Source organism: Pedococcus soli (assembly GCF_054782575.1).
The window spans coordinates 285,636-398,144 of sequence record NZ_BAAGSF010000006.1; the positions used below are offsets into that span (position 1 = coordinate 285,636).

Here is a 112,509-nt window from a genome sequence, read left to right on the forward strand (position 1 = left end):
CAGGGGTTCGGAGCGGGCCCGCGCCTTCGGGATGCTCGGGGCCACGATCGGCATCTCCACCGCCGTCGGACCGATCGCCGGTGGGGTCATCCTCAGCCTCCTCGGGGCCGACGCGGGGTGGCGGTGGATCTTCTTCGTCAACCTGCCCGTCGCGGTGGCCGCCGTCGTCCTGGCGCTGCGCTGGATCCCGGCCGCCGAGGCGCACGAGGGGGCCCGCCGGCGCCAGGACCTCGACCCCGTGGGCGTCGTGCTGCTCGGCGCCGGAGTCCTCGCCCTGCTCCTGCCTCTCGTCGAGAGCGGTCGCGGCTCGTCGTCGTCCTCGGTGCCCGGGTGGATCGCTGCCGTCGGCGCGGCGCTGCTGGCGCTGTTCGTCCTGTGGGAGCGCCGCTACACCTCGCGCGGCCACACACCCCTGGTCGACCTGCGCCTCTTCCGGCTCCCCGGGTACGCCTCCGGTGCGATCGTGGCCACCGTCTACTTCTCCGGCTTCACCGGCATCTTCTTCGTCCTGACCATCTACCTCCAGCAGGGCCTGGGCTACTCCGCGCTGCTCGCCGGTCTGGCCGTCACCCCGTTCGCCGCAGGGTCAGCCGTGATGTCCGCGGTGGGCGGACGCCTCGTGCCGCGGTTCGGTCGTTCGCTGGTCACCTGGGGCCTGGTCCTCGTCGTGGTCGGCCTGGTTGCGACCGATGTCGTCCTGTCGACGGTGGAGGGCTCGCGCACCGGGTGGTATGCCGCGCTGCCGCTGCTGCTCGCCGGTCTGGGCAGCGGGATGGTGATCTCCCCGAACATCACGCTCACGCTCGCCGACGTGCCGGTCGAGCGGGCCGGAACCGCCGGTGGGGTGCTGCAGACCGGTCAGCGGATCGGGACCGCCGCCGGGATCGCGCTGATCGGGACGGTCTTCTTCGCCGCGGCGAAGGACGGTGGCGCCTCGGGCGCTGCCGTCTCCCTCCGGGTGGCCACGGGCCTCGTCGTGCTCTCCCTGGTCGCGAGCCTGGCCGACGTGTGGCTGCGGCGCCGAGCGAACGGCGAGGCGGCCGCGTAGCCGGACGCGCGCCATACCGGGCCGCACGCTGCGCCGGGGTGCCGGGACCCCGGTCGGTTCACTCGATGCGCAGCGCGGCCAGGACGCGGTTGAACGAGCTGGTCACGCCGAACTCCGACGCCACGCGACTCATGAGCACCGGGTCCGCCACCTCGGTCGGCAGCGTCATGTCGACCTCGTCGACCGGGGCGTCCGGGGCCACCTGGACGACCTTGGGGGCGACGTCGAGGTAGGCGGCGCCGGCCTCCAGCCGGGCTCGCTGGGCTCCCTTGATCTCGGGGTCGCCGCTGTCGACCGCCTCACGCAGGGCGACGAGCGTGCCGTACTTCTCGATCAGCTTGGCGGCGGTCTTCTCGCCGATCCCGGCGACCCCGGGCAGCCCGTCGCTGGCGTCGCCGCGCAGGACGGCCATGTCGGCGTACGCGGGTCCGTTGGCCACGGCGTACTTCGTCTGCAGGAACGCCTCGTCCACCAGGTCGGGGTCGCGGACGCCGCCGCGCGCGGTGTAGATGACGCGGACGTTCGCGGCGTCGTCGACGAGCTGGAACAGGTCGCGGTCACCGGTGACGACGTCGATGGCCATCGTCCCCTTGTGGCGCGCGGTGAGCGTCCCGATGACGTCGTCGGCCTCGAACCCGTCGGCCCCCAACCGCGGGAATCCCAGTGCCTCCAGGGCGTCACGGATCACGGGGACCTGCGGCGTCAGGAGCTCGGGGGACTCCTCCTCGGCGAGCGACCCGTCAACCAGGCGGTGCGCCTTGTAGGTGGGGATGGCGTCGACCCGGAACGCGGGACGCCAGTCGTTGTCCCAGCAGGCGACGAAGTGGGTCGGCTGGTGGGTGCCGATGAGCGAGGCGATCATGTCGAGGAACCCGCGGATCGCGTTGGTCGGCGGCTCGGAGTCGTCCTTGCGCTGGTCCGGCACCCCGAAGAACGCTCGGAAGTACAGGGAGGCGGAGTCGAGCAGCATGAGGCGTGCGGCCGGCGCGGAGGTCATGGGGCCCATGCTGCCACCACGGAGGGGTCCGCCTCAGTAGGCTGCTGCCGTGGAAGACCTCGATCGGCGCATCGTCGCCCTGCTGCGCTCGGACGGCCGGATGAGCTACACCGACCTCGGCAAGGCGATGGGCCTGTCGACCTCAGCCGTGCACCAGCGTGTCCGCCGCCTGGAGGAGCGCGGCGTGATCAAGGGGTACACCGCGATCGTCGACCACACCGCGCTCGACCTGCCGCTCACGGCGTTCATCTCGATCAGCCCGCTCGACCCGGCAGCGCCCGACGACATCCCCGACCGCCTGCGCGACATCGGCGAGCTCGAGGCCTGCCACTCGGTCGCGGGGGAGGAGAACTACATCCTCAAGGCGCGGGTGAAGACCCCCGGCGACCTCGAGGTGCTGCTGGCCCGTGTCCGCGCCGCCGCCAACGTCGCCACCCGGACCACGGTCGTCCTCTCCACCCCCTGGGAGTAGCACTCCCGATCGCGAGGCCGCTCAGCCGCGGTCGCAGGCCTCACTCCACCGCGCCTCGTGCGCGGCGATGAAGTCGGTGGTGGCACGCCAGTGCTCGCCGTGGCCCGCCTCGTACATCGAGGCCCAGGGCTCCTCACCCTCACCGTGGGCCCGCAGCAGCCAGTCGTGCATCGCCTCTGCCCGGTGCACCATCGTGGACGGCAGGGCGGTGCGGAGCACGCGGTCGGCGCCGTAACCGTCGAGGAACGCCGCCAGCCGGTCTGCGGCCACGTCGACATCGGCGTCCGGGAACAGGTGGGCGAACGAGATGGCGGCGTAGGCCACGTCCCACAGCCGGGTCGAGGGCCCGGCTCCGTCCCAGTCGATGAAGACCAGGCGGTCTCCGTCGATGACCAGGTTCCACGCGGCAAGGTCGTTGTGGCACAGCAGGTCCGGCTCGGCCGCCGGCAGCAGCACCGGCCAGTCGGTCGGGACGGCCAGCCCCTCGCTGGCGTCGTGGATGGAGCGCACGACACGACCTACCGCCCGGACCACGTCCTGCTGGAGCGGGCCGAGATCCATGGCGAGCTGCCCCGGGACGTACTCCAGCACGAGGCGTCCGGCGCCGTCCCTGCCCAGCGGCTCCGGCACGTCCACCCCGCCGGCCCGCAGCGTCCGGAGGTACTCGACGGTGCGCCCGCTGGTCGCCAGCCACGGCTTGCGGACCGTGCCCGCGACGCGGACGACCCGACCCGACGCGTTGCCCCCGGCCAGCAGCTCCTCGTCCTCCGTCGACACGCCACCCAGCCTAGGTCGGGCGCTGCGCGTACAAGCGCAGCATCCTCGCCCTCAGCCGACGGCGCGGTCGGCGTCCTCGACGATCAGGCCCATGTTCATCATCGCGGCAGCCCGCACACCGGCACCGGCCGCGTGGATGACCTGGGCCATCGGGTCGGTGACGTTGCCGGCGACGTGGACGCCGGGCACGGAGGTCTGCCCGCCCATGGGGTCGCTCGGCACGTGCCGGCCGACCACGGTCTCGCCCATGAGGAAGTCGGCCGCCTCGACCCCGAGCGACTCCAGGACCGCGGAACGTGCCGTGAAGCGCGGCGCGAGGACCACGGCCTCGCACGGCAGGACCGTGACCGCACCCTGGCTGCCGGAGACCTCGACACCGGTGAGCCGCCCGTCGTCCGAGACGAGTCGGCGAGCGGCGCCCTCGACCACCCGGACGCCCACCGCGGCCAGCCTGGCGGCGTCGACTCCGTCAGGAGCCGGCTGGCCGTCGAGCACCAGCGTGACGTCGTCCGACCACTGGCTGAAGTGCAGGGCGTGGTGGGCGGACATGGGGTTCGTGGCCAGGACGACCAGCGCCTTCCCCCGGACCTCCCAGCCGTGGCAGTAGGGGCAGTGGATCGCGGCGGTGCCCCAGTGCTCCCTCAGGCCCTCGATCGGGGGGAGCTCGTCGACCAGGCCGGTGGTGACGAGGAGACGTCGTGCGGCGAGCACGTCCCCACCGGTCAGGGTGACCTCGAACCCGCCCTCGACCGCCCTGGCGCCGACCGCACCCTCGAGCCGGAACCGGCCCCCGAACCCGACCAGCTCGTCACGGCCGATCGCGAGGAGCTCATGCGGCGCCATACCGTCGCGGGACAGGAACGAGTGCACCCCGTGGGCGGGTGCGTTACGTGGCTCGCCCGTGTCGAGGACGAGGACGTCCCGGCGGGCCCGGGCCAGCGTGGTGGCGGCGGCGAGGCCGGCGGGGCCGCCGCCGACGATGATGACGTCGTGGTTCATTTCCATGGCGCCACTGTGCTGGCCCACGAGACGAAACGACAAGGTATGTTGCCGACATGGCAAACGACTCCCTCGCCGACCTCGGTCCCCGCCTCCGGCGGCTGCGGACCGCGCGCGACCTCACCCTGGCCCAGGTGGGCGAGGAGACCGGCCTGTCGGTCAGCACCCTGTCACGCCTCGAGTCCGGCGGGCGGCGCGCGACCCTCGAGCTGCTGCTGCCGTTGGCGCGGGTCTACGGCGTCACCCTCGACGAGCTCGTCGACGCGCCCGCCACGGGCGACCCGCGCATCCACGCCAAGCCCATCGAGGCCTATGGCGGCACGATCGTCCCGCTGACGAACCGCCCCGGGGGAGTCCGCGCGTTCAAGCACGTGATCCGTCCTCGCTCCCGGTCCGTGCCGGAGCCCGGCACCCACGAGGGCTACGAGTGGCTCTACGTCCTCGACGGGCACCTGCGCCTGGTCCTCGGCGAGCACGACGTCGTCCTCGGTCCGGGCGAGGTCGCCGAGTTCGACACGCGGGTGCCGCACTGGTTCGGCTGCGCCGACGACCAGCCCGTCGAGATGCTCAGCATCTTCGGCCCGCAGGGCGAGCGCATGCACGTCCGCGCCAAGCCCCGCACGAGATCGGCCGGGACGAGCTAGGGGGAGCCCTCGAGCTCGGCGAGGGTCAGCACCACGAGGCTCGCGGTCCACACGAGAGGGGCCGGTCCTGCCGGCGCGCCACTGCGCGTGACCTTCTCGGGGATCGACCCGTAGGCCGTGCGGTGCGCCGACAGCCAGTCGAGCCGGGCGTCCGCTGCGCGATCCCGACCCGAGGCGGCGTCGGTGAGCGCCAGCAGCGCCGTCTGCGGGGTCCAGGACGCCCCGCCCTTCTTCACCCACAGGACACCCGGCGCGACACCGCCGGCCGGTTGGGCGGCCTCCCGCTGGTACCTCACCCCCGCGGCGCGAACGGCCTTGACCACCGGTGCGGGGAGGTCGCCCTCCGCCGTGAACGGCGGCAGCAGCATGGCGACCGAGGCGTCGAGGCCACCCGCGTCCCCGAACCGCTGGTACCCCGGTCCCATCTCCCGGACCACCGTGCCGGCCAAGCGGGCCGCTGTCGTGCGCGTGCGCGCCGAAGCGGCGACGTCGCCGGTGGCCGCGTAGTCACGCCCCGCGGCAGCCAGCCCTGCGAGCATCGGCGCCACCGTGCCCAGCGAGGTCCGGGTGACCCGCACCTCCCAGTAGTCCGGGGACGGCGGGGGCAGCCGGTCGCCGCCGTCGACGAGCCGGGTCAGGGTCCGCACGCAGCGGTCGCGCAGCTCGTCGCTGGAAGGCGGGACCCCGCCTCCTGCGTCCCGGCGCACCTGCGCGATCGCCCACAGGACCCAGCCACAGCCGTCGGACTGCCGGGGCCGATCGGTCAGCGCACTGCCGTCGAGGGCGTACCGCGCCTGGAATCCGACGGCCGGGTCGAACTCGAGCCGCGCCAGGCGGTCGAGGACGGCTGCCGCGTCGCTCGCGTGGCCGCTGCGGCTCAGGGCGACCGCGGCGAAGGAACCGTCACGTGGCCAGAAGTAGCCCCAGGGACCACCGGGGCCGGCCGACACCGTGCCGTTGGCCTCGAGGTGGCTCCTGATGTCCACGAGCGCCCAGTGCGCCATGTCCTCCCAGGGCGTCCCGGCGCCGGGAACGGTCCCGGCGTCCAGCCAGCGGGCGTCGGCGTTCTCCTGGCCGTTCTCGGCATAGGCAGGGGCGGCCCGGTAGCCCGGCGCGCTGATGAGCCGTTCCTCCGGAGGCATGGCCTTCGGGCCTGCTGCGGCGCCACCCACCAGGGCCGCTGCGGCGAGGACAGCAGGCAGGACCAGCCGTCGCCTCACCCTGTGCCCCTCCCGCCGGCGGCCGCCCGGTGGCGGGCCGATCCCGTCACGCTAGTTCGCACTGGCCGGGAATCGGCCGAAGTCTGCGAAGTTTCCGCGGATCGACCGCTCCCTGGACGAGGACTGTCGAGAAGGACCGTCGAGAAGGACTGTCGAGAAGGACCGGACAGCTGCACCGGGGACTCGCACGGCCGGCGAGAGCGGCGGACGCGATCAGCGCGCGATCGGGGCCACGGTGGCACCGGTGGCAGCCACCAGGTCGACCGGGGCCAGGGACAGGTCGAGCCCACGGTGCCCACCGGAGACGTAGACCACGTCGAACCCCGTTGCGCTCTCGTCGAGCACGGTCGGCAGCGCCTTCTTCTGACCGATGGGGGAGATGCCGCCGACGACGTACCCCGTGCTGCGCTCGGCGGCGGTCGGGTCGGCCATGGCGGCCTTCTTCCAGCCCAGGGCGGCCGCGACGGCCTTGAGGTCGAGGCTGCGGTCGACGGGGACGATGCCCACGGCGAGCCCGCGCTCGCCCTCGACGAGCAGGGTCTTGAACACCTGCCCCGGCGGCACCGACAGCGCGGCCGCGGCCTCCAGTCCGTAGGAGGCCGCGGCCGGGTCGTGCTCGTAGGGGTGGACCCCGAAGGCGACCCCCAGCCGCGTCAGCGCGGTGGTCGCCGGGGTGCCCGCACCGGACTCACGACGCTTGCCCACGAGGCGAGGTATGGCGCGTGGTCGGGGGCGGGTGGGGGCCGGGGTCAGCGCTTCTCGACGCTCTTGACGAAGGCCCAGACGGCGGGGAAGAGCCCGGCCGCCGCGAGGACCTTGATCCCGTCACCGATGAGGAAGGGCACGACACCCTTGTCGAGGGCGGTGGCGAAGTCCATGCCGGTGGCGTGCATGAGCCACGGGACACCGGCGGCGTAGACGAGCACGTTGCCGGCGACCATCGTCACGGCGGTCTTCGCCACCGTGCGGTCGCCACCACGCTGCGCGAGGGCGCCGACGAGGGTGGCGGCCAGCAGGTAGCCGACGACGTATCCGAAGGTGGCACCGCCGAACCCGTCCTTGTGACCGGCGAACCAGTTGACGCCGAGGCCACCCGCGACGAGGTACACGCCGAGGCTGAGCAGCGCGCGCACTCCACCGAGGGAGGCACCGGTCAGCAGCACCGCGAAGGTACCGAGCGTGAGGGGCACGGGCGTGCCGGGCAACGGCACGCTCCACTGGGCCAGCAGGCCGATGAACCCGGCGCCGGCGGCGACGAGCGCCAGGTCGCGGGCGAGGACGCCGACGGTCGCCGGGACGCCTGCGAGGGCGGGAACGTAGTCGGCGAGGACGCGCTTGCGGGGGAGGGCGATAGCAGTCACGGGAGCAACCTAGCGAAGCCGCGCCCCGCGGCATACCGACGTCTCACGTCGACCAGGTCACAACGGCGAGTCGCCCTCCGGCAGAAGGGGGGTCGGGCACCCGGGCGCCGGACAGCACGTCGCCCCCGTGCCGGACCGGCACGGGGGCGATGCTGGGACATCACTCGGTGGGACCCCCCGGTCAGACCAGGGCGATGTCGCGCTCGGAGGCCTCGCGGCTCGCGGCAGCCTGCTCGACCGCCACGGCGTGGGCGGCCTCGTGGTCGCCCTGCTCGCGCCACCACTGCTGGCCGGCCTCGGGCAGGGTGTGGATCGGGTCGTAGTAGACGTAGTCACGCGACAGGGCGTCGGTGTCGGCACCCTCGATCGAGGTGCGGTAGTTCTTGCGCCAGAACGACATCCCGCGCTCGGTGTCGTAGCTGTCGACCTGGTGGACCCAGCGCTTGCCGACGTAGGGCACGTCGCAGACGATGCGCGGCGTCGCGAACCCCGGCAGGTAGCCCATCATCGAGTGCTGCAGGTGCTGGGCCTCGGCGAGCGAGACGCGCCAGTGCTCGCTGAACGGGATCATGTCGCACATGTAGAAGTAGTACGGCGTGATCATCGCGTCGTCCTGGAGGGCGAAGCACAGGTCGAGCAGCTGCTCGGTGGTGTCGTTGACACCACGCATCAGCACGCCCTGGTTGCGGACGTCGCGCACGCCGGCCTGGAGCATCGCCTTGGCGGCGTCGGCCACCAGCGGGGTCACGGACTGGGCGCTGTTGACGTGGGTGTGGATCGCGAGGGAGACGCCGCGCGACCGCGCCTTGGCGGACACGCGGGCCACGCCCTCGACCACGTCGTCCTGCAGCCAGTGCTGGGGCAGCCCCATGAGCGCCTTGGTGGCCAGGCGGATGTCGCGGATGTTCTCGACGTCGAGCAGCTTGTCGAGGAACCCCTCGAGGTTCTTCCACGGCATGTTGGCCACGTCGCCACCGGAGACGACGACGTCGCGCACCTGCGGGGTGCGCTGCAGGTAGTCCAGCATCGCGGCGTACCGGTCGACCGGCTTGCCGGTGAGCTTGAGCTTGTCGATGACCGCGGTCGAGTTGCCGACCAGGTCCATGCGGGTGCAGTGGCCGCAGTACTGCGGGCAGGTCGGCAGCATCTCGGCCAGGACCTTGGTGGGGTAGCGGTGGGTCAGCCCCTCGACGGCCCACATGTCGTGCTCGTGGAGGCTGTCGCGGGTCGCGTGGGGGTGGCTCGGCCAGTCGGTGCGACGGTCGGAGAACACAGGGAGCATGTATCGGCGCACCGGGTCGGCGTAGAACGCGCGGGTGAACTCGACCCCGGCGCCCGGCATGGAGCCGTCGGCCCAGGTCTGCTCGCTGACCATGGTGTTCATCATCTGCGGCGGCACGAGCATCGACATCGTGGCCCGCTCGGCCTGGTCGCGCTCGAGGTCGGCGTAGAACGCCTCGGTGAGCAGGTCGCCCATCAGCTCGCGGAGCTGGCGGAGGTTCTTGATGCAGTGGGCGCGCTGCCACTGGGCGCTGGCCCAGTCCTGGGCGGTCACGTCCTTCCAGCCCGGGAACCGGGTCCAGTCGGGCTCGACCAGCTCGCGGTGCCGGTAGACGTAGGGCTGCTCGATCAAGGTGCTCATACGTGGCAGGATACGGGACAGGTTCCTCTGTTCGTGAACCTTCACCGCAAGATCTTCGCCCCGTGTCGCAATTTCAGGGAGATTCTGTGTCAGTCGCCGCCGGAAACCGCACCACGCCGTCCTCACCGGTCGGGCTGCACCGCGTCCTCGACCCGGTCGGCGCGTCCCTGCCGCAGGCGGCGCAGCGGCTGGACGCCGCGCCCGGCCTGTGGCCGGACGAGGTGCGGATCAGCATCGAGACGCTCAACCTCGACGCGGCCTCCTACCGCCAGCTCTCCGAGAAGCACGGTGGCGACGGCGCGGCGGTGCGGGCCGAGGTGCTCGACATCGTCGCCACCCGCGGCAAGATGCAGAACCCCGTCACGGGATCGGGCGGCATGCTCATCGGCACCGTCGAGGAGGTCGGCCCCGAGTCCACGCTCGGCCTGTCCGTGGGCGACCGGGTCGCCACCCTGGTCTCGCTGTCGCTGACGCCACTCGTCATCACGGACGGCCTGGCCGGCTGGGACGGCCGTTCGGAACGCGTCCCGGCGCAGGGCCACGCCATCCTCTTCGGCCGCTCCATCGCCGCCCAGCTGCCCGACGACCTCAGCCCCGACCTCGCCCTCATGGTCATGGACGTCTGTGGCGCACCGGCGCTCGTCTCCAGGGTGGTGGGGGAGTATGCCGCGCGCGGCGTCCGCCCCGTCGTGGCGGTCCTCGGGGGCGCGGGCAAGTCCGGCTCGCTGTCGCTGGCCGCGGCCACCGAGGCAGGCGCCTCACGCACCCTCGGCGTCGTCCCGCACGAGCGCGAGGCTGCGCTCCTGCGCGCCAGCGGCCTGGCCGACGAGGTCGTCGTGGCCGACGCCCGCAGCCCGCTGGGCCTGTCGGAGGCCGTCGCCGCCGCAGGCGGACCGGCCGACGTCACGGTCGTCTGCGTGGACGTCCCCGGCTGCGAGCAGCCCGCCATCCTCTCGACCGCCCAGGGCGGGACCATCATCTTCTTCTCCATGGCGACCAACTTCGCCGCCGCGGCGCTCGGCGCCGAGGGCGTCGCGGCCGACGTGCGCATGCTGGTCGGCAACGGGTACGTCCCCGGCCACGCGGCATACGCCCTCGAGCTGGTGCGCGGCAACGCGGCGGTGCGGTCCTTGTTCGAGGGCCGGCTCGAGGAGTAGGGACCTCCGAACGGTAGGGACCAAGGGCCCGGTCCGGACCCTCGAGGCCGTGGTCGGATCGGGCCATGACGACCGTCGCCCCCGCCCCGGCCACTTCCTCCGACGCCTCCAGCACGGCCAGCAGCACCACCTACCTCCCCGAGGAGCTGGCCCTCGACCTGCGCTGGTGGGCGGCGGCGAACTACCTGACCGTCGGGCAGATCTACCTGCGCGACAACGCCCTGCTCCGCGAGCCCCTCCGCCTCGAGCACACCAAACCGCGGTTGCTCGGGCACTGGGGGACCAGCCCCGGCCTGTCGATGGTCTACGCGCTGGTCAACCGCCTCATCCGCCGGACCGGGTCGGACTGGCTGTACGTCACCGGCCCCGGGCACGGTGGACCGGCGCTCGTCGCCGCCGCGTGGCTCGAGGGCACCTACAGCGAGGTCTACCCGCGGATCGCCGCCGACGGTGACGGGGTGCGCGACCTGTTCCGCCAGTTCTCCTCGCCCGGTGGAATCCCCAGCCACGTCAGCGTGCAGACGCCGGGCAGCATCCACGAGGGCGGCGAGCTCGGGTACGCCCTCGTCCACGCAGCCGGCGCGGCGTTCGACCACCCCGACCTCACCGTCGCGTGCGTCGTCGGCGACGGAGAGGCCGAGACGGGGCCGCTGAGCGCGTCCTGGCGCCTGCCGACGTTCCTCAACCCCCGCCGCGACGGCGCGGTGCTGCCGATCCTGCACCTCAACGGCTACAAGATCGCCGGGCCGACGGTGCTCGGCCGCGCCAGCGACGAGGACGTCGAGGCCTACCTGCGCAGCCAGGGCTGGGACCCGGTCACCGTCTCCGGCGACGACCCGACGGTGGTGTTCCCGGCCCTGTTCGAGGCGCTGAGCAGTGCGCACGAGCGCATCGGCGCCCTGCAGGCCGCGGCCCGGACCGGCGACGGCCCGAGCGAACCGGTGCGCCACCGCTGGCCCGCGATCATCCTGCGCACGCCGAAGGGCTGGACCGGCCCCGACGTCGTCGACGGCGTCCAGGTCCAGGGGACCAACCGCTCGCACCAGGTGCCGCTGTCCGGGCTCGCCGAGAACCCCGAGCACCTGCGCCTCCTCGAGGACTGGTTGCGCACCTACCGTCCCGACGAGCTCTTCGACGACGCCGGACGGCTCGTCCCCGAGCTGCGCGCCCTCGCACCGGACGCCGACAAGCGCATGTCGGCCACGCCCTACGCCAACGGTGGACGCCTGCGCACCGACCTCCCGCCGGTGGACCTCGCCACCCACGAGGTGCCCCTGCCCGCGCGCGGCACGACGTGGGTCGAGAACACGCTCTCCTCCGGGGGCCTCATGCGGGACCTGTATGCCGCGACGGCGCGGCCCGACGGCGGCGGCACCTTCCGGGTGTTCTCCCCGGACGAGACCGCGAGCAACCGGCTGCAGTCGGTGTTCGAGGTGACCGACCGGAACTTCATGGGACCGCTGCTCGCCACCGACGACCACCTCGGACCGGACGGCCGGGTCATGGAGGTGCTCAGCGAGCACCTGTGCCAGGGCTGGCTCGAGGGGTACGTCCTCAGCGGACGGCACGGGGTGTTCGCGACGTACGAGGCGTTCGCCATGGTGTCGGCGTCGATGGCGGTCCAGCACGTCAAGTGGCTCCAGCACGCCAAGGACCTGCCGTGGCGCGCAGACGTGTCGTCGCTCAACGTGCTGCTGACCTCGACCTGCTGGCGCAACGACCACAACGGGTTCTCCCACCAGGGCCCCGGGCTGATCGACTGCCTCATCCCGCTCGCGCCGGACGTCGTGCGCGTGTGGTTCCCGCCGGACGCCAACACCGCCCTGTCCATCACCGACCACTGCCTGCGCAGCACCAACCACGTCAACCTCATCGTGGTCGACAAGCAGAAGCACCTGCAGTACCTCACGCTCGAGGAGGCGCACCGACACTGCGCCGCCGGTGCCGGCGTCTGGGACTGGGCGAGCACGGGCCGCGACGACGAGGAGCCCGACATCGTGCTGGCCTGTGCCGGTGACGTGCCGACCCAGGAGGCGCTCGCGGCCGCCGAGCTCCTGCACGAGCACGTGCCGGACCTGCGCGTGCGGTTCGTCAACGTCGTCGACCTCATGGCGATGCTGCCGGAGAACGACCACCCCCACGGGTTCTCCGACAGCCAGTTCGACGACCTCTTCACGCGGGACAAGCACGTGGTGTTCGCGTTCCACGGCTACCCGCGGGCGGTCCACCAGCTCGTCCACGGCCGCAGCAACCCCGGTCGCTTCCACGTCCGCGGGTTCAACGAGCAGGGCACGACGACGACGCCGTTCGACATGGTGGTGCTCAACGGGATGAGCCGGTTCCACCTGGCCAAGGAGGCGCTGCGCCGCGCCGACCGACGCCCCGACGGCTGGGACCGGTTCACCCGGTTGTGCGACGACCGGCTCGCCGAGCACACGACCTACATCCGCGAGCACCTCGCCGACCTGCCGGACATCGCCGACTGGACCTGGCGGGGGAGGGACGAGGCGTAGGCGGACGGGGACCGGACAGCACACCGTCAGCCGTCCCCGGCCGGTAGTTTCGAGCCCGTGGCCACCAGCATCTACATCGCCGGCACCGAAGCCCAGTCCGGCAAGTCGGCGGTGGCGGTCGGGCTGCTCGACCAGGTGAGTCGACGGGCAGGGCGGGTGGGGGTCTTCCGGCCCATCGTCCGTGCCGGTGTCCCCGACGAGCTGGTCCGCACCCTGCTGTCCCAGCTCCCGGGAGACCTGACGGTCGAGCAGGCGTGCGGCGTCACCTACGACGACCTGCACGCCTCACCCGAGCGCGCGATGGGGACCATCGTGGACCGGTTCCACGAGGTGGCCCGCGGGCACGACGTCGTCCTCGTCGTCGGGTCGGACTTCACCGACGTGGCGGCGCCCACCGAGTTCTCGGTCAACGCCGCGGTCGCGGCCAACCTGGGCTCCCGGCTGCTGCTGGTGGTCCCCGCCCAGGGGCACGACCCGGCCGAGGTGGCGACCACGGCCGAGATGGCCGTGGTCGCCGCGCGGGAGGCGCACGCGCACGTCACTGGCGTCGTCGCCAACCAGGTCGACCCGGCCCTGCTGGAGGAGACGGCGTCGGCGGTCTCGACCCGCGTGGGGGTCCCCGTGCAGGCCCTGCCCGAGACCCCGCTGCTGCGGGCCCCCACGGTCAGGGACCTCATGGACGCCTGCTCCGGCCGGCTGGTCCACGGCGACACGGCGTGGCTGGACCGCGAGTGCACCGGGCTGGTGGTGGCGGCGATGACCATGCCGCACGTCCTCGACCGCCTGATCGAGGGCGGGGTCGTCATCGTGCCCGGCGACCGTGAGGACGTCGTGCTCGGGGTGCTGCTGGCGCACCGGTCGAAGACCTTCCCGACGCTGTCCGGGATCGTCCTCAACGGGGGCTTCCCGCTCACCCCGCAGGTCGAGCGGCTCATCGAGGGGTTGGACGTCGTGCTGCCCGTCATCGCGACGGACAGCGGGACCATGACGACCGCGACCCGCCTGGGCGCCGCCCGTGGGCGCCTCGCCCCCGACTCCACCCGCAAGCTCGAGGCCGCTGTCGCCATGGTCGAGCGCGGCCTCGACGCCGAGACACTGCTCGGACCCGTCGCCGCGGCCGGGGAGGGCACGGTGACCCCGTTGATGTTCGAGCACCGACTGGTCGACGACGCCCGCGCGGCGGGGTCGCACATCGTCCTGCCCGAGGGTGCGGAGGACCGCATCCTGCTGGCCGCCGACACCGTCCTCGGCCGAGGCATCGCGCGGCTCACGCTGCTCGGGGACCCCGAGGTCATCCACGCCAACGCCCAGCGGCTCGGCGTCGACGTCTCCTCGGCGGCCGTCGTCGACCCGGGGACGAGCGAGCTGCGCGAGGGGTTCGCGGCCGACTACGCCCGGCTGCGCGCCCACAAGGGCGTCACGCTCGACCAGGCCCGCGACCGCGTCGTCGACCCCTCGTACTTCGGAACGATGATGGTCCACCAGGGACTGGCCGACGGCATGGTCTCCGGGTGCATCACGACCACGGCCCACACGATCCGTCCCGCGCTGGAGATCGTCCGCACGGCGCCCGACGTCTCGGTCGTCTCCAGCGTCTTCCTCATGTGCCTGGCCGACCGGGTCCTCGTCTACGGCGACTGCGCGGTCAACCCCGACCCGACCGCCGAGCAGCTCGCCGACATCGCGATCTCCTCGGCGCGGACCGCCCGGCAGTTCGGCATCGAGCCGAGGGTCGCGATGCTGTCCTACTCGACGGGGGAGTCCGGTTCGGGCGTGGACGTCGACAAGGTGCGCGCCGCGACCGCGCTGGTCCACGAGCGCGCTCCCGGGCTGCTCGTCGAGGGCCCCATCCAGTACGACGCCGCCGTCGACCTGGCCGTCGCCGCGACCAAGCTCAAGGACAGCCCTGTCGCCGGCCGGGCCACGGTGCTGGTGTTCCCCGACCTCAACACCGGGAACAACACGTACAAGGCGGTGCAGCGCAGTGCGTCGGCCGTTGCCATCGGCCCGGTCATGCAGGGGCTCAACCAGCCGGTCAACGACCTGTCCCGCGGGGCCCTCGTGCGGGACATCGTCAACACCATCGCCATCACCGCGATCCAGGCGGGAGCCCGGTGACCGCCGCCCGCCCGGTCCTCGTGGTCAACGCCGGGTCGTCGTCCCTGAAGTACCAGGTGCTCGACGCCGCGACCGGCGTGACGGAGGCGACGGGGATCATCGAACGCATCGGGGGCGCCGCCCACCTGCGCCACACCACCCCGGCGGGCACCCACGAGGAGGACCTCGCCTGCCCCGACCACCGCGCCGCGATCGACGCCGCCCGCGACGCCCTGCGCCGCCACGGCCCCGACACCAGCTCTCTCGGCCTGTACGCCGTGGGCCACCGCGTCGTCCACGGCGGCCCCCACTTCACCGAACCCGTCCTCGTCGACGACGACGTCCTGGCCGCCATCGAGGACCTCGTCCCGCTGGCCCCGCTGCACAACCGGGCGAACCTCGAGGGCATCCGCAGCGCCCGCCGCTCCTTCCCGGGAACGCCACAGGTGGCCGTCTTCGACACGGCCTTCCACCAGACGCTGCCGCCGGAGGCGTTCACGTACGCGGTGCCCGCCGAGTGGCGCGAGGAGCACCAGGTACGGCGGTACGGCTTCCACGGCACCTCGCACCGGTTCGTCTCGCGTCGCACCGCCGAGCTCCTCGGCCGCGCGCCCGGCCACTGCAACGTCATCGTGCTCCACCTCGGCAACGGCGCCAGCGCCTGCGCGGTCCGTGGCGGCCACAGCATCGACACCTCGATGGGCCTGTCCCCGCTCGAGGGACTGGTCATGGGCACCCGCTCGGGGGACGTCGACCCGGCGCTCGGCGCCTACCTCCAGCGGGTCGCGGGACTGGACCCCGCCGCATACGACGAGGCCCTCAACAAGGGCAGCGGGCTCCTGGGGCTGGCCGGCATCGCCGACCTGCGCGAGCTCGACGCACGTCGTGAGGCGGGCGACGACGGCGCAGCCCTGGCGTTCGCCGTGATGGTCTACCGGCTTCGCAAGTACGTCGGGGCGTACGCCGTGGCGCTCGGACGGGTCGACGCCATCGCCTTCACCGGTGGCATCGGGGAGAACAGTGCCAGCGTCCGCGCGGCGGTCCTGGGTGGCCTCGACGTGCTGGGCGTGGAGCTCGACCCCACGGCCAACGCCGACGGCGACCCCGAACGAAGGGTGACCACCGACGAGAGCCGGGTCGCAGCCTGGGTCGTGCCGACCAACGAGGAGCTCGAGATCGCCCGGGCCTGCCTGGCCGTCCTGGGGGACGGGCAGGACGGGTGAGGCCGCCGCATAGGGTGCTCGCGTGAGCACTCTCTACCGCGGCGGCTTCGTCTACTCACCCATCGACCCCTTCGCGAACGCGATGGTCGTCGACGACGCGACGGGCACGATCGCGTGGATCGGCGGGGACGATGCCGCCTCGGTCCACGGCGACGCGGTGGACCGCGTGGTCGACCTCGACGGCGCCCTCGTGACCCCGGCGTTCGTCGACTCGCACGCGCACCTCTCCCAGACCGGCGCCGGCCTGCGCGGCGTCGACCTCGGCACCACCCGCAGCGTCGCCGAGGCGCTGTCCCGCATCGAGGACGCCGCCCGCCGCCAGCAGGGGCGCCCCGTGTACGCCCCCAACTGGGACCAGGGCCGTTGGGCGGAGCGCCGTCCGGTCACCGGCGCCGAGCTCGACCGTGCCACCTACGGCGGCGTGGTGTACTCACCGCGCATCGACGGCCACTCCGCCGTGGTCTCCTCGGCGCTCGCGGCCGCCTCGGGTGCCCGTGACCTCCCCGGGTGGGAGGGAGAGGGCCTGGTGACCCGCGAGGCGCACCACGCGGCCCGCGTCGCCTTCGCCGACGCGGTCACCCCGGCCCAGCGCCGCGCCGACATCGACCTCGCCCTGCGCAGCGCCGCGGCCGCCGGGATCGGCCTGGTCCAGGAGAACGGCGGGCCTGTCCTGTCCAGCGCCGACGACTTCGCCGACGTGCTGGCGGCGGGGGAGCGCGGCGACGGGCCCCAGACCCTCGGCTACTGGGCCGAGCTCGTCGCCGACGAGCAGCAGGCCTGCGACCTCGCCACCCTGCACGGCGCCCACGGCCTGGCCGGCGACCTGAACGTGGACGGTTCCATCGGGTCGCGCACCGCCCACCTGCGGTCCGACTACACGGATGCCCTGGGACACACGGGCAACGCCTACCTGTCCGTCGCCCAGGTCCGCGACCACGTGGCCGCCTGCTCCCTGGCCGGGCTGCAGGCCGGGTTCCACGTCATCGGCGACGCGGGAGTGGACACCGTCGTGGAGGGGTTCGAGGCGGCCGCGGCGCTGGTCGGTGCCCCCGTGGTGGCCCGGTCCCGGCACCGGCTCGAGCACCTCGAGATGGTCGACCCCGGCCAGATCGCCCGGCTCGTGGCGCTCGGGGTGGGCGCCAGCGTCCAGCCCGCCTTCGACGCCTTCTGGGGCGGTTCGGACGGCATGTATGCCGTGCGGCTCGGGACCGAGCGCGTCATCGGCGAGGCGCCGATGAACCCGTTCGCCTCGATGCTCGCCGCCGGTATGACGGTGGCGTTCGGCTCCGACTCGCCCGTGACGCCGTTCGCGCCGTGGGAGGCGGTCCGCGCCTGCATCGCCCACCACGACGAGCGGCAGCGCATCTCTGCCCGGTCGGCCTTCCTCGCCCACACCCGCGGGGGGTGGCGCGCTGCCGGCTTCGACGACCGTGGCTACCTCGACCTCGGCCTGCCGGCGACGTTCGCCGTCTGGAAGGTGGGCGACCTCGTCGTGCAGGCACCGGACGACCGGATCCAGACATGGAGCACCGACCCACGCTCCGGCACCCCCGGCCTGCCCGACCTGTCGCCCGGCGAACCCGCTCCGCAGTGCCTGCGCACCGTCGTCCGTGGCCGCACGGCCTTCGACGCGGGAGCTCTTACCTAGAGGATTTGCGGCCCAGCCCGCGAATGGCCGAAGATCCTCGCGCTCGCTGCTAGATTTGCCGCGTGTCTTCGCGAGCCAAACCCCTGCTGGACCTCGATCCCGCCACCGTCCGCCAGGCCCGCGCCCTCGCGCGCAAGGCCGGCCGTCCCGTCGTCAAGCTGGCCCAGAGCCACACGACCGTCTCCGTCGAACGGGCCACGCTGCGCCTCGCCGGCCTGTCCGGCGCCGACCACGAGCGGGTGCCGTGGGTCAACCACCTCGTCGACGCGGTCCGCGCCGAGGTCGGCCTCGAGCACGGGGTCACCACCCCGGTGTACGACGCCCTGCGCAGGGGAGAGGCACCAGACCTGCTGACCCTGGCCCAGAAGGCCGCCAGCGGCTCGGTGCAGTTCCGGCTCCCCGCGGGCCGTGAGACCACCCGTGCCCAGGCCCTGGCGCGACGCGAGGTGAGCCGCGGCATACGCACCATCGACAAGCAGCGCGCCAACCGCGACCGGCTCATCACGCGCCACGGCGACCCCGAGCAGCGCCCGTGGATCTACCTCATCGTCGCCACCGGCGACATCTACGAGGACATCCCCCAGGCCCAGAACGCCGCCCGCGAGGGTGCCGACATCATCGCCGTGATCCGCTCCACCGGGCAGTCGCTGCTCGACTACGTGCCCGAGGGCGCCACCCGCGAGGGGTATGCCGGCACGTACGCCACGCAGGAGAACTTCCGGCTCATGCGTGCGGCCCTGGACGAGACGTCCAAGGAGCTCGGCCGCTACATCCGCCTCACCAACTACGCGTCGGGGCTGTGCATGCCCGAGATCGCCACGCTGGCCGGGCTCGAGCGCCTCGACATGATGCTCAACGACTCGATGTACGGGATCCTCTTCCGCGACATCAACCCGATCCGCACCTTCGTCGACCAGCGGTTCAGCCGCCAGATCCACGCCCGTGCCGGGATCATCATCAACACCGGCGAGGACAACTACCTCACCACCGCGGACGCCGTCGAGGCCGCGCACACGGTCACCGTGAGCCAGCTGCTCAACGAGTACTTCGCCAAGGAGGCCGGGCTCGAGGACTGGCAGCTCGGCCTGGGCCACGCGTTCGAGATCAACCCCGAGCTCCCCGACAGCTTCCGGATGGAGCTCGCGCACGCCCTGCTCGCCCGCCAGCTGTTCCCCGACGCGCCGCTGAAGTGGATGCCGCCGACCAAGCACATGACCGGCGACGTGTTCCGCGGCTACCTCCTCGACGGGTTCTTCAACCTCGTCGGTGCCATGACCGGCCAGGGCATCCTGCTCGTCGGCATGATGACCGAGGCGGTCGTCACGCCGTTCCTGTCCGACCGCGACCTGGCGCTGCAGAACGTCCGCTACGTGCTCAACGCCGCTGGTGGCCTCACCGAGGACTTCCACCCGCCGCGTGACGGGTTCATCCAGACCCGGGCCCGCCAGGTGCTCGGTGACGCGATCGACCTGCTCACCGACATCACCCAGGAGCCGGGGAAGGCCCCGCTGCTCGAGGCCATCGCCGACGGTACGTTCGGCCTGATGAAGCGCCCGGCCGACCGGGGCAAGGGCCTCGACGGCGTCGTCGTGCGCGCCGACGACTACGACAACCCCGCCACGACGATGCTCGAGGAGGGCTCGAACCGATGAGCGCGTCCACGACCGACAGCGCGATGCCCCTGGAGCCGATGCCCAAGGCAGGCAAGCAGGGAGCCCCGGCAAAGCGTCAACCCGACATCATCCGTCCGTACGGCGACACCACCGGCGACGGCATGGTCCAGGTCTCCTTCACCCTCCCCGTGCCGCACGACAAGCGTGCCGAGGGTGCGGCCCTGCAGCTCGCCGCCAAGATGGGCCTGGAGCCGGCGCTCCTCGTCCACGCCAAGCCGATGGGCCCCGACTTCACCTTCTTCGTCGTCTACGGCAGCGCCAAGCACCTCGTCGACCTGCGCGAGGTCACGGTCGTGGAGCGCGAGTTCCCGTTGCTCAGCCCGACCGAGGTCAACAAGGCCATCAAGTCCCGCCTGCGCCGCAAGCTCGTCGTCGTCGGCGCCTGCATCGGCACCGACGCGCACACGGTGGGCATCGACGCGATCCTCAACATCAAGGGCTTCGCGGGGGAGAAGGGCCTGGAGTACTACCGCGAGGTCAAGGTGGTGAACCTCGGCGCCCAGGTCCTCGTCCCCGAGCTCGTCGAGCGGGCGCGGGCCGAGAAGGCCGACGCCGTCATGGTGAGCCAGGTCGTCACCCAGCGTGACGCCCACATCCACAACACGACGACGATGAGCGCCGCCTTCCGCGAGGCGTACCCCGCAGGCCAGGTCCCGTTGCTCGTCGTCGGCGGGCCGCGGTTCGAGGAGGGGTCCGCCCCCAAGCTCGGCGTCGACCGCATCTTCGGCCGGGGAACCACCCCGGGCGAGGTGGCCAGCTACCTCGTCCACGCGCTGGCAGCCCCGACCACCAAGGAGAAGGCATGACCACGCCAGCAGCCGGCCCCACCGTCGGCCGGACCGTCACCCACCGTCGCTACGTGCCCTACAGCCACGCCCACTACGCGGGCAACCTCGTCGACGGCGCCTACTCGCTGGCGGCGTTCGGCGACGTGGCCACGGAGATGTGCATCGTCACCGACGGCGACGAGGGCCTGTTCGCGTCGTACTCCGACGTGCAGTTCAGGGCCCCTGTCCGTGCCGGTGACGTCATCGAGATCGAGGCACGGCTGGTGCGCGTCGGCACCCGGAGCCGCGAGATGGAGTTCGAGGTGCGTGTGGTCGGCCGGGGCGCCCCGGAGCGCGGCGAGTCCAGCGCGGACCTGCTCGACCCGCCGCTGGTGGCCACGACCGCCCGGGGGGTCGTGGTCGTCCCCCCGTCGGCCTCCGACAGCTGAGACCGGCTTCGGCGTGTCGCGACGGACACGCCGACCGTTCGTCGAATGGGTTGTCCCGTAACGGTTCTCGTCCCCTTGGCTGACCTGCGCAATGGCGAGTTTCCGCCACGGACGGTGTCTTGACACCCCTTCCCACGCCGGTAGGTTTGCCCACGGTCGTCCACCCGACGAACCGTCCGCGAGGGGGAATCCGCGCAGGGACGGACTCACTGACCGGTGGCTAGCGCGCGCAGCCACCGCCCGCCAGCAGTGAGTTCCGGACTCGAGCAGGTGCCCTGACCGAGGCGGTGGGGGACGGCGGCACGGCCCGTGCGCCTAGTAGACAACAGCAGGCTGTCGACACCCAGCCGACCCCCTGCTGGTCCCAACGGCAGCACGGGCCGTGCCGTGTCCTACCGTGGTGCCGTGCCGACGTCCTCCCGCCCGCGGGTCACCACCCTCGTCGTCCTCGTGCTCGCCGCAGCCTCCGGTGTGGCCACCGCGTTCGCCTTCCCCACGCACGACGTGTGGTGGCTCGCCCCGCTGGGCGTGGGCCTGCTCTCGTGGACCGTGACGGGGGCCCGGTGGCGGCTGGCGGCCCTGGCCGGCCTCGCGCACGGCCTGGGCTTCTTCCTGCCGACCCTGTCGTGGTCCGGGATCTACGTGGGCAAGCTCCCGTGGTTCGCGCTGTCCACCCTCGAGGCCCTGTACATCGCGGCCATGTGCGCCGTCGTCGCCGTCGTCCAGCGTCCGCTGCTCGGGACGCGACTGCGGCCCCTGGCGCACGCCGTCGTGCCGCTCGCCTGGGTCCTGCAGGAGTGGGCACGCAGCACCACGCCGTTCGGCGGCTTCCCGTGGGCCCGGCTCGCGTTCAGCCAGGCCGACAGCCCGCTCGCGCCCTTCGCCCGCTTCGCAGGGGCGCCCGGCCTCACCTTCGCCGTCGCCGCGGTGGGGGTCCTGCTCCACGTGGGGGTCGAGGCAGCCGTCCGCCGCGCCCGCCACGCCCGCCGACCGGGCGTGCCGGTGACGGCCGCGCAGCCGGTTCTCGGCGCTGTGCTGGCCGTCCTGGCGCTGGCCCCTCTGGGCCTGGCCCTGGCCACGACGCCGCCCACCGACGGCCGGAAGGTCTCGGTCCTGCTCGTCCAGGGGAACGTGCCCAAGGCGGGACTGGACTTCAACTCCGAACGGCGCAAGGTCCTCGACAACCACGTGCAGGGCACCCTTGCCGCGGCGGCCCGCAACCCGGTGCCGCCGAGCCTGGTCGTCTGGCCCGAGAACGCCTCCGACATCGACCCCTTCCGCAACCTCGACGCCGCCGCCGACATCCGGCTGGCGGTCGAGACGGTCAAGGCGCCGCTGCTGCTGGGCGCCGTCCTGGTCGGACCGGGGGAGTACGTCTCCAACGCCAGCCTGTTCTACCTGCCGGGCAGCAACGACCCTCAGCGCTACGTCAAGCAGCACCCCGTGCCGTTCGCGGAGTACATCCCCTACCGGAGCTTCTTCCGGAACTTCAGCGACAAGGTCGACCTCGTGACCCGCGACTTCGCCAAGGGGGACCGCGCCGGCGCGTTCGAGGTACCGGTCAAGGGCCAGGAACCGTACTGGATCATCCCGACCATCTGCTTCGAGGTGGCCTACGACGACCTCATGCGCGACTCGACGCTGCAGGCCGGCAAGACCGCCAACATCCTCGCCGTCCAGACCAACAACGCCACGTTCGGCTACACCGCCGAGTCCGAGCAGCAGTTCGCCATCAGCCGGATCCGCGCCATCGAGCACGGCCGTTCGGTCGTCCACGTCTCGACGGTGGGGGTCAGCGGCTTCATCAACCCCGACGGAACGTACGTCGACAAGACCTCGTTGTTCACCCCGGCAGCCGAGTTCGGCTCCCCGGTGGTCCGCTCGGAGGTCACCGTCGCCGACCGGCTCGGTCCGCTGCCGGAGTATGCCGCGGCCCTGGCCACGGTGGCCCTGCTCGCCATCGGACAGTGGCTGCGTCGCCGGGACGCTAGGGTCGAGGCCGCCGCCACCGACCCCGCGGGGCCGGCAGAGTCACGAAGGGACAGCGTCGTTGTCTGACCAGATCGACCGGGTGCTCGTCTGCATCCCGACCTACAACGAGCGGGAGAACCTCCCGCTCGTCGTCCGCCGCATCCGCGACGCCGTTCCGAGCGCGGACGTCCTCGTCCTGGACGACAACTCCCCGGACGGCACCGGCGACGTCGCCGACGAGCTGGCGGCCGCCGACGCCCAGGTCCAGGTGCTGCACCGGCCGGGTAAGCAGGGTCTGGGCATGGCCTACCTCGCAGGCTTCCACTGGGGGCTGGACCGTGGGTACGACGCCATCGTGGAGATGGATGCGGACGGTTCGCACCAGCCCGAGCAGCTGCACCGACTTCTCGACGCACTGACCCGCGCGGACCTCGTCATCGGCTCGCGCTGGGTGCGCGGCGGCTCCGTCGTCAACTGGCCGCTGCACCGCAAGGCGCTCAGCGTCGGCGGGAACCTCTACACCCGGGCCCTGCTGGGCATGCCCGTGCACGATGCGACCGCCGGGTACCGCGCGTACCGCGCCGACGCCCTGCGCGCGATGGGCCTGAGCCAGGTGGCCTCGCAGGGCTACTGCTTCCAGGTGGACCTGACCCGCCGCGCGGTGCGGCTCGGGCTGCGCGTCACCGAGGTGCCCATCACCTTCGTCGAGCGCGAGATCGGTGACTCGAAGATGAGTGGCGACATCATGCGCGAGTCGCTCCAGCGGATCACCTCGTGGGGCGTCCACCACCGGGCCGACCAGCTCCGCGGCCTCTCCCGCCGCCGGGAGGCGACGTGGCACGAGCTGTAGGCGGCACCCCATACGCCCGCGCGGGGCGGCCTCGCCGTCCGCGCTGGCTCGTCGTCGTGTTCGTCGTCCTGCTCGTCGTCCCGGTCCTGGAGATCGCGGCGATCATCGCCGTCGGCAGGGCGATCGGCGGGTGGCAGACCCTCGTGCTGCTGCTCGTGGAGTCCGCGCTGGGCGCCTGGCTCGTCCGGCGTGAGGGGGCCCGTGCCTGGGCCGCGCTCAACACCGCCCTGCGCACCGGGCAGATGCCCAGCCGCCAGCTCGCCGACGCGGCCCTCGTGCTGGTCGGCGGGACCCTGCTGCTGGCCCCGGGGTTCCTCACCGACATCGTCGGCTTCTTCTTCATCCTCCCCGTGACGCGACCCATCGCCCGGACGCTGCTCGAGGCCGCGGTGGCCCGGCGCCTGCTGGGCGGCTTCCAGGGCCGGTGGGGGAGCGGCCCCGGGGGCCCGAGCGGTCGGGGTGGCCCTGGTGGTCCGGGGGACGACCCCGGGGTGGTCGAGGGCGAGGTCCTCTGACCGGCACCGCCTCTGGCACGACGAACGGCCGCACCCCTTCGGGTGCGGCCGTTCGTCGTGGAGCCCGTCGGCTCGGTGAGGCGCTCAGGCAGTGCGCTTGCGGCGCGGCTTCTCGCCGCGGGACTCGCGCAGGAGGACCAGGCGCTCCTCGAGGAGCTCCTCGAGCTCGGGGATGGAGCGACGCTCCAGCAGCATGTCCCAGTGGGTGCGGACGTGCTTGACCTGCTTGGCCTCGGGCTCGGGGCCGTCGACGAGACGGGCCTCCTCGCCGCACCGGCACTCCCAGGTCGGCGGGATCTCTGCCTCGATCGAGAACGGCAACTCGGTCCGGTGCCCCTGCGGGCACACGTATGCGGTGATCTGACGCTCGCTCGGGACGACGTGGTCGTCGGTCTCGAGGCTGTGTGAAACCATTCGGCTACCGCGAAGGGTGCGCTCTGCCATGGTGGGTTCTCCCAACGTGCGTGGTTCCCAGCCCGCTCTGTCGGGGGCTCGGGATTCGTCAGGGATAACGACGCCGACCCCTGCAATGTTCCGACGCATGAGCGTGTCGCACGGTTGGCAGGCTGTGACACAGGTCACATTTCGGGCTGTCAGCGCAGGTCAGACGACCTCGGGCAGCTCGTTCCCGGCGTCGAGGATTCCCCGTCGCATGTCGACCCGCGCGAGCAGGATCCCGCCGATGACGAAGAAGACCACCAGGGCCACGATGGCCGGGCGGTACGAGCCGGTCCACTGGTAGACCAGCCCGAAGGTCAGCGTGCCGAACCAGCTCGTGCCACGCTCCATCGCCTGGTAGAGGCTGAAGAACTCCGCCTCCCGGTTCTTCGGGACGAGCTGGCTGTAGAGCGACCGGCTCAGCGCCTGGGTCCCGCCGAGCACCAGACCGATGGCGACCCCCAGGGCGAACAGCGGGGGGAGGGTCCGGTCGGGCAGGAAGTAGGCGACCACGACGACGCCGCTCCACAGGACGAGGCCGGCCAGCACGCAGCGCCACGCGCCATACCTCTTGGCGAGCCAGCCGAACAGGAGGGCGCCGCCGATGCCGACGAACTGCACCATGAGGAAGAGGGTGAGCATCGTCGTCTCGGCGAAGCCGAGCTCGCGCTGGCCGTAGAGGCTGGACTGGCCGATGACGGTCTGGATGCCGTCGTTGAAGAACAGGTAGGCGACGAGGAACAGCAGGGTCTGGGGGAACAGCCGCAGCTCGCGGAACGTGGACCCGAGCTGGCGGATGCTGCCCCCGACGATCCCGGCCGTCCGGGCGACCTCTGGCCGCTCCACCCCGCGCAGGCGCCACATGCCGATCACGGGGATGAGGGTGAAGGCCGCCCACCACAGGCCGGCCATGAGCATGCTCAGCCGGACGGCACCCCCCTTGTCCAGCCCGAGCTTGCCGGGGTCGGACAGCATGAGGAAGTTCACCGCCAGCAGCAGGCCACCACCGAGGTAGCCGAGCGCCCACCCGCGCGAGGAGACCTTGTCGCGGTCGTCGGGGCTCGCGATGCGGCACAGGATCGAGTCGTAGACCACCAGCGACGCACCCAGGCTCAGGGTGGCGACGATCAGCAGCACCACGCCGAGCTGCCAGTTGGTGCCCTTGACCAGCGCCATCAGGCACGCCGCCACCGCACCGACCCCGGCGAAGGCACCGAGCAGCCGTGCCGGGCGGGGGGACCGGTCCGCGATCGCCCCGACGAAGATCAGCGCGACGGCCGAGATGATCGTGGCGAGCGTGACGGTGAACGGTGCGAGCGAGCCGGGGGAGATGCCCACCCCGAGGACCTCGAGGTTGGTGCGACAGGTCTGCCCGTCCGCGAGGTCCGGACAGGCGGCGCTCTCGGCCACTGCGGTGAGGTACGGGGTGAACAGGACCGTCGCGGTCGTGGTGACGTAGGCGGAGTTGGCCCAGTCGTACCAGTACCAGGACCTGCGGTAGTGCTCGTTCCCGACCCAGGCCGCCTGCTGGTCGACCGCCGCTGTTGTCATGCGTGAAGGGTGGCACAGCGACCGTTGTCACAGATGCGTATTGCTACCCAGGACGAGCGGCGAGTCGGCGGCTCGCGAGGTCGTGGGGGAGTGCGACTAGCCCGCGTACTCCCAGTGCCACGGCTCGGGCAGCGAGCCGTCCGGCTCGGCCCACGAGGGATGGAACCATCCGTACAGGGGGGCGTTCTGCTTCATCCACAGGTGGGCCGAGGACCCGAAGCTCTGGATCCCTCCGCAGAGGTCGACAGCGCGTCCGAAGCCGTGCTCGCTGCGCCCCGGGGTGGCGGCCCACTTGCCGCGGTCCGCCTTGACCGAGACCTGCTCGGCGAACGACCGGTAGGAGTCGGTGATGCAGATCGGGGACCCGGTGTCCTTCTCGTAGGCCAGGCTCATCGCGTTGAAGGCCGCCGCCGCGCCGGGGCGCAGGCTCTGGGTGGGGTCGGCGTACAGCGGGCACAGGCCTGCGGCCGGGATGGCACCGTTCGGGTACTCGAGCTCGTTGGTGCTGCAGGCCTTGACCGAGCCGTCGGCCTTGACGCCGGGGACGATCATCGCCTTGCGCAGACGGGCCGTGGCCGCCTTGCCCGCCTCGGTCTCGCTGCCGAGGAGCAGCCCCGCGATCGGCCCGACCTTGGTCACCTGGGCGGCGTGCAGGGCGCGGGTGGCGTCGAGCTGTGACTTCTGCTGGGCGATGGCGGCGTCGAGCTTGGTCTTGGCCTCGGCCGCGGCAGCGGCGAGCTCCTTGGCGCGGGTGCTGGCCTCGACAGCCCTGACCGCGGCCTCCTGCTGGAGGGCGGTGTGGTCCTCGACCTTGTTGAAGGCCCAGGTCCGCTGGTCGCTGAGGTAGGAGAGCTGGGCTGCGGTGTCGCTGGCCTCGCTCGCGTCCTTGCCCAGGGCCTCGAACAACAGGCTCACGTCGCCGAGGGTGCCGCCACCACCGGCATAGGCCTGGTAGGCCCACTGACCGAGGGCCCGGCGGTCCTCACCCAGCTGGGTGCTCAGGCTCTGGTAGAGGGCGACGCTCCGGGCTGCCTCGTCGACGGCAGTGCGTTCGGCGGTCCGCGCCTCGGAGTACTGCTGCAGCAGGGTGTTGGCCTGCTTGGCGTAACGGTCCAGCTTGGTCGCCGACGCGGCGATGGCGGCGTTGGAACGGGTGAGGTCTGCGGTGAGGGCGTCGGCCTGGGCGATCTGGGCGGCGACCTGCGCAGGGCTGAGCGTGGCCTTGTCCTTGACGGCCTTGTCCTTGACGGCCTTGTCCTTGGCCGCCTTCTGCTTCGCCGCCTTGTCCTTGGCGTCCTTGGCGTCCTTGGCGCTCTGGTCCAGCAGCGAGCTGGCCGCACTGGCGCTGACGACGGCTCCCGAGGTGGGCGTCGGGGTCGACGCCTGAGCCGAGGTCCCGCCGACCAGCACCATGACCGCGACTGCGGTCCCGGTGAGTCCGGCGCGCGTGCCGAGCCCAACCACGATCTGTCCCAACTCTCGTCCTCGCGCAGCCCGGGGGGTGGGCGGCGCCATGCTCCTCGAGGAGGCTAACCGCGCGGGCGCGCAGCCCGCCTCGGTCGTTCCGGCACAAACTTCGGCCGTTCTACCGAGCCGGTCGCTCCATCAGGCTGACGACGTGTCCGCTTGCGCCCCGTTGGTGCACCTCGCGGTACCCGCGGGCACGGTGGAAGGCCAGGGACGGCTCGTTCGGTGGATCGATGTTGACCTCCAGCACCAACCGACCCCGGGGGACCGCGGACGCCTCGACGGCGTCGTAGACGGCCGAGGCGAGCCCGCGGCGCCGGAACGTCCCGTCGATGACGATGCGGTCGAGGTAGTCGAACGCGTCGCCGTACTCCTGGGAGAACCAGCGGTAGTTCTCCGAGTCGTAGTCGCTGCCGGGGGAGAAGACGAGGACGAAGCCGGCGACCTGTCCGTCGCACACGATGACGTCGGCCCGGGACGCCCAACCACGCAGCTGGTGCAGGCGGGCCGCGTCCATCGGCGAGAGCAGCTCCACGTGGCGGCGGTTCAGGTCCAGGACCGCGTCGACGTCGTCGTCCATCATCGGTCGGAGCAGGTTCGAACGGTCCATGGAGGCGAGTCTGTCACCCATGACATTTGTCACTTCCGCCCTGGTCGGGGGCTGCATAACCTCCGCCGGTCACGTGGTGCCCGATCCGTCCGTTGCCACCTGCTTCCACCCCTACAGGAGTGCCCGTATGCGTCGTCCCGCCCCCTCGTCCCACCGTGCGTCCGAGACACCGGCCCGCACGACCCCACGGACGGCGGTGACGGCGGGTGCAGCCCTGCTCGCCGCGGCCGCCCTCACCGCCGGCGGCGCCTCTGCCGCGAGCGCGCACGACTCGCACGACCACCACGGGGGAGGCCAGCGCCTCGCCCCCCGCACGCACTTCACGATGAAGGACGACGGGTCCAGCGGCGCGACCCAGGGCGGTGAGGGGATCCCCAACATCGACATCGTCAAGAAGACGATCTACACCTACTACGGCGACCCCACCGGGACCGGGGCGGCGAACCCGACCTCGTCGCCATACGTGTCCGAGATGGCCTCGATCCTGGCCAGGCAGCGTCGCGAGCTGCCCCGCCTGCTGGCGGACGCCCGGCGCCACCACACGAAGCCGGCCATCGTCTTCGACGCCGACGACACCACCCTGTGGACCTACCAGATGGAGGTCGGCGACATGAAGTTCGTGTTCACGCCGGCTGCCCAGCAGCCGTGGGTCGACGGCGAGCGGTTCCCGGCGGTCCCGGGCATGGTCGACTTCGTCAACGACGCGCAGGAGATGGGTTTCACCGTGTTCGGCCTCACCGGACGCAGCGACAGCCAGAAGGCCCACACGGTGAGCAACCTGGCCAAGGTCGGCTACACGGCATTCCCGTCGGACCGCTTCTTCACCAAGTACGACTCGGGCAGCACCCCTCCGGCCTACCTGCCGCCGTCGTGGTGCGCGGCCTACCCCAAGTGCACGACCGTGGAGTACAAGGCCGGCACCCGGCGCCACATCGAGCAGGACCTCGGGTACGACGTCGTGCTCAACGTCGGTGACCAGTTCTCCGACCTGCAGGGTGGCTTCGCCGACCGGGCCCTCAAGCTGCCCAACCCGACCTACTACCTGCCGTCGCCCAACCTGCCGGGGGTGTCGCAGCCACGACTGGCCCCGCGCACCCGCTTCACCATGGCTCCCGACGGCACCAGCGGTGCCACCCAGGGCGGTGAGGGGATCCCCAACATCGACGTCGTCAAGAAGACCATCGCCGTCTACTACGGCGACACCGGATCGGGCACGTCCGACAAGGTGTCCTCGCCGTACATCTCGGAGATGACGCGCCTGGTGGGCCGGCGCAGCCACAGCCTGCTGCAGCAGTGCGCCACCGGCGCGCGTCGCGGCACCAGGCCGGCCATCGTGCTCGACGCAGACGACACGACCCTGTGGACCTACGACATGGAGGTCTCGGCGATGCACTTCGTCTTCGACCCGGTCGTGCAGGACAGGGACTGGGTCCAGCCGCAGCGGTTCCCGGCCACCCCGGCGATGGTGTCGTTCGCCAACGCCGCCTCCGACGCGGGCTGCACCATCGTGGGCCTCACAGGGCGCAACAGCACCCAGCGCGACGCCACGCTCGGCAACCTCGCCAAGGTCGGCTACACCGGCTTCACCCCGGCGAACTACTACACGAAGTGGACCAGCAGCGAGCAGCCGCCTGCGTACGTGACCGCGGCGGACTGCGTGGCGTACCCGAAGTGCACGACGATCGAGTACAAGTCGACGACGCGGCGCCACGTCGTCGCGCAGGGGTATGACGTCATCGCCAACTTCGGCGACCAGTTCAGCGACCTCATCGGCGGCAGCGCCGACCGGGCGGTGAAGCTGCCGAACCCGACGTACTACCTCCCGTAGTCCCGTCGCTCTCCCACGGTGGAGTGGTCGCGAGGCGCAGCCCGCCGGGCTGCGCCTCGCGGTCGTCCACAGGGCACTGGCCGCCGGCCCTGCGTCCACAAGCAGCCGGAGGTTCCCTCGCCGCCCGTCCCGCCGCCTGGGCAGGCTCGTCCCATGGATGACATGGGGGAGTGGGTCAACGAGGTCCGTCTGGTCGGACGGGTCAGCCGGGCCGGCGAGGAGAGGGTGCTGCCCAGCGGCGACACCGTGGTGCAGCTGCGCCTGGTCGTTCCCCGCACGGGCAGCGACCACGGGTCGGCCCGGGTGGACACGGTCGACGTGGCCTGCTGGACGGCACGCACCCGGCGCAGCGCACTGCGCCTGACGACGGACGCGGTCGTCGAGGTGGAGGGCGCGCTGCGGCGGCGCTTCTTCCGGGCGGGCGGCGCCACCGCGAGCCGGTACGAGGTGGAGGCGAGCCGGGTCGCCGTCGTCCGCAGGGCGCCGCTCGCCGCCGCGCGGTGAGCCGGTTGGCAGCGTCCCGGTGACGTGACACGATCCGCTCGTGACCCACAGCGCGACGGAGGACCAGCGGCTGGGTGACCTCGCCCGGCTGCGCAGGGTCCGCGACCGCATCGACCGTGACTACGCCCAGCCGCTGGACGTGGAGGCGCTCGCCCGCGGGGCGCACATGTCTGCCGGTCACCTCAGCCGCGAGTTCCGACGCGCGTACGGGGAGTCGCCGTACGGCTACCTCATGACCCGGCGGATCGAGCGCGCCATGGCGCTCCTGCGCCGGGGCGACCTCAGCGTGACCGATGTCTGCTTCATGGTCGGTTGCTCGTCGTTGGGGACGTTCAGCACCCGCTTCACCGAGCTCGTGGGAGTGCCGCCGAGCACGTACCGCCGTGAGGCGGCGGAGGCGACCGCGGGGATGCCGTCCTGCGTGGCCAAGCAGGTCACCCGACCGATCAGGAATCGAGAAGCGTCACCGGACGCCGCGCAGCTAGCGTGAGCCCCATGGACATCACGATCCACTCGAGCTTCCTCCCGCACAACGACCCGGACGCGGCCCTGGCGTTCTACCGCGACCTGCTGGGTTTCGAGGTGCGCGGCGACGTCGGTTACAAGGGCCTGCGGTGGATCACCGTCGGACCACCGGACCAGCCTGCGACCTCCATCGTCCTGCACCCGCCGGCGGTCGACCCGGGCATCACCGAGGACGAGCGGCGCACCATCGTCGAGATGATGGCCAAGGGCACGTACGGCGGCATCCTGCTGGCCACGTCCGACCTCGACGCCACGTTCGAGAAGGTCCAGGCGGCGGACGTCGACATCGTCCAGGAGCCCACCGAGCAGCCCTACGGCGTTCGCGACTGCGCGCTGCGCGACCCGTCCGGCAACCTCATCCGGATCCAGGAACGTCGCTGAGGTCGTTCAGCCGCTCGTGAGCACGACCAGCTCCCGGGTGGAGCGGGTCATCGCCACGTAGCGGTCGACGGCGCCCTCGATCCCGTCGCCGAAGTCCTGGGGGTCCACGAGGACGACCAGGTCGAACTCGAGCCCCTTCGACAGCTCGGGGCTCAGGGAGCGGACCCGGTTCGTTCCCTCGAAGGTCGGGTCGCCGATCACGCACCCGGTGCCATCGGGGTGCGACGCCAGCCATGCATCGACGACCGGTTGCAGCTCGGCCACCGACCCGTGCCTGACGGGCAGACCGCTGCGGCGGATCGAGGTCGGGACGTTCGCGTCCGGGAGTGCCGCCCGGATCAGCGGCTCCGCCTCGGCCATCACCTCCTCCGGCGTGCGGTAGTTGACGGTCAGCGAGCTCAGGGTGGTGCGGTCCAGCCCGATGCGCTCGAGCCGGTCCTGCCACGACTCCGGGAACCCGTGCCGGGCCTGGGCCCGGTCACCGACGATGGTGAAGCTGCGCGAGGGGCAACGCTGCAGCAGCATCTGCCACTCGGCATCGGTCAGCTCCTGCGCCTCGTCCACGACGACGTGGGCGAAGGGCCCTGCGAGCCGGTCGGGGTCGGCAGCGGGCACGGCGTCCTCGTCGACGAAGTTCTCCCGGAGGTCGGGGTGCCGCAACATCGTCACGAGTCCTTCGTGGTCGTCATCCGCGGCGATGAGGTCGTCGATGACCCTGGCCATCTGCTCGCGCTCGACGGCGGCCGCCGCTTCTCGTGACCGCTGGTGCCGCGACGCCTTCGGGTCACCGAGACGTTGCCGCGCGGCATCGAGGAACGGCAGGTCGCTGGTCGTCCAGGCGTGGGGTTCGACGCGCTGGAGCAACCGCACCTGCTCGCGCGTGAGCCAGGGTGCGCACAGCCGCAGGTATGCCGGGACCGACCACAGGTCTGCGACGAGGTCGGTGGGTTCGACCAGTGGCCAGGCGCTGTTGAGCGCCTCCAGCAGCCCACGGTTGCGCCGCAACGAGGTCCGCAGCAGGGCGGGGGAGACGTCATCCTCGTCCACCTCCATGGCGAGCCTGTCGGCCACGATGGTCAGGAGCTCCTCGAGGACCTGGTCGCGCGCCTCGTTGTGCGGGGTCCCGGGGTCGGGGGAGTCGAAGGCCGTCGACCAGTCGGCAGGGCCCAGCCAGACGTCGGCCCACGGCGTCGTGATGGTCGACCCCTCGGACGGCGGCTCCTCGTAGAACCTCACGGCCTGCTCGACCGCCCGCACCAGCTCGACGGTCGCCTTGAGACCAGCCACGTGCGGATCGGCCTCTGGCGTCGCCGTCGCGCCCTCGGGGACGAGATCGCGCAGGGTGCAGGTCTGGACGCCCTCCTCGCCGAGGCTGGGGAGCACGTCGGAGACGTAGGCGAGATAGGGCTGGTGGGGGCCGACGAACAGGACGCCACCCTGCCGGTGGCCCAGGCGCGGGTCCGAGTAGAGCAGGTAGGCCGTGCGGTGGAGCGCCACCACCGTCTTGCCCGTGCCGGGTCCACCGTCGACGACCAGAGCGCCTCGGGACCCCGCTCGGATGATGGCGTCCTGGTCGGCCTGGATGGTCCCGAGGACGTCACGCATCCGCGCCGACCGCGTCGTGCCGAGGCTGGCGATGAAGGCGGACTGGTCGTCGAGGGCAGCGCCGTGCCGAAGCCCTTCGGCGGTGAACACCTCGTCCCAGTAGTCGGTGATCCGACCGCGGTACCAGCGGTACCTGCGTCGACTGGTCAGACCCATGGGCGTCGCGTGGGTCGCCCCGAAGAACGGCTCGGCGGCGGGGGAGCGCCAGTCCACCAGCAGCCGTCGGCCGTCGTGGGCGGTCAGGCCGAGCCGACCGACGTAGACCGGCTCGGCCCCCTCGGCGCCGATCATGCGCCCCAGGCACAGGTCCACACCGAACCGGCGCAGGGCGCGCAGCCTGGCCGTGAGCCGGTGCACGTCGAGGTCGCGGTCGAGCGCTTGTCGCCCAGCGCCGCCCGGGGCCCTGCGGGTCGCTTCCAGCCGTTCGGACAGCTCGGCGATGGTGCTCTCGAGGGTCTCGGCGATGGCCGCGAAGTGTGCCTCGTCTCTGGCGACCAGGGCCGGTGCCGCCTTGGCACCCAGTCGTTCAGGGAGGTCGAACACGCTGACGTCCTGGTCGTTCCTGTCACGCGTTCCCTGCGGTGACACCCCACGCATGCACGTTCTCCTTCAGCCTTCGGACGAGCTGCCGGCGCAGCTCCGACCCGAGAGTCTGAGGCACCACCGGGGCCTTGCCGCAAGACCCCCGGTGCGCTATACGTTGGAAAGGGAGAAGACCTGACGAAGTGGACGTGGTTGGTCTCGTCAATAACGCCGATAATCGACATTATGTCAATCTACTGATTTCGGCAGAGGGACAAGGGCCTCCCCGACCGGTCGCTCCACACCCGGACACCCACTGCCTCACGCGCACACCTGCGTGGTCCCGACAGGACGGCGCTCAGCCGGCGAAGGTGACCTCAGCAGCCTGGAGCACCGCGGCCGTCCGCCCGGGCGCCGACTGGTGCTGCCAGTACAGGTTCGTGTGCGCGATGACCTGCTCCGGCGCCGGCGCACCCCAGGCCGTGAGGTCCTCGGTCGTGTGGGCATCGCCGACCAGCGTCACGTCGTACCCGCGGGCGAACGCTCCATGGATGGTCGACCGGATGCAGGCATCGGTCTGCGCGCCGGTGACGACGAGCCGGCCCACGGCGGCGTCGGCCAGGACCGTCTCGAGCTCGGTGTCCTCGAAGGAGTCGCCGAACCGCTTGTGCACCAACGGTTCCGAGTCCCGCCGTGCCAGCTCGGGCACGTACTCCCAGTCGCCACTCCCCTGCTGGAGATCGTCGCTGGAGTGCTGCACCCACACCACGGGCGTCCCGGACTCCCGGGCCTGCTCGACGAGGCTGGCGATGGTGGCCACCACCTCGTCGCGGCGGTGGGCGCCGGCGACGACGCCGTTCTGGACGTCGATGACGACGAGGGCGGTGGCGGGGCGGTCTGACAGCGTGGCCATGGCGGTCTCCTGGTCCGGTTCGAAGCGGCGACCGTGTGCCAGGTCGTCGGTTCCGACCCTAGGGCGGACCACCGACAACCTCCGTCCGACAGCCCCCTCCGACAACCCCGGCCAGCCAGCAACCCCGGCCAGCCGATGACCCCGGGTCCACCACCTTCCAGGTCAAACAAGCAACGACCGTGGAGAGTCGGGCTAGACGGCCACCCCGCGCTGCAGGGCCAGGCGCTCCTCGGGGGTCGTGCCACCCCACACGCCATACGGCTCGCGGACGGACATCGCATGCTCGAAGCACTGCGTGATCACGGGGCACGTGGCGCACAGCGCCTTCGCGCGCTGCTCGCGGTTGAGGCGGCGGTTGCCGCGCTCGGCGTCGTGGGGGAAGAACTCGTCGGGGTCCGTCGTGCGGCAGGCGCCGTCCGTCTGCCACTCGTAGGAGCTCAACAGCGGTCGGGGAAGCCTCTTGATGCTGCTCATGTCGTCATCTCTCCTGGTGGCACGAACCGAAGTGATTCACAACCTATGCAGAACTTGTTCAGAGCGCAACATTCCTGAATAAGTTCTATAGTTGTTCATGCCCGGGCAGGGATCGACGTCGGCGCACATCCACCCGATGTCGAGCCAACGGGCACCAACGTGATAGGAACCGTGAGGTCATGGACAGCGAATCCGGTACGCGGCGCGCCTTTGGCGACCCTGCGGAGCGGGTCGACGACTCCCTTGGCGACGGCGAGGACAGCGGTCGCACGACCGTCGAGTGGGCGGTCGGCTCGGTTTCCGAGCGACTGGGGGTCGCCCCCGCGACACTGCGGACCTGGGACCGCCGGTACGGCATCGGCCCCTCCCAGCGGACCGAGGGCGGTCACCGCAGGTACACCGAGGAGGACATCCGGCGCGTACGGGTGATGGCCCGGTTCACCGCGCGCGGGGTGCCGGCGCAGAGCGCGGCCCGAGTGGCCCTGTCGATGGACTCCGAGCGCCTCATGATCGAGACGGGAGCCGAGAGCGACGCAGGTCCCGACCGCGGTGAGGCCAGCGACACCGTCTCGGCCGTGTGCTCCGCGGCCCTCTCCCTCGACCCCGCTGCGCTGTCCCGGATCTACCAGCGCACGCTGCGCGAGCGTGACCTCGTCAGCGCCTGGAACGACGTCTTCGCACCGGCGCTGCGCACCATCGGCGAGCAGTGGGGTGCCGGCGCCCTCGGGGTCGAGTCCGAGCACCTGGCGAGCGAGGTGCTGGTGACCGAGCTGCGCGCCGTGATCCGGGGCAACCGTCCCCGGACCCTCGAGGCCGACGTGGTCCTCGCCAGTGCGGACGAGGAGCAGCACTACCTCCCGCTGCTGGCTCTCGAGGCCGAGCTCGCCCGGCACGGGCTGGGAGCCATCTGCCTCGGCGCCCGGGTGCCGACGACGGCCATCTCCGACCTGCTCATGTCGCGCCACCCCAGCAGGTTGTTCCTGTGGGCCTCGATCAAGCGCCCGGCGGACGAGCCCCTGTGGTCGGTGCTCGCCGGAGTGCACTGGCCGATGACCGTGGTGCTCGGTGGCCCCGGCTGGCCCGCGGAGCTCCCGAGCGCCGGCAGGTCGGTCAGGCTGACCCATGCGCACGACCTCGGCAGCGCGGCGCATGCCATCCTCACGCCGGTCGAACCGACCACCTGACCGCTAGCCCAGCTGGTAGTCGAACCACACCCGGTGGGTGCCGTCGTCCTCGACGGCCAGACCGCCGGACCCGCGGATGCCCTGCAGCTCCCCCGTGCCGCTGCCCGGGACGATGGCGAAGTGCTCGTGGGCGCGTCCGCCGCCCTCCGTGGTCGCGGAGTGCACGAAGTTGAACGTCCCGGCCGCAGCGTCGAGCGCCCCGTCGAAGGACTCCATCGCGACATACGTGCCGGCACCGGTGGCCTGGTCGTAGGCGGCGGTGAAGATCGTCGCGCTGCGGCCCGACACCCCCCCGGTGTAGCTCTTGGCCATGACGGCGACCCCGACGGGTGCGCCCGTGGTCACCGGCTCCGGACCGGGTGACAGCTCGGCGGGGGTGAACGACTCGACGGTGAACGTGCCTTCGGTCCTCATGCCTGCAACCTACTGCCGGGCGGTGACGACGACCCCGCGGTTACGGTTGACCCATGGCGAGCACCCCGACGACCCTGACCCTCAACGACGGCACCAGCCTCCCGGCCATCGGGTTCGGCACCTACCCGCTCAAGGGCGAGGACGGCATCGAGGCGATGGTGGCCGCTCTCGAGAACGGTTACCGCCACCTCGACACCGCGGTGAACTACGGCAACGAGGCCGAGGTCGGGGAAGCACTGCGCCGCAGCGGGATCGCGCGCGAGGAGGTCGTCGTCGCGACGAAGATCCCCGGGCGCTTCCATGCCGAGGACCTCGCGCTCCAGTCGCTGCGGGACTCCGCCGAACGCCTGGGGCTCGAGCAGATCGACCTGGGCCTGATCCACTGGCCCAACCCGAGCCGGGACCTGTACCCGCAGGCCTGGCGGGCGCTGGTCCGGGCCCGGGACGAAGGGCTCGTGCGGACCGTCGGCGTCAGCAACTTCACGCCGGAGCACCTGCGGCGCGTCATCGAGGACACCGGGGTGACGCCGGCGGTCAACCAGATCGAGCTGCACCCGTACTTCCCGCAGGAGCACATGCGCTCGGTCCACGCCGAGCTCGGGATCCTCACCCAGGCCTGGAGCCCGATGGGCAAGCGCAATGCCCCGTTCGCCGAACCTGCCGTGGCCGACGCAGCGACGGCGCACGGCGTGACGCCCGGTCAGGTGATCCTGCGCTGGCACCTGCAGCTCGGCTCGATGCCACTGCCGAAGTCGGCGACGCCCGAGCGTCAGCGGGACAACCTGGACGTGTTCGGGTTCGAGCTCACCGACGATCAGGTCGCGGCGATCACTGCCCTGGGTCGTCCCGACGGACGGCTCTTCGGCGGCGACCCCGACACCCACGAGGAGATGTAGGGCCGACCGCTCACTCGAAGGGCGAGGGGTCTCCGGCGCCGATGCGGACGACCTCCGGTGCGCCGTCGGAGAAGTCCACGACGGTCGTGGGTTCGGTGCCACACTCCCCCGAGTCGATGACCGCGTCGACCTGGTGGTCGAGCTCCTCCTTGACGAGCCAGCCCTCGGTCATGGGATCGGTCTCGCCGGGCAGGATCAGCGTGCTCGACAGGATCGGCTCCCCCAGCTCGGCGAGCAGCGCCTGCACCACCCGGTTGTCTGGGATGCGCACCCCGACGGTCTTCTTCTTCGGGTGCAGCAGCCGGCGCGGCACCTCCTTGGTCGCCGGGAGGATGAACGTGTAGCTGCCGGGCGTCGCCGCCTTGATCGCGCGGAACACCGAGTTGTCGATGTGCACGAGCTGGCCCAGCTGGGCGAAGTCGGCGCAGACGAGCGTGTAGTGGTGCTTGTCGCCCAGGTGGCGGATCGCCGCGATGCGGTCCTTGCCGTCCTGGTTGCCCAGGGCGCACCCCAGCGCGTACCCGGAGTCGGTCGGGTACGCGACCAGACCTCCGTCGCGGATCAGCTGCACCGCCTGCCCGATGGCCCGCGGTTGGGGGTCCACCGGGTGCACGTCCAGATACCTCGCCATGCGCTGACTGTATGCCGCGCGGCCGGGACCGTGCGGCATACCTCCCCTGCGCGGCCCGCTAGGTTGGTCCGGTGCGCGCACTCGTGAAGACCACCGCTGGTCCGGGCCTGGAGCTCATGGACGTCCCCGAGCCCGACACCGGCCCCACCGACGTGAAGATCCGGGTGCTGAGGGCGGGTCTGTGCGGCACCGACCTGCACCTCGAGCAGTGGGACGACTGGGCCGCCTCGACCGTGGTGCCACCCATGACCATCGGCCACGAGTTCTACGGCGAGGTGGTCGAGGTCGGCGAGGACGTCACCAACGTCAGCGTCGGTCAGCGCGCCTCCGGCGAGGGCCACATCGTGTGCGGCACGTGCCGCAACTGCCGCGCCGGTCGGCGCCACATGTGCATCCACACCAAGGGGATCGGCGTGAACCGCGACGGCGCCTTCGCCGACTTCGTGGTCCTCCCCGCGACGAACGTGTGGGTGCAGCCCGACGACCTCGACCCCGACCTCGCAGCGGTCTTCGACCCCCTCGGCAACGCGACGCACACGGCGTTGTCGTTCCCGATGGCCGGCGAGGACGTCGTCATCACCGGCGCTGGCCCCATCGGCGTCATGGCCGCCGCGCTCGCCCGCCACATCGGTGCGCGGTACGTCGTCGTCACCGACGTCAGCGACTACCGCCTCGGGCTCGCGAAGGCGGCCGGGGCCGACCTCGTCGTCAACGCCGCCACGTCGAACCTGCGCGAGGCGATGGGTGAGCTGGGCATGAAGGAGGGCTTCGACGTGGGCCTGGAGATGTCCGGCGTGCCGAGCGCGGTCGAGGACATGCTCGCCAACATGAACCACGGCGGCCGGGTCGCGATGCTGGGCCTGCCCAAGGACCCGTTCGCGATCGACTGGGGCCGGGTCATCACGCACATGATCACCATCAAGGGCATCTACGGGCGCGAGATGTACGACACCTGGTACGCGATGAGCTCCATGCTCGGCACCTCTCCCCTGCTGCAGGAGCGCATCGCCTCCGTCATCACCCACCGTTTCCCCGCGGAGCAGTGGCAGGACGCGTTCGCCGCGGCCCGGTCGGGTCAGTGCGGCAAAGTCATCATGGATTGGAGCTGACCGATGTACGGCACCGTCAAGGACGAGCTGGCCACCACGCTGCGCGAGATCGAGGACGCCGGGCTCTACAAGCGTGAGCGTGAGCTGACGTCACCGCAGTCGGCGCACATCCGCACCGCCGCGACCGCGGCGCTCAACTTCTGCGCCAACAACTACCTGGGCCTCGCCGACCACCCCGACGTCGAGGCCGCAGCCGCAAAGGCGTTGCAGGAGTGGGGGTTCGGCATGGCGAGCGTGCGGTTCATCTGCGGCACCCAGGAGCTGCACAAGCAGCTCGAGCGGGCCCTGTCCGACTTCCTCGAGACCGACGACACGATCCTGTACTCGTCCTGCTTCGACGCCAACGGCGGTGTCTTCGAGGTGCTCTTCGGCGCCGAGGACGCGATCATCTCCGACGAGCTGAACCACGCGTCGATCATCGACGGCATCCGCTTGTCCAAGGCGAAGCGGTTCCGCTACAAGAACGCCGACATGACCGACCTGCGCACGCAGCTCGAGGCAGCGGCCGCGGCCGGTGCCCGCCGGACCGTCGTCGTCACCGACGGGGTGTTCTCGATGGACGGGTTCCTCGCCCCCCTGGACCAGATCTGCGACCTCGCCGACGAGTTCGGCGCGATGGTGCTGGTCGACGACAGCCACGCCGTCGGGTTCGTCGGCGACGGGGGCCGCGGCACGCCGGAACGGTTCGGCGTGATGGACCGGGTCGACATCATCACCGGGACGCTGGGCAAGGCGCTCGGTGGAGCGTCCGGTGGCTACGTCGCCGCCCACCAGGAGATCGTCGACCTGCTGCGCCAGCGGTCGCGCCCCTACCTGTTCTCCAACGCGGTCGCCCCGAGCGTCGCCGCCGGCTCGCTCAAGGCGCTCCAGATCGCAGCGGGGTCTGCGGATGCGCGGGCGCAGCTGACGCGCAACACCGAGCTGTTCCGAACGCTGATGACCGAGGCCGGGTTCGACCTCCTCCCGGGCGAGCACCCCATCACCCCGGTGATGTTCCCGGGTGAGGACGGCGCCAGGAAGGCCGCGCAGATCGCCGACGCGATGCTCGACGAGGGCGTGTACGTCATCGCCTTCTCCTACCCGGTGGTGCCGCAGGGCAAGGCACGCATCCGGGTCCAGCTGTCCGCGGGCCACACCGAGCAGGACGTCCGGTCCTGCGTCGACGCCTTCGTGGCCGCCCGCGAGAAGACGGCCTGAGGAGCAGGTCGTGGCACGGCTGCACTACGCGGCGATCGCCTCGCTCGACGGTTACGTCGTCGACTCGGCGGGAAGCTTCGCCTGGGCCGCGCCCGGCGAGCAGGTGCACGCGTTCGTCAACGACCGGGAGCGCGGCATCGGCACCTACCTCTACGGGCGTCGGATGTGGGAGGTCATGCGCTACTGGGCCACCGAGGACTCGGAGGACGACCGCTCCCCCGTCTCTGCGGCCTACCGCCGCATCTGGCAGTCCGCCGACAAGGTCGTCTTCTCCGGCTCGCTGTCGTCCGTGGACACCCCGCGCACGACGCTGGTCCCGGGCTTCGACGCGGACCTCGTCGGCCGTCTCAAGGCCGAGGCCACGGCCGACCTCAGCATCGGTGGCCCGACCGTCGCCGCGGCGGCGCTCTCCGCAGGCCTGGTCGACGAGGTGTCGCTGTATCTTCACCCGCTCGCGGTGGGCGGCGGGACACCGGCCCTCCCGCCGGGCGCTCGCACCGACCTGCACCTCGTCGAGCAGCACACGTTCGACGACGGGGTCGTCTTCCTGCGCTACACCGTGGCCTGACGCGGCCGGCGCGTCAGTCCTGCGCGAGCCCGCTGTCGATCGGGGTGCCCAGCACCACGGTCCGGCTGACGGTGCACAGCCGGTCGTGGGACATCGCGATGGCCTTCGGGAGCATCTCCCGGGCCTTGTCGCCGGCCTCCCCCTCGGGGAACGTCACCGCGAACCTCACCTGCAGTCCGTCCATGTGGTTGCCGTCGTCGTCGCGCACCTTGTCCCCCGACGCCTCGACCACGAAGCTCTCGGGCTCGGCACGCTTGACGGTGATGAAGTCGACGTCGACGGCGCTGCAGCCGGCGATGGCGGTGAGGAGGAGCTCGACCGGCGTGAAGTCGGCGCTCTCCCCTCCCCCGATCCGCATCGTGCCACCACGGACGTTCGTCACCTCGAAGACGCCCTTCTCGACCCGCTCCATGCTGATCGAGCGGTGTCCCAGCCCGGTGCCGCCGGTCTCCTGTGCCATCACGTGCCCCATTTCTGCGCGAGTGCGCGCACCACGGTCATGTTGCGGGCCGTTCCTGCGACGCCGAGGACCTTCTCGATCTTCGGGCCCGTCAGCTTCGCGGTGTGGAACGGCAACGCGAACTCCATGAGGACATCCTTGCCGATGACGTGGGCCCGCTCGCCGGGGGCATCCCACTCCTCGAGCTCTGCGGCTCGCGCGGCCGTGGGTGCCTCGGCGCAGAAGCTCACGTAGCGGGACTGCTCACCCTCGAGGCTCACCGGTACGGCGTCCACGGCCTCCACGAGCCCGGTCAGGTCGGCGGGGCGGCGAGCGATCGCCACGATGTCGTATCCGGCGTGCTCCCCGAGCGCCTCCCCCACCGCCTGCTCCACCTTGGCGATGCTGCGCAAGGATGTGTCCACGAGGAAGTTGCCCGTCTGGATGTGGGACTCGACGCCGGTGAAATCGTTGTCCTCCAACACTTTTCGAGCGTCAGCCATCGCGAGCTTGCGACCACCGACGTTCACCGCCCGCAGGAAGACCACGAACTTGGCCATGCGTCAGGCTCCTTCCACCAGGTGGCGCAGGACCGCGCCGATCCGCGCCATACCGGTCAGTGCGGTCTCACGGGCGGCGGGTGAGCCGGTGTCGTCCCACTCCGCCAGGACGGCGTAGGCGAAGCACCCTCCGGGACCGGTCACCACGCCGGCATCGCCCCGGACGCCGGCAATGGTCCCGGTCTTGTTCCACAGGCGCACGCCGCGCTCTGGCTCGTCATGGCACAGCGGGTCGAGGCCGAACGCCCCTGCGACCATGGACAGGTCGGCGTTGAGCGACAACCACGCGACGACCTGTTCGGACACGGCCCGGGAGACCACCTCGCCGCGGTGCAGGCGGGCCACGAGCGTCGCCAGCCCGGCGGCAGTGGCGGTCGACAGCGTCGGAGGGTCGTGCGGGCCGCGTTCGTCGAGCACGGGTCCGTGCAGGGCCACCGCCTCCACACCACAGTCCACCGCCGTCGCCGCGACGGCCCGGGCCCCTCCGACGCGGTGGAGCAGGACGTTGGTCGCGAGGTTGTCGCTGAAGGCGCCGACAAGCGCAGCACAGTCACGGACCTCGAGTGAGGCAGTGGCCAGGTGGCGCCAGAGCCCTGAATCGGCCACGAGGTCCTCGGTCCGGGGAACGAGCTGCTGGCTGCCGTCGAGCGAGCCGTTCTCCAGCAGCCTGGCCACCTCGACCAGGAGCAGGATCTTGCCGAGGCTGGCCGTCCGTTGCACCCGGTCCGCGTCGGCGCTGGCGAGCACCGCACCCGTGCCGGCGTCGGTGAGGTGCCACGCCCAGCGAGGTGGACACTGGCCGGCGCCCAGCACGTCCTCGGCCACGACGCCGACGAGGTCACCCAGCAGGGCGTCCACCCGGACAGGGGGCGCCGGGTCGTTCACCGCAGCGCCCTCACAGGTCGAGCGCTCCCTCACCGAGGGGGTGGACGAGTCCGCCCACGCGCACCGTGCCGTCCTGCACGGACAGCAGCAGGGTGGACGGTCTGCCGACCTGGGCCCCCTGGCTGACGACCCATTCCCCCGAGCGGCCCTTGTCGGCCAGCCACGCGCCGAGGTTGGAGCACGCGGACCCGGTGGCAGGGTCCTCGATCGCCGCCGCGCCCTGGGTGAACAGGGCCCGCGCCTCGACCTGCCCCTCGCCGGTCTCGCACCACAGGTAGACGAGGGTCTCCCCGCCTCGCGTGCCCATGCCCGCGAACTGACGCATGAGCGCGGCGTCGCCGACCGCTCGGCGCACCGCGTCGACGGAGGCGGCCTGTGCGATCACCTGCGCACTCCCGGTGCTGACCTGCTGCACGGGGCCGACGAGGTCGTCCGGCTCGAGCCCGACGCAGGACGCGATCTCGTCGAGCTGGTAGTCCGCGTGGACGACGCCGGGGTTCGCCGTCAGGGTCCACGTGTCACCGTCCGCGCTGACGGGGATGACTCCGGCAGGCATCGAGAGCGACAACGAGTCGCCACCCTGTCCGAGCGCGCGCACGACGTGTGCCGTCCCCAGGGTGGGGTGCCCCGCGAACGCCATCTCGTAGTTCGGCGTGAAGATGCGGACCCCGGCGTCGGCCCCGTCCACCGCAGGGACGAGGAAGGTCGTCTCCGAGAGGTTGAACTGGCGTGCCAGTCCTTGCATCTGGTCGTCGGTCAGGTCCTGGGCTCCCTCGACGACGCACAGCGGGTTGCCCGAGAACGGGTCCGCCGTCCGGGCGAAGACGTTGAGCAGCCGGTAGGTCAGGCGCATGCGACCACTCTGTCATGCTGACCACGTGTCGAGCAGCGTTCCGAACCCGCCCAGCCCACCCACCGGACGACTCGTCCTGCTGCGCCACGGCGAGACCGCCTGGTCGCTGTCGGGGCAGCACACCGGGCGCACCAACATCCCCCTGACGCCGCACGGCGAGGAGCTCGCCCGGGCCGCGGGGCAGCTCCTCGAGGGCCGCGAGTTCGCCCTGGTGCTGTCCTCACCCCTGCAGCGCGCCCGTCGCACCGCGGAGCTCGCCGGCCTCGAGCCCGAGATCACCGACGACCTGCTGGAGTGGGACTACGGCGCGTACGAAGGCCTGACCACCCCGGAGATCCGCGCGCAGCTGGGGTACGACTGGACGGTCTTCGAGCACGGTGTCCCGGCAGGTGACACCCCCGGCGAGACGGTCGAGGAGGTCGCCGCCCGGGCCTCGAGGGTCGTCCGGCGCGCGGTCGCCGCCATGGCGCACGGCGACGTGGCCCTGGTCGGCCACGGACACTGCCTGCGGGTGCTGGCGTCGGTGTTCCTGCGAAGGGAGCCCAGGCTGGGCGCCCAGCTGCTGCTGGACGCGGGCTCGGTGAGCGTCCTGCAGTACGAGCGCGAGAAGCCCGCCATCCGCGTCTGGAACCACGGACCCGCGGTTGCAGCGCGTCCCTCCGACCCGGCCTGAGCTCAGCTCCGGGGCACCCGCGTGCGCGGGGGCCGCACGACGGTGAGGTCGGCGCGGCGCGGCGTGGACCACGTCCTCGGTGCTCCCGGGACCGAGGCGGCAGGGACAGGGTCGAGGTCGGCGGGCCAGGACGTGGCCCCCTCGTCGTCGAACAGCGCCACGGCGCTGGCGGGGCCCGGGGTGAACCGCGGCCCGTACCTCACGCCGCCGTGCCCGGCACGGTCCAGGGCCTGCGCCCAGAGCTGCGGCACGGCATACGGGACCATCGTCTCCAGCTCGCGGATGACGCCGAAGTCGCCTGCGGCACCTGACTGCACGTCGGCGACCTCGCGGTCGTCGGGGAGGCGCAGGCGTGACACCACGACGTCCTCGAGCAGGCTCTCCGGCACGGTGACGGCACCGCCGAGCACCGGACCGACCCGCTCGCGGACCGCGCTGCCGGGATCGAGGGCGGTGTAGCAGGTGCCGCGCGGCGACGGGAGGTCGAACCGTCCGCCGCCCTCGTTGCCGAACCACCAGGCGCCGAAGTCGACCGAGTGCGCCCGGAACAGGTCGGTCGCGCTGTCGACGTGGTGGGTGGGGAAACCGTCGAGGGAGGTCCTGGGCGGGCCCTGGGCAACCCGCTCGCGGTCGCTCATGCGGCCCAGGCGGCCGCATCGGCCGTGGCGCGGTCCGCCACGTGCCGCACCGCCGACGCGGAGGACCGGTGGACGACGAGGTAGTCGATCGCGCTCTGGCCGTCGAAGACCGGGGTCGGCGTGGTCAGCCAGGCCCCGACCGACCAGCCGTCCACTCCCCTGCGCGTGAACGCGCCGACCGCCTCGACGACGCCGGGCCGCACCGCGCCGTTGCGCCCGAACTGCAACGAGGGGTAGACGAGGTGGCCGTCGGCGGTGCGGCACGCCAGCACCGTGCCCCGACGCACCCGGTCGAACAGGGCCTGCCGCGAGATGCCGAGCCAGGCGATCAGGCCGGCCGTGTCGTAGAACGGCCCGAGCGGCTGGTCGAGCGGGTGCACGGTCGGCAGGGCTGCGAGCATCCGCTCGGCGAGCTCGTCGACGTCACCGAGGTCGAGCGTGCGGCCCTGGGCACGCAGGTCCTCCGACCGCGCCTCGATCCGCTGCCGCAGCGCCTCGGTGAGGGCGTCGACCGCGGTCGTGGTGCGGGTGCGTGGCGTCATGTGGGGGCCTCCGTCAAGTCCGGCGAACGTCAAGGGCGTCAAGGTCAATGATGCCACTCTAGGTCGCTGCACCGACAGTCGCCGCCGGCCGGCTGCGCCGTCAGGCGCGGCGACGAGCCCGCAGCACCACGTCCTGCGTATGGTGCGTGCCCCCTCCGCTGAGCGGCACCTCCCGCGGCCTGGACTCGTCGACCTCGACCTCCCAGTCGGCGCCCAGCACCCGCGCCACGTCGCCGGGGAACACGTAGTCGTCGGGGTCCCAGCCGTGCGACCGCGCCTCGTGCATGTCGGCCGGCGAGTGGTGGACCACGAGGAGGGTGCCACCCGGCGCCACGGCATCGGCCAGGGCGCGCTCGGCGTCACCCCCGGGCGTCCGCTTGAGCACCGGGTACTGCGCCGAGACGAGGTCGAACGACCCTGCGGGCAGCGCGGCCTCGACGAAGCCGTCGTGCACCCACTGCACCTCGACCCCCGCCTCGACCGCGTGCTGCCCAGCTCGCTCGAGGGCCACCGACGACACGTCGAGCCCGGTGACCTGCCAACCCGCCCGGGCCAGCCACACGGCGTCCGCCCCCTCGCCGCACCCGACGTCCAGCGCGCGGCCAGGCTCGAGGTGGGCCACCTGCGACACGAGCGACCCGTTCGGCTGCCCGCTCCAGATCTGCTCGGACGCGGCGTAGCGCTCGTCCCAGTCGTCGTCGCCCGGCCCCAGCCCGCGGGGCATGCCGTCCGGGTGGGAGTGCTCCGGTCCGTGAGCCTGGTGGCCCCCCTGAGCATGGTCGCCGTGGCCGTGGCCATGGTCGTGGCGGTGGTCGTGCTCGGCGTCGTGGGCGGTCAGCGGGTCGCGCGCAGCGGGCGTCGTCATGTCCGCAGCGTGCCGCAGTCGCCCACCGGCGGGCAAGCGATGTTGCCGTTCCCGCAAAGCCGGCCCCACGGCATACCGGCAGGGCGGCCGGTCACGCAGCGAGGAGTCGACGTCAGGGCAGCGGCCAGGTGTGCACCGGCTCGTTGCTGTGCATGTTGGCGACGTAGTGCTCGAGCATCTTCGCGAGGGCGCTCTGCCGGTCCAGGCCCGACGCCTCGAACCTGGCCACGGCGTCGGTCTGCCAGGTGGCGCCGTTGGTGCTGGTCGTCGCCCGGCCCTCGATCACCGACAGGAACCGGTCACGCACCGCCGCCGACACCCCCCAGTCCGCCAGGCCCTCGTGGGCCATCGGCAGCAGGTGGCGCAGCACGAGCTCCTCGGCCCGCACCTCCCCGAACCCCGGCCAGTACAGGCGGGACTCGATGCCGTCGCGGGCCGCGTTGTGGAAGTTCTGCTCCGCCGCGGCGAAGCTCATCTTGCTCCAGATCGGCCGGTCGTCGGAGGCGAGCTTGCGGATGACGCCGTAGTAGAAGGCGGCGTTGGCCATGACGTCGACCAGGGTCGGGCCGGCGGGCAGGACGCGGTTCTCCACGCGCAGGTGCGGGGTGCCCTCGACGATGTCGTAGATGGGCCGGTTCCAGCGGTAGACCGTGCCGTTGTGCAGCCGCAGCTCCGACAGCGCCGGGGCCTCGCCCGCGGCGAGCTTGGCCACGGGGTCCTCGTCGCTGACCTCGGCGAGCAGCGCCGGGAAGTAGCGCACGTTCTCCTCGAACAGGTCGAAGATCGAGGTGATCCACCGCTCACCGAAGAAGACACGCGGGCGGACGCCCTGGTTCTTCAGCTCGATGCTGCGCGTGTCGGTGGCCTGGCTGAACAGCTCGATGCGCGTCTCGGCGTGCAGCCGCTGGCCGAAGAAGAACGGCGAGTTCGCCGCCAGTGCGATCTGCGGGGCCACGAGCGCCTGCGCGGCGTTCCAGTGCGCGGCGAAGTCCTGGGGGGCGACCTGGAGATGGAGCTGCACGCTCGTGCAGGCCGACTCCGGGGCGATCGAGTTGCAGTAGGTGGCCACCCGCTCCCCCGTCGGGCCCTCGATGTCGAGGTAGATGTCCTCGCCACGGGCGTAGAAGATCGAGTCGTTGAGGGCGGTGTAGCGGTTGTTGGCGCTGATCCACTCCCCCTCGAAGTGCTGCGGCATGATCGTCGGCAGGATGCCCACGGCGACGATGTGGGCACCGCGCTTGTCGGCCGCCGCGCTGGCGGCGTTCAGGGAGGTCCGCATCTCCTCCTCGAGCTCGATCGCCGAGTCACCCGGCAGCGGGCGGGGCGGGACGTTGAGCTCGATGTTGTACTGCGCCAGCTCGGTCTGGTAACCCGGGTCGGCGATCGCCTCGAGCACCTCCGCGTTGGCGAACTTGGGTTGGTAGGCGTCGTCGACGAGGTTGAGCTCGATCTCCATGCCGGTCATCGGCCGGTCGAACTCGAAGACGCTCTGGGCCAGCATGCGTTCGAAGACGTCGAGGTTCTGGCGCACCTTCTCGCGGTACTGCTGACGCTGCTCGCGCGTGTAGCTCTGCGCGGTGACTTCCTCCCCCACGGGGGACCTCCTTGACGGTGCGTCCGGTATGCCGGTGGGCCACCTCGTGTGCGGACCGGCGCCGTGCGGACATGACGCCGTGATGACCTAACCATGCGCAGGGCGCGCCTGCCAACGGCTGTCACCGCCCGCTCGTAGCCTGCAGGGGTGCGCTTGCTCCACACCTCCGACTGGCACCTGGGACGCTCGTTCCACCAGGTGGGGCTGCTCGACGCCCAGGCGCAGTACCTCGACCACCTCGTGGAGACGGTGCGCAGCGAGTCGGTGGACGCGGTGCTCGTCTCCGGAGACGTCTACGACCGTGCGATGCCCTCCCCCGACACCGTGCAGCTGCTCAGCGAGACGGTGACCCGCCTCGTCGGCGAGGGGACTGTCGTCGTGCTGTCCAGCGGCAACCACGACTCGGCGATCCGGCTCGGGTTCGCCAGCGACCTGCTGGCCAGGACCGGCCTGCACATCCGTTCGTCACTGGACTCCATCGGCACGCCGGTGATGGTCGGCGACGTGGCCGTCCACCCGCTCCCCTACCTCGAGCCCGCCGTCGCGGCCGGCCCCCTCGGCACCACCGAGCGCACGCACGCGGGGGTCCTGGGGGCGGCGATGGCCAGGGTCAACGCCGACCGGGTCTCGCGCGGTGGGCGTTCGGTGGTCATGGGCCACGCCTTCGTCACCGGAGGGGCGACGAGCGACTCCGAGCGCGACATCTCGGTCGGCGGGGTCGGCGCGGTCCACCCACGCACCTTCGCCGGACACGACTACGTCGCCCTCGGGCACCTGCACGGTCGGCAGCAGGTCAGCGAATCCGTGCGCTACAGCGGGTCGCCGGTGGCCCTGTCCTTCAGCGAGCACCGCCAGACCAAGGGGTCGTGGCTCGTCGACCTCGATGACGCCGGCGTGCACGTGGAGCCGATCGACGCACCCGTGGCCCGCCCGCTCGCCGTCCTGCGTGGCGACCTCGAGGACCTGCTCGCCGACCCGCGCCACGGCGCGGCCGAGCGGGCGTGGTGCCAGGTCACCCTGACCGACGCGGTGCGCCCGCCTGCCGCGATGGAACAGCTTCGGCGCCGGTTCCCCCACACGCTGGTGCTGCAGTTCGACCCGCAGGGAGCGCCGGTGCCGGTGCGTTCCTACGCCCAGCGCGCGACGCAGCAGCAGCCGCTCGACGTCTGCTGCAGCTTCCTCGACCACGTCCGTGGCGGGCAGGCCCCCACCGTCGCCGAGCGCGAGGTGCTCGCCGCCGCCGTCGAGGCCGTTCGCACGGGACGCGCCGGGCGCGACGACGAGGGCCAGCTGTCCCCGGCCCGTCGACGGGTGGGCGCGGCATGAGGCTGCACCACCTGTCGGTCACGGCATTCGGCCCGTTCGCCGGCAGCGTGGAGGTCGACCTCGACGAGGTCGCGGCCGGTGGCCTCTTCCTCATCCGCGGGGCCACCGGGGCGGGCAAGACCAGCCTGCTCGACGCCATCGCGTTCGCCCTGTATGCCGACGTGCCCGGCTCGCGATCGAAGAAGGGCCTGCACAGCGACCACGCCGACCGCGGGGCCGTCCCGCAGGTGACGCTCGAGTTCACCGCGGTCGGACGACGGTTCCGGCTGGAGCGCTCGCCCGAGTTCTCCCGGCCGAAGTCCCGCGGCACCGGCGAGACGAGAGTCCAGGCCAAGGCCGTCCTGTGGGAGCAACGCGACGGCGGCTGGGAAGCCCTGAGCACCCGGCACGACGAGATCGCCGACGTCGTCAAGGACGTCCTGGGCATGGGGCTCGAGCAGTTCAACAAGGTGGTCCTGCTCCCCCAGGGCGACTTCGCCGCCTTCCTGCGGGCCACTCCGGAGGAGCGACGCGGTCTGCTCGAGAAGCTCTTCGACGTGTCCACGTACGCCGGCATCGAGGAGTGGTTCGCGACGCAGCGCAAGGATTCGGCTGCTGCCGTCGAGGCCCACCACAGCGCCCTGCGCTCCGACCTGGCCGTGCTCGCGGACGTGCTCGCGGATGCTCCGCCCGGGCTCGTGGCCGAGGCCCTGGGTCACGTCGAGGCCGCCAACCCTGACATGGACTCCGAGGTGCCCACGGACTGGTCCGCGCTGGCGCTCGACGAGCTGCCCGCGGCCCTCGACGTCGTGATCACCGCGCTCGGGACGGCCTCCGTCCAGGCCCTGGCAGCCGTCGACACCGCCCGGTCCGCCGACACCCTGGCCGCCAACGCCTTGCACGGCGCACGCGAGGTCAGTGCCCGCCGGGACCGTGGACGCCAGGCCGCCCAGGCCGTGGAGCGGCTCACCGCCCAGCAGCCGGCCGTCGACTCCGCGGCGCTGCGGGTCGATGCGGCGCTCCGGGCGCGCTCGGTGTCCGGCGACCTCGCGGCCCTCACCCGCGCCCAGGACACCGTCGCTCGAGCCGAGGAGCGGCTGGCCGTCACCACCCCCGCAGCCACCGCCCTCGGGGTGACCGGCGACACCCTCGCGGAGGCCGCGGACCGAGTCACCGCCGCCACCTCGACCCTCGACGACGCCGAGCGCCACGGCCGCTCCTGGCGGGAGCGGACACAGCAGCACACGACCCTCCTCGCGCAGACCCGTCAGGCCGAGGTCGCCCGCGACCAGCTGGAGGCTCGGGTGGTCGCACGGCGGGACGCCGCCCTGGCGGCCCAGCGCCAGCTCGCCGAGTCCACCCAGGCGGCGGGAGCGGTCGATGCGGCGGCTGCGCTCGTCAAGGACCTCGGCGTCCTGCACCGCACCCGGGTGGCCCTGGACGCCGGTCGGGGCGACCTGGTCACGGCACGAGCCACCTGCGACGGACACCGAACCACCGCGCAGGACCTGCGCGACACCTATCAGGACCTGCGCCAGGCCCGCCTCGACGGGATGGCGGCCGAGCTCGCCGCCCGGCTCGACGAGGGACAGCCGTGCCCGGTGTGTGGGTCCGCGGAGCACCCGACGCCTGCCACCGGCGAGGGTGCGGTGTCGGCGGACGACGTCGAGGCAGCCGAGCAGGCCTGGCAGCTGGCGGCAGCACGGCTCTCCGAGGCGCAGGCCGTGGTGGCGTCGATCGAGTCGGCACTCACCGAGCGCCAGAGCCAGCTCGGCGACGAGGACCGCGACGCCGCCGCCCTGGCGGAGGCGGTCGAGCAGGCCAAGGCCGAGCACGCCGCCGTGGTCCGGCGGGCCGCCGCGCTCGACCGGGCCAAGGCCCTCGTGGAGTCGACCGAAGACGAGATCGCGACGTTGGCCGAGCAGGCCGCAGACCTGCGCGACGGGCTGACCGCCGCGCACACGACCTTGTCCGCGCTCGAGAGCGACCTGGCCGCCGACGCCCTGGCGGTTCGTCACGCGCTCACCCGGCACGCTGCCGCCTGCCCGTGCACCGCAGGTCCCGGACCGGCTCAGCCTGACCCTGCAGCGCCGGACCCTGCGGTGCCGGACACCGCGGTGCCGGACACCGTGCTCGAAGGCGTCGAGGACCTCCTGGCCACCCTCGCCCCACTGCGGCGGCGTCACGATGCCGCGGCACGGGCGCTCGCCGACCACGCCGACGCCACCCTGGTCCTGGCGAGCTCCCGGGCAGCGGCGGCCACCGTCGTGGAGGCCACGACGGTGGCCCTGGCCGAGTCCGGGTTCACCGCTGCCGACGAGGCGCGGGCCGCGGCCCTGCCCGCGGACGACATCGCCACCCTCCAGTCGCGGATCGCGGCCCACAGCCAGTCCCTGGTCCAGGCGACCACGGTGCTGGACGACCCCGACGTCGCGGCAGCCCTCGCCGGCGAGGCCCCCGACCTCGAGTCCCTGGGGACCGCGGCGGAGCTGGCACGCCAGGCCTACACGGCGGCCCTGGGCACCGACACGCTGGTGCGGCGCACACTGGCAGGCGTCGAGCGCGTCCGCTCGAACGTCGCCGAACGCGGCCTGGCGCTGACCGAGGCTGCGGCCCGGCACGAGGTGCTGCGCGAGGTCGCCGACGCCGTCGCCGGCACCTCGACGTCCAACTCGCTGCGGATGCGGCTGTCGGCCTTCGTGCTCGCTGCGCGACTGGAGAAGGTCGCCGCGCTGGCCAACGAGCGGCTCGCGACCATGGGCGAGGGTCGCTACCAGCTGCGCCACACCGACGGTCTCGCCGCCCGCGGTGCCCGTAGCGGCCTCGGCCTCGAGGTGCTCGACCTCTGGACCGGTCAGGCTCGCGACACCAGCTCGTTGTCCGGGGGCGAGTCGTTCATGGCGTCGCTGGCGCTGGCCCTCGGGCTCGCCGATGCGGTGCGGGAGGAGTCCGGGGGCTTCGACCTGCAGACGCTGTTCGTCGACGAGGGATTCGGCACGCTCGACGACGCGAGCCTCGAGCAGGTGATGGCCGTGCTCGACGACCTGCGGGAGGGCGGACGCGCCGTGGGCGTCGTCAGCCACGTCGCCGAGCTGCGCACCCGCATCTCGAGCCAGGTCGTCGTCATCAAGACCGAGCGCGGCTCGACCGTGCGCACCGGCGTCGCCAACGACGCGGCCCCCGCCGCCTGAGCCGTCTGCAGGGCCGTCCCGTCCCGTGGTGTCGGCCTGCGCCGGCTCGTCCTGCAGCCGGGTCGTCCTCCAGCCGCGTCGTCCTGCGGTGCGCGCGGTTGTCCTCGCGCACCGCAGGGCGCCGGTCAGCTCTCGAACGCCTCGGGCGGCGGGCAGCTGCAGACGAGGTTGCGGTCGCCGTAGGCGCCGTCGATGCGGGCCACCGGCGGCCAGTACTTGTCGGGCGCGTGGACTCCCACCGGGAAGGCTGCGTCGGACCGCTCGTACGGGTACTCCCACTTGCCGGCGAGGGCCTTGGCGGTGTGCGGGGCGTTGCGCAGCATGCTGTCGACGACAGCCACCTCTCCGGCCTCCACCGCGGCGATCTCGTGACGGATCGCGATCATCGCGTCGCAGAACCGGTCGATCTCGCCACGGTCCTCGCTCTCGGTCGGCTCGACCATCAGCGTCCCGGCGACCGGGAACGACATGGTGGGCGCGTGGAACCCGTAGTCGATGAGCCGCTTGGCCACGTCGTCGACGGTGACGCCGCTGCGCTTGGTGAGGTCCCGCAGGTCGAGGATGCACTCGTGGGCCACGATGCCGTCGTGACCGGAGTAGAGCACCGGGTAGTGCTCGCGCAGCCGGGTCGCGATGTAGTTCGCGTTGAGGATCGCCACCTGGGTCGCGCGGGTCAGGCCGGCACCACCCATGAGGCGGACGTACGCCCACGAGATCGGCAGGATGCTCGCCGAACCGAACGGTGCCGCCGAGATCGGGCCGACCCCCGTCGCGGGACCGGCCTCGGCCGAGAGCGGGTGGTTGGGCAGGTGCGGCGCGAGGTGCGCGCGCACCGCCACCGGACCGACGCCCGGGCCGCCACCACCGTGGGGGATGCAGAACGTCTTGTGCAGGTTGAGGTGCGAGACGTCCGCCCCGAACTTGCCCGGTCGGGCGAGGCCGACGAGGGCGTTGAGGTTCGCCCCGTCGACGTACACCTGACCACCGGCGTCATGGACCAGGCCGCACAGCTCGGTGATGGTGTCCTCGAAGACGCCATGCGTCGACGGGTAGGTCACCATGATGGCCGCGAGGTCGTCCCGGTGCTGGTCGACCTTGGCGCGCAGGTCGTCCATGTCGACGTCGCCGCCGGGGGCGGTCTTCACGACGACGACCTTCATGCCGGCCATGACGGCGCTGGCGGCGTTGGTGCCGTGGGCGCTGGCCGGGATGAGGCAGATCCGGCGCTGCGACTGGCCGTTGGCCTCGTGGTACGCGTGGATCGCGAGGAGCCCGGCGAACTCACCCTGCGAGCCGGCGTTCGGCTGGAGCGACACCGCGTCATACCCGGTGATCTCGCACAACCACGCCGAGAGGTCACTGATGAGCGAGCGGATGCCCTCGGTCTGGTGGGCCGGGGCGAACGGGTGCAGGTGCGCGAACTCCGGCCAGGTCACCGCCACCATCTCGGTCGTCGCGTTGAGCTTCATGGTGCAGGAGCCCAGCGGGATCATGCCGCGGTCGAGGGCGAAGTCGCGGTCGGACAGGCGCCGCAGGTAGCGCAGCATGGAGGTCTCGCTGCGGTGGCTGTGGAACACCGGGTGCGTGAGGTACTCACTGGTGCGCACGAGCTCGGTCGGCCACCGGACGCCGTCGAGCGGGACCGACGTGGTGCCGGTGGCGCCGAACGCCGACCACACCGCGTCGAGGTTGCGCAGGTCCGTCGTCTCGTCGACGCTGACCGACACGCGGTCCGCGTCGACGCGCCACACGTTGACGCCGCGGTGGGCCGCCTCACTGACGACCTCGTCGGCGCGCCCCGGGACCGAGACGGTCACGGTGTCGAAGTAGTGGGTCGTGAGGACCTCCACCCCGCTCGCCTGCAGGCCCTCGACGAGTGCGCGGGCGTGGCCGTGCACGCGCTTGGCGATCGCCGCGAGGCCGTCGGGTCCGTGGTAGACGGCATACATCGAGGCCATCACGGCCAGCAGCACCTGGGCGGTGCAGATGTTGGAGGTCGCCTTCTCGCGACGGATGTGCTGCTCACGGGTCTGGAGCGCGAGCCGGTATGCCGGGGCCCCCTCCGTGTCGACACTCACGCCGACGAGGCGGCCGGGCAGCGACCGCTCGAGGCCGGCGCGAACGCTCATGTAGCCGGCGTGGGGGCCGCCGAAGCCCATCGGCACCCCGAAGCGCTGGGTCGTGCCCACCGCCACGTCGGCGCCCCACTCCCCCGGCGCCGTGGCCAGGGTGAGCGCGAGCAGGTCCGCGGCGGCCGTCACGAGCGCGCCGGCCTCATGGGCAGCTGCCGTGAGGGCGCTCCAGTCGCGGACCTCACCGTCGGCGCCGGGGTACTGCACCATCACGCCGAACACGGGGGCCCCGCCGGCGGCGGCCGTCAGGGCCTCCACCGAGGCGACCTCGTCCAGGTCGGCCTCCACGACACCGATGCCGAGGGGCAGCGCCCGGGTCCGCATGACGGCCAGGGTCTGCGGGAAGAGGTGACGGTCGACGACGAGGACGGCGTCGGCGCCGGCCTTGCTCGAGCGCCGCATCAGCGTCATCGCCTCGGCAGCGGCCGTGCTCTCGTCGAGCAGGGACGCGCCGGACGTGGAGAGGCCGGTGAGGTCGCTGACCACGGTCTGGAAGTTGATGAGGGCCTCGAGGCGGCCCTGCGAGATCTCCGGCTGGTACGGCGTGTAGGCCGTGTACCAGGCCGGGTTCTCGAGCACGTTGCGCTGGATCACGGCCGGGGTGATGGTGCCGTAGTAACCCAGTCCGATCATCGACGTCATCACGTGGTTGCGCCGGGCGAGGCCGCGCAGCTCCTCGACGACGGCGGACTCCGAGGGGCTGGGCTCGACCCGCAAGGGGGTGTCGCTGCGGATCGCGCCGGGCAGGGCCGCGTCCACCAGGGACTCGAGGCTGTCGCGGCCGACGGCGGCGAGCATCGCGGAGACGTCGTCCCCCGACGGGCCGATGTGGCGGCCGACGAACTCGGGCAGGCGGGTGGTCAGCTGCTCGGCGGTGGCGTCGGCACCCGCTCCGGTCGAGGCGTCGGCGGGCGTGCTGGTCTGCTGGGCGGACATGAGGCTCCTGAACGTCGGACTGCTCGGATCGCCTCCCCATCTGTCACGGGTTCGCCGCTCCAGAGGTGCCTGTCCCATGCAGTCCTGGCGCCTGAGAGGTTCCGGGGAGTTTGCCCCTTCGGCGCCCCGCCGTGGGCCGGGCGTCGAAACGCACGCGGCTCACGCGGGGACTCTCCCGCACGGGATGTTCAGCACCGCCCAATCTACAGCACGGGCCGCCGTCCCCGAGGGAGCGGCGGCCCGTGCAGGACAGCAGTGTGGTTCAGGCGTGGTCAGGCCAGGCGGGCCTGACGACGGACGCGGAGCTCGTCACCGGGGTGGTCCGCCGGGGCCTCCTCGTCGGTGCGCTCGCTCGGCAGCTCGGCGAGCTCGCCCTCGACCTCGCGCCAGACGCGGCCGACGGCGATGCCGAAGACTCCCTGACCACCCTGGACGAGGTCGATGACCTCGTCGGCGGAGGTGCACTCGTAGACCGACGCACCGTCACTCATGAGGGTGATCTGGGCCAGGTCCTCGACCCCACGCTCGCGCAGGTGGGTGATGGCGACCCGGATCTGCTGGAGGGAGACCCCGGTGTCGAGCAGTCGCTTGACCACCTTGAGGACGAGGATGTCGCGGAAGCCGTAGAGCCGCTGCGTGCCCGAACCCGTCGCGCCGCGGACCGAGGGCTCGACCAGGCCGGTCCGGGCCCAGTAGTCGAGCTGGCGGTACGTGATCCCGGCCGCCTTGCAGGCCGTGGGACCGCGGTAGCCGATGTCCTCGCTCAGCTCGGGCAGGTCGTCCGTGAACAAAAGCCCCTGTGCCGCTCTCGGCACACTCGTGTGGCCGTGGCCAGCCTCACTGCTCGTGTTCACGACGCTCACCTCCTGGTCGAACTACGGGTGTAACTACATGGGTTGCATTTGCGGGTCTGGGCTGACCGTACGGCCGCACAGATTGCAACGTCAACAACCACTCGACCTCGGGGTTTCGGCGTGTCGCGCCGTCGGGGTCGACTCTCGATGTTGAGTTGAGATAGAGGGTTTGAGCGTGGCCGCTCAGGCTTCTGGGTCGGTTTCGCCCGGTTTGGTCTCGAAGTCCTCGGCCGAGACGTGGTCGAGGAACTCGCGAAAACGCTCGACCTCGTCGTCCTTGTCCTCCTCGCCGGTCATCGCGACGCCCGCCTCCTCGAGGAGCGACTCCCCCGCGACGATGGTCGTGCCGGTGCGCAGCGCCAGCGCGATGGCGTCCGAGGAGCGCGACGAGATCTCGGTCGTCCCGTCGAGGACCAGGGCCGCATGGAAGACTCCGTCCCTGAGCTCGACGATGCGGACCTCCGTGAGCTTGTGGCCCAGACCCTCGATGACGTTCTTCATGAGGTCGTGGGTCAGCGGGCGCGGCGGCTCGATCCCCTGCTGGGCGTACGCGATGGCCGTCGCCTCCGCTGCGCCGATCCAGATCGGCAGGTAGCGGTCGCCGTCGCGTTCCCGCAGCAGGACGATGGGGTGGTTGGTGGGCATCTCCACCCGGACGCCGAGGACCTCGAGCTCCTTCACTGCTCCACCGTACCCCGGTTCAGCCGCGCTGCAGTCCGTCCTTCACGAGGGCGGTGTGCAGGGCGACGCACAGCCGCAGCACCTCCCCCGTCGGGTCGGCCGCGGCACCGCCGCGACCCCCCTTGCCGGACGCGGCACGGTGGGGCGTGACGACCTGCTGGACCAGCCCGATCTCACGATCCGCCGCCGTGCGGAACGGACGGAGGTGCCGGGGCTCGACGCCGTAGGCCGCGAGGGCGCCGGCCGCGTGGGCGATGCCCAGGGCCGCCTCGCCGTAGTGCCCGGCAGCATCCGGGCGGACGAGGCCGAACGTCTCGAGGGCGTCGATCGTGGCTGCGTCCAGGCCGGCGGCGGAGCCGAGCTCGTCGCGGGTCAACCGCAGCGACCCCACCTCGGTCAGGGCAGCGGCCGTGGGCACGTCCGGGTCGGTGACCGGCGCAGGGACCGAGGGCCGCGGCATACCGGCGGACGAGCCGCGCTCCGGCGTGAGGCCACGGTCCAGCGCGTCCAGGGCGTCACGGATGACCTTGAGCGGCCAGAAGTGGTCGCGCTGCGCCGTGAGGATGTAGCGCAGCCGGTCGACGTCGGCCGCGGAGTACGTGCGGTAGCCCGATCCCGTGCGCGCGGGCGTGACGAGGCCCTCGGCCTCGAGGAACCGGATCTTGGAGATGGTGATGTCCGGGAAGTCCTCACGCAGGGCAGCCAGCACCGCCCCGATCGCCATCAACTGCCGTGGTGTGCGAGCGGTCACCAGGGGCCTTGCGTCAGGCCCTGCCGGCGTAGAAGACCAGGCGGAACTTGCCGATCTGGACCTCGTCGCCGGTCTGCAGCGTGGCCTCGTCGATCCGCTCGCGGTTGACGTACGTGCCGTTGAGCGAACCCACGTCGCGGACGACGAAGGTCTCGCCCTCGCGACGGAAGTTCGCGTGCTTGCGAGACACCGTGACGTCGTCGAGGAAGATGTCGCTGTCGGGGTGACGGCCGGAGTTGACCTCGTCGTCGTCGAGGAGGAACCGCGCACCGGTGTTGGGTCCGCGCAGGACGACGAGCAGGGCGGTGCCGGGACGCAGTGCGTCGACCGTGGCCTGGTCGGCCTTGCTGAGCGAGACCTCGGTCTCGGCCGACGTGTCGACCGGCTCGAGGCCCGAGATGCCGGGGAGACGCATGGTCGTCGGCTCGTGCGGGTGCGACGCCTGCTCGTCCATCTCGCTGCCGTTCATGGGTGCTGCGCTCCTCTGTTGTCGTCAAGCCCCTCTAGCAAAGCACACACCCTAGGTGACGCCGCCGACACTGCGCAGCGAAATCCGGCCCGGGTGCCGGCGGTCGGTCAGCCGAGCTGACCCTGGTATGCCGCGGGGTCCAGGAGGGCCTCGACGGCAGCGGCGTCGGAGGGCCGGAGCTCGTACATCCAGCCCTCGCCGTAGGGGTCGGTGTTGACGAGCTCCGGGGTGCCGTCGAGCGCCTCGTTGACCGCGGTGATCTCACCGGCGAGCGGGGCGTACAGGTCGCTGACCGACTTGGTCGACTCGACCTCGCCGCAGGCGTCGCCGGTCGCGACGGTGTCGCCGACGGTCGGGAGGCTGACGTAGACGACGTCACCGAGGGCGTCCTGGGCGAAGGAGGTGATCCCGATGCGCACGGTGCCGTCGTCGCCGGAGCGCACCCACTCGTGCTCGGCGGTGTAACGCAGGTCCTGGGGGTACTCCAGCTCGCTCATGCTGCTCCTCTGGCGCGTGACTGACGGTGTGACGGAACGCTGTTGGCCGACAGTGTGTCCGACGGGGGTCGGACGTGGTGGGGCGGGGTGGGTCGCGGTGCGTCCTGGCTGCGGGCGGCCTACTTGGACGGCGTCGGGACGGGCCGAGCGTAACGAGGGTCCTGAAGGGAGTGCAATGCAGTGACCTCGATCGAGTCGGCCTGGCGCACGGTCGAGGTGGCTCCGTCCTTGCGGACCGACTCCGTCACGCCGCCGGGGATGTCCATGGCGGAGGCCATGGTGGCCGGGTCGCCGATGGCCTTGATCGAGTAGGGCGGGTCCACGCGCGTGCCGCTGATCTCCACGCCGCCGTCGGCGTCCGCGAACCACGTGCTCGCGACGATGCGGACGTCGCCGATCTGCACGGCCTCGGCGCCGGCGTCCCGCAGCTCCTGCAACGCGTCGAGCAGCCTGGCCGCGCTGATCTTCCGGTCGGGGTCGTTGATCGTGATGACGACGCCGCGCCCGGTCGCCGGGGCGGTGCCGGTGAGGATGCCGAGGGTGTCGAGGCGCTCCTGGGCGGACTTCAGCGCCTCGGCGCTGGAGTCGACACCGGACAGGAGGGCGTCACGGCTGCTCTCGAGCTCGCGGGTGTCGCTGGCCAACCGCCCCTGCGCCTGGCTCACGTCGTCGAGGATCCGGACCAGCTCGTCCTCGCGCAGCTGCTCCAGCCCGCTCTGGTTGGTCTGCTGCACCTGGGTGGCGATGGCGAAGCCGAGCGCGATGGCGAGGAGGGCGGCGAAGGCGTTCGCACGGGTGGCGCGCGGGCGTGCCATGCGCAGCAGCGTGACCCACGCGCTGGACGTGGGCGGGGAGGACGGTGGCGTCGTCGTCATGCCTTGAACAGGTGTCGGCGGATCGAGGCGACGTTGGAGAAGATGCGCACGCCGAGGACGACGACGACGCCGGTGGACAGCTGCGAGCCGACACCGAGCTGGTCACCGAGGAAGACGATGAAGGCGGCGACGACGACGTTCGCGAGGAACGAGACGACGAACACCTTGTCGTTGAAGATCCCGTCCAGGACCGCACGCACCGCCCCGAACACGGCATCGAGGGCCGCGATCACGGCGATCGGCAGGTACGGCTGCAGCACGAGGGGCACGTCGGGGCCCCAGAGGAGCCCGATGAGGACGCCGCCGACGAGGCCGAGCAGGGGTATCACGGTGTGTTCTCCGAGGTGGGCGTTGGGGAGTCGGTCCTGGAGCTCGAGCCCGACGGTGCCGAGCCCGAGGACGCCGAGCCAGATCCGGGTTTCGAGGAGGTCGGGGTGCTCGAGGTCGGTGCCGGCACGGTGGCCTCCCGCACGGTCAGTGCGGTGGCCGCAGGCACCGTGAGGTCGTCCTTGGCGTCAATGGAAACACGGATGCCGTAGTTGTCCTTGAGGGCGCGCGCGTAGGCGCCCCCCGCCGTCTCGGCGAAGTCCACCTGGAGCCCGTCGGGGTCGCCCAGCACGGTGATCGTGTAGGGACGGGCGAGGGGTCGGTAGTTGACGAGGATGGCGTCACCGGCGAAGCGGATGGCCGATCGCGAGGTGAGCCGCTGCCCGTTGACCGAGATCGCCTCCGCCCCGGCCTCCCACAGTCCGTTGACCACGACCTGCATGTCCTTGGAGTAGAGGATGCCGTCGGTGTTCTCGCTCGACGTGCGCGGGTTGCCGTCGGCACTGGTGTCGCCGGCCCCGGGGGCGTTGTCGAGGACGACCACGATGCCCTTCCCCTGCAGCGCCTGGGCGCCCGACGCCAGGTCGAGGGCTGCGAGCCGGCTCTGCAGCGAGCTGGACGTCTGGCCGAGGGCCTGGCTGCGCAGCTCGTCCACCTGCGCCTGGAGCTTGCGCAGGGCAGTCTCCTGGCGGTCGACGGCGGTCCGGCGAGCCTCCACCTGGGAGACCAGCTGGGCCTTGGCCCTCGCGGCCGAGGTCGACGGGGCCCGCAGGGCCACCGCGCCGAGCGCCAGGAGCAGGCCCACGACGGTCGCCGCCACGACCACGGTCAGCGTCCGGGTGCCCGTGCTGGGCGGGAGGCCCTCCGAGACGCGCCGCTCGGCCGCGGCGGCATACCCGGGGTCGAGCGGGCGCTCCATCATCGAGGTGAGCAGGGTCATCGACTCGTCCGGCCGTCGCCCCGTGGGGGTCGGGTCGGGTGCGGAGGTGCGGTGCGACGTGGGAGCCATCGTGACCTCAGCGCGCGGCGGCCACGCGAGCAGCCACCACCTGCCGCGCCTGGACGATGTACATCACGCCGGCGACCCAGTAGAGCGCAGTACCCCACCACGCGAACGCCCACCCGATGGGCAGCGCCCAGGCGGCGAACCCGCTGTCCCCCTGGCCCAGGAGCAGCAGCGGGAAGGCGTAGAGGAGGTTGAACGTCGCCGCCTTGCCGATGAAGTGGACCGGCAGGCCCGTCTGTCCGTGCCGCTTGACCCACCAGAGCACGCCGGCGAGCAGCAGCTCCCGACCGACGAGGGCCCAGACCAGCCACCACGGGATGACGTCACGCACGGCGAGGCCGACGAGCGTGGTCGCGATGTAGAGGCGGTCGGCGAACGGGTCGAGCAGCTGCCCGAGGCGGGACTCCAGGCCGTACCGGCGCGCGATCTTCCCGTCGAGGTAGTCGCTCAGCCCCGAGAGCATCAGCGTCACGAGGGCGATCGCGTCGTGCTCGGTCAGGATCGCCCACAGGAACACCGGGACGCCGAGCAGCCGCAGCATCGACAGGACGTTGGGCAGGGTGAGGACGCGGTCGGACACGAGGGACACCCCCGAACCCGTCCCCCGATCACCCTGTGCCGCCACGCCCGAAGCCTAACGGGCGGCTGGGACGTAGAGTTCGCAGGCATGGACAACCCGCTGGTCGGACCGGGTCTGGCTGCGCTCCGCGAGCGCCGGAGCGTCAAGTGGCGCCTGTACGGACCTGACGTCCTGCCCCTCTGGGTCGCGGAGATGGACGTCGTCCCGGCGGAGCCCGTGCAGCGTGCGGTGGTCGACGCGATGCGCTCGGGCGACACCGGCTACCCGTGGGCCGAGGACTACGCCACGGCCCTGTCCGCGTTCGCGACGCAGCGGTGGGGGTGGACGCCGGACCCGGCTGCCATGGCGATCGTGCCCGACGTGATGCTGGGGGTGGTCGAGGTGCTCAAGCTGGTCACCGGCCCCGGTGACGCGGTCGTGGTCAGTCCCCCCGTCTACCCGCCGTTCTTCCAGTTCGTCCGGAGCCTCGGCCGCAGGGTGGTCGAGGCGCCCCTGTCCCCCGCGGGTCGGCTCGATCCCGAGGCCGTCGAGCGGGCCTGCGTGGAGGCCACGCGCGGTGGTGGTCGGGCGGCATACCTGTTGTGCAACCCGCAGAACCCCACCGGGGCGGTGCACACGGCGGACGAGCTCACCGCGGTGCTCGAGGTCGCGAGCGCCCACGGGGTACGGGTCGTGGCGGACGAGATCCATGCCCCGCTGGCCCACCCCGGGGTGAGGTTCACACCGGTGGCCTCGCTCCCGGCAGGGACAACCGCCATCTCGCTGATGTCGGCCTCGAAGGCGTTCAACCTGGCCGGGCTCAAGGCGGCCATGGCTGTGCCGGGGCCGCAGGCTCGCGAGGACCTCGCCCGCATCCCCGAGGAGGTCTCCCACGGAGCCAGCCACGTCGGTGTCATCGCCCACCGGGCGGCCTACCTCGAGGGAGGTCCGTGGCTGGACGCGCTGCTCGCGGGTCTCGAGGAGAACCGACGCCTGCTCGGGTCGCTGTTGGCGCAGCACCTGCCTGAGGTGGGGTACCGCGAACCGCAGGGCACGTTCCTCGCCTGGCTGGACCTGAGGGCGTACGACCTCGGCCCCGATCCTGCAGCGGTGCTGCGCGAACGCGCCAAGGTGGCCCTGCACCCCGGCCCCGGCTTCGGCGCGGGCGGGCAGGGCCACGCCCGGCTCAACTTCGGGACCTCGCCGGAGATCCTGCGCGAGGCCGTGACCCGGATCGCCGCGGCGGTCTGACGAACCCCGCGTCGGGAGTCACCGGACCTCGCGGGCACTCGTCGGGACTCGCCGCCGCATCGAGCTGGGTCAGCCCTTGCTGCGCAGCGCCTCCAGCGTCTTGTCCACCCTGCGGGCGCGCGTCTCGGCGGCCTTGGCCCCCTCGATCGCCAGCGCGTGCTGGCGCTGGTGGGAGTAGGAGAGCTTCGCCCAGGCGGCCTGCGCGGCGGGGTCGCCGGCCAGGGCCGCCGCCAGCTCGGCCGGGACCTCGACGGTCCTGGGGGCCGTGTCGAGCTCGAGCTCCACCTCGTAGGTCCGGCCGCCCACGGCACCGGTCAGCGCGCGGTTCTCGGCGCTGACGCCCACCCAGCTGCTGCCGCCCATGGGCGCGACGCTGCTGCGGTACGTGGCGCCGTTGAGGGTCACCGTCACCTTGGGGCGCTTGCCCCCGCCGAGACCGTCGACCACCTCCTGCGGCACCTCGAAACCCGTGGTCGTTCTACCCGTCTGCTGCAGCTCGGCCGTGAACCTCATGGGAGCGAGTATGCCGCGTGGCACAGTGGGTGAATGGCTGACAGCAGTGGGTTCGACGGCTTCCCGGTGTGGGGTGTGGAGTTCTACCAGGACCTCGAGGAGGACAACACGCGGGAGTTCTGGCTCGCCCACAAGACGCGCTGGCAGACCGACGTCCGGGACCCGATGCGCGCCCTGGTCGACGCGCTGGAGGACGAGTTCGGACCGGGCAAGCTGTTCCGCCCCAACCGGAACCTGCGCTTCAGTGCCGACAAGTCCCCGTACAAGACGCACCAGGCAGCCCTGGTGGGTCGGGACAAGGGTGCCGGCTGGTATCTCCAGCTGGGCGGTGACGGCCTCACCGTGGGCGGGGGGTTCCGCGCGCACTCCCCCGCTGAGACGGTTCGGTACCGCGCCGCGGTCGACTCGAGCGCGTCCGGGCCGGCGCTCGAGCGCATCGTCGCCGACCTCCGCGCGGCCGGGTTCGCGCTGGAGGGGGCGGAGCTGAAGACCCGGCCGAAGGGATTCGGGGCCGACCACCCACGGCTGGACCTGTTGCGGCGCAAGGAGATGATGGCCGTCCGTCGGATCGGCGCACCGGACTGGCTGTCGACGCCGAGGACCCTCGCGGAGGTGCGGACGTCCTGGCGGCAGGTGCGTCCGCTCACCGAGTGGGTGCTGGAGCACGTGGCCACCGACTGACCGGCTGCTGCCAGAGCCTGTTCGCCCGGGCGGCACAGGCCTAGAGTCCGAGGATGAGCTTTCTCGTCCCGGCGCAGGCCTACGGCAGGTTCATGGGCCGGTACTCCGAGCCCCTCGCCGACCAGTTCGTCGAGGTCGCCGGGATCCGGCCGGGTCAGCGCGCCCTCGACGTCGGGTGCGGACCGGGCGCCCTGACCGCCCGGCTGGTGGCGGTCCTCGGACCGGAGCGGGTGTCGGCCGTCGATCCGTCGCTGCCGTTCGTCGAGGCTGCACGGGAGCGCTTCCCCGGGACCGAGGTCACCGTGGGCAGCGCCGAGTCGCTCGAGTTCGCCGACGACTCCTTCGACGCCGCGATGGCGTCCCTGGTCGTGCACTTCATGACCGACCCCGCTGCCGGTCTCGCCGAGATGGCTCGGGTCACCCGCCCCGGGGGTGTCGTCGCAGCCACGGTGTGGAACCACGGCGCAGGTGCGGGACCGTTGTCGCTGTTCTGGGAGGCCGTCAGGGCGGTCGACCCGCAGGAGGAGGGCGAGAACGACTACGCGGGCGTCCACGAGGGCGACCTCGCCAGCCGGTTCCGGGCAGCAGGCCTGCACGACCTGACCGAGACGGTCCTGACGGTGCACGTGCCGTACGACTCGTTCGAGCAGTGGTGGGAGCCCTACACGCTCGGGGTCGGGCCCGCCGGTCAGTACGTGCTGGGACTCGACGAGGCCGGCCGCGCCCGGCTCGAGCAGGAGTGTCGCGGACGGGTGCCCGACGTGCCGTTCGTCGTGGCAGCCGAGTCGTGGTGCGTCACCGCCCGCGTGGCGGGGTGATCGCAGGCGCCCGGACGGGCGCCGGGGGTCGGGGGTCGGGTCACCCCTCGGCGGCGGCGCCCTCGATGGCCACACCCGCGATGGGGGTACCTGCGGGGAGATCGAGCACCTGTTGGTGGATCTGCCCGGCGATGTTCGTGGCCACGACGAAGTCCTGCACCTCCAGGTTGTCGACGGTCAGGGCACCGCCGAGCACGGGTGGGTGGATGAAGCTCAGCACCTGCACGGGTCCGGGGACGATCCCCTGCTCGGCGGCGGCCAGGGCCAGCTCCCCCATGAGGTAACGGTCCTGCCCGTCCTGGGTCAGGAGCGCGGCCTCCACCGACTCGCGGTCCGGCCAGGCGTGGACGAGGGTCCCCTCGACCGTGTCGAGGAACGCGAAACCGCCCGGCGTCTGCAGGATCACGTCACCGAAGAGGGTCGCGTGGAGGGGCAGGGCGTCGGCCAGGTCCAGCCAGTCCCACGACTCGAGCGCGCCGGCATACTCCTCGGCGCTGAACTCCTTGGTGAGGTCCACGCCGCGATTAGACCACGCACGAACGCCGTCCAGGCCCGGTTGGCCCCACGACACGGACGCGGTCGAGCCTGGTCACGGCACTGGCCGGCCGGCGGCAGGACGGGTCACTGCCCCGCGCCCCGCAGCGCCGCGTCCACCGCCTCGGCGACGACCGCAGCCGCGGGTGAGTCCTCGCCGCGCAGGCCCGCCACCACACCCTGTCGATCGGCCTCCGAACGGTTCTGGCTCAGCTTGGCCTTGCCCTCGACCCGCTCGACGGTCACCTCGACGCCGACGATGGCCCGCAGCTGCCCCTCGAGGTACCGCTGCGGGGCGTCGTCGCTGCTCCACGGCTGCGGCCGATGGCCCTCGTGACGGGTGACGAGGGCGTCGACCGCGGTGCGCAGCCACTGGGGATCCTCGTGGATCCGCGCCCGACCCACGAGCTCGACCGCGGAGTAGTTCCAGGTCGGGACCACCCGGCCGTGCTCCGCCTTGCTCGCGTACCAGGAGGGTGAGACGTATGCGTCCGGCCCGGTGGCCACCACGACCGCCGGCGCCCCGTCGCCGATCTGCTTCCAGTGCGGGTTGGCCCGGGCCATGTGAGCGATGACGGTGTCGCCCTCCCAGAGGATCGGCAGGAACGTCACCAACGGGTACCCGTCGCTGCCGACCGTGACCAGCTGCGCGGTCGCAACCCCAGCGACCAGGGCCCGCAGCCCTGCCTCGTCCGGGATGGCGTTGAAGTGGGGAACGTACATGGGTCCAGTCTCCCTCGGTGGGGTCCTGAAGGGCAGGAGTCAGGCGGTGGGGTCCTGAAAGGCAGGAGTCAGGCGGTGGGGTCCGGAGCGGGCTGCGGTACCCGGGCCCCGAGCCGCGCCCGCACGGCCCCGGCGGCGCACAGCACCACGACGAGACCACCCAGCACCGTGACCGGTGTGAGCGACTCGCCGAGCAGCAGGGCAGCCCACGCGATCGACAGGACCGGTTGCACGAGCTGGACCTGGCTCACCCTGGCCATCGGCCCGATGGCCAGCCCGCGGTACCACGCGAAGAAGCCGAGGAACATGCTGACGACGGCGAGGTACGCGAAGGCCGCCCACTGCGTCGGCGAGGCCGTAGGGGTGTGCCGCGCGACGGAGGTCGCGGCCAGCACCACCATGACCGGTGAGCAGAGCACCAGGGCCCAGGAGACCGTCTGCCACGCCCCCAGCTCGCGCGCGAGGAGGCCGCCCTCGGCGTAGCCGACGGCGGCAGCGAGCACCGCACCGAACAGCAGGAGGTCGGCCAACCGCAGGTGGCCGAACCCACCCCACTGGGCCGACGCGAATCCCGTGGCGGCGAGGGCACCGGCACCCGCAGCGGTCCAGAACCGCGGCGGGGGGCGTTCGTTCCCACGCAGGACGGCCATCGCCGCGGTCGCCGCCGGGAGGAGGGCGATGACGACAGCGCCGTGGCTGGCCGGCGCGCTGCTGAGCGCGTACGACGTCAGGAGGGGGAAGCCGACCACCACGCCGGCGCCCACCACCGCGAGCCGTACCCACTGTCGTGGTCGCGGCAGGGCCTGCCGGGTCAGGGCGAGCGCCGCACCGGCGAGGACGGCTGCAGCAACCGCACGCGCCGATCCGATGAAGAGGGGGGACAGGCCCCCTACGGCCACGCGCGTGAAGGGCACGGTGAACGAGAAGGCGACGACTCCCACCAGTCCCCAGGCCAGTCCGGCACCAGGAGCGGCAGGTACCGGAGTGCCCTTCGCCAGAGTAGCGCTACTGTGTTGGCTCATGAATGACGATAGCAGTTCACGCATCTCCGCAGCTCTGCGAGCGTGGATCGCGGACGCACCGGTCGGGGCGCGCCTTCCGTCCACACGAGCTCTCGTTGCCGAGCACCGGGCCAGCCCGGTGACCGTTCAACGCGCCCTGCGCGAGCTCGCGGGTGCTGGACTGCTGGAGACCCGCCCCGGGGTGGGCACCTTCGTCCGGACCGTCCGAACAGCGCGTCCTGCCGACTACGGGTGGCAGACGGCCGCCCTGGGGTCCCCGGAGGTGCGCAGCCACGGTGTTTCCACGGCGATGCGCACAGCACCCAACGACGCCATGGCTCTGCACTCCGGGTACCCCGACAGGGAGCTCCTGCCCGAGCGCCTCGTCCGCGCGGCGCTGGGCCGGGCCGGTCGCAGCGACACGGCCATCTCCCGCCCACCCGTCGCGGGTCTCCCGGAGCTGCAGTCCTGGTTCGCCCACGAGCTCGGCGCCGCCTGCCCGGCCGGGACCGCCGTGCCTGGTCCGAGCGACGTCGTCGTCCTGCCCGGGAGCCAGGGCGGGTTGAGCTCGATCTTCCGGGCCCTCGTACCGCGGGGACGGGCCGTCCTCCTCGAGTCGCCCACCTACTGGGGCGCCATCACGGCTGCGGCCCAGACCGGTGTCCGCGCCGTACCCGTGTCCACCGGGCCGGAGGGTCCGGACCCCGAGGAGCTCGACAGGGCGTTCACCGAGAGCGGTGCACGGGTGTTCTACGCCCAGCCGACCTTTGCGAACCCCACCGGGACCCAGTGGTCGACCGAGAGAGCCTCGGCGGTGCTGGACGTGGTGCGCGCCCACGGCGCATTCCTCGTGGAGGACGACTGGGCCCACGACTTCGGCATCACGTCGACGCCACGCCCCTTGGCGGCCCAGGACGACTCGGGCCACGTGGTGTACCTGCGCTCGCTGACCAAGAGCGTGTCCCCCGCCCTGCGCGTCGCCGCGGTGATCGCTCGCGGCCCGGCCCGTGAGCGCATCCTGGCCGACCGGACCGCTGAGTCGATGTACGTGAGCGGGCTGCTGCAGGGGGCGGCGCTCGACGTGGTTACGCAGCCCGCCTGGCAGACACACCTGCGAGGGGTCCGCGACGCGCTCCGCGCCCGCCGTGACCTGCTCGTCGACAGCCTGCTCGAGCACGCGCCGGCCGCACTCGTCGACCAGGTTCCGCCCGGCGGGCTCAACCTGTGGGCCCGGCTGCCGGACGGCACCGACGTCCGCGAGCTCGCCCAGGACTGCGAGCGCGCAGGCCTCGTCATCGCTGCGGGGGACGAGTGGTTCCCCGCGGAACCGACCGGACCGTTCCTGCGGCTCAACTACTCGGGCCCCAACCCGTCGGCGTTCCCCCGGGCTGCTCAGGTCCTGGGGCGTGCCCTCAGTCGCCGAGGGTGATCTCCCAGCGGCGCAGCAGCGCGTACGGCGCGAACGTCGAGCGGCTCGTCACCTCGGTCGGCTGCCAGCCGCGGCGCGCATAGAACCGGGTGGCGCGGTGGTTCTCCTCGTACACCCGCAGCCAGGCGTGTTCGTGCCCCTGACCGTGCAGCGTGGCGAGGACCTCGTCGTGGACCCGGCCCGCCAGCCCGCTCCCCCACGTGGCGACAGCCGTGCCGAAGTGCAGGAACTCGCCGTCACGGGTGGCGGCGAACCCCTCGATCGCCGCGTCGACCACGACGGCGTAGCACCGCACCTCGGGGTCCTCGAGCTCGACGGCCCACCGTTCACGCAGCTGGTCCGTCGGGAACGGGTGGTCGTCCTGGGGGAAGATGTGGCCGAGACCGAGGACGGCTCCTTCGCGCTGCACGACCAGGAGCTCCTCGAGGTCGTCGCGCCGCAAGGGTCGCAGCAGCGTCATGCCCGAGACCCTAGATGGCGCTCGTCCGCTGGCCCGTCATGAGGGGCATGACGGCGCGCGCACGCAGCCGATCCTGTGAGGACGATAATCCGCGTTGGCGCTCAACGGCCTGCCTCGTCGATCCGCTCTGAGGCAAAGGCGAGTCGAGCAGGAAGACCCCCTCCCGCATGTGGGAGGGGGTCTTGGCCAAGTCGGATCAGAGGCCGGCCTTCTTGGCGCCGTAGGTAGCCTGCGCGACGGTGTAGCCGTCGCCCGCCGACGATGACAGCTGCTGTATGAGCCCCTTGCGCGAGAACGCGGTGATGTCGAGGTAGTTCTTCGCAGCGATCGCAGCCTGCTCGTTCCAGTTCACCTTGACGTGATCGGCCGCGTAGGTAGCGTCCTTGACCGAGTAGCCATCGCCCGCGGAGGACGACAACTGACGGATCAGACCCTTGCGAGAAAATGGCGCGAAGCTGAGGTAGTTCTCGGCGGATCGAAGGGCATTCTGCTGGCCCGCCGACAGCTTCGGCTTCGCCGGCACAGCTGCCGCCTTCGCCGCGCTGGGAGTCGTTGCCGGCTTCGGAGCGGCGGCCGCGCTGTTTGTCTGCGTGGCCGGGACGCTCGAAGACGACGGAGCCTTGTCGCCGCCACCTCCTGCCGCGATGGCGATGACCGAGACGAGCACGAGGCCAGCCAACCAAAAGCGCTTCTTCTTGAACCACGGGCGAGTCGCCTTGGCGTAGGCCTTCGCGGCCTTCGCCGCTGCCTTCGGATTCGCGTTCGGGTCCATTCCGACGGGGGGACTGTCAACGGATGACATAACTGGCTGTTCCTTCAAGGTCTGGTGCGGACAGATTGCCCCTTAGGCGGGCTGGACCCATCCGCCGACTTTTTGACGGTGCGACGAATAGAGGTCGTCGCTCAGGGTTTGCTCACTAGCCGTGAGGGCTGCGCCACCATTGCACGCCTTCACGTTCCAAGTAGTCGGAATGGCACAAAAATGGCCTTTCGGGCCATAAGCATCAAAGCCCAGCCGACGCTTCTGCGCGGAGACGACGACGGGGTCCGACCTGCGTGAGCAGATCGGACCCCGATCGGTCGGGCTGACAGGATTTGAACCTGCGACCCCTTGACCCCCAGTCAAGTGCGCTACCAAGCTGCGCTACAGCCCGTTGTGGAGTTGTCGCCCCGTGCAGAATCGCGCCGAAGCACGACCGCGGGAGCGAACGAAACCCTAGCGCACGCCATACCCCCGCTTGAAATCGGTATGCCGCCGCGCGACCCGGTGGGCGTCGGCCGGCGTCAGCGCACGGGGTGGTCGGTGACGGCCGACAGCACGTCCTGCGCGAGGAAGCGGCCCAGCGATCGTGAGTAGACGGCGCTGTAGTGGTTGGTGTCGTGCAGGACGTTGACACCGCCGACGACGCTGCGACAGGTCCTGGCGTCGCACACGTGGTCGGTGAGGTCGATCCGGCCCAGACCGCGGACCCGGCCGGCGAGGGTGTCGGTGGCGCGTTCGAACGCGCCGAGCCGGACCACGGAGCTGCGGGCGACCGAGCAGGTCTCGAGGTGGTCCAGGTTCTGGTTGGTGCAGGTCGAGTCGAGCACCCCGGTCCTGCCGGGGTTGTCGGTCATGGCGAGCACGACCGAGCCCCGCCGCGTCCAGGCGGTGACGACGGGAGAGAGCGCGTCGACGTACTGCTGCACCTGGGGACGGCCGGTGCCGTCGTCGATGTGCTCGCGCTTGCTGGACACCGAGACGATGACGACGTCCGGGCGTTCCCGGGTCACGGCCGTGTCGACAGCCGGGCCGAAATGGGGGCAGACGTCCTCCGAACGCCCCTCGATCGCCCCGGGGGCCTGCTTCGTGGGGATGGGCAGGCACCCGCCGATGGCCAGGGAGGTGACCTTCCAGTGGTGCCGGCGACCCGCCTCCGCGAGGGCCGGCACGAGGTGCTGGGCGTGCGAGTCCCCGACCAACCACACGCGCAGGGCTTTGGCGTCCCCTCCGGAGAAGTCGCAGTCGGTGCGCGGCTTCCACCCGGCGACCACCATCGAGGCGTCGTCCCGGCACCCGGCGACGTTGTGGAAGTCCTTGTCCACGTCGGAGACCGGGGCGATGAGGGGACGCTGGTAGGGGTCGCCACACTCCCGCTCGAGGGCACCGGCACCGACGCACACGCCGTGCGTGACGGCCGAGATGAGGTCGGCCCGCACCGCGTCCGCGCGGCGCGCCGACTCGACGCTGACACCGGACGCCAGCCCGACCACCACGGCCATGGCCACCGCTGTGGACGCCAGGGACCTGAGCCGGCCGGCCTTGAGGAAGCCGGAGCGTTGGGCGGCCTGCTCGACGTACCGACGGGTCAGCCAGGCGAGCAGCAGCGTCAGGGCCAGCACGGCCAGCCGGGCGGCGAGGCCGTGGCTGCCCACGGCGTACGGGAGCAGGACCAGGAGCGGCCAGTGCCAGAGGTAGACCGAGTACGAGATGTCGCCGAGGAACTGCACCGGGCGCACCGAGGTGATCGGGTCCAGGGGGGCACGCAGGCGGGACTCCCCGGCCACGAGGACCGCGGCGGCACCGAGGACGGGCACCAGCGCCGGGGCTCCGGGCACAGCCGTCCGGCCGCCGAACACCACCATGGCGCCCGCCATGAGCAGCCACCCGCCGACGGCCAGGGCACCCGCCGAGGAGGTGCCCAGCACGGGGCGCCCGCCCCGGGACCTCGCCAGCACGGCGACCAGCGCGCCGATGCCGAACTCCCAGGCGCGGGTCCACGTGAGGAAGTACGCAGCCGTGGGCGAGGCCGCGGTCTGGACCACGGCCGCCACTCCCGACGCCAGCACGATGACGCCCACTCCGGCCCCCACGGCGGCGAGGCCGTGGGAACGGTCGTTCCCGCGGCGACGCCGGCGGCGCAGGGCCACGAAGCCCAGGAACAGCGCGGGCCAGACGAGGTAGAACTGCTCCTCGACGCTCAGGGACCAGTAGTGCTGGAACGCGCTCGCCGCCTCGTCGTGGGCCTGGTAGTCGACCGCGAGCCGCACGAGCTGGAAGTTCTCCACGTAGAGGGTCGACGCGATGGCCTCCCCCACGTTGCGGTCCCACACCGTCGACGGCACGAACAGGACCATGGCGACGAGGCTGACCACGACGACGAGCAGGGCGGCGGGCAGCAGGCGGCGGGCGCGCCTGCTGTAGAACGCGACCAGGCCGATCCGGCCGGTGTCGGCGAGCTCACGCAGCAGGTGCAGGCTGATGAGGTAGCCGGAGATGACGAAGAAGACGTCGACGCCGACGTACCCGCCGGTCAGCCGGCCCGGCCAGAGGTGGTTGAGCACGACGCCGCCGACGGCCAGCGCGCGCATGGCCTGCACGTCGCGGCGCGCGGGCGTCGGGGCACGGGTCCCCGCCGAACCGGCACGCGTCGCCGCGGCGTCGGGCGCACGAACCGGGGCGGGCACCTCCACGCTGTCGGTCACGCCTACTTGCGCTTGCGCTTCTCGCGGACGCGGACCGACACCTCGATGGGCGTGCCCTCGAAGCCGAACTCCTCGCGCAGTCGGCGCTCGAGGAACCGGCGGTAACCGGCCTCCAGGAAGCCGGAGGCGAAGATGACGAAGCGCGGCGGCCGGGTCGAGGCCTGCGTCGCGAACAGGATGCGGGGCTGCTTGCCGCCCCGCACCGGGTGCGGGTTGGACGCGACGATCTCGCCGAAGAACGCGTTGAGGCGACCGGTCGGCACACGGAAGTCCCAGGACTCCAACGCCTTCTCCAGCGCAGGCACGAGCTTGTCGACCGAGCGACCGGTCTTCGCGGAGATGTTGACCCGGGGTGCCCACGGGATCTGCACGAGCTCGCGCTCGATCTCGCGCTCGAGGTAGTAGCGGCGCTCCTCGTCGAGGGTGTCCCACTTGTTGTAGGCCACGACGAGCGAGCGGCCCGCGTCGATGACCTGCTGCACGACGCGGATGTCCTGCTCGGCGATCTGCTGCTCGGCGTCGATGAGGACGACGGCGACCTCGGCCTTCTCCAGGGCCGTCTGCGTGCGCAGGGAGGCGTAGAAGTCGGCGCCACGGGTCTGGTGCACACGACGACGGATGCCGGCGGTGTCCACGAAGCGCCAGGTCTTGCCGCCGAGCTCGATGAACTCGTCGACCGGGTCACGGGTGGTGCCGGCGACGTTGTCCACGACGACCCGGTCCTCGCCGGCGAGCTTGTTGAGCAGCGACGACTTGCCGACGTTGGGGCGGCCGATCAGGGCCACGCGACGCGGGCCACCGCGTTGGTAGGCGTCGGAGTTCGCGGCGACCGACGGAAGGACGTCGAGGACGGCGTCCAGGACGTCACCGCTGCCGCGTCCGTGCAGGGCCGAGACGGGCCACGGCTGCCCCAGCCCGAGGTTCCACAGGGCGGCGGCGTCGGCCTCGGTGCGCTGGTCGTCGACCTTGTTGGCCACGAGCACGACGGGCTTGCCCGAGCGACGCAGGAGCTTGACGACGGCCTCGTCGTCGTCGGTGGCACCGACCGTCGCGTCGACGACGAACATCACGACGTCGGCGAGGTCCACGGCCACCTCGGCCTGCTCGGCGACACGCAGGTGGATGCCGGTGGCGTCGATCTCCCAGCCGCCGGTGTCGACGAGGGTGAACCGGCGCCCGGCCCAGTCGGCGTCGTACGCCACGCGGTCACGGGTCACGCCGGGCACGTCCTCGACGACCGCCTCGCGACGGCCGAGGATGCGGTTGACGAGCGTGGACTTGCCGACGTTCGGGCGGCCGACGACGGCGACGACCGGCAGCGGACCGCTGCCGACGACGAACCCGTCCTCGTCGACGTCACCGTCGATGAGCGAACGGTCCTCGTCGGTGAGGTGGAAGTCCTCCAACCCCACGCGCAGGGCGCGCTCCACGGTCGAGTCGTCGGTCAGGTGCTCACTCACGGCAAATCCTTGCGTTGGTCTGTGTTCGGGCCACGGCGCGCGGTATGGCGCGGGGCCGCCCCACATTGTCGCGCACTTTTGGGGGCGCCCAGGACAAGGCCCGCGCCCCGCGCGTCGTGCCCGTCGTCGGCAGGTCGACCTACGAACCCAGTCCGTCGTCCTCCGGCAGCGCGATCTGGTGCCGTGCGGAGGCGTTGGCCACGTGGTCCGCGAGCAGGTCACGCACTTGGGCGGTGGCAGCAGCGAGGCGGGCCCGTCCCGTCAGCTCCGGGTCGGCCGCGAGCCTGACGGGCGCGCCGAACTCGACGACCATCCGCGTGCCGGGCCTGGGCAGTGTGCCGGTGGAGGCGCCGGTCTCCCGGGTGCCGAGGAACGCCACGGGCACCACGGTCGCACCGCCCTGGAGGGCGAGCCACGCGGCGCCCTGCTGGACGGTCGAGACGTCACCACGGCCCCGGGTGCCCTCGGGGAAGATGCCGACCGCACCGCCCGCCCGCAGGACCGCGACCGCCGTCGTCAGGGCGCTGCGGTCACCGGAGTTCCGGGTGACCGGGATGTGGCCGATGAAGGTGAGGAACCACCCCAGCAGACCGCGGAACACCTCCCGCTTGACCAGGATGCTGGTCGGGCGCGGGGACAGCGCAGGGAGCATCGGGCCGTCGAGGAACCCGACGTGGTTGCCCACGAACAGCACCGGACCGACCTTCGGCACCCGGTCGCGGCCGACCGTGGTCACCCGGTAGAGGACCCCGAACAGCACGCGGCCGACGACGATGTTGATGCGCACCCGCCACTGGGGCGTCACGGCGGGGCCGGGCGTGGACGCAGAGGTGCTCACACCCCGGCCTTGGCCGGGGCCTCCCGCCGCACCACGTCGATGACGGCGGCGATGCTCTGCTCGAAGTCGAGGTCGGAGGTGTCGACGAGGTGCACGCCGTCGGCGGCCTCGGTGAACTCCGACACCGTCGAGTCGTCGGCGTCCCGCCGGACGATCTGGTCCCGCGTGGCCTCGACCGCGTGGGCCGCGTCGTGCCCGTGCAGCTCCTTGGAGCGGCGGCGCAGGCGGGCCTCGACGCTGGCCGTGAGCAGGACGCGGACGTCGGCGTCGGGTGCCACGACGGTGGTGATGTCGCGGCCCTCGGCCACGACTCCCCCGGTCCGGGTGGCGATCCGGTCGATGAGGTCGCGCTGCAGCTGCTGCAGGACCGGGCGGACACCGGTGTTCGTGGCGACCTTCGACACCACCTCGCTGACGCGCGTGGTGCGGATGTCGTCCTCGATCTCCCGGCCGCCGACCTGCACGCTCGCGTGCGAGGGGTCGGTGCCCATCTCGAGCGGGATGTCCCGCGAGGCCTGCTCGACCGCTGCGGTGTCGTCGAGGTCGACCCCCTCCTCGAGGCACCACCACGTGACCGCGCGGTACATCGCACCGGTGTCCAGGTACCCGATGCCGAGCTCGCGGGCGACCGCGCGGGAGACGCTGGACTTGCCGGACCCGCTGGGTCCGTCGATCGCGACGACGAGGTGCTGGCTGCTCATGACCGCCAAGCCTATGGGCAGCACCGACGGCCCGCGACGGCCCCTGCAGCGGGGCGTGCCCGCTGCGGACCGGTCAGCCGTGGAGGCGCCAGCCGCGGGCGAGGAGCTCGTCGGCCAGCCGTTCGGCGACCGCAGGAAGCACCGACACCTCGGCCAGCCCGAACGGCTGCCCGAGGCCGTGCTCGAGGTGCAGGTCCTCGAGGTTGACGCCGGCGTCGCCGACGTCGTGCAGCAGCCGGGCGAGCTCGCCCGGTTCGTCCGGCACGAGCACCACGACCGTCGTGTATGCCGTCGGGGCAGCGCCGTGCTTGCCGGGGATCCGCGCGTGGCCGGCGTTGCCCTGGGCCACGATCCGGGCGAGCACCTCGCGCGCCCCGACGCCGTCGCCGTCGGCCAGCCCGTCCAGGGCCGTGATCACCTCGCCCAGCTCGGCGTGCACGTGCGCCAGCACCTCGCGGACCGCTGCGGCGTTGCCGGCCAGGATCTGCGTCCACAGCTGGGGGTCGCTCGCCGCGACCCTCGTGACGTCACGGATCCCCTGACCCGACAACGCAACCGCAGGGTCGGACAGGTCGCGCAGTCGCCCCGCCACCAGCGACGAGGCCAGCTGCGGGACGTGCGAGACCACGGCCACGGCCGCGTCGTGGTCGGTGGGGCTCATCGTGCTGACGGTGCCGCCGGCGGCCGAGGCGACCGCCCGCACCGCGTCGACGGCAGCCGGTGACGACTCCTCGCTGGGCACGACGACCCAGGCACGACCGTCGAACAGGTCTCCGCGGGCTGCAACCGCACCCGAGCGCTCCCGACCGGCCATCGGGTGCGAGCCGACGTACCGGGTGAGGTCGCCACCGAGGTCCCGCACCCGGTCGAGCACCGCGACCTTCACGGACGCGACGTCGGTGACCACGGCCTCCGGCCAGTGGTCGAGCTCGCCGGCCACGACCTCACCCGCCACGTCGGGAGGTGCGGCAACGACGACCACGTCCGGGGCAGGATCGCCCTGCGCTGCAAGCGAACCCGCGCCGAGGTCACGGGCCAGCGCGCAGGCGGTGGGCGACGGGTCGCTGAGCACCACGGCATACCCGGCACGGCTGAGGGCGATGCCCAGGCTGGTGCCGATGAGGCCGGTGCCGACGATCCGAACGCGTGGGGTCACGACGCGAAGGCTACCCACGCGTCGTGACCCACGGGATCAGAGTCCAGCAGCGGTGTAGAGCTTGCCGACCTCGTCCTTGGTGAGCTTGCGCATCTTGCCGGGCTTGGTGTCACCGAGGTGGATCGGGCCCACCTGGACGCGCACGAGGCTGATCACGGGGTGCCCCACGGCGTCGAGGAGCCGGCGCACGATGTGCTTGCGTCCCTCGTGCAGGACCACCTCGACGAGCGCCTTGCCGGGCTGGGAGTCCACGACGCGGAACGAGTCGACGGAGGCCGGCCCGTCCTCGAGCTGGACGCCCTCGCGCAGCTGGCGACCCATGTCGCGCGGTACCGGTCCACGGATCTGGGCGAGGTAGGTCTTGAGGACGCCGTACTGCGGGTGCTGCAGCCGGTGGGCGAGCTCGCCGTCGTTCGTGAGCAGGAGCAGGCCCTCGGTGTCGGAGTCCAGCCGACCGACGTGGAACAGCCGGTCCGTGCGGTCCTTCACGTAGTCGCCGATGTTGATCCGGCCGAGCTCGTCGCTCATCGTCGTGACGACGTTGAGCGGCTTGTTGAACGCGAAGTACACGCGGCTCTCGTCGAGCTGGACCTTCACCCCGTCGACGTGCACGGTCTGGTCGGGACGGATGCGCACACCGAGCTCGCGCACGATGTGGCCGTCCACCTCGACGCGACCGGCGCTGATGAGGTTCTCGCAGACGCGGCGCGAACCCACGCCGGCGGCGGCGAGCAGCTTCTGCAGCCGGATGCCGTCGGGGTCGTGCATGTCGACGTCGGGCTCGTTGCGCTCCTGCGGCACCCGCGTCGGCTGGCTCTTCTTGGTCGTGCCCGAGCTGCCGCGCTGGGGACGGTCTCCGCGGCCCCCGGCACCTGCGCCCGTGGGACCACCCCGGGGACCGGGGCGTCCACCCTGGCCGGAACCGCCCCTGCCGCCGGCGGGGCGACCGCCGCCTCGTCCTGCTCCGGCCGAGCCGTCTCTGCTGCGTGGGGGTGTCATCCGCGTCCCTGTTCTGCTATTTCGTCGAGCACATCGATTTCGGGCAGGTACGGCGCGAGCGCCGGGAGGTCGTCCAGGCTGCCCAGGCCCAGCCTCTGGAGGAAGTAGTTGGTGGTGCCGTAGAGGACCGCGCCGCTCTCGGTCTCCGCGCCGAGCTCCTCGATCAGGCCGCGGTTGAGCAGCGTGCGGACGACGCCGTCGACGTTGACGCCGCGCACCGCCGAGACACGCGAACGCGAGATCGGCTGGCGGTAGGCGATGACGGCGAGCGTCTCGAGGGACGCCTGCGTGAGCTTGGCCTGCTGGCCGTCGAGGAGGAACTTCTCCACGACCGGTGCGTAGTCGGAGCGGCTGTAGATGCGCCACCCGCCGGCCACGGAGCGCAGGGTGAACCCGCGAAGCTGCTCGGCGTACTCCCGCTCCAGGTCCTCGAGGTGTCCCTGGACGTCGTCGACCGGCAGCTCGAGCGCGGACGCGAGGGCCATCGAGGTGACCGGCTCGTCGACCACCATGAGGACGGCCTCGATGGCGCTGCGGGCACCGCCGGGGAAGTCGTTGACGTCGAACGCGAACTGCTCCTCGGGAGCCGTCTCCTCTGAGGCCGCCGCGTTGGGATCCGTCTCCTCCACCACCGTCTCGTCCACCACGCGCTCCTCGACGTCGATGACGACCGGTGCGTCCTGGTCGGTACCGGTGTCACTCATCGTCACTGCGCTCCTGGTTCGTGCCCGCGTCCGTCTCCGGCGAGGGCTGCTCGTCGGACGGCTCGGGACTGCTGTCGTCCCCATCGTCCTCGGTCTGGTCCGACTCGTCGAACTCGTCGAACTCGTCGCTGACCTCGATCTCCCCGTCGTCGGTGCCGGTCCACCTCACGGTGAGCTCCCCCAGCGCCTCGACCTGCTCGAACGCGATCGCTGCCTCGCGGAAGAGCTCGAGCAGCGCAAGGAACCGGGCGACGATGACGAGCGTGGAGTCGGCGTCCGCGACGAGCGAGCGGAACGAGCAGACCCGCTCGGCCCGCAGCCGCACGCCGATGATCCCGGCCTGCTCGCGGACGCTGACCTGCGGGGCGTGCAGGTGCTCGAGCCCCACGGTCGGGGCGACCCGCGGCGTCATCGCCCGGGCGGCGATCATCGCGAGCTGCTCGGGGGTGATCCCCATGACCAGCTCGGGCAGCAGCTTGGCGAACTGGGGCTCGATGCCGGCCTGGCGCGGCGTCATCCGCCCTGCGGTCGCCATCCGCTCCGCGAAGGTGAAGGCGATGTCCTTGAAGGCGCGGTACTGCAGCAGCCGCGCGAACAGCAGGTCGCGGGCCTCGATGAGCGCGAGGTCCTCCTCGTCCTGCGGTCCGGTCTGCGGCAGCAGCCGCGCGGACTTGAGGTCGAGCAGGGTCGCGGCGATGAGCAGGAACTCCGAGGCCTGCCCCAGGTCCCACTCGACGTCGGTCTTGCGGGCGGCCTTGATGTGCTCGATGAACTCGTCGGTGACCTGGGCCAGCGCGATCTCGGTGATGTCCAGCTTGTGCTTGCTGATCAGCCCGAGCAGCAGGTCGAACGGCCCGGAGAAGACGTCGAGGTGCACCTCGAAGGGGAGGCCGCCGCGCCGGGTGATGACCCCACCGGGAGTGGCCTGTGCGGTCGGGCTGCCCTGCGTGGTGGCCTCGGTGGTGGCCTCCTGGGTCACCGGCTCAGGCCGCCCCACCACGGGCGATCAGCTCGCGGGCCAGCTGCCGGTATGCCGTGGCCGCCCCGTGCGTGGGCGCGTACGTCGTGATCGGCTCGGCGGCCAGCGTCGCGTCCGGGAACTTCACCGTGCGGCTGATGACGGTGTGGAAGACCCGGTCGCCGAAGTGGTCGACGACGCTGCGCACGACCTCCTTGCTGTGCAGGGTCCGCGAGTCGTACATCGTCGCGAGGATCCCGTCGACCTGCAGTCGCGGGTTGAGCCGGTCGGTGATCTTGTCGATGGTCTCGACGAGCAGCGCCACGCCACGCATGGCGAAGAACTCGCACTCCAGCGGGATGAGGACACCGTGGGCCGCGGTGAGCGCGTTGACGGTGAGCAGTCCGAGCGAGGGCTGGCAGTCGATCATGATGACGTCGTAGTCGTCCATCACGGGACGCAGCACCCGGGCCAGGATCTGCTCGCGGGCGACCTCGCCGACGAGCTGGACCTCAGCGGCCGACAGGTCGATGTTGGCCGGGATGACGTCGAGGTTCGGCGTCGACGTCTGCTGGATCACGTCGCGCACGTCGTGGCCGCGCTCGACCAGCAGGTTGTAGATGGTGACGTCGAGCTCGTTGGCCCGGACGCCCAGACCCACGGACAGCGCGCCCTGCGGGTCGAAGTCGACCAGCAGGACCTTGCGGCCCACCTCGGCGAGCGCGGCACCGAGGTTGATGGTCGTCGTGGTCTTGCCGACGCCACCCTTCTGGTTGCACATCGCGATGATGCGCGCAGGACCGTGACTGGTCAGCGGGGCGGGCTCGGGGAAGTCCGGCATCGGGCGGCCGGTCGGGCCGACGGTTCCGGGACCCACCGTCTCGGTGCCCGGGAGACGCGCGTGGTGGCGCTCGTGGGTGGTGTCGGACGACTCCGGGGTGCGCTGGTCGGATGGTTGCGACTGCGTGGTCACCTCAGGTTCCACAGGCGTTTCACTCCCGGTGCGTTGGCGTACGGCGGTCAGCCTCTCGCTGATCGGGTTGACCCTATCAGCGGGCACGGGGGTGGCTCTGTGCGTACACCTCGCGCAGTCTCTGCACCGTGACGAGGGTGTAGATCTGCGTCGTCGTGACCGAGGCGTGGCCGAGGAGCTCCTGCACGACACGCACGTCGGCTCCCCCGTCGAGCAGGTGGGTGGCGAACGAGTGCCGCAAGGTGTGCGGCGAGACGTGGCCCGACAGCTGGGCGCGTTCGGCGGCCGCACGCATCACGGCCCAGGCCGACTGCCGCGACAACCGGCCGCCGCGCTGGTTCAGGAAGACCGCGGGCGTGCCCCTCCCCTTGCCGGCGAACGCCGGTCGCCCCCGGACGAGGTACGCGCCGATGGCGTCCGCGGCATACGAACCAAGGGGGACGAGTCGCTCCTTGCTGCCCTTGCCGAACAACCGGACCACCCCCTCCCCCGTGTCGATGTCGTCGATGTCGAGGCCGACCGCCTCGGAGATGCGCGCGCCGGCGCCGTAGAGGACCTCGAGCAGCGCTCGGTCGCGCAGCGACGCGGGGGTGTCGCCGACGCTCGCCGCCTCGAGCAGCCGCTCCACCTCGTGGACGGCGATCGCCTTGGGCAGCCGGGTCGGGGGTTTCGGCGGGCTCACCGCGCCGGCGGGGTCGGTGAGCACCTCCCCCTCCAGGGCGAGGAACTTGTGGAAACCGCGCACCGCGACGAGCGTGCGCGCGGCCGAGGAGGCGGCCAGCGGCGGGTGGTCGGCGCTGCCCTCGCGCAGGGTGGCCAGGAAGTCGCTCACGTGCGCCTCGGTCACCTCCGCGGGCTCCCGGACCTCGTGCGCCTCGAGGTATGCCGTGTAGCGGGCGAGGTCGCGCCGGTAGGACTTCAGCGTGTTGGTGGCCATGCCGCGCTCGACGTCGAGGTGGCCCAGCCAGCTGCGGACCGCACGCTCCATCGCGCTGGTGGGGGGCACGAAATGGGAGTGTAGGCGGCATGAAGCTCTACGCAGACCTCCCGGGCCGACGCACCCTCCAGATCCTCGCCGACCTCGGGATCGTGGCCTGGGTGTGCACCTGGGCGTGGGTGGGGAGGGTCGTCCACGACGCGACCCTCCAGCTCGGCGCACCGGGTCGTCAGCTCCAGAGCGCGGGGTCGGGGTTCCGGGAGCAGATGACGGGTGCGGGCGACGCCGTGAGCGACGTGCCGCTCGTGGGCGACAAGATCGCCAGCCCGTTCCGCCGCGCCGGCACGGCGGGCACGACCATCCAGCAGGCCGGCACCGACCTCGTCACCGCGGTCGAACGGCTCGCCAACCTGCTCGGCTGGGTCACGGCGCTGGTGCCGATCGTCATCGTCGGGCTGGTCTGGCTGTTCGTGCGCGGCCGGTTCGTGCGCCGGGCGACGGCGGCCCAGCGGTTCATCGACCAGGCTGCCGACCTCGACCTGTTCGCGCTGCGGGCCATGGCCGGCCAGCCGATGCGCAAGCTCGCCGCCATCTCCCCCGACCCCACGGGCGCGTGGCGACGGGGCGAGGAGTCGACGATCCGTGCCCTGGCGCTGCTCGAGCTGCGCGACTCCGGCCTGCAGCCCCCCGCGGCCTGACGCCGGCGCCCTCCGTTCGATGTGAACGCGCCGGGGAGTCCCGGCGCGTTCACCTCGGACCAGCGGACGAACCAGCGGATGGGGCCCGGATCAGGCTGGAGCGCGGCCGGACGCCTGGGTGAGGTCGCGCAGGCGGGCAGCGTGCTCCGACGTCAGCGCGCCGGGGTCCATCTGCCAGGACCAGCCGCCCTCGATGCCGGGCGCGTTCATCCGGGCGGTCGAACCGAGGCCCAGGACGTCCTGCGCCTGCATCATCGCCAGGCCGCAGGGGGTCGCCAGGGCGAGCTCGATCATCGCCCAGCTCGGCTCACGGTCGCCGTCGGCCCGCACACCACGCTCCCGCCAGGCAGCACGGACCAGCTCGCGCCGGTGCTCGGGCAGCTCTGCCCACCAGCCGTTGACCGTGTCGTTGTCGTGGGTGCCGGTGTAGACCACCTGGTCGGGCGCGAGGTTGACCAGGTCGTGGGTGTTGTACTCGTAGGCCGGCTCGAACCCGAACTGCAGCACCGCCATCCCGGGGAACCCCAGCGCCTTGCGCAGGTCGATGACGGGCTGGTCGATGTCACCGAGGTCCTCCGCGAGGACCGGCAGGTCACCGAGCGCTCCACGGGCTGCGTCGAACACGGCCCGCCCCGGCCCCGGCTCCCACTGCCCGCCCAGCGCCGTCTCGTCGCCGGCGGGGATGGCCCAGTAGGCGGCGAAGCCGCGGAAGTGGTCCACCCGGACGAGGTCGAACAGGGCGAACGTCCGGCGCAGCCGCTCGATCCACCACTGGTAGCCGTCGTCGGCGAGCACGTCCCAGCGGTACAGGGGGTTGCCCCAGAGCTGGCCCGTGGCGGCATACGCGTCCGGCGGGCAGCCGGCCACCGCGTCGTCGCGGAAGAACTGCGGCCAGGCCCGTTCGTCGGCGCCGTCCGGGGCGACGTAGATGGGGACGTCACCGAGGATCTGGATCCCTCGCTCGTGGGCGTACGCGCGCAGGGCCGACCACTCCCGGTCGAAGCGGACCTGGTCGGCGAGGTCACCGCCGAAGCTCGTCCACGAGTCGACCCAGTAGGCCTCCCGCTCCGCGAAGGCGTCGAGCTCCGCCTGGCTGACCGGGGCGTCCGGTTCCTCGAGGAGGGCGGCGGAGGCAGCGAAGGCCGACGGGGACTTGTAGGGCGAGCGGTGCTGGTCCGGCACGGACACCGGCAGCACCTGCCACACCGACTGCCCCGCCTCGGCGAGCCAGTCGACGAAGTCCCGCGCGGGCTGCCCGAGGCGACCGCCCGGCAAGGACGTGACGTGCAGCTGCACCCCGCTGGTGCGGGCGTCGGTCAGCGGCTGGGTGGTGTCCATGGTGGTCAGCTCTCCGCGCGCAGGATCTGGGGGTGCAGGTCGTCGGCCGGTGGCTGCCACGTCGTGGCGTCGGCGTCCACCTGCTCGCCGGAACGGATGTCCTTGACCTGGTCGGTGGCGCCGTCGGCGGGCTCCCCCGCGCCCGGGAACCAGACGTACGGCATGCCCCGCCGTTCGGCGTACCGGATCTGCTTGCCGAACTTGGCTGGCTTGGGCGCCACCTCGCACGGTATGCCGCGGGCGCGCAGCTCGGTCGCGACGCGGGTCGACGTGGCACGGGAGTCCTCGTCGGTGACCGCGACGAGCACGCAGGCAGGGGTGGAGCGGCTCGCCGTGAGCAGCCTCTGCCCGAGCAGCAGGCCGAGCAGGCGGGAGACGCCGATCGAGATGCCGACACCCGGGTACGTGGTCCTGCCGTCGGAGGCGAGCGAGTCGTACCGGCCGCCGGAGCAAAACGAGCCCCACGACTCGTGGCCGACGAGCTGGGTCTCGTAGACCGTGCCCGTGTAGTAGTCGAGTCCCCGGGCGATCCGCAGGTCGGCGACGAGGGCACCGGGGGCGTTGGCCATCCCGGTGCCGATGACGCGGGACAGGGCCTCGAGGCCCTCGTCGAGCGTCGGGTGGCTGACCCCGAGCTCGCGGACCCGGTCGACGAACGACAGGTCCTCGGTGCGGATCGCCGCGAGGGCCAGGCACTGGTCGGCCTGCTCGCGGGTCAGGCCGGCCTCGACGAGGAGGTCGGCGACCTTGGCCGGGCCGATCTTGTCGAGCTTGTCGACGATGCGCAGGGTGCCGATGGCGTCGGTGACGCCGATGCCGAGGTAGAACCCCTCGGGGATCTTGCGGTTGTTGACCTGGATGACCATCTGGCCGATCGGCAGCTTCGAGAAGACCTCGGCCATGACGAGCGGGATCTCGGCCTCGAAGTGGGGCGCCAGCTCCCCCACGTCGACCACATCGATGTCGGCCTGGGTGAACTCGCGGTAGCGGCCCTCCTGCGGGCGTTCACCGCGCCACACCTTCTGGATCTGGTGGCGACGGAACGGGAAGGCGAGGTGTCCGGCGTTCTCGAGGACGTAGCGCGCGAACGGGACGGTCAGGTCGAAGTGCAGGCCGAGCTCGGCGTCGCGCGACCCGGCGTCGTCGCCGGCGAGGCGGCTCACGCCGTAGATCTCCTTGTCGGCGTCGCCGCCCTTGCCGAGGAGTCGCTCGACGGGCTCGACGGCACGGGTCTCGATCGAGGGGAAGCCGTGCAGCTCGAAGGTCTCGCGGATGACGTCGAGGAAGTGCTGCTCGACGATGCGCTCGGCGGGGAGGTACTCGGGGAAACCGCTGATCGGGGTGATCTTCACGCGCCCAATCCTTGCAGGTGGGGGTTCGTGGCCCGCTCCCGCTCCATCGTGGAGGCGCCGTAGTGGCCGGGCAGCACCAGGGTCGTGTCCGGCAGGGGCAGGACGACGTCGCGCAGCGAGCGGTTCATCGCCGCCGGGTCCCCGCCCGGGAGGTCGGTCCGCCCGATCGAGCCGGCGAAGAGGACGTCACCGCTGAGCAGGGTCCGGTCCACGTCCACCTGGTCGCCGATGCCGTCCGGCACCGCGTCCACCGCGAACATCACCGATCCCTCGGTGTGCCCGGGCGCGTGGAGCACGTCGAACCCCAGCCCGGCCAGCTCCAGGTGCGTCCGGTCCCCGATCTCGACGACGTTGCTGGGCTCGGTCCACGTCGCCCGGGTGCCGAACTGCTGCTCGAGCATCGCGACCAGCCCGGGGTTGGACTGCCCGAGGAGGTCCACCAGCCGATACCGGTCGTCCGCGTGGATGTATGCCGCCGTGTCGGCGCCGCAGACCGGTGTCACCGAGTACACGTGGTCGAGGTGGCCGTGGGTGAGCAGGACCGCGGCGGGCCGCAACCGGTGCTCGGTCAGGACCGCCCTCAGGGTCTCCTCGATCCCGATGCCCGGGTCGACGACGACGCACTCCTCCCCCGGCGCGGGGGCCAGGACGTAGCAGTTGGTGTCGAAGGCGGCAGCAGGAAAAGCAACGGTCAGCACGGGCGGCAGCCTAGTCATCGCCGTCTCCTGCCTAGACTGGCGCGCGTGACCAAGGAGCAGGAACGAGCCAGGGCCCACCGACGTCAGGAGAAGCTGGACGCGCGAGCGGCCCAGCGGGAGCGCGAGGCCGCACGCAACCGTCAGGTCGCGGTGGTCGTCGCTGCCGTCCTCGTGGTCGTCGCGGCGTTCGTCTTCCTCGCCACCCGGCTCGGTGGCGACGACACCACCCCCGCCGCCTCGCCGAGCGCGACGAGCACGCCGCAGGCCACCACCAGCGCGACCACCGCTGCCGTCGCGGGGTGCACCGCGCCTCCTGCGGTGCCGACGGCCATCAAGACGCAGGGCCTGCCCGCCAAGGCGACCGCCGCGGGCAAGACCTTCACCGCGGTGGTGACGACCAACTGTGGCGACATCACCCTCCAGCTCGACGGCGCCAAGGCACCGCAGACCGTGGCCTCGTTCGTGGCGCTCGCCAGGAGCAGCTACTTCAACGACGCGCCGTGCCACCGGCTCACCACCCAGGGCATCTTCGTGCTCCAGTGCGGAGACCCGCTCGGCGGCACCGGGACCGGCCCCGGCTACGCGTACGGGCTCGAGAACACGCCCAAGGACGGCAAGTACCCCAAGGGCACCCTGGCCATGGCGCGCACCACCGACGTCAACAGCAACGCCGACCAGTTCTTCATCGTCTACGACGACACCGACCTGAGCAGCGTCCCCGAGGGGTACTCCATCTTCGGCACGGTGACCGGTGGAATGGATATTGTCGAGAAGATCGCCGCAGCAGGTGTGAGTGGTGGCGCCACCGATGGCGCCCCGGCTGCACCCATCAGCATCCTCAAGGTTGCTGTGACCGAGAAGAAGGCCTGACGTGACCGAGCAGACGCCCCCGGCTGACCCCACCGAGCCGCAGGCTCCCGCCGAGCCCCAGGCCGACCAGGAGACCGCCGCCACCGCCACCGTCGACGAGACCGCTGAGGCGACCCCCGAAGCGGCAGCTGAGGCGACCCCCGAGGCGGCCCCTGAGGCCGTCACGGAGGAGGCTCCGGCCGCAGAGGACGCCGCTGCGCAGGCACCCGAGCCCGAGGCCCCCGCGGCCGAGGCTGCCCAAGCAGAGACTCCCGACCCCGAGGCCCCCGCGGCCGAGGCTGCCCAAGCAGAGACTCCCGAGCCCGAGGCCCCCGCGGCCGACGCTCCGGCAGCGGGCGTCGAGAATGAGGCCGCCCCCGAGCCCGAGCCCGAGGCCGCGGTAGCCGAGCCCGAAGCCGCGCCTGCCGAGCCCGAGGCTCCCGCCGGCGAGGACGTTCCCGCTGAGGTCGCTCCCGCCGCTCCGGCTCCGGCGGCCAGGCCGCGGCCCGTGCCGAAGCCGGCGCCGATCCCGTCCCCCGCTGCCGTGCGCAAGGTGGCCCACCCGCTGCCCACCCTCACGGCTGCCGCCCCCAGCGGGCCGCCGGCCGAGACATTCGGTCGGGTGGCCGAGGACGGCACCGTGTTCGTCCGTACCGCCGACGGCGAGAAGGAGGTCGGGGCCTACCCCGGCGCCACGCCCGACGAGGCGCTGCACTACTTCGCCCGCAAGTACGACGAGCTGTTCGCGTCCGCCGACCTGCTCCACCAGCGGGTGACGACCACCGACCTGTCCGCCAAGGACGGTGCCGAGGGCCTGACGAAGCTGCGCGAGCACGCTGCCGAAGCCGGTGTCGTGGGCGACCTCGAGGCCCTCGAGGCGAAGATCGCCGAGATCGGTGAGGCGGTCGCCGAGCGCAAGAAGACCGAGAGCGCCGAGCGCAACGCGGCTCGCGCAATCGCGGCCACCGAGCGTGAGGCCATCGTCGCCGAGGCCGAGAAGATCGCCGGGCAGCCGGAGAACAAGATCCAGTGGAAGAGCAGCGGTGCGCGGATGCGTGAGCTGCTCGACGAGTGGAAGAAGCACCAGCGCGCCGGCACCCGCCTCGACCGCGAGACCGAGGGTGCTCTCTGGCAGCGGTTCAGCCAGGCCCGCAACTCCTTCGACAAGGCCCGGCGCGTCCACTTCGCCCAGCTCGAGAGCACCCAGGGTGAGGCCAAGGCCGCCAAGCAGGACCTGGTGAAGGAGGCCGAGTCCCTCGCGACGAGCACCGACTGGGGTGCGACGGCGGGCGCGTTCAAGCGGCTCATGGACCGCTGGCGCCAGGCCGGCCGCGCCTCCCGGACCGACGACGACGCCCTGTGGGCCCGGTTCAAGGCCGCCCAGGACGCCTTCTTCACCGCCAAGGACGCGGAGGCCGCCAAGGAGGACGAGGAGTTCCGGGGCAACCTCGCCGTGAAGGAGGAGCTCCTCAAGGAGGCCGAGGCGATCCTGCCCGTCACCGACCTCGACGCCGCCAAGGCTGCGCTCCGCGCCGTGCAGGACCGCTGGGAGGCTGCCGGCAAGGTGCCCCGCGGCGATGTCGACCGCATGGAGAAGGGGATGCGCCGCATCGAGTCCGCCGTGCGCGAGGCCGACGAGAAGCGTTGGCACAAGACGAATCCCGAGGTGGCCGCCCGCGCCCAGAGCATGGTCGACCAGCTCGAGTCCTCCGTCGCGGCCCTCAAGGCCGACGTCGAGAAGGCGCAGGCGTCCGGGAACGAGAAGAAGGTCAAGGACGCCCAGTCCAAGCTCGAGGCCCAGGAGCAGTGGCTCGCCCAGGCCCGCGGCAACCTCGACGAGTTCGGCGGCTGACATCAGCGGTGGGTCGCGTCGCGTCACCGCGGTGACCGGCGCGCCCACCCACGGTCCCCTCCGGTGACCGGCTCCCCCGCCCTCGTGGCCCTCGCGGCTGCGACGACCCTCCACCTCGGCTTCCAGCTGACCGTGACCGCCCTCGTCTACCCCGCCCTGGCTCGAACGAGCTCGGATGGTTGGTCCAGGTCGCACGACGCCCACAGCCGGGCGATCGTCCCCCTCGTCGTCCTCACGTATGCCGCCCTCCTCACCACCCTCACGTGGGCGTGGCTCGCTGGACCCATCGGCCCGGGACTCGTGGTCGCAACGGCCGGGACGATCCTCACCTTCGCGGCGACAGCCTTCGTCGCCGCCCCGACCCACGCGGAACTCGGCCGAAACGGCAAGAGCGACAGGGCAGTCCGCCGGCTCCTCGCGGCAGACAGGACCCGCAGCATGGGCGCTGTCCTGGCGACCGTCGGGGCGCTGATCGCGCTCACCTGACCCCGCCGACGAGGCGACAACGAGACGACTAGGCCTTGGCGGCCGTCGCCTTGGTGCCGGTGATCCGGTAGACGTCGAAGACGCCGTCGATCTTGCGCACCGCCTTCATCACGTGGTCGAGGTGGCTCGGGTCGCCCATCTCGAAGGTGAACTTCGAGACCGCCACCCGGTCGCGCGAGGTCTGCACCGAGGCCGACAGGATGTTGACGTGCTGGTCGGACAGCACCCGCGTGACGTCGGACAGCAGGCGGTTCCGGTCGAGCGCCTCGACCTGGAGCTGGACGAGGAAGACGGATGCCGACGACGGCGCCCACTCGACCTCGATCATCCGATCGGGTTGCGACAGAAGCGATTCCGCGTTGGTGCAATCGGTGCGGTGGACCGAGACGCCGTTCCCGCGGGTGATGAAGCCCATGATCGGGTCGCCCGGGACCGGGGTGCAGCAGCGGGCCAGCTTGACCCAGACGTCGGCTGTGCCGACGACGACGACGCCGGGGTCGCCGGAGCGACGACGCATCGACCGCGTCGGGGTGGTGGCCTCGGCGAGGTCCTCCGACGCGCCCTCCTCACCACCGAGGCTGACGACGAGCCGGCCCACCACGTGCTGGGCGGACACGTGCCCCTCGCCGACGGCGGCATACAGGGCGTCGATGTCCTGGTAGCGCAGCTCGGAGGCGAGGCCGGTGAGGGTCTCCACGGTCAGGAGGCGCTGCAGCGGCAGGCCCTCCTTGCGCATCGCCTTGGCGATCGCGTCCTTGCCGGTCTCGATGGCCTCCTCGCGACGTTCCTTGGAGAACCACTGCTTGATCTTGTTGCGGGCCCTCGGCGACTTGACGAAGGTCAGCCAGTCGCGCGACGGGCCGGCGCCGTCGGCCTTGGAGGTGAGCACCTCGACGACGTCGCCGTTCTCGAGGGTGGACTCCAGGGGCACCAGCCGGCCGTTGACGCGACCGCCGATGCAGTGGTGACCGACCTCGGTGTGCACGGCGTAGGCGAAGTCGACGGGCGTCGCGCCGGCGGGCAGGGCGACGACCTCGCCCTTCGGGGTGAAGACGTAGACCTCGCGCGCGTTGATCTCGAACCGCAGCGAGTCGAGGAACTCCCCCGGGTCGGCGGTCTCCTTTTGCCAGTCGAGGAGCTGGCGCAGCCACGCCATGTCGTTGATCGGGCCGGTCTCGCCGTCCTTGGTGCCGGCCGGCGGGGCGGTCGCGTCCTCCTTGTACTTCCAGTGCGCGGCGACGCCGTACTCCGCCCGGCGGTGCATGGTGTGCGTGCGGATCTGGATCTCGACCGGCTTGCCCTCGGGACCGATGACCGTCGTGTGCAACGACTGGTACATGTTGAACTTCGGCATCGCGATGTAGTCCTTGAACCGCCCGGGGAGGGGGTTCCAGCGGGCGTGCAGGGCACCGAGTGCCGCGTAGCAGTCGCGCACCGAGTCGACGAGGACGCGAACGGCCACGAGGTCGTAGATGTCCTCGAAGTCGCGGCCGCGGACGATCATCTTCTGGTAGACGGAGTAGTAGTGCTTCGGCCGACCGGTGACGGTCGCCTTGATCTTGGCGCCCCGCAGGTCCTCACTCACCTGGTCGCGCACCCCCGAGAGGAACTCCTCGCGCGCCGGCGCCCGCTCGGCCACGAGCCGGACGATCTCGTCGTACACCTTGGGGTACAGGGTCGCGAACGACAGGTCCTCGAGCTCCCACTTGATGGTGTTCATGCCGAGCCGGTGAGCCAGGGGGGCGTAGATCTCGAGGGTCTCGCGGGCCTTGCGCTGGGCGGACTCGACCGACACGTACCGCCAGGTGCGGGCGTTGTGCAGCCGGTCCGCGAGCTTGATGACCAGGACCCGGATGTCGCGCGCCATCGCCACGACCATCTTGCGGACCGTCTCCGCCTGGGCCGCGTCGCCGTACGTCACCTTGTCGAGCTTGGTGACCCCGTCGACGAGCATCGCGACCTCGCGGCCGAAGTCCTTCTCCAGCTGGGTCAGGCTGTATGCCGTGTCCTCGACCGTGTCGTGCAGGAGCGCCGCCGCGAGGGTGGCCGGCGTCATGCCCAGCTCGGCCAGGATCGTCGTCACGGCCAGCGGGTGCGTGATGTACGCGTCGCCGGACTTGCGCTTCTGGCCGCGGTGGGCCTCCTCGGCCACGACGTAGGCCCGCTCGATGACCGTGAGGTCGGCCTTGGGGTGCGTCGCGCGGACGGTCTGCAGGAGTGGCTCGAGGACCGGGTTGGTCGGGCCCCCACGGCTGCCGAAGCGCGCCAACCTGGCCCGCACGCGGCTCGCCGACGAGGCGCCGGTGGGGACCGGCCCGGTGACGACGTCCTCGCTCATGGGCTGAGCCTACGTGATGGGGGCAGGCCGGTTCAGTCGCCTCGGACGACGAGGCTGCAGTGCACCTCGCGACCCGTCAACCGGTCGCGCCCGTGCAGGAACTCGAGCTCGATCGGCGCCTCGAACGCGACCACCTCGGCGCCCGCGTCCTCGAGCAGGCGGCAGGCCGCCTCGGCCGTGCCGCCGGTGGCGAGCACGTCGTCGACGACGAGCACCCGCTCCCCGCCGACGAACGAGTCCTCGTGGATCTCGATGGTGGCGCTGCCGTACTCGAGGTCGTAGGAGACGCCCATCGTCTTCCCGGGGAGCTTGCCCGCCTTGCGGACGGGCACGAACCCGATCCCGAGCTCGTGGGCCAGGGCTGCTCCGAAGATGAACCCGCGGGCCTCGATCCCCACGACCAGGTCGACGCTCCCGCGCCGGCGGTCCGCCATGTCGCGGACCACCGCGCCGAACGCCTCTGCATCGGCGAGCAACGGCGTGACGTCCTTGAAGACGACCCCGGGGCTGGGGAAGTCGGGGATGTCACGCAGTCGGCTCTCGATGAGCGCGACGAGGGAGGCCGAGGCGGTCGTGGTCATGTCAGCGACGCGACTTCGGAGGCCGCTTCGGCTGGTTCCGCGGACCGGACGGTGAGGCGTACTTGTGCGTCTCGCGGACCGTGGAGGACGTGGTTCGGCGCTCCCCGGTGCCTACGGCCGCCGGCTCGAGGTCGTCGTCGCTGCCGTGGTCCACCGGGGCGGCGTCGGAGGCGAGCACCTTGCCGCCGTGGCGCTGCTGGTAGCGCTCGGCCTTCTTCGTCAGCTCGACCATCTCGGGCTCGTGGTCACGCATGTGCACGAGCAACGGGGTGGCGATGAAGATCGAGGAGTACGCACCGACCGCGATGCCGACGAACAGCGCCAGCGCGAGGTCGAGCAGGGTGCCGGGGCCGAGGAAGAGGAAGCCGATGACGAGGATCGCCGCGATCGGCAGCAGGGCCACGACGGTGGTGTTGATCGAGCGCACCAGGGTCTGGTTGACGGCGAGGTTGGCGGCCTGGGCGTAGGACATCCGTCCGTTGCCCCGGGCCTCGGTGGTGTTCTCGCGCACCTTGTCGAAGACGACGACGGTGTCGTACAGCGAGTACCCGAGGATCGTCAGGAAGCCGATCATCGTCGCAGGCGACACCTCGAAGCCGGCAAGGGCGTAGATGCCGACCGTGATGAACAGGTCGTGCAGCAGCGCGGCGAGGCCGGCGACGGCCATCTTCCAGGTGCGGAAGTAGATCGCCATGACGGCCGCCACGAGGGCGAGGAAGACGGCCAGGGCCTGGAGGGCCTTCTGGCTCACCGAGGCGCCCCATGACGGGCCGACGAAGGTGGCGGACACCTTGTCGGACGTGGTGCCGAACGCCTTGGCGAGGGCGTCCTGGACGTCTCGGCTCTGGGAGTCGTTGAGCTTCTCGGTCTGCACCCGGACGGTGCTCGAGCCGATGGTCGTCACCTCGGGGGCACCCGCTGCGGCCACGGAGGTCACCGCGTCCTTGGCGGTCTGCTCGTAGGAGTCGGTGACCCTGACCCCGGAGACCCGGAACTCCGAGCCGCCCGAGAACTCCAGGCTGAGGTTGAGCCCCTGCAGGACCAGGCCGAGGGCCGCCAGGAGGATGAACACCCCGGAGACGAGGTACCACCGCTTGTAGCGGCCGACGAAGTCGATGGACCGCTTGCCGGTGTAGAGGTCGTTGCCGAGCGCGGCGAAGTTGATCACAGCGCACTCCCGTCGTTCGTGGCGGACGCGGTCTTGTTCATGGCAGGCATCGCGATCCGTCCGCGTCCGGCATACCGGGGCTTGAAGGCCTTGACACCCAGGCGCTGCGGGTCGAGACCGGACCAGCGGTGGCCGCCGCCGAAGAACTTCGTGGTGGACAGCAGGGCCACGACCGGGTGGGTGAACATGACCACGACGAGCAGGTCGATGAGGGTCGTGAGGCCGAGTGTGAACGCGAAGCCGCGCACGTTGCTCGACGCCAGCAGGTACAGCACGAAGGCGGCCAGGAAGTTCACGCCGTCAGCGGCCAGGATGGTGCGCCGGGCGCGACGCCACCCGGTGTCGACCGCGGCGCGCAGCGGTCGTCCCTCACGCACCTCGTCGCGGATGCGTTCGAAGTAGACGATGAACGAGTCGGCGGTGACACCGATGGCCACGATCAGCCCCGTGACGCCGGCCATGTCGAGCCGGAAGTTCTGGGACCACCCGAGCAAGGCGATCGAGACGTACGTGAGCACCGCGGCGATGACGATCGACGCGACGGTGACCAGGCCGAGGGCGCGGTACTGGATCAGCGAGTAGCCGAAGACCAGCACGAAGCCGATGACCCCGGCGAGCAGGCCCATGCGGAGCTGCTCGCCACCGAGGGTGGGGCTGATCTCGTCACGGGTCTGCAGGTCGAACGACAGCGGCAGGGCGCCGAACTTCAGCTGGTTGGCCAGGTCGCGGGCACTGACGATCGTGAAGCTGCCGGTGATGCTGGCCTGGCCGTCGAGGATGGCGGCCTGCGCGGTCGGCGCGGTGAGCACCTGGGAGTCGAGCGTCACGGCGAACCGGTTGCGCGGGTCCTCGAGGCTGACCAGGCGCTTGGTGACGTTGCCGAAGGCCGTGGTGCCGCTGTCGTTGAAGGACAGCCGGATCTCCACGATGCTCGAGGGCTGGCCGTTCTGCAGCGGCTGGTAGCCGGCGACGGCGTCCTTGATCTGGTCGCCGCGCACCTCGACCGGACCGAGGATGTACTTCTCGCCGAGGTTGACGTTGCAGGTGACCAGCGGCTTGGTCGGGTCGTCGACGATCCCGTCCAGGACACCGGGCTTTGCGCAGTCGAGGTCCTGGAACTCCTTGGTCAGCGCCGGCGTGATCTGGCTCAGGTCGCTGGCGTCGGTCGGCTTGGTCGCGGTGCCCGTGGTCGCACCGCCGGTCGGCGTGGCCGCCCCGGTGGTGGCGCTGGGCTGCGGGGTGGTGGCCCGGACGAACGCGCCGGGCAGGCCGCTGCCCGCGCTGGTCGTGGCACCGGTCGCCTTCGGGGGCGTGGAGGTGGTCTTGCTGCCCGTGGCACTCCCGGTCGCCGTGCCCGTGGCGGTCCCGGTGGCCGTGCCCGTCGCGGTACCCGTGGGCACCGGGACGTTCGTGCCTGGGGCAGCGACGAGGACGGGACGGAACTGCATCTGCGAGGAGCGGCGGATGGCATCCTCGGTGGCCTTGTCGGGCGTGCCCGGCATGCTCACGACGATGTTGTCGTTGCTCGTGGTCACCTCGGCCCCGGCGACACCGTTGGAGTCGACACGCTGCACGATGATGTCGCGGGCCTGGTTGAGCTGGTCGGTCGTCACCTTCGCGTTGCCCACGAGGCGGGGAGCGAGGACGAGCTGCGTCCCACCGGCGAGGTCGAGGCCGAGCTTGGGCTCGAGCTGCGCCTCACCCCAGGTGGTCGCTGCGAACAGCAGGCCGTAGAGGCCGATGGTGACGGCCGCCAGCGCTGACAGGACCTTCAGCGGCTTGCGGTTGTACGGGTTGATTGCCACGGGTGGTGACCTCTACTCGGTGGTGCCGGGGGTGCCCGGCTGGTCGGTCGCCGCGGGGGCGGCGGTCTTCAGGCCGATGGCCCGGCGGTCGAACCTGAGGACGACCCCGGGGGCCACCTCGAGCGTGACGACCGCGTCGTCCAGGGAACGCACCGTGCCGAAGAGCCCCGAGGTCGTGCAGACCTCGTCGCCGACCGCCAGTCCTGCCTGCAGCTTCTGCACGTCGCGCTGGCGCCGCCGCTGCGTGAACACCATGAAGGCGATGAGCAGCACGGGCAGGGCGAAGATCAGCAGGCTGGCAGTGGGCGAGCCGCCATTCGACATGGAGCATCCCTTCACGGTTGGCAGGTGGTGCGCGCAGCCGGGTCTCGGGCGCGCACGATTCCCCGACGCTGGCCGGGTGACCGCCCGAGTGTAGGTGACGCACGGCATACCGACCAACGTGCCCCACCGTGGTCGCGTTCCAATTGTGACCATTTCGCGCCGTGCCGCCGCGGGGCCCCCACGGTGCCGCGGTGGGGCCCCACCAGGTCGCGCCGGTATGCCGCCAGGGCACCCGGCAGGGCCGCACTCAGGCCCCGAAGCGCCCCTCGCCGGTGTCCAGCGGCAGTGCGGGCTGCCGTTCGAGCCCGGCCGGTGGGGTGTAACCGAGGTGGTCCCACGCCAGCAACGTCGCTGCCCGGCCACGTGGGGTGCGCGTGATGAAGCCCTCGCGGACGAGGAACGGCTCTGCGACGGTCTCGACCGTGTCGGCCTCCTCGCCCACGGCCACCGCCAGCGTCGACAGGCCCACCGGTCCCCCGCCGAACCTGCGGCAGAGCGCCTCGAGCACCGCCCGGTCGAGGCGGTCCAGACCCCGGTCGTCCACGTCGAACAAGGCCAGCGCCGCATGCGCCGCCGTCTCGTCCACGACGTGGCGGCCGTGCACCTGGGCCCAGTCGCGCACTCGGCGCAGCAGGCGGTTGGCGATGCGGGGTGTGCCGCGCGACCGCCGGGCGATCTCCTCGATGCCGGCGGCGTCCGCCACCACGTCCAGCAGGCGGGCCGAGCGGTGCAGGATCGTCACGAGGTCGTCGGTGGCGTAGAAGTCGAGGTGGCCGGTGAAGCCGAAGCGGTCGCGCAGGGGCGCCGGGAGCAGCCCGGCTCGGGTGGTCGCGCCCACCACGGTGAACGGCGGCAGCTCGAGCGGGATGGCGGTGGCCCCGGGTCCCTTGCCGACGATGACGTCGACGCGGAAGTCCTCCATGGCGAGGTAGAGCATCTCCTCGGCCGAACGGGACATGCGGTGGATCTCGTCGAGGAAGAGCACCTCCCCCTCGGTCAGGGAGGACAGGACGGCCGCGAGGTCGCCCGCGTGCTGGATGGCCGGGCCGCTGGTGATGCGGATCGGGCGCTCGAGCTCGGTGCCGATGAGCATGGCCAGCGTGGTCTTGCCGAGGCCGGGCGGCCCCGAGAGCAGGACGTGGTCGGGCGGGGTGCCACGACGACGGGCGGCCTCGAGGACGAGCGAGAGCTGGTCACGTACCCGCGTCTGCCCCGTGAACTCGCTGAGCCGGCGGGGCCGCAGGGCCATCTCGACCTGGCGCTCATCGGTGTTGCCGGCGGGGTCGACGACCCGGGCCGTGGCGTCGAGGGAGGAGTCCTCGTACATCTCGGAGGAGAAGCCGTCAGCCATCACCCGTCACCGCCCCAGCTCGCGCAGGGCGGCGCGCAACATCTCGGAGACGTTCGGCGACGCCGGCGCCGCAGCAGCCACGGACGACACGGCGTCCTCGGCCTGCTTGCCGGAGTACCCGAGCCCCGTGAGGGCCTCGGTCACCTGGTCGCGCCACGACGGACCCGACGCGACGGGCGCGCTGGGCGTCGCGCCCGCTGCACCCGACGGGAGGCCGATCTTGTCGCGCAGCTCCAGGACGATGCGCTCTGCGCCCTTCCTGCCGATGCCGGGGACCTTGGTCAGGGTGGCGAGGTCGCCTCCGGTGACCGCGGCGCGCAGCCGGTCGGGGGCCAGGACCGACAGCATCGCCAGGGCCAGCCGGGGCCCCACGCCGGAGACGGTCTGGACCTGCTCGAAGATGTCGCGCTCCTCGTCGGACGCGAAGCCGTAGAGCGTGAGCGAGTCCTCGCGGACGACCAGGGTCGTCGCCAGGGTGGCTTCGCGGCCGAGGTGCTGGGCCGAGGCCGTGGCCGGCGTGGTGTGCAGCAGCATGCCGACTCCCCCGACCTCGACGACGACGCGGTCGAGACCGATGTGCCTGACGGATCCACGGACCGAGGCGATCATCGTGACACCGCCGTCCTGCGGGAGCGGGCCTGCGTGCCGGGGACGGCTGCGGAGCCCTCCGCGGCGCGGGTCGCGACCGCCTTGAGCCGGGCCCGCTCGGACGCCGCGGCCAGGGCGAGCCGCTGGTCCCCGCCGCCACGCCAGTGGTGGCAGATCGCCAGCGCCAGGGCGTCGGCGGCGTCAGCGGGCTTGGGTGCCACCTCGAGCTCGAGGATCCGGGTGACCATCGCCGTCACCTGGGCCTTGTCAGCCCGGCCGGAACCGGTCACGGCCGCCTTCACCTCGGTGGGTGTGTGCGTGATGAGCGGAAGCCCGCGGCGCGCGGCGGCGAGGAGGGCCAGGGCGGAGGCCTGCGCGGTGGTCATCACGGTCGGGACGTGGTCGGCGGCATACACGCGCTCGAGGGCGATGGCATCGGGCTGGAACCGGTCCAACCAGGCATCCATCTGGTCCTGCAGGTAGACGAGCCGCTCCCCCGTGTCGCGGTCCCCGGGGGTGCGCACGACACCGACGGCGACCATCGTCAGCCGGTTGCCGCGACCACTGTCGACGACACCGAGGCCGCATCGCGTGAGGCCGGGGTCGACACCGAGTACGCGCACTCCACTGCTCCCTCCGAGGTGACGTCCGGGGCCGGGGCATCCGAACACGTGTTCGGGTGAACGCTACACGGACGACGCCCCGCCTCCCCCGCAGCAACACGCGGGGAGGACGGGGCGTCCGTGGGCGGGAGGGGTCAGTCCTCGTCCTCGTCGAGCTCGGCCAGGACCTCGTCGCTGATGTCGCCGTTGGCGAAGACGTCCTGCACGTCGTCGGAGTCCTCGAGGGCCTCGATGACGCGGATCATCTTGCGGGCACCGTCGGCGTCGAGCGGCACCTGGAGGTTCGGCACCCAGGAAGCCTCGGCGGAGTCGTAGTCGATGCCGGCGTCCTGGACCGCCTTGCGGACGGCCACGAAGTCGCTCGCCTCGGAGATGATCTGGAAGGAGTCGCCGAGGTCGTTGACCTCGTCGGCGCCGGCCTCCAGCACGACCTCGAGGATGTCGTCCTCGGACATGTCGCCCTTGGGCACCACGACGACGCCCTTGCGGTCGAAGACGTAGGAGACCGAGCCGGGCTCTGCCAGCTGCCCACCGTTGCGGGTGAGCGCGGTCCGGACCTCGGCGGCAGCGCGGTTGCGGTTGTCGGTCAGGCACTCGATGAGGACGGCGACACCACCGGGGGCGTAGCCCTCGTAGGTGATCGTCTCCCAGTCGGCCCCACCCGCCGTCGCACCGGACCCGCGCTTGACCGCGTTGTCGATGTTGTTGTTGGGGACCGAGGTCTTCTTCGCCTTCTGGATGGCGTCGTAGAGCGTCGGGTTGCCGGTGACGTCACCACCACCGGTGCGGGCCGCGACCTCGATGTTCTTGATCAGCTTGGCGAAGAGCTTGCCGCGCTTGGCATCGATGGCAGCCTTCTTGTGCTTCGTGGTCGCCCACTTACTGTGGCCACTCATTCCATGCCCTCCAACAGGTAGTCACGCACGATCTGCACGAACAGTCCGTGGACCCGGTGGTCACCACTCACCTCCGGATGGAAGGAGGTGGCCAGCAGGGGCCCTTGACGGACGGCGACGATCCTACCGGCGGCCGGTCCGTCCTCCACACGGGCCAGCACCTCGACCGCCTCGCCGGCCTGCTCGACCCAGGGCGCACGGATGAAGATGGCGCGCACGGTGTCGTCGAGACCGGTGAAGTGGATGTCCTCCTCGAAGGAGTCGACCTGTCGCCCGAACGCGTTGCGCCGCACGGTGATGTCAAGGCCACCGAGCGTCTGCTGGTCGGGTCGGGCGTCGGCGATCCTGTCCGCCAGCATGATCATGCCGGCGCAGGAGCCGTAGGCCGGCATGCCCCCCGCCAACCGCTCGCGCAGGGGTTCGTGCAGGTCGAACGCGCGGACCAGCTTGTCCATCGTCGTCGACTCACCCCCGGGGATGATGAGGGCGTCGACCTCGGCGAGCTCCCGCGGGCGGCGCACGGTGGTGCCGTGGGCACCCGCCTCCTGCACGGCATGCAGGTGCTCGCGGACGTCTCCCTGGACGGCGAGGACACCGATGGTGGGCTGGGCTGTCACGACGCGAATGCTACGGGCGGCCGGTGCGGCCCTAGCGTGGGGGCATGACCGGCGACCTGACCATCCGTCCACGGACCACCGAGGACCTGCCCGTCCTGGCCGACGTGCTCGCCGCCCAGCGGGAGCACAGCGACTACCCGCAACGCTGGCCGCTGCCGATGCCCGTCGAGGAGTTCCTCCACCGGTCGAGCGAGCTGCGGTCCTGGGTGGCCGAGCTGGACGGAGCCGTCGTGGGGCACGTCGCCGTGGCAGCGGTGGTCCCCGGTGACATGGCGACGGTGTGGAGCGCCGGTACCGGCCGCCCGCTGGACGGGCTCGCGGAGGTGTCGGTCCTGTTCATCGACCATGCCGTCACGGGGCGCGGTGTCGGTGCGGCCCTGCTGGCGACGGCGGTGGGGTTCATCCGCGACAGCGGCAGGACCCCGGTGCTCGACGTGGTGCAGGAGACGGAGAACGCCGTGCGGCTCTACGAACGCAGCGGCTGGCAGGTGGTCGGCGAGGCGAGGCCGCCGTGGCTGCCGGCCACCCACCGCCCGGTGCTCCTGATGACGCTTCCCGACGGCGGGGCCTGAGCCCCGCCGTCGGTTGACTTCACCAGCCGCGCTCGGCCAGGCGGTGCGGCTCGGGGATCTCGTCGACGTTGAGGCCGACCATGGCCTCGCCGAGACCGCGCGAGACCTTGGCGATCACGTCGGGGTCGTCGAAGAACGTGGTGGCCTTGACGATCGCCTCGGCGCGCTGGGCCGGGTTGCCGGACTTGAAGATGCCCGAGCCGACGAAGACTCCCTCGGCGCCGAGCTGCATCATCATCGCGGCGTCGGCAGGGGTGGCGATGCCGCCGGCGGTGAAGAGGACCACGGGGAGCTTGCCGGCCTCGGCGACCTCCTTGACGAGGTCGTACGGGGCCTGCAGCTCCTTGGCCGCGACGTACAGCTCGTCCTCGGGGAGGCCGTGCAGCCAGCGGAGCTGGTCGCGCAGCTTGCGCATGTGGGTGGTGGCGTTCGAGACGTCGCCGGTGCCGGCCTCACCCTTGGAGCGGATCATCGCCGCGCCCTCGGTGATGCGGCGCAGGGCCTCGCCGAGGTTCGTCGAGCCGCAGACGAAGGGAACGGTGAAGTTCCACTTGTCGATGTGGTTGGCGTAGTCGGCCGGGGTCAGCACCTCGGACTCGTCGATGTAGTCGACACCGAGGGACTGCAGCACCTGGGCCTCGACGAAGTGGCCGATTCGGGCCTTGGCCATCACGGGGATCGAGACGGCCTCGATGATGCCGTCGATCATGTCCGGGTCGGACATCCGGGAGACGCCACCCTGGGCGCGGATGTCGGCCGGGACGCGCTCGAGCGCCATGACGGCGACAGCGCCGGCGTCCTCGGCGATCTTGGCCTGCTCGACGTTGACGACGTCCATGATGACGCCGCCCTTGAGCATCTCGGCCATGCCGCGCTTGACGCGCGACGTGCCGGTGGTGGGCTGCGACGAGGACTGCGGTACGGGGGTGGTGGTGTCGGCGGACATGACGACGAGCTCCAGATCTGTTCAGGGCGCAGCGCAGAAGACGCGCTTCGAGGCCAATGCTAGTTGGTGCCCCGAGCGCCGCGGACCGAGCCTGCGTGCGGGCCCACTGCCCCGCCATCCGCGACCGGCCGGCGCCCGCACCCCCACCACGCGACACGCCCGCACAACGTCGGTTGCGAGGCAGAACACGCGTCTCCAACCCTCGTCCTGCCGCGCACCCAGCGTTGTGCCGGGGGCGTCGGGGCCGGCAGGGCGGCGAGTGGCGGGGGCCGGCGGGGCGGGTATGGCGCGGGGCGGGCTCAGTCGCGGACGGCCGGGGGGAGCTCGTCGTCGAACTCGACCGTGCGCGGGAGGTCGGCGTGGCCGGCCAGCCGGAACAACCGGACGACCGCCTTGCGCCGCACCCGGCGCACGTCGGTGACGGCGTCGTTGTGGAACCGTCGGGCCAGCTGCACCCGGACCCCGGCTGCCTCGACCCGCTGGAGCGCGAGCGCCCCGAGGTTGTCGTCGCGCCGGATCTCCCCCACCACCTCGGCGCTGAGCGCTGCCATCAGGGCTGCGGTGAGGTCGCTCTCGAGCTCCTCGCGCTGGCCGAAGCTCTGGCCCTCGAGGAAGTCCTCCTCGAGCACGCGTTCGTTGTGCGCCTCGAGGGCCTCGGACGCGGCACCGGCCAGCATGAGCGCGCTCGCGGGGTCGAGGGCCCCGGAGTTGGCGAGCTCCAGGGTGGCCTCGGAGCGCCGCACCAGCTGGGCGTCGAGCGCCGAGAGCGCTCCCTCCGCCCGGGTGTGCAGCCGGTCGAGGCGGGCGGCGTTGTACGACAGGTACCACGCGATCCCGAGCAGCACCGCGACGGCGACGGCGGTCCAGGTGACGGTCTGCATCAGTCCTCGGTTCCTCGGCGGCCGCGCAGCAGCCGGGTCCAACGGGTGTCGGCCGGGTCGGCCCGGTCGTCCCGGACCTCGCGCCAGTCGTCGACACCGTGGGTGACCGTCTCGTAGACGGCCATGACGTCCTCGGCGACGACCGCCCAGTCGAACACCTGGGCGCGGCGGCTGCCCTCGTCGCGCAACCGCTCCCGCTCGGTGGGGTCGCCGAGCAGCCGCAGCAGCTGGCGGGCCAGGTCGGCCGGGTCCTCGTTGGCGAACATCGCCCCGCACCGGCCGCCGTCCAGGACACGCACGAACGCCGCGAGGTCGCTGGCCACCACCGGCGCGCCGGCGCTCATCGCCTCGACGAGGACGATCCCGAAGCTCTCGCCCCCGGTGTGCGGCGCGACGTAGGCGTCGACCGACGACAGCAGCGCGGCCTTGTCCTCGTCGCTGATCATCCCCAGGAACTCCGTCGCGGCGGCCACGGCCGGGTCGAGCCGCTCGCGCGCGGCCTCCACGTCACCCGGGCCCGCGACGAGGACGCGGGTCCCCGGGTGCTCCGCCAGGACGGCGGGCAGGGCGGCCGCCAGGACGGGCAGGCCCTTGCGCGGCTCGTCGATGCGCCCGAGGAACGCCAGCGTCGGCGCCTGCCCGGTGCCGGTCCACGCCGGGTTGGGCGTGGCGTCGGCGAACCTGCTCACGTTGACCCCGTTGGGGATGACGACGGCGTCACCGCCGAGGTGCGTGGTGACCGTGCGCCGCGCGTCCTCGGAGACGGCGATGCGCCCGTTGATCTTCTCCAGGCTGGGACGCAGCAGCGGGTATGCCGCCTGCATGGCCCGTGAGCGCAGGTTGGAGGTGTGGAACGTGGCCACCACCGGGCCCTCGGCCGACCAGAGGGCGAGCAGCGCGATGCTGGGGGTGACGGGCTCGTGGATGTGGAGCACGTCGAACTCGCCGCGCTCGAGCCAGCGGCCGACCCGTGCCGCGGTGACCGGACCGAAGTTGAGGCGGGCGACCGAGCCGTTGTAGCGGACCGGGACGGCACGTCCCACCGACTCGACGTACTCGGGCAGCGGGGTGTCCTCGTCGGCCGGCGCGAGGACCGACGCGTGGTGGCCCTGGGCGAGGAAGTGCTCGGCGAGGTCGCGCACGTGGAACTGCACTCCCCCAGGCACGTCGAACGAGTACGGGCAGACGATGCCGATCCTCACGGCGCCACCTCGGCGGCGGCCGGTCGGGCGGGGCGCGGCTCGAGGTCGTCGAGGAAGACCCGCTGGAGCATGTGCCAGTCCTCGGTGTGCTCGCGGATCGCCGCCCCCAGCACGTCGGCGCACTGCTGGGTCATGGCGACGGCCTTCGCGCGGGTCGCGCCGGTGGCCGGGACCTCGACCCGCTCGTGGAACGTGATGACGAGGCCGTGCCTGCGGGAGCCGGGTACGCGTTCGTAGTGGATGGACACGGGGTGCAGTGCCGCACCGCTGCCGAGGGCGAGCGCTGCCGGGCCGGCGGCCATCTTGGAACGGTGGCCGAGCAGGTCGACCTCGATCCCCCGGTCGGTGAGGTCGCGGTCGGCCAGCAGCGGCATGAGGACCGGGGAGGCCAGGTGGCCGCGGAGCTGGGCGAAGACGTCTCCCCCACCGGTGAGCGGCAGGATCGTCATGCCGAGCGACTCCCGGAACTCGAGGAACTCGGCATACACCTCCTCGGGCTCGAGCCGCTCCGCGACGGTGACGACGGGCCCCAGGGCCTTGGTGCCCCACGCGCCGGCCAGGTCCCAGTTGCCGAGGTGGCCGAGGAAGCAGACGACGGGGCGCCCGGCTCCCAGCTCGGCCCGCACGGCAGCGTCGCCGACGACGCGCACCTGGCCCGCGATGTCGGCGGTCGAGCGGTCGGGCAGGCGGAAGGCCTCGCAGTAGTAGCGCAGGTAGGAGCGCATGCCTGCGCGCACCAGAGCGTCGAGGGCACGGTCGTCGAGCTCGGGCCGCGCCTTCGCGTAGTTGGACCGCAGCCGCTCGACCCCCTTGCCACCCCGCGCGACGGTGAGGTCGGCGATGCGGTCGAACGCGGCATACGCGGCACGCTCGGGGAGTCGTCGGACGGTCCCCCACCCGAGCCGGAAGCCGGTCACGGCGAGGACGTCGCCGAGGCGGCTCACGGGGCTGCGGCGAGCGCCTGGCGGCGCACCATGAGCATCCGCTGGACCACGGTGATCAGGCTCGCGACGGCGAGCAGGGCCAGCACGACGGTGAGGACGACCTCGGGCAGGCCGATCCCGACCAGGCCGGTCGTGGCGAGCACGGCGACCAGGCGGTCGGCCCGCTCGGCGATGCCGACGTCCGCGGAGAAGCCCAGGCCCTCGGCGCGGGCCTTGGCGTAGGACACCACGCTGCCGAGGATCAGGCAGGCCAGCGCGAGCCCGGCCATGAGGAAGTTGTCACCGCTGCCGGCGTACCAGAGCACGAGGCCGCCGAAGATGGCCGAGTCGCCCACCCGGTCGAGGGTCGAGTCGAGGTAGGCCCCCCACTTGCCCGAGCGACCGGACATGCGGGCCATGACCCCGTCGACCGTGTCGGAGAAGACGAACAGGGTGATGACGATGGTGCCCCAGAAGAACTCGTGCCGGGGGTAGAAGGCCAGGGCTCCGACGCAGACGCCGATGGTCCCGACGACGGTCACCACGTCCGGGCTGATGCCGAGCTTCAGGAACAGCCGGGCCACGGGGGTGAAGATCGTGGTGAAGAGCGCGCGCGCGTACTTGTTGAGCATGGTGGTGGCAGCCTACTGAGGCGCGGCCGGAACCTTCGGCGCGCACGCCGGGGTGCCGCCGGGAAGTGCGTACCGGTGGTCGGCGACCCAGGTGTAGGCGCGGGCAGCGAGCCACGAGATGCCCGGGAGGGTGATCAGGTGCCCGAGCGGCCGCCACGCCGGCGCTCCGTGCTTGAGCCCCTCCGCGATCGCCCGGTGCCCGGCGACGACGGAACCGTCCTGCCGCACGAACTGCGCCGCCGCGATGCAGTCCTCCTCGGTCACGCCGAGCGGCGCGAGGTCGAGCTGCTGCCACGGCTGGACCTGGTAGCGCTGGTGCCGGTCGACCCAGCGGGAGAGGAAGCGGGCGCTGGTCGTGCAGAAGCCGCAGTCACCGTCGAAGATGAGCAGGCCGCGCCCCCTCGGGGTGCTGTCCGGGGCGGTGTCCATGGCCGAAGTCTCTCACCCGCGTGGCACCATGACGGCCATGAGGGGGCGTCCGGGCGGCAGCACACAGCGGCTCGGGCCGTACTCGCTCCTGTGGCGGCTGGCCACGACGGCCGTCGTCGTCACCACCGTCTGCCTCGGCACCTGGGTGGGCGACGACGAGTGGTGGCCGTTCGCGCCGATGTCGCAGTACGCCTTCTCGGTGCAGAACAACGGCGTCATCAACTCCCTGACGATGGACGCGCTCACGACGGACGGTGAGGTCGTCCGGGTGCCCCTCTCCAAGGAGATGATCGGCATCGAGCGGGCCGAGATCGAGGGCCAGGCGCCCCGGATCATCCGCACCCCCGAGCTGCTCCAGGACATCGCCGTCCTGCACCACCGGCGCCTGCCGCACGAGACGCCGTACGCGACCATCTGGCTCCGCAACACCTCGACGAGCATCCCCACCGGCGACGCCACCGTGCACACGCTCGCCACCTGGCAGGTCCGCGACCCCCTCGACCCGCAGCCGAGCGGGCTCCCCGGCGGGAGGGGGTCCCGGTGAACCCGGTCGAGCGGTTCCTCGCCCCGGAGCTGCCCCTCGCGCGCGTCGCCTGGCTGCGCCACGTGATCTACCCGTTCGTCCTGCTCGACGTCCTGTGGATCGTCACCGACCCCATCCCCCACGGCGACGTCCCGCCCTCCCTCTACCGCGGGCTCGTCGTCCGCGACGTCCTGCACCTGCCCGCGCCCTCGCACGTCTACGTCCGGGTCCTGCTCGGCGTGATCGTCGTCAGCGCCCTCGTCGCGGCCACCGGACGGCTCCCGCGCCTGGCCGGCTGGGTCTGCGCCGTCGGGATGCTCGACTGGGTGAGCAACGCCTTCGCGTACTCCAAGGTCGACCACGACCACTTCGCCCTCGTCGTGGCGTTGTTCGTGCTGCCGACCGCGGGGCGGGCGCGGGTCCCGGACGTCGACGTGCGTTCGCAGGCGGCCGGGTGGGCCGTCCGCATGGTGCAGGTCGGCGCCGTGTCGATCTACTTCCTGTCCGCCAGCGCCAAGATGCGCTTCGGGGGCTGGGACTGGGCCAACGGCGCCACCCTGATCTGGGCGCTCACCCGCCGACCCAACGGCATCGGCCCATGGGTCGGCTCGCACCCGGCCCTGACCCATGCCATGCAGTGGATCGTGCTCGTGGCCGAGTTCTGCTCACCCGTCCTGCTCTGGCTCCGTGGCAGGGCCCTGTATGCCGCGCTGGCGTTCTGGGGCGGGTTCCACCTGAGCACCTACCTCATGCTCAAGATCCACTTCCTGCCGCTGGTGGTCTGCCTGCTCAGCTTCCTGCCGCTGGAACGCCTCGGTCCGTGGTGGTCGACCCGTCGGTGGCAGCGGCTCCCCCACCCGGCCAGGCGGCGACCAGCCGGGAGCGCACGTCCTCCAGCAGCATCGGAAGAGCTTTCGTCTGCCCGATGATGGGCAGGAAGTTCATGTCGCCACCCCAGCGGGGGACGACGTGCTGGTGCAGGTGTGCCTGGACCCCGGCTCCTGCGACGGCCCCCTGGTTCATCCCGATGTTGTAGCCCATCGGCTGCGATGTCGTGTCGAGGGCGGCGATGGCCTCCTTGGTGAGCCGGCCGAACTCGGTCGTCTCCTCCTCGGTGAGGTCGACGTAGAGGGACACGTGCCGGTACGGGCAGACGAGGACGTGGCCGGGGTTGTACGGGAAGAGGTTCATGACGACGTAGCAGTGCTCGCCCCGGTGGACGACCAGCCCCTCGGCGTCGCCACGACCCGGCGCCGCGCAGAACGGACAGCCGTCCCCTGCCGCCTCGCTCGGGCGGTCGCCGGTGATGTAGGCCATCCGGTGCGGGGTCCACAACCGCTCGAACCCGTCCTGGACGCTCGCGAAGTCGGTGTCCGGCTCGGGTGCGTCGCTCATGCCCCGATCCTATGCAGCCGGCCACGGACGGAGTCGGCATGATGTTCGCCGTGCCCGAACCGCATACCCAGGCCACCCCGGCGACCGACGGCATCCCGTCGGTGGCCATCCGCCCCGCGACGCCGGACGACGCACCCGCCGTCGCAGAGCTGTTCTGGCAGGTGCGCACCGAGTCGGCGCCCCGGATCCCGATGATCGTCCACCCGCGCGAGAGCGTGCTGGCGTTCGTCGAGCACGTCCTCATCGCCGACGGCGAGGTCTGGGTCGCGGACGACGACGGGCGGGTCGTCGGCTTCCTCGCGCTGGCCGAGCCCGACGAGCTGGGTCACCTCTACATCGCGTCCGACCACACCGGCCGAGGGCTCGGTGCCCGGTTCGTCGAGCTGGCCCGCGAGCGGTTCCCCGACGGGGTGCAGCTCTGGGCGTTCCAGAGCAACACCGGCGCCCTGCGCTTCTACGAGCGGCACGGGTTCGTCCCGGTCGAGTGGACCGAGGGTGACAACGAGGAGGGCGCCCCCGACGTCCGGCTGGTCTGGCGACCGCGCGGGTGACCGGGCGCCATACCCGCTGATCTCACGAAGGTGGTGAGAACTGAGTGAGCGCGAGGTGTCGGAATCGCACAGGGAATGCGACACCTCGCGCTCACCGAACGCAGGCGTGACCGGTCAGACCTGGACGCGGGCCTGGACGGCCGCGACGACCTCGGCGATGGCGTCTTCGATCGGGACGCCGTTCTTCTGCTCACCGTTGCGGTAGCGGAACGACACGGCACCGGCCGATCGGTCCTCCTCGCCGGCGATGAGGGTGAACGGCACCCGCGACTTGCTCGCGTTGCGGATCTTCTTGGGGAACCGGTCGTCACTGTCGTCGATCTCGACGCGGATCCCCTTGCGCCGCAGCTGGTCCGCGACGTCGTGGAGGTACTCGGAGTACTCCTCCGCGACGGGCACGGCCAGGACCTGCACCGGCGAGAGCCAGGGCGGGAAGGCCCCGGCGTAGTGCTCGACGAGCACGCCCAGGAAGCGCTCGATCGACCCGAACTTGGCCGAGTGGATCATCACCGGCTGCTGGCGCGAACCGTCCGCCGCCTGGTACTCGAGCCCGAACCGCTCGGGCTGGTTGAAGTCGTACTGGATGGTCGACATCTGCCAGGTGCGGCCGATCGCGTCGCGGGCCTGGACGGAGATCTTCGGGCCGTAGTAGGCCGCGCCCCCGGGGTCCATGACCAGCTCGAGACCCGACTCGGTGGCGACGTTGCGCAGCACCTCGGTCGCGAGCTCCCACTGGTCGTCGGACCCGATGAACTTGTCCTTCTTGTCGCCCTCGGTCTCGCGGGTCGACAGCTCGAGGTAGTAGTCGTCCATCCCGAAGTCGCGCAGCAGGGACAGCACGAAGTCCAGCAGGTGCTTGATCTCGCCGGGAGCCTGCTCGGCGGTGACGTACGAGTGCGAGTCGTCCTGGGCGAACCCACGCACGCGGGTCAGGCCGTGGACCACTCCGGACTTCTCGTTGCGGTAGACGTGCCCGAACTCGAACAGCCGCAACGGGAGCTCGCGGTAGGAACGGCCTCGGGAGCGGTAGATGAGGTTGTGCATCGGGCAGTTCATCGCCTTGAGGCGGTAGTCGGTGCCGTCCACGTCGAACGGCGCGAACATGCCCTCGGCGTAGTAGGGCAGGTGACCCGAGGTGTGGAACAGCTGCTCCTTCGAGATGTGCGGGGTCCCGACGTACTCGAAACCCTCCTCGATGTGGCGCAGCCGGACGTAGTCCTCCATCTCGCGCTTGATCACCCCACCCTTGGGGTGGAACACGGGCAGGCCGGAGCCCAGCTCGTCGGGGAAGCTGAACAGGTCCTGCTCGGCGCCGATCTTGCGGTGGTCGCGCTTCTCCGCCTCGGCGAGGCGGTCGAGGTAGGCCTTGAGCTCGTCCTTGGTCGCCCACGCGGTGCCGTAGACGCGCTGCAGCTGCGGGTTCTTCTCGCTGCCGCGCCAGTAGGCGCCACCGCTGCGCATGAGCTTGAAGGCGTTGCCGAGCACCTTGGTGGTGGGCACGTGCGGTCCGCGGCACAGGTCGCCCCAGGCCCGGGTGCCGTCGCGCTTGATGTTGTCGTAGATGGTCAGCTGCGCGCCGCCCACCTCCACGTCGGCACCCTCGGCGGCGTCACCGGCGGCTCCGCCCTTGAGGCCGATGAGCTCGATCTTGTACGGCTCGTCCGCCAGCTCGACGGCCGCGGCCTCGTCGCTGACCTCCCGGCGCACGAAGGTCTGGCCCTCGTTCACGATGCGCTGCATGACCTTCTCGAGGGCCTTGAGGTCCTCGGGGGTGAACGCGTCGTCGACGTCGAAGTCGTAGTAGAAGCCGTCACGGACGGGGGGCCCGATGCCGAGCCTCGCCTTCGGGTTGACCTCCTGGACCGCCTGGGCCAGCACGTGGGCCGCACTGTGCCGCAGCACGTCGAGGCCGTCCTGCTCCTGGGCGGTCACGGGCTCGACGACGTCGCCGTCGGCCACGACGTGGGCCAGGTCGCGCAGCTCGCCGTTGACGCGCGCGACGAGGACGGCGCGGTCACCCTCGAACAGGTCGGCGGCAGTCGTCTGCTCCGGCACCTGTCGCTCGCTCCCGGCGATGGTGACGGTGATCTGGGCAGACACGGTGCGCTCTCCTTGGTTCGGGTGTGGGACCGGTGCTGGCACCTGGCCCCTCGGGTATGCCGCCCGCGGACCTCCGCGCGCAGCCCTCCGATGCTATCGGCCGGGGTCGCGTCGTCGCGCGCGAGATACCGGCACCGCAGGTTCACCCACCCGTCATCTCACGGCACCGTGTCGAATCTTGACTCGTTCCAGATACGAGGCCAGAGTGTGCGGCATGACCACGACGTCAGCCGGACACCCCGACGGCCTCCCGCAGCTCCTGCGCGAGGCAGGGCTCCGGGTGACCCAGCCCAGGGTCGCGGTCCTCGGTGCGGTCCGTGCGCACCCCCACGCCGACACCGACTCGCTCATCGCGGCCGCCCGCCGCGACGTGCCCGAGGTGTCGCACCAGGCCGTCTACGACGTCCTCGGCGCCCTGACCCGCTCGGGTCTCGTGCGCCGCATCCAGCCGCCCGGCTCGGTGGCCCGCTACGAGGCACGCGTCGGCGACAACCACCACCACGTCGTGTGCCGGTCCTGCGGCACCATCGCCGACGTCGACTGCGCCGTGGGCCACGCCCCCTGCCTGACGGCGTCGGACGACCACGGCTTCACCATCGACGAGGCCGAGGTCGTCTACCGCGGCCTGTGCCCGACCTGCGCCGCTGCAGCCACGGCCTGACCCCACCACGAACCACCCGCCGTACCCGTCCATCCACCCCTTGCCCGGAAGGAAGCCATGTCCGACCAGAACCACGAGAGCAACACCAACGCCGAGGGTCACGAGACCCGCGTCGGCGAGATGAACGAGAGCGACCGCAAGTGCCCCGTCGTGCACAACCGTGCGCCGGAGCCGGCCCAGGGCGGCGGCAACCGCGGCTGGTGGCCCGAGCGGCTCAACGTCAAGATCCTCGCCAAGAACCCGGCGGTCGCGAACCCCCTCGGCGAGGACTTCGACTACGGCAAGGCGTTCGAGTCCCTCGACCTCGCAGCGGTGAAGCAGGACATCGCCGAGGTCCTGACCACCTCGCAGGACTGGTGGCCGGCCGACTTCGGGCACTACGGCCCGTTCATGATCCGCATGGCGTGGCACAGCGCCGGCACCTACCGGGTGCAGGACGGCCGCGGCGGCGCGGGCGCCGGGCAGCAGCGGTTCGCCCCGCTCAACAGCTGGCCCGACAACGCCAACCTCGACAAGGCCCGCCGCCTCCTGTGGCCGGTCAAGAAGAAGTACGGCCGCAACCTCTCGTGGGCCGACCTGATGATCCTCACCGGCAACGTCGCGCTGGAGACGATGGGCTTCGAGACCTTCGGCTTCGCCGGTGGCCGCGCCGACGTGTGGGAGCCCGACGAGGACGTCTACTGGGGTCCTGAGACCGAGTGGCTCGGCGCCGAGCGCTACACCGGTGACCGCGAGCTCGAGAACCCCCTCGCCGCGGTCCAGATGGGCCTGATCTATGTCAACCCCGAGGGCCCCGACGGTGAGCCCGACCCCCTGCGGTCGGCTCGCGACATCCGCGACACGTTCGGCCGGATGGCCATGAACGACGAGGAGACCGTCGCCCTCATCGCGGGCGGCCACACCTTCGGCAAGACGCACGGTGCGGCGAACCCCGACGAGCACGTGTCCGACGAGCCCGAGGGCGCACCGCTCGAGCAGATGGGCCTGGGCTGGAAGAACGACTTCGGCACGGGCAACGGCGCCGACACGATCACCAGCGGCATCGAGGTCACCTGGACCACGACGCCGATCCAGTGGAGCAACAACTTCTTCGAGAACCTGTTCGGCTACGAGTGGGAGCTCACCAAGAGCCCCGCGGGCGCCCACCAGTGGAAGCCCAAGGACGGCGCCGGCGAGGGCACCGTGCCGCACGCCCACGACGCCACGAAGAAGATCGCCCCGAACTTCCTCACGACCGACCTGGCGCTGCGCGTCGACCCGGTCTACGAGAAGATCTCCCGGCGCTTCCTGGAGAACCCCGCCGAGTTCGCCGACGCGTTCGCCCGCGCGTGGTTCAAGCTGACCCACCGCGACATGGGCCCGGTCGCCCGCTACCTCGGTCCGGAGGTCCCCTCCGAGGAGCTGCTCTGGCAGGACCCGCTCCCCGCCGCCTCCGGCGAGCCGATCACCGCGGAGGACGTCACCGCGCTCAAGTCGGCGATCGCCGACACCGGGCTGACGGTCTCGCAGCTCGTCTCCACGGCCTGGGCGGCTGCGTCCTCGTTCCGCGGCAGCGACAAGCGCGGTGGCGCGAACGGTGCCCGCATCCGCCTCGCCCCGCAGAACGGCTGGGAGGTCAACAACCCCGCCCAGCTCGCGACGGTGCTGCGCGCCCTCGAAGGTGTGCAGGAGTCGTTCAACGCCCAGGGTGGACGTCAGGTGTCGCTGGCCGACCTCGTCGTCCTCGCCGGTGGCGTGGGCGTCGAGCAGGCGGCCAGGGCCGCGGGCCGCGACGTCGAGGTGCCCTTCACCCCGGGTCGCGTCGACGCCTCGCAGGAGCAGACGGACGTGGAGTCGTTCGCGTGGCTCGAGCCGCGGGCCGACGGTTTCCGCAACTACCCGGGCAAGGGCCACCGGCTCGGCGCGGAGTACCAGCTGCTCGACCGCGCCAACCTGCTCACGCTGAGCGCGCCCGAGATGACGGTGCTCGTCGGCGGCCTGCGCGTCCTCGGCGCGAACTACGACGGCTCCTCGCTCGGGGTGCTCACCGATGCTCCCGGCACGCTGACGAACGACTTCTTCGTCAACCTGCTCGACCTCGGGACGCAGTGGACCTCGACCTCCGAGGACGCCTCGACCTTCGAGGCCCGCGACGGCGCGGGCCAGGTGCGCTGGACCGGCACCCGCGCCGACCTGGTGTTCGGCTCGAACTCCGAGCTGCGTGCCCTCGCCGAGGTCTACGCCAGCGACGACGCGAAGGACCAGTTCGTCGACGAGTTCGTCGCGGCCTGGACCAAGGTCATGGAGCTCGACCGGTTCGACGTCGCCTGAGGCTCGTCGCTGCACCACGCACCCTCCGTATGGCGCCGCGCCATACGGAGGGTGCGTCGTCCGCCCCGGGCGCGCGGCCCGGCGGCCGAGGTTGTAGACAGGACGCATGATCGTCGCCATCGCCGGAGGACACGGACAGATCGCCCTGCTGCTCGAGAAGGAGCTGACAGCGCGTGGGCACGAGGCCATCGCCCTCGTGCGCAACCCCGACCACGTCCCTGACGTGGAGAAGCACGGTGCCAGGGCCGAGGTGGTCGACCTCGAGCACACGACCGTCGAGGCCCTCTCTGCTGCCATCGCCGGTGCCGACGCCGTGGTCTTCGCGGCCGGCGCGGGGCCGGACAGCGGGGCGACTCGCAAGGAGAGCGTCGACCGTGGCGCCGCCGTGCTGCTCGCCGACGCCGCCGTCGCGGCGGAGGTCGGGCGCTACGTCATGGTGTCCTCGATGGGCGCCGACTCCGGGGACCCCGACTCCGACGACGTCTTCCAGGTCTACCTGCGGGCCAAAGGGGCGGCCGATGCCGACCTCCGTGCGCGCACCGAGCTCGACTGGACGATCCTGCGTCCGGGGCGGCTCACCGACGACGAGGCGACCGACCGGGTCGCGCTGGCACCCGCGGTCGAGAGGGGCGCCGTCCCCCGAGCCGACGTCGCCAGCGTCCTGGCCGAGCTGCTCGCGACCGGTGCCGGATCGGGCCTGGTCCTGGAGCTCGTCTCCGGCCACGTCCCCATCGCCGAAGCCGTGGC

The 112,509-nt window shown here is 71.8% G+C and carries 111 protein-coding genes, 1 tRNA gene and 1 riboswitch (2 of these 113 running past the window's edge); of the genes, 40 read left to right on the plus strand and 72 right to left on the minus strand.

All coding sequences use genetic code 11. The features are described 5' to 3' along the window. A protein-coding gene (locus tag ACYVKF_RS16625) for an MFS transporter (RefSeq protein WP_460967858.1) crosses the window boundary here: on the plus strand, positions 1-1,048 show its 3' portion. It extends 440 nt beyond the left edge of the window; 1,048 of the gene's 1,488 nt are visible here — the last part of the coding sequence; the start codon falls outside the window, past its left edge; it ends in the stop codon at positions 1,046-1,048. Positions 1,049-1,106: 58 nt separating this feature from the next. Here ACYVKF_RS16625 and ACYVKF_RS16630 read toward each other — a convergent pair whose 3' ends face one another. Beyond that, positions 1,107-2,045: a 5'-3' exonuclease gene (locus ACYVKF_RS16630; protein WP_460967860.1), complete on the minus strand. Its 939-nt coding sequence runs from the start codon at positions 2,043-2,045 to the stop codon at positions 1,107-1,109. A 49-nt stretch (positions 2,046-2,094) separates the two neighbouring features. On the opposite strand from ACYVKF_RS16630, the gene ACYVKF_RS16635 reads away from it, so the two are divergent. Further along, positions 2,095-2,517 carry an Lrp/AsnC family transcriptional regulator gene (locus ACYVKF_RS16635; RefSeq protein WP_056914424.1) on the plus strand — a complete coding sequence of 141 codons (423 nt, stop codon included), beginning with the start codon at positions 2,095-2,097 and terminating at the stop codon, positions 2,515-2,517. A gap of 21 nt (positions 2,518-2,538) precedes the next feature. Here the strand turns inward: ACYVKF_RS16635 and ACYVKF_RS16640 are convergent, their stop codons facing one another. Next, positions 2,539-3,294: a phosphotransferase gene (locus ACYVKF_RS16640; RefSeq protein ID WP_460967862.1), complete on the minus strand. Its 756-nt coding sequence runs from the start codon at positions 3,292-3,294 to the stop codon at positions 2,539-2,541. 51 nt (positions 3,295-3,345) lie between these two features. After that, a complete protein-coding gene (locus tag ACYVKF_RS16645; protein WP_460967864.1) occupies positions 3,346-4,299 on the minus strand; it encodes an NAD(P)/FAD-dependent oxidoreductase in 954 nt (317 codons plus the stop codon). A 50-nt stretch (positions 4,300-4,349) separates the two neighbouring features. On the opposite strand from ACYVKF_RS16645, the gene ACYVKF_RS16650 reads away from it, so the two are divergent. Further along, the gene (locus ACYVKF_RS16650) at positions 4,350-4,937 is read left to right on the plus strand and encodes a helix-turn-helix domain-containing protein (protein ID WP_460967866.1); all 588 of its coding nucleotides are present in this window, start codon (positions 4,350-4,352) and stop codon (positions 4,935-4,937) included. Here the strand turns inward: ACYVKF_RS16650 and ACYVKF_RS16655 are convergent. From ACYVKF_RS16655 to ACYVKF_RS16670, 4 genes are all read right to left on the minus strand, one after another. Continuing rightward, entirely contained in the window at positions 4,934-6,157 is a 1,224-nt protein-coding gene (locus ACYVKF_RS16655; protein WP_460967868.1) for a glycoside hydrolase family 15 protein, read from the minus strand. The two genes, ACYVKF_RS16650 and ACYVKF_RS16655, sit on opposite strands and share 4 nt — an antisense overlap. A 213-nt stretch (positions 6,158-6,370) precedes the next feature. Beyond that, a complete protein-coding gene (gene ybaK / locus ACYVKF_RS16660; protein ID WP_056914429.1) occupies positions 6,371-6,862 on the minus strand; it encodes a Cys-tRNA(Pro) deacylase in 492 nt (163 codons plus the stop codon). A gap of 44 nt (positions 6,863-6,906) precedes the next feature. Further along, positions 6,907-7,518 carry a biotin transporter BioY gene (locus ACYVKF_RS16665; RefSeq protein ID WP_056919011.1) on the minus strand — a complete coding sequence of 204 codons (612 nt, stop codon included), beginning with the start codon at positions 7,516-7,518 and terminating at the stop codon, positions 6,907-6,909. Between the two features lie 181 nt (positions 7,519-7,699). After that, positions 7,700-9,160, minus strand: a complete 1,461-nt coding sequence (locus tag ACYVKF_RS16670; protein WP_056914431.1) for a KamA family radical SAM protein — start codon at positions 9,158-9,160, stop codon at positions 7,700-7,702. Between the two features lie 86 nt (positions 9,161-9,246). Between ACYVKF_RS16670 and kdd the strand changes: the two genes are divergently transcribed. The 11 genes from kdd (at position 9,247) to ACYVKF_RS16725 (ending at position 24,023) form a co-directional block, all read left to right on the plus strand. Beyond that, a complete protein-coding gene (gene kdd / locus ACYVKF_RS16675) occupies positions 9,247-10,317 on the plus strand; it encodes an L-erythro-3,5-diaminohexanoate dehydrogenase (RefSeq protein WP_460967872.1) in 1,071 nt (356 codons plus the stop codon). Between the two features lie 65 nt (positions 10,318-10,382). Continuing rightward, entirely contained in the window at positions 10,383-12,830 is a 2,448-nt protein-coding gene (locus ACYVKF_RS16680) for a phosphoketolase family protein (protein ID WP_460967874.1), read from the plus strand. 57 nt (positions 12,831-12,887) lie between these two features. Further along, complete coding sequence (pta, locus tag ACYVKF_RS16685; RefSeq protein WP_460967876.1) at positions 12,888-14,948, plus strand: phosphate acetyltransferase; 2,061 nt, start codon at positions 12,888-12,890, stop codon at positions 14,946-14,948. Continuing rightward, positions 14,945-16,150: an acetate/propionate family kinase gene (locus tag ACYVKF_RS16690; RefSeq protein WP_460967878.1), complete on the plus strand. Its 1,206-nt coding sequence runs from the start codon at positions 14,945-14,947 to the stop codon at positions 16,148-16,150. Before pta ends, ACYVKF_RS16690 begins: the two co-directional genes overlap by 4 nt. Before the next feature lie 22 nt (positions 16,151-16,172). Next, a complete protein-coding gene (locus ACYVKF_RS16695; RefSeq protein ID WP_460967880.1) occupies positions 16,173-17,798 on the plus strand; it encodes an amidohydrolase in 1,626 nt (541 codons plus the stop codon). A 62-nt stretch (positions 17,799-17,860) separates the two neighbouring features. Then, positions 17,861-19,450: a lysine 5,6-aminomutase subunit alpha gene (gene kamD, locus ACYVKF_RS16700; RefSeq protein ID WP_056919017.1), complete on the plus strand. Its 1,590-nt coding sequence runs from the start codon at positions 17,861-17,863 to the stop codon at positions 19,448-19,450. Next, complete coding sequence (gene kamE, locus ACYVKF_RS16705; RefSeq protein ID WP_235529156.1) at positions 19,447-20,277, plus strand: lysine 5,6-aminomutase subunit beta; 831 nt, start codon at positions 19,447-19,449, stop codon at positions 20,275-20,277. Before kamD ends, kamE begins: the two co-directional genes overlap by 4 nt. Then, on the plus strand, positions 20,274-20,687 hold the full coding sequence (gene kal / locus ACYVKF_RS16710) for a 3-aminobutyryl-CoA ammonia lyase (RefSeq protein ID WP_056919018.1): 414 nt from the start codon (positions 20,274-20,276) through the stop codon (positions 20,685-20,687). The genes kamE and kal overlap by 4 nt, the downstream gene beginning before the upstream one ends. Before the next feature lie 405 nt (positions 20,688-21,092). Continuing rightward, positions 21,093-22,745 (plus strand): apolipoprotein N-acyltransferase, encoded by a 1,653-nt coding sequence (gene lnt, locus ACYVKF_RS16715; RefSeq protein ID WP_460967883.1) that lies wholly within the window; start codon positions 21,093-21,095, stop codon positions 22,743-22,745. Beyond that, positions 22,738-23,508 carry a polyprenol monophosphomannose synthase gene (locus ACYVKF_RS16720; protein ID WP_056914441.1) on the plus strand — a complete coding sequence of 257 codons (771 nt, stop codon included), beginning with the start codon at positions 22,738-22,740 and terminating at the stop codon, positions 23,506-23,508. Before lnt ends, ACYVKF_RS16720 begins: the two co-directional genes overlap by 8 nt. Beyond that, complete coding sequence (locus ACYVKF_RS16725) at positions 23,493-24,023, plus strand: FxsA family protein (protein WP_460967885.1); 531 nt, start codon at positions 23,493-23,495, stop codon at positions 24,021-24,023. Before ACYVKF_RS16720 ends, ACYVKF_RS16725 begins: the two co-directional genes overlap by 16 nt. Before the next feature lie 84 nt (positions 24,024-24,107). Here ACYVKF_RS16725 and ACYVKF_RS16730 read toward each other — a convergent pair whose 3' ends face one another. From ACYVKF_RS16730 to ACYVKF_RS16745, 4 genes are all read right to left on the minus strand, one after another. Beyond that, positions 24,108-24,467, minus strand: a complete 360-nt coding sequence (locus tag ACYVKF_RS16730) for an RNA polymerase-binding protein RbpA (protein ID WP_056914443.1) — start codon at positions 24,465-24,467, stop codon at positions 24,108-24,110. A 159-nt stretch (positions 24,468-24,626) separates the two neighbouring features. Then, on the minus strand, positions 24,627-26,012 hold the full coding sequence (locus ACYVKF_RS16735; RefSeq protein ID WP_460967887.1) for an MFS transporter: 1,386 nt from the start codon (positions 26,010-26,012) through the stop codon (positions 24,627-24,629). A 96-nt stretch (positions 26,013-26,108) separates the two neighbouring features. Beyond that, entirely contained in the window at positions 26,109-27,488 is a 1,380-nt protein-coding gene (locus ACYVKF_RS16740) for a D-alanyl-D-alanine carboxypeptidase family protein (RefSeq protein ID WP_460967889.1), read from the minus strand. A gap of 109 nt (positions 27,489-27,597) precedes the next feature. Then, positions 27,598-28,089, minus strand: a complete 492-nt coding sequence (locus tag ACYVKF_RS16745) for a GNAT family N-acetyltransferase (protein WP_460967891.1) — start codon at positions 28,087-28,089, stop codon at positions 27,598-27,600. A gap of 127 nt (positions 28,090-28,216) precedes the next feature. Between ACYVKF_RS16745 and ACYVKF_RS16750 the strand changes: the two genes are divergently transcribed. The 4 genes from ACYVKF_RS16750 (at position 28,217) to ACYVKF_RS16765 (ending at position 31,327) form a co-directional block, all read left to right on the plus strand. Further along, positions 28,217-29,917 carry an HAD family acid phosphatase gene (locus ACYVKF_RS16750; RefSeq protein WP_460967893.1) on the plus strand — a complete coding sequence of 567 codons (1,701 nt, stop codon included), beginning with the start codon at positions 28,217-28,219 and terminating at the stop codon, positions 29,915-29,917. 153 nt (positions 29,918-30,070) lie between these two features. After that, complete coding sequence (locus tag ACYVKF_RS16755) at positions 30,071-30,421, plus strand: single-stranded DNA-binding protein (RefSeq protein WP_460967895.1); 351 nt, start codon at positions 30,071-30,073, stop codon at positions 30,419-30,421. A gap of 40 nt (positions 30,422-30,461) precedes the next feature. Then, positions 30,462-30,911: a helix-turn-helix transcriptional regulator gene (locus ACYVKF_RS16760; protein WP_460967897.1), complete on the plus strand. Its 450-nt coding sequence runs from the start codon at positions 30,462-30,464 to the stop codon at positions 30,909-30,911. A 5-nt stretch (positions 30,912-30,916) separates the two neighbouring features. Then, positions 30,917-31,327: a VOC family protein gene (locus tag ACYVKF_RS16765; RefSeq protein WP_460967899.1), complete on the plus strand. Its 411-nt coding sequence runs from the start codon at positions 30,917-30,919 to the stop codon at positions 31,325-31,327. Between the two features lie 6 nt (positions 31,328-31,333). Here the strand turns inward: ACYVKF_RS16765 and helR are convergent, their stop codons facing one another. From helR to ACYVKF_RS16780, 3 genes are all read right to left on the minus strand, one after another. Further along, positions 31,334-33,529, minus strand: coding sequence for an RNA polymerase recycling motor ATPase HelR (gene helR, locus ACYVKF_RS16770; RefSeq protein WP_460967902.1), 2,196 nt, complete (start codon positions 33,527-33,529; stop codon positions 31,334-31,336). A 283-nt stretch (positions 33,530-33,812) separates the two neighbouring features. Next, positions 33,813-34,367 (minus strand): cysteine hydrolase family protein, encoded by a 555-nt coding sequence (locus tag ACYVKF_RS16775; RefSeq protein WP_460967904.1) that lies wholly within the window; start codon positions 34,365-34,367, stop codon positions 33,813-33,815. A 192-nt stretch (positions 34,368-34,559) separates the two neighbouring features. Then, a complete protein-coding gene (locus ACYVKF_RS16780) occupies positions 34,560-34,841 on the minus strand; it encodes a WhiB family transcriptional regulator (protein WP_056914452.1) in 282 nt (93 codons plus the stop codon). A 179-nt stretch (positions 34,842-35,020) separates the two neighbouring features. Between ACYVKF_RS16780 and ACYVKF_RS16785 the strand changes: the two genes are divergently transcribed. Then, positions 35,021-36,025: a MerR family transcriptional regulator gene (locus tag ACYVKF_RS16785; RefSeq protein WP_460967906.1), complete on the plus strand. Its 1,005-nt coding sequence runs from the start codon at positions 35,021-35,023 to the stop codon at positions 36,023-36,025. Between the two features lie 3 nt (positions 36,026-36,028). Here ACYVKF_RS16785 and ACYVKF_RS16790 read toward each other — a convergent pair whose 3' ends face one another. Then, the gene (locus ACYVKF_RS16790; protein ID WP_460967908.1) at positions 36,029-36,439 is read right to left on the minus strand and encodes a DUF3224 domain-containing protein; all 411 of its coding nucleotides are present in this window, start codon (positions 36,437-36,439) and stop codon (positions 36,029-36,031) included. Between the two features lie 53 nt (positions 36,440-36,492). Here ACYVKF_RS16790 and ACYVKF_RS16795 point away from each other — a divergent pair, with 53 nt between their 5' ends. Continuing rightward, a complete protein-coding gene (locus ACYVKF_RS16795) occupies positions 36,493-37,335 on the plus strand; it encodes an aldo/keto reductase (RefSeq protein WP_460967910.1) in 843 nt (280 codons plus the stop codon). 10 nt (positions 37,336-37,345) lie between these two features. On the opposite strand, the gene ACYVKF_RS16800 is transcribed toward ACYVKF_RS16795, so the two are convergent. Beyond that, positions 37,346-37,966, minus strand: a complete 621-nt coding sequence (locus ACYVKF_RS16800) for an L-threonylcarbamoyladenylate synthase (RefSeq protein ID WP_056914456.1) — start codon at positions 37,964-37,966, stop codon at positions 37,346-37,348. 71 nt (positions 37,967-38,037) lie between these two features. On the opposite strand from ACYVKF_RS16800, the gene tdh reads away from it, so the two are divergent. The 3 genes from tdh to ACYVKF_RS16815 are packed head-to-tail and all read left to right on the plus strand — an operon-like array spanning position 38,038 to position 40,840. Then, the gene (gene tdh, locus ACYVKF_RS16805) at positions 38,038-39,075 is read left to right on the plus strand and encodes an L-threonine 3-dehydrogenase (protein ID WP_056914457.1); all 1,038 of its coding nucleotides are present in this window, start codon (positions 38,038-38,040) and stop codon (positions 39,073-39,075) included. Between the two features lie 3 nt (positions 39,076-39,078). Continuing rightward, entirely contained in the window at positions 39,079-40,272 is a 1,194-nt protein-coding gene (locus ACYVKF_RS16810) for a glycine C-acetyltransferase (protein WP_460967913.1), read from the plus strand. Between the two features lie 10 nt (positions 40,273-40,282). Continuing rightward, positions 40,283-40,840: a dihydrofolate reductase family protein gene (locus tag ACYVKF_RS16815; protein WP_460967915.1), complete on the plus strand. Its 558-nt coding sequence runs from the start codon at positions 40,283-40,285 to the stop codon at positions 40,838-40,840. A 13-nt stretch (positions 40,841-40,853) separates the two neighbouring features. Here ACYVKF_RS16815 and ACYVKF_RS16820 read toward each other — a convergent pair whose 3' ends face one another. Genes ACYVKF_RS16820 through ACYVKF_RS16835 form a run of 4 tightly spaced genes read right to left on the minus strand, consistent with a single transcriptional unit; the run spans position 40,854 to position 43,577 of the window. Beyond that, positions 40,854-41,300, minus strand: a complete 447-nt coding sequence (locus tag ACYVKF_RS16820; protein ID WP_460967917.1) for an OsmC family protein — start codon at positions 41,298-41,300, stop codon at positions 40,854-40,856. After that, positions 41,300-41,839 (minus strand): DUF1697 domain-containing protein, encoded by a 540-nt coding sequence (locus ACYVKF_RS16825; protein WP_460967919.1) that lies wholly within the window; start codon positions 41,837-41,839, stop codon positions 41,300-41,302. Before ACYVKF_RS16825 ends, ACYVKF_RS16820 begins: the two co-directional genes overlap by 1 nt. 3 nt (positions 41,840-41,842) lie before the next feature. Further along, positions 41,843-42,724 (minus strand): serine hydrolase, encoded by an 882-nt coding sequence (locus tag ACYVKF_RS16830; RefSeq protein ID WP_460967921.1) that lies wholly within the window; start codon positions 42,722-42,724, stop codon positions 41,843-41,845. A gap of 10 nt (positions 42,725-42,734) precedes the next feature. After that, on the minus strand, positions 42,735-43,577 hold the full coding sequence (locus ACYVKF_RS16835; protein WP_460967923.1) for a PhzF family phenazine biosynthesis protein: 843 nt from the start codon (positions 43,575-43,577) through the stop codon (positions 42,735-42,737). 25 nt (positions 43,578-43,602) lie between these two features. Here ACYVKF_RS16835 and ACYVKF_RS16840 point away from each other — a divergent pair, with 25 nt between their 5' ends. Next, positions 43,603-44,250 (plus strand): histidine phosphatase family protein, encoded by a 648-nt coding sequence (locus ACYVKF_RS16840; RefSeq protein WP_460967925.1) that lies wholly within the window; start codon positions 43,603-43,605, stop codon positions 44,248-44,250. A 2-nt stretch (positions 44,251-44,252) separates the two neighbouring features. Here ACYVKF_RS16840 and ACYVKF_RS16845 read toward each other — a convergent pair whose 3' ends face one another. The 4 genes from ACYVKF_RS16845 to ACYVKF_RS16860 form a co-directional block, all read right to left on the minus strand. Then, entirely contained in the window at positions 44,253-44,888 is a 636-nt protein-coding gene (locus tag ACYVKF_RS16845) for an RES family NAD+ phosphorylase (protein ID WP_460967927.1), read from the minus strand. Next, positions 44,885-45,430, minus strand: a complete 546-nt coding sequence (locus tag ACYVKF_RS16850) for a hypothetical protein (RefSeq protein ID WP_056914464.1) — start codon at positions 45,428-45,430, stop codon at positions 44,885-44,887. Before ACYVKF_RS16850 ends, ACYVKF_RS16845 begins: the two co-directional genes overlap by 4 nt. Positions 45,431-45,530: 100 nt before the next feature. Continuing rightward, complete coding sequence (locus ACYVKF_RS16855) at positions 45,531-46,295, minus strand: class I SAM-dependent methyltransferase (protein WP_460967929.1); 765 nt, start codon at positions 46,293-46,295, stop codon at positions 45,531-45,533. A gap of 112 nt (positions 46,296-46,407) precedes the next feature. Further along, a complete protein-coding gene (locus tag ACYVKF_RS16860; RefSeq protein WP_056919034.1) occupies positions 46,408-47,889 on the minus strand; it encodes a glutamate--cysteine ligase family protein in 1,482 nt (493 codons plus the stop codon). A 147-nt stretch (positions 47,890-48,036) separates the two neighbouring features. Here ACYVKF_RS16860 and ACYVKF_RS16865 point away from each other — a divergent pair, with 147 nt between their 5' ends. Both ACYVKF_RS16865 and ACYVKF_RS16870 read left to right on the plus strand, forming a co-directional pair. Then, positions 48,037-49,215 carry an exonuclease SbcCD subunit D gene (locus tag ACYVKF_RS16865; RefSeq protein ID WP_460967932.1) on the plus strand — a complete coding sequence of 393 codons (1,179 nt, stop codon included), beginning with the start codon at positions 48,037-48,039 and terminating at the stop codon, positions 49,213-49,215. After that, the gene (locus ACYVKF_RS16870; RefSeq protein WP_460967934.1) at positions 49,212-52,385 is read left to right on the plus strand and encodes an AAA family ATPase; all 3,174 of its coding nucleotides are present in this window, start codon (positions 49,212-49,214) and stop codon (positions 52,383-52,385) included. The genes ACYVKF_RS16865 and ACYVKF_RS16870 overlap by 4 nt, the downstream gene beginning before the upstream one ends. 125 nt (positions 52,386-52,510) lie before the next feature. On the opposite strand, the gene gcvP is transcribed toward ACYVKF_RS16870, so the two are convergent. The 10 genes from gcvP to ACYVKF_RS16920 form a co-directional block, all read right to left on the minus strand. Continuing rightward, positions 52,511-55,453, minus strand: coding sequence for an aminomethyl-transferring glycine dehydrogenase (gcvP, locus tag ACYVKF_RS16875; RefSeq protein ID WP_460967936.1), 2,943 nt, complete (start codon positions 55,451-55,453; stop codon positions 52,511-52,513). A 69-nt stretch (positions 55,454-55,522) separates the two neighbouring features. Continuing rightward, positions 55,523-55,641, minus strand: a riboswitch (glycine riboswitch). Positions 55,642-55,725: 84 nt separating this feature from the next. Continuing rightward, entirely contained in the window at positions 55,726-56,307 is a 582-nt protein-coding gene (locus ACYVKF_RS16880) for a MerR family transcriptional regulator (RefSeq protein WP_056917077.1), read from the minus strand. A gap of 183 nt (positions 56,308-56,490) precedes the next feature. Beyond that, the gene (locus tag ACYVKF_RS16885) at positions 56,491-56,988 is read right to left on the minus strand and encodes a bifunctional nuclease family protein (RefSeq protein WP_460967938.1); all 498 of its coding nucleotides are present in this window, start codon (positions 56,986-56,988) and stop codon (positions 56,491-56,493) included. A gap of 19 nt (positions 56,989-57,007) precedes the next feature. Beyond that, complete coding sequence (gene ftsR / locus ACYVKF_RS16890; protein ID WP_056919037.1) at positions 57,008-57,712, minus strand: transcriptional regulator FtsR; 705 nt, start codon at positions 57,710-57,712, stop codon at positions 57,008-57,010. Between the two features lie 40 nt (positions 57,713-57,752). After that, entirely contained in the window at positions 57,753-58,208 is a 456-nt protein-coding gene (locus tag ACYVKF_RS16895) for an FHA domain-containing protein (RefSeq protein ID WP_056914471.1), read from the minus strand. A 107-nt stretch (positions 58,209-58,315) separates the two neighbouring features. Beyond that, entirely contained in the window at positions 58,316-58,705 is a 390-nt protein-coding gene (gene gcvH, locus ACYVKF_RS16900) for a glycine cleavage system protein GcvH (RefSeq protein ID WP_056914472.1), read from the minus strand. 119 nt (positions 58,706-58,824) lie between these two features. Next, the gene (locus tag ACYVKF_RS16905; RefSeq protein ID WP_235529159.1) at positions 58,825-59,520 is read right to left on the minus strand and encodes a DUF881 domain-containing protein; all 696 of its coding nucleotides are present in this window, start codon (positions 59,518-59,520) and stop codon (positions 58,825-58,827) included. A gap of 56 nt (positions 59,521-59,576) precedes the next feature. Next, entirely contained in the window at positions 59,577-59,909 is a 333-nt protein-coding gene (locus tag ACYVKF_RS16910) for a small basic family protein (RefSeq protein WP_056914474.1), read from the minus strand. Next, the gene (locus ACYVKF_RS16915) at positions 59,906-60,916 is read right to left on the minus strand and encodes a DUF881 domain-containing protein (RefSeq protein ID WP_460967941.1); all 1,011 of its coding nucleotides are present in this window, start codon (positions 60,914-60,916) and stop codon (positions 59,906-59,908) included. The genes ACYVKF_RS16910 and ACYVKF_RS16915 overlap by 4 nt, the downstream gene beginning before the upstream one ends. A gap of 7 nt (positions 60,917-60,923) precedes the next feature. Beyond that, positions 60,924-61,538 carry a CDP-alcohol phosphatidyltransferase family protein gene (locus ACYVKF_RS16920; protein WP_255353295.1) on the minus strand — a complete coding sequence of 205 codons (615 nt, stop codon included), beginning with the start codon at positions 61,536-61,538 and terminating at the stop codon, positions 60,924-60,926. A gap of 42 nt (positions 61,539-61,580) precedes the next feature. Between ACYVKF_RS16920 and ACYVKF_RS16925 the strand changes: the two genes are divergently transcribed. Next, entirely contained in the window at positions 61,581-62,723 is a 1,143-nt protein-coding gene (locus ACYVKF_RS16925; protein ID WP_460967944.1) for a MalY/PatB family protein, read from the plus strand. A 69-nt stretch (positions 62,724-62,792) separates the two neighbouring features. Here ACYVKF_RS16925 and ACYVKF_RS16930 read toward each other — a convergent pair whose 3' ends face one another. Continuing rightward, the gene (locus tag ACYVKF_RS16930) at positions 62,793-63,236 is read right to left on the minus strand and encodes a YdeI/OmpD-associated family protein (protein WP_056919041.1); all 444 of its coding nucleotides are present in this window, start codon (positions 63,234-63,236) and stop codon (positions 62,793-62,795) included. A 33-nt stretch (positions 63,237-63,269) separates the two neighbouring features. Between ACYVKF_RS16930 and ACYVKF_RS16935 the strand changes: the two genes are divergently transcribed. Both ACYVKF_RS16935 and ACYVKF_RS16940 read left to right on the plus strand, forming a co-directional pair. Further along, the gene (locus ACYVKF_RS16935; RefSeq protein ID WP_460967946.1) at positions 63,270-63,917 is read left to right on the plus strand and encodes a DUF2461 domain-containing protein; all 648 of its coding nucleotides are present in this window, start codon (positions 63,270-63,272) and stop codon (positions 63,915-63,917) included. A gap of 53 nt (positions 63,918-63,970) precedes the next feature. Beyond that, positions 63,971-64,735, plus strand: coding sequence for a class I SAM-dependent methyltransferase (locus ACYVKF_RS16940; RefSeq protein ID WP_056914480.1), 765 nt, complete (start codon positions 63,971-63,973; stop codon positions 64,733-64,735). 40 nt (positions 64,736-64,775) lie between these two features. Here ACYVKF_RS16940 and ACYVKF_RS16945 read toward each other — a convergent pair whose 3' ends face one another. From ACYVKF_RS16945 to ACYVKF_RS16955, 3 genes are all read right to left on the minus strand, one after another. Then, positions 64,776-65,252, minus strand: a complete 477-nt coding sequence (locus ACYVKF_RS16945; RefSeq protein WP_460967949.1) for a hypothetical protein — start codon at positions 65,250-65,252, stop codon at positions 64,776-64,778. A gap of 104 nt (positions 65,253-65,356) precedes the next feature. Further along, entirely contained in the window at positions 65,357-65,992 is a 636-nt protein-coding gene (locus tag ACYVKF_RS16950; RefSeq protein ID WP_056919044.1) for an FMN-binding negative transcriptional regulator, read from the minus strand. Between the two features lie 68 nt (positions 65,993-66,060). Beyond that, entirely contained in the window at positions 66,061-67,014 is a 954-nt protein-coding gene (locus tag ACYVKF_RS16955; RefSeq protein WP_460967951.1) for a DMT family transporter, read from the minus strand. On the opposite strand from ACYVKF_RS16955, the gene ACYVKF_RS16960 reads away from it, so the two are divergent. Then, positions 67,013-68,422: an aminotransferase-like domain-containing protein gene (locus ACYVKF_RS16960; protein WP_460967953.1), complete on the plus strand. Its 1,410-nt coding sequence runs from the start codon at positions 67,013-67,015 to the stop codon at positions 68,420-68,422. The two genes, ACYVKF_RS16955 and ACYVKF_RS16960, sit on opposite strands and share 2 nt — an antisense overlap. On the opposite strand, the gene ACYVKF_RS16965 is transcribed toward ACYVKF_RS16960, so the two are convergent. The 13 genes from ACYVKF_RS16965 to xerD form a co-directional block, all read right to left on the minus strand. Beyond that, positions 68,406-68,882 carry a GNAT family N-acetyltransferase gene (locus tag ACYVKF_RS16965; protein WP_460967955.1) on the minus strand — a complete coding sequence of 159 codons (477 nt, stop codon included), beginning with the start codon at positions 68,880-68,882 and terminating at the stop codon, positions 68,406-68,408. The two genes, ACYVKF_RS16960 and ACYVKF_RS16965, sit on opposite strands and share 17 nt — an antisense overlap. A gap of 196 nt (positions 68,883-69,078) precedes the next feature. Continuing rightward, positions 69,079-69,654, minus strand: coding sequence for an Ltp family lipoprotein (locus tag ACYVKF_RS16970; protein WP_460967957.1), 576 nt, complete (start codon positions 69,652-69,654; stop codon positions 69,079-69,081). Between the two features lie 308 nt (positions 69,655-69,962). Continuing rightward, positions 69,963-70,036, minus strand: a tRNA-Pro gene (locus ACYVKF_RS16975). 130 nt (positions 70,037-70,166) lie between these two features. Next, positions 70,167-72,347: an acyltransferase family protein gene (locus tag ACYVKF_RS16980; protein WP_460967959.1), complete on the minus strand. Its 2,181-nt coding sequence runs from the start codon at positions 72,345-72,347 to the stop codon at positions 70,167-70,169. Positions 72,348-72,349: 2 nt separating this feature from the next. After that, the gene (der, locus tag ACYVKF_RS16985; protein ID WP_460967961.1) at positions 72,350-73,873 is read right to left on the minus strand and encodes a ribosome biogenesis GTPase Der; all 1,524 of its coding nucleotides are present in this window, start codon (positions 73,871-73,873) and stop codon (positions 72,350-72,352) included. 73 nt (positions 73,874-73,946) lie between these two features. Next, complete coding sequence (locus ACYVKF_RS16990) at positions 73,947-74,645, minus strand: lysophospholipid acyltransferase family protein (protein WP_460967963.1); 699 nt, start codon at positions 74,643-74,645, stop codon at positions 73,947-73,949. After that, on the minus strand, positions 74,642-75,346 hold the full coding sequence (gene cmk / locus ACYVKF_RS16995; protein WP_460967964.1) for a (d)CMP kinase: 705 nt from the start codon (positions 75,344-75,346) through the stop codon (positions 74,642-74,644). The genes ACYVKF_RS16990 and cmk overlap by 4 nt, the downstream gene beginning before the upstream one ends. Positions 75,347-75,419: 73 nt before the next feature. Next, positions 75,420-76,502, minus strand: coding sequence for a prephenate dehydrogenase (locus tag ACYVKF_RS17000; protein WP_460967966.1), 1,083 nt, complete (start codon positions 76,500-76,502; stop codon positions 75,420-75,422). Between the two features lie 36 nt (positions 76,503-76,538). Beyond that, positions 76,539-77,501, minus strand: a complete 963-nt coding sequence (locus tag ACYVKF_RS17005) for a pseudouridine synthase (protein WP_460967968.1) — start codon at positions 77,499-77,501, stop codon at positions 76,539-76,541. Further along, a complete protein-coding gene (gene scpB, locus ACYVKF_RS17010) occupies positions 77,498-78,205 on the minus strand; it encodes an SMC-Scp complex subunit ScpB (RefSeq protein WP_082553188.1) in 708 nt (235 codons plus the stop codon). Before scpB ends, ACYVKF_RS17005 begins: the two co-directional genes overlap by 4 nt. Further along, the gene (locus tag ACYVKF_RS17015; protein ID WP_056917080.1) at positions 78,198-79,184 is read right to left on the minus strand and encodes a segregation and condensation protein A; all 987 of its coding nucleotides are present in this window, start codon (positions 79,182-79,184) and stop codon (positions 78,198-78,200) included. The genes scpB and ACYVKF_RS17015 overlap by 8 nt, the downstream gene beginning before the upstream one ends. Before the next feature lie 4 nt (positions 79,185-79,188). Continuing rightward, complete coding sequence (locus tag ACYVKF_RS17020; protein WP_056917081.1) at positions 79,189-80,004, minus strand: ParA family protein; 816 nt, start codon at positions 80,002-80,004, stop codon at positions 79,189-79,191. 208 nt (positions 80,005-80,212) lie between these two features. Further along, a complete protein-coding gene (xerD, locus tag ACYVKF_RS17025) occupies positions 80,213-81,124 on the minus strand; it encodes a site-specific tyrosine recombinase XerD (RefSeq protein WP_056914491.1) in 912 nt (303 codons plus the stop codon). Between the two features lie 38 nt (positions 81,125-81,162). Here xerD and ACYVKF_RS17030 point away from each other — a divergent pair, with 38 nt between their 5' ends. Then, entirely contained in the window at positions 81,163-81,771 is a 609-nt protein-coding gene (locus ACYVKF_RS17030; RefSeq protein ID WP_056914492.1) for a hypothetical protein, read from the plus strand. Positions 81,772-81,861: 90 nt separating this feature from the next. Here ACYVKF_RS17030 and ACYVKF_RS17035 read toward each other — a convergent pair whose 3' ends face one another. The 3 genes from ACYVKF_RS17035 to ACYVKF_RS17045 are packed head-to-tail and all read right to left on the minus strand — an operon-like array spanning position 81,862 to position 85,159. Then, on the minus strand, positions 81,862-83,109 hold the full coding sequence (locus ACYVKF_RS17035) for a 4-alpha-glucanotransferase (RefSeq protein ID WP_056919052.1): 1,248 nt from the start codon (positions 83,107-83,109) through the stop codon (positions 81,862-81,864). A 5-nt stretch (positions 83,110-83,114) separates the two neighbouring features. Next, positions 83,115-84,470: a histidine--tRNA ligase gene (hisS, locus tag ACYVKF_RS17040; RefSeq protein ID WP_460968776.1), complete on the minus strand. Its 1,356-nt coding sequence runs from the start codon at positions 84,468-84,470 to the stop codon at positions 83,115-83,117. Next, complete coding sequence (locus ACYVKF_RS17045; protein ID WP_460968778.1) at positions 84,458-85,159, minus strand: MBL fold metallo-hydrolase; 702 nt, start codon at positions 85,157-85,159, stop codon at positions 84,458-84,460. Before ACYVKF_RS17045 ends, hisS begins: the two co-directional genes overlap by 13 nt. 45 nt (positions 85,160-85,204) lie before the next feature. On the opposite strand from ACYVKF_RS17045, the gene ACYVKF_RS17050 reads away from it, so the two are divergent. The 3 genes from ACYVKF_RS17050 (at position 85,205) to ACYVKF_RS17060 (ending at position 88,346) form a co-directional block, all read left to right on the plus strand. Next, positions 85,205-86,029, plus strand: coding sequence for a peptidylprolyl isomerase (locus tag ACYVKF_RS17050; RefSeq protein WP_460967971.1), 825 nt, complete (start codon positions 85,205-85,207; stop codon positions 86,027-86,029). A gap of 1 nt (position 86,030) precedes the next feature. Then, positions 86,031-87,860, plus strand: a complete 1,830-nt coding sequence (locus ACYVKF_RS17055; protein WP_460967973.1) for a DUF349 domain-containing protein — start codon at positions 86,031-86,033, stop codon at positions 87,858-87,860. A 63-nt stretch (positions 87,861-87,923) separates the two neighbouring features. Beyond that, on the plus strand, positions 87,924-88,346 hold the full coding sequence (locus tag ACYVKF_RS17060) for a hypothetical protein (RefSeq protein WP_460967975.1): 423 nt from the start codon (positions 87,924-87,926) through the stop codon (positions 88,344-88,346). A gap of 28 nt (positions 88,347-88,374) precedes the next feature. On the opposite strand, the gene ACYVKF_RS17065 is transcribed toward ACYVKF_RS17060, so the two are convergent. The 10 genes from ACYVKF_RS17065 to pdxT all read right to left on the minus strand — a co-directional run bounded on the left by ACYVKF_RS17065 (position 88,375) and on the right by pdxT (position 98,637). Beyond that, positions 88,375-90,684 (minus strand): RelA/SpoT family protein, encoded by a 2,310-nt coding sequence (locus ACYVKF_RS17065; protein ID WP_056919057.1) that lies wholly within the window; start codon positions 90,682-90,684, stop codon positions 88,375-88,377. A gap of 32 nt (positions 90,685-90,716) precedes the next feature. After that, positions 90,717-91,265, minus strand: coding sequence for an adenine phosphoribosyltransferase (locus tag ACYVKF_RS17070; protein ID WP_460967976.1), 549 nt, complete (start codon positions 91,263-91,265; stop codon positions 90,717-90,719). A 1-nt stretch (position 91,266) separates the two neighbouring features. Next, on the minus strand, positions 91,267-92,433 hold the full coding sequence (gene secF, locus ACYVKF_RS17075) for a protein translocase subunit SecF (RefSeq protein ID WP_460967979.1): 1,167 nt from the start codon (positions 92,431-92,433) through the stop codon (positions 91,267-91,269). Next, positions 92,430-94,238 carry a protein translocase subunit SecD gene (gene secD / locus ACYVKF_RS17080; protein WP_460967981.1) on the minus strand — a complete coding sequence of 603 codons (1,809 nt, stop codon included), beginning with the start codon at positions 94,236-94,238 and terminating at the stop codon, positions 92,430-92,432. Before secD ends, secF begins: the two co-directional genes overlap by 4 nt. A 12-nt stretch (positions 94,239-94,250) precedes the next feature. Beyond that, positions 94,251-94,562: a preprotein translocase subunit YajC gene (yajC, locus tag ACYVKF_RS17085; protein ID WP_056914501.1), complete on the minus strand. Its 312-nt coding sequence runs from the start codon at positions 94,560-94,562 to the stop codon at positions 94,251-94,253. A gap of 247 nt (positions 94,563-94,809) precedes the next feature. Next, positions 94,810-95,913, minus strand: a complete 1,104-nt coding sequence (gene ruvB / locus ACYVKF_RS17090) for a Holliday junction branch migration DNA helicase RuvB (protein WP_460967984.1) — start codon at positions 95,911-95,913, stop codon at positions 94,810-94,812. 6 nt (positions 95,914-95,919) lie between these two features. Next, the gene (ruvA, locus tag ACYVKF_RS17095) at positions 95,920-96,522 is read right to left on the minus strand and encodes a Holliday junction branch migration protein RuvA (protein ID WP_460967986.1); all 603 of its coding nucleotides are present in this window, start codon (positions 96,520-96,522) and stop codon (positions 95,920-95,922) included. Then, positions 96,519-97,124, minus strand: a complete 606-nt coding sequence (ruvC, locus tag ACYVKF_RS17100) for a crossover junction endodeoxyribonuclease RuvC (RefSeq protein WP_056914504.1) — start codon at positions 97,122-97,124, stop codon at positions 96,519-96,521. The genes ruvA and ruvC overlap by 4 nt, the downstream gene beginning before the upstream one ends. A gap of 134 nt (positions 97,125-97,258) precedes the next feature. Further along, a complete protein-coding gene (locus ACYVKF_RS17105; RefSeq protein ID WP_056919062.1) occupies positions 97,259-98,020 on the minus strand; it encodes a YebC/PmpR family DNA-binding transcriptional regulator in 762 nt (253 codons plus the stop codon). After that, a complete protein-coding gene (gene pdxT / locus ACYVKF_RS17110) occupies positions 98,017-98,637 on the minus strand; it encodes a pyridoxal 5'-phosphate synthase glutaminase subunit PdxT (RefSeq protein ID WP_056914506.1) in 621 nt (206 codons plus the stop codon). Before pdxT ends, ACYVKF_RS17105 begins: the two co-directional genes overlap by 4 nt. Before the next feature lie 44 nt (positions 98,638-98,681). Between pdxT and ACYVKF_RS17115 the strand changes: the two genes are divergently transcribed. After that, a complete protein-coding gene (locus ACYVKF_RS17115) occupies positions 98,682-99,209 on the plus strand; it encodes a GNAT family N-acetyltransferase (RefSeq protein WP_056914507.1) in 528 nt (175 codons plus the stop codon). A gap of 19 nt (positions 99,210-99,228) precedes the next feature. Here ACYVKF_RS17115 and pdxS read toward each other — a convergent pair whose 3' ends face one another. From pdxS to ACYVKF_RS17145, 6 genes are all read right to left on the minus strand, one after another. Continuing rightward, complete coding sequence (gene pdxS / locus ACYVKF_RS17120; RefSeq protein ID WP_056914508.1) at positions 99,229-100,155, minus strand: pyridoxal 5'-phosphate synthase lyase subunit PdxS; 927 nt, start codon at positions 100,153-100,155, stop codon at positions 99,229-99,231. A 299-nt stretch (positions 100,156-100,454) separates the two neighbouring features. Beyond that, the gene (locus ACYVKF_RS17125; protein ID WP_056914509.1) at positions 100,455-101,036 is read right to left on the minus strand and encodes a hypothetical protein; all 582 of its coding nucleotides are present in this window, start codon (positions 101,034-101,036) and stop codon (positions 100,455-100,457) included. Beyond that, positions 101,036-102,238, minus strand: a complete 1,203-nt coding sequence (locus tag ACYVKF_RS17130) for a glycosyltransferase family 4 protein (protein ID WP_460967990.1) — start codon at positions 102,236-102,238, stop codon at positions 101,036-101,038. Before ACYVKF_RS17130 ends, ACYVKF_RS17125 begins: the two co-directional genes overlap by 1 nt. After that, entirely contained in the window at positions 102,235-103,182 is a 948-nt protein-coding gene (locus tag ACYVKF_RS17135; RefSeq protein ID WP_460967992.1) for a phosphatidylinositol mannoside acyltransferase, read from the minus strand. Before ACYVKF_RS17135 ends, ACYVKF_RS17130 begins: the two co-directional genes overlap by 4 nt. After that, positions 103,179-103,793 carry a phosphatidylinositol phosphate synthase gene (gene pgsA / locus ACYVKF_RS17140; protein WP_056914512.1) on the minus strand — a complete coding sequence of 205 codons (615 nt, stop codon included), beginning with the start codon at positions 103,791-103,793 and terminating at the stop codon, positions 103,179-103,181. The genes ACYVKF_RS17135 and pgsA overlap by 4 nt, the downstream gene beginning before the upstream one ends. A gap of 12 nt (positions 103,794-103,805) precedes the next feature. Continuing rightward, on the minus strand, positions 103,806-104,222 hold the full coding sequence (locus ACYVKF_RS17145) for a thiol-disulfide oxidoreductase DCC family protein (RefSeq protein WP_460967994.1): 417 nt from the start codon (positions 104,220-104,222) through the stop codon (positions 103,806-103,808). Between the two features lie 37 nt (positions 104,223-104,259). Between ACYVKF_RS17145 and ACYVKF_RS17150 the strand changes: the two genes are divergently transcribed. Further along, entirely contained in the window at positions 104,260-104,766 is a 507-nt protein-coding gene (locus tag ACYVKF_RS17150) for a hypothetical protein (RefSeq protein ID WP_157581201.1), read from the plus strand. A 768-nt stretch (positions 104,767-105,534) separates the two neighbouring features. Here the strand turns inward: ACYVKF_RS17150 and ACYVKF_RS17155 are convergent. Continuing rightward, positions 105,535-106,140 (minus strand): HIT family protein, encoded by a 606-nt coding sequence (locus ACYVKF_RS17155; protein WP_460967996.1) that lies wholly within the window; start codon positions 106,138-106,140, stop codon positions 105,535-105,537. A gap of 50 nt (positions 106,141-106,190) precedes the next feature. On the opposite strand from ACYVKF_RS17155, the gene ACYVKF_RS17160 reads away from it, so the two are divergent. Further along, complete coding sequence (locus ACYVKF_RS17160) at positions 106,191-106,691, plus strand: GNAT family N-acetyltransferase (RefSeq protein ID WP_200947765.1); 501 nt, start codon at positions 106,191-106,193, stop codon at positions 106,689-106,691. A gap of 114 nt (positions 106,692-106,805) precedes the next feature. Here ACYVKF_RS17160 and thrS read toward each other — a convergent pair whose 3' ends face one another. After that, the gene (gene thrS / locus ACYVKF_RS17165; protein WP_460967999.1) at positions 106,806-108,791 is read right to left on the minus strand and encodes a threonine--tRNA ligase; all 1,986 of its coding nucleotides are present in this window, start codon (positions 108,789-108,791) and stop codon (positions 106,806-106,808) included. 214 nt (positions 108,792-109,005) lie between these two features. On the opposite strand from thrS, the gene ACYVKF_RS17170 reads away from it, so the two are divergent. From ACYVKF_RS17170 to ACYVKF_RS17180, 3 genes are all read left to right on the plus strand, one after another. Next, entirely contained in the window at positions 109,006-109,452 is a 447-nt protein-coding gene (locus ACYVKF_RS17170) for a Fur family transcriptional regulator (RefSeq protein ID WP_460968001.1), read from the plus strand. Between the two features lie 57 nt (positions 109,453-109,509). Beyond that, complete coding sequence (gene katG, locus ACYVKF_RS17175; protein ID WP_460968003.1) at positions 109,510-111,762, plus strand: catalase/peroxidase HPI; 2,253 nt, start codon at positions 109,510-109,512, stop codon at positions 111,760-111,762. 106 nt (positions 111,763-111,868) lie between these two features. Beyond that, positions 111,869-112,509, plus strand: partial view of an NAD(P)-binding oxidoreductase gene (locus tag ACYVKF_RS17180; protein WP_460968005.1) — the 5' portion only. The gene runs 25 nt beyond the window's last position; only the first 641 of its 666 coding nucleotides appear in the window; it begins with the start codon at positions 111,869-111,871; the stop codon falls past the right edge of the window.

Excerpts from the sequence above, each read along its gene's own strand:
- ACYVKF_RS16630 (WP_460967860.1), bottom strand. The coding sequence starts at position 2,045 with ATGACCTCCGCGCCGGCCGCACGCCTCATGCTGCTCGACTCCGCCTCC.
- ACYVKF_RS16645 (WP_460967864.1), bottom strand. The coding sequence starts at position 4,299 with ATGGAAATGAACCACGACGTCATCATCGTCGGCGGCGGCCCCGCCGGC.
- ACYVKF_RS16650 (WP_460967866.1), top strand. The coding sequence starts at position 4,350 with ATGGCAAACGACTCCCTCGCCGACCTCGGTCCCCGCCTCCGGCGGCTG.
- ACYVKF_RS16670 (WP_056914431.1), bottom strand. The coding sequence starts at position 9,160 with ATGAGCACCTTGATCGAGCAGCCCTACGTCTACCGGCACCGCGAGCTG.
- ACYVKF_RS16680 (WP_460967874.1), top strand. The coding sequence starts at position 10,383 with ATGACGACCGTCGCCCCCGCCCCGGCCACTTCCTCCGACGCCTCCAGC.
- kamE (WP_235529156.1), top strand. The coding sequence starts at position 19,447 with ATGAGCGCGTCCACGACCGACAGCGCGATGCCCCTGGAGCCGATGCCC.
- kal (WP_056919018.1), top strand. The coding sequence starts at position 20,274 with ATGACCACGCCAGCAGCCGGCCCCACCGTCGGCCGGACCGTCACCCAC.
- ACYVKF_RS16730 (WP_056914443.1), bottom strand. The coding sequence starts at position 24,467 with ATGGCAGAGCGCACCCTTCGCGGTAGCCGAATGGTTTCACACAGCCTC.
- ACYVKF_RS16735 (WP_460967887.1), bottom strand. The coding sequence starts at position 26,012 with ATGACAACAGCGGCGGTCGACCAGCAGGCGGCCTGGGTCGGGAACGAG.
- ACYVKF_RS16745 (WP_460967891.1), bottom strand. The coding sequence starts at position 28,089 with ATGGACCGTTCGAACCTGCTCCGACCGATGATGGACGACGACGTCGAC.
- ACYVKF_RS16750 (WP_460967893.1), top strand. The coding sequence starts at position 28,217 with ATGCGTCGTCCCGCCCCCTCGTCCCACCGTGCGTCCGAGACACCGGCC.
- ACYVKF_RS16755 (WP_460967895.1), top strand. The coding sequence starts at position 30,071 with ATGGATGACATGGGGGAGTGGGTCAACGAGGTCCGTCTGGTCGGACGG.
- ACYVKF_RS16765 (WP_460967899.1), top strand. The coding sequence starts at position 30,917 with ATGGACATCACGATCCACTCGAGCTTCCTCCCGCACAACGACCCGGAC.
- helR (WP_460967902.1), bottom strand. The coding sequence starts at position 33,529 with ATGCGTGGGGTGTCACCGCAGGGAACGCGTGACAGGAACGACCAGGAC.
- ACYVKF_RS16775 (WP_460967904.1), bottom strand. The coding sequence starts at position 34,367 with ATGGCCACGCTGTCAGACCGCCCCGCCACCGCCCTCGTCGTCATCGAC.
- ACYVKF_RS16780 (WP_056914452.1), bottom strand. The coding sequence starts at position 34,841 with ATGAGCAGCATCAAGAGGCTTCCCCGACCGCTGTTGAGCTCCTACGAG.
- ACYVKF_RS16785 (WP_460967906.1), top strand. The coding sequence starts at position 35,021 with ATGGACAGCGAATCCGGTACGCGGCGCGCCTTTGGCGACCCTGCGGAG.
- ACYVKF_RS16790 (WP_460967908.1), bottom strand. The coding sequence starts at position 36,439 with ATGAGGACCGAAGGCACGTTCACCGTCGAGTCGTTCACCCCCGCCGAG.
- ACYVKF_RS16795 (WP_460967910.1), top strand. The coding sequence starts at position 36,493 with ATGGCGAGCACCCCGACGACCCTGACCCTCAACGACGGCACCAGCCTC.
- ACYVKF_RS16800 (WP_056914456.1), bottom strand. The coding sequence starts at position 37,966 with ATGGCGAGGTATCTGGACGTGCACCCGGTGGACCCCCAACCGCGGGCC.
- ACYVKF_RS16810 (WP_460967913.1), top strand. The coding sequence starts at position 39,079 with ATGTACGGCACCGTCAAGGACGAGCTGGCCACCACGCTGCGCGAGATC.
- ACYVKF_RS16820 (WP_460967917.1), bottom strand. The coding sequence starts at position 41,300 with ATGGCACAGGAGACCGGCGGCACCGGGCTGGGACACCGCTCGATCAGC.
- ACYVKF_RS16825 (WP_460967919.1), bottom strand. The coding sequence starts at position 41,839 with ATGGCCAAGTTCGTGGTCTTCCTGCGGGCGGTGAACGTCGGTGGTCGC.
- ACYVKF_RS16835 (WP_460967923.1), bottom strand. The coding sequence starts at position 43,577 with ATGCGCCTGACCTACCGGCTGCTCAACGTCTTCGCCCGGACGGCGGAC.
- ACYVKF_RS16845 (WP_460967927.1), bottom strand. The coding sequence starts at position 44,888 with ATGAGCGACCGCGAGCGGGTTGCCCAGGGCCCGCCCAGGACCTCCCTC.
- ACYVKF_RS16850 (WP_056914464.1), bottom strand. The coding sequence starts at position 45,430 with ATGACGCCACGCACCCGCACCACGACCGCGGTCGACGCCCTCACCGAG.
- ACYVKF_RS16855 (WP_460967929.1), bottom strand. The coding sequence starts at position 46,295 with ATGACGACGCCCGCTGCGCGCGACCCGCTGACCGCCCACGACGCCGAG.
- ACYVKF_RS16870 (WP_460967934.1), top strand. The coding sequence starts at position 49,212 with ATGAGGCTGCACCACCTGTCGGTCACGGCATTCGGCCCGTTCGCCGGC.
- gcvP (WP_460967936.1), bottom strand. The coding sequence starts at position 55,453 with ATGTCCGCCCAGCAGACCAGCACGCCCGCCGACGCCTCGACCGGAGCG.
- ftsR (WP_056919037.1), bottom strand. The coding sequence starts at position 57,712 with ATGGCGATCGGGGCGGTGCTGGCTGCCCTGCGTGAGGACTTCCCGGAC.
- ACYVKF_RS16895 (WP_056914471.1), bottom strand. The coding sequence starts at position 58,208 with ATGAACGGCAGCGAGATGGACGAGCAGGCGTCGCACCCGCACGAGCCG.
- gcvH (WP_056914472.1), bottom strand. The coding sequence starts at position 58,705 with ATGAGCGAGCTGGAGTACCCCCAGGACCTGCGTTACACCGCCGAGCAC.
- ACYVKF_RS16905 (WP_235529159.1), bottom strand. The coding sequence starts at position 59,520 with ATGGCACGCCCGCGCGCCACCCGTGCGAACGCCTTCGCCGCCCTCCTC.
- ACYVKF_RS16915 (WP_460967941.1), bottom strand. The coding sequence starts at position 60,916 with ATGGCTCCCACGTCGCACCGCACCTCCGCACCCGACCCGACCCCCACG.
- ACYVKF_RS16925 (WP_460967944.1), top strand. The coding sequence starts at position 61,581 with ATGGACAACCCGCTGGTCGGACCGGGTCTGGCTGCGCTCCGCGAGCGC.
- ACYVKF_RS16930 (WP_056919041.1), bottom strand. The coding sequence starts at position 63,236 with ATGAGGTTCACGGCCGAGCTGCAGCAGACGGGTAGAACGACCACGGGT.
- ACYVKF_RS16935 (WP_460967946.1), top strand. The coding sequence starts at position 63,270 with ATGGCTGACAGCAGTGGGTTCGACGGCTTCCCGGTGTGGGGTGTGGAG.
- ACYVKF_RS16940 (WP_056914480.1), top strand. The coding sequence starts at position 63,971 with ATGAGCTTTCTCGTCCCGGCGCAGGCCTACGGCAGGTTCATGGGCCGG.
- ACYVKF_RS16950 (WP_056919044.1), bottom strand. The coding sequence starts at position 65,992 with ATGTACGTTCCCCACTTCAACGCCATCCCGGACGAGGCAGGGCTGCGG.
- ACYVKF_RS16960 (WP_460967953.1), top strand. The coding sequence starts at position 67,013 with ATGAATGACGATAGCAGTTCACGCATCTCCGCAGCTCTGCGAGCGTGG.
- ACYVKF_RS16955 (WP_460967951.1), bottom strand. The coding sequence starts at position 67,014 with ATGAGCCAACACAGTAGCGCTACTCTGGCGAAGGGCACTCCGGTACCT.
- ACYVKF_RS16965 (WP_460967955.1), bottom strand. The coding sequence starts at position 68,882 with ATGACGCTGCTGCGACCCTTGCGGCGCGACGACCTCGAGGAGCTCCTG.
- ACYVKF_RS16970 (WP_460967957.1), bottom strand. The coding sequence starts at position 69,654 with ATGGACCCGAACGCGAATCCGAAGGCAGCGGCGAAGGCCGCGAAGGCC.
- der (WP_460967961.1), bottom strand. The coding sequence starts at position 73,873 with ATGTGGGGCGGCCCCGCGCCATACCGCGCGCCGTGGCCCGAACACAGA.
- cmk (WP_460967964.1), bottom strand. The coding sequence starts at position 75,346 with ATGAGCAGCCAGCACCTCGTCGTCGCGATCGACGGACCCAGCGGGTCC.
- ACYVKF_RS17005 (WP_460967968.1), bottom strand. The coding sequence starts at position 77,501 with ATGACACCCCCACGCAGCAGAGACGGCTCGGCCGGAGCAGGACGAGGC.
- scpB (WP_082553188.1), bottom strand. The coding sequence starts at position 78,205 with ATGAGTGACACCGGTACCGACCAGGACGCACCGGTCGTCATCGACGTC.
- ACYVKF_RS17020 (WP_056917081.1), bottom strand. The coding sequence starts at position 80,004 with ATGCCGGACTTCCCCGAGCCCGCCCCGCTGACCAGTCACGGTCCTGCG.
- xerD (WP_056914491.1), bottom strand. The coding sequence starts at position 81,124 with ATGGAGCGTGCGGTCCGCAGCTGGCTGGGCCACCTCGACGTCGAGCGC.
- ACYVKF_RS17030 (WP_056914492.1), top strand. The coding sequence starts at position 81,163 with ATGAAGCTCTACGCAGACCTCCCGGGCCGACGCACCCTCCAGATCCTC.
- ACYVKF_RS17035 (WP_056919052.1), bottom strand. The coding sequence starts at position 83,109 with ATGGACACCACCCAGCCGCTGACCGACGCCCGCACCAGCGGGGTGCAG.
- ACYVKF_RS17065 (WP_056919057.1), bottom strand. The coding sequence starts at position 90,684 with ATGAGCGAGGACGTCGTCACCGGGCCGGTCCCCACCGGCGCCTCGTCG.
- ACYVKF_RS17070 (WP_460967976.1), bottom strand. The coding sequence starts at position 91,265 with ATGACCACGACCGCCTCGGCCTCCCTCGTCGCGCTCATCGAGAGCCGA.
- yajC (WP_056914501.1), bottom strand. The coding sequence starts at position 94,562 with ATGTCGAATGGCGGCTCGCCCACTGCCAGCCTGCTGATCTTCGCCCTG.
- ruvB (WP_460967984.1), bottom strand. The coding sequence starts at position 95,913 with ATGGCTGACGGCTTCTCCTCCGAGATGTACGAGGACTCCTCCCTCGAC.
- ruvA (WP_460967986.1), bottom strand. The coding sequence starts at position 96,522 with ATGATCGCCTCGGTCCGTGGATCCGTCAGGCACATCGGTCTCGACCGC.
- ACYVKF_RS17105 (WP_056919062.1), bottom strand. The coding sequence starts at position 98,020 with ATGAGTGGCCACAGTAAGTGGGCGACCACGAAGCACAAGAAGGCTGCC.
- ACYVKF_RS17115 (WP_056914507.1), top strand. The coding sequence starts at position 98,682 with ATGACCGGCGACCTGACCATCCGTCCACGGACCACCGAGGACCTGCCC.
- pdxS (WP_056914508.1), bottom strand. The coding sequence starts at position 100,155 with ATGTCCGCCGACACCACCACCCCCGTACCGCAGTCCTCGTCGCAGCCC.
- ACYVKF_RS17125 (WP_056914509.1), bottom strand. The coding sequence starts at position 101,036 with ATGCAGACCGTCACCTGGACCGCCGTCGCCGTCGCGGTGCTGCTCGGG.
- pgsA (WP_056914512.1), bottom strand. The coding sequence starts at position 103,793 with ATGCTCAACAAGTACGCGCGCGCGCTCTTCACCACGATCTTCACCCCC.
- ACYVKF_RS17145 (WP_460967994.1), bottom strand. The coding sequence starts at position 104,222 with ATGGACACCGCCCCGGACAGCACCCCGAGGGGGCGCGGCCTGCTCATC.
- ACYVKF_RS17150 (WP_157581201.1), top strand. The coding sequence starts at position 104,260 with ATGAGGGGGCGTCCGGGCGGCAGCACACAGCGGCTCGGGCCGTACTCG.
- ACYVKF_RS17155 (WP_460967996.1), bottom strand. The coding sequence starts at position 106,140 with ATGAGCGACGCACCCGAGCCGGACACCGACTTCGCGAGCGTCCAGGAC.
- ACYVKF_RS17170 (WP_460968001.1), top strand. The coding sequence starts at position 109,006 with ATGACCACGACGTCAGCCGGACACCCCGACGGCCTCCCGCAGCTCCTG.
- katG (WP_460968003.1), top strand. The coding sequence starts at position 109,510 with ATGTCCGACCAGAACCACGAGAGCAACACCAACGCCGAGGGTCACGAG.